Source organism: Virgibacillus indicus, assembly GCF_002266285.1.
In the GTDB taxonomy this organism is placed as follows: Bacteria; Bacillota; Bacilli; order Bacillales; family Amphibacillaceae; genus Virgibacillus_K; species Virgibacillus_K indicus.
The window spans coordinates 1-94,208 of sequence record NZ_NPMS01000011.1; the positions used below are offsets into that span (position 1 = coordinate 1).

Here is a 94,208-nt window from a genome sequence, read left to right on the forward strand (position 1 = left end):
AAAAATGAAAAATATTTTAAAAGAAGTTAAAAAACACAAATAGTACTCACTTTTGAGCACTAAAAAAGTCACAGAAATGCTTGGTATTAAAGCATTTCTGTGACTTTCACTGTCAAAGATGAGATTATATTATAAATGGCTTGATTCAATAATTAAACCTTAAATCAATAAGTAGCACTAGTAGAATTTTTCTCAAGATTAGCGCTAGGGAGATAATTTTATTATTGGATAGATTTGAGGATTGAAGTGGTGGTCGGGTTGGGTTCTATGCGGCAGGCTGCTACTGATTTTTAGGCAATTCGGCTATGTTACGGGAGTTACTGTTTTCTGGCTGGCAGGGCTCAGAGAAGCACTCTATGTGACCGGGAAGCTAGCGCTTTCTGGATGTGCTGACCGGAAGCTACTGCTTTCTGGCTGGTCAGGCCCAGAGAAGCACTCTATACGTCCGATGGCTACTGCTCTATGCGACCACGGGCTACCGCTTTCTGGCTGTGTGGGCTCAGAGAAGCGCTCTATGTGACCTAAGACACCCACTTTCTGGATGTGCAGGCACAGAGAAGCACTCTATGTAACCGTGAGCTACCACTTTTTGGATGTGCGGGCACAAATAAGCGTTCTCACATACTTTTCGCACTCAGAAAATCCTTCCAAACCAAAAGCTCCCCAACTATGTGAGGAGCTTCTTGTTATCAAGTAAAATATGGATTTCCTTTCATTCCCACCCACAAATCAGATTGTTCCAATTGATATGCAAGCTGCAGCAATTTGTTTTCTTTTCCTTTTGAAGCCATAACCTGTACTCCCAGTGGCATCCCTTCATCCGACAAGTGAACCGGAACTGACATGGCCGGCTGACCTGTTAAATTGGCAAGCTGCGTATAAGGGGTATACGTTAAACTTGGTAAAAACATATCGTAAATTATAGCTTGCTGATCTTTCTTATCTGCCATTAAAATTTGTTCACGAAGCTGTTCCTGCTGAGCCTCAGAATGGGTCAGCTCACCAACTTTTGGTGCGGTATACGCAGTGGCTGGTGTAATATAAAAATCATAGGATTGATGCAGTTCTTCCATTTGAGCAGCAGCTGTGTCCCAGGAAGCCAGGCTCTCTGAAAACTCTGCCGCGGATACGGATTTACCAGCAACATTTAAGAGCCATGTTTCAATCTCCACATCCTCTGCCGTTATTCCCCTTCCGAGACCCGCTTCCAGCTGGCGCACAACTGTGGCAATTTCCCCACTGTTCATCAAAAAGTAATTTTTCATTAATTGGATACCATCTACGTTATTATCTTTTTCCTCGACATGATGGCCCTGCTGCTCCAGCCATTTCACAGTACGTTCCACTGCCTTTTTGGCGTCCCTTGAAATTGGTGTGCCAACAGGTGAGTCGATTTTATAAGCAATCTTTAATGGTCTGTCAAACCCATGCTCCATTTCCGCTTTATAGCTTCCCGGAAATAACGGAGTCTGGAATGCGGCTTCAGGCTGTACAACCTGCAGCAGATCAAGCATTGCCGCACTATCCCGAACACTTCGACTAACTACAAAATCAATCGATGCACCTTGCCATTGGCGACCTGCTCCCGGTCCCACTGGTGTACGGCCACGTGTTGGCTTTAGACCAAATAGACCGGAAAAAGATGCTGGGATACGAATCGATCCACCACCATCACTTGCACCTGCTAACGGAACAACTCCTGAGGCAATTGCCGCTGCTGAACCTCCACTTGAGCCACCTGGTGAATAATCCGGATTCCATGGATTTCTTGTTTGACCATAAACTTCAGGCTCGGTAATATTTTTCAAACCAAATTCAGGAGAGTTCGTATGTCCGATAAATAAAAATCCTGCTTCACGCAGTTTTCCAACAAGATGGGAATCATGGTCTGCAATGGAAGCCTTTAGCAGTTTGGATCCAGAAGTCAATGGCTCCCCTTTCAAGCTTTGTGAAATATTTTTTAATAAAGTAGGAACTCCTGCGAATGGAGGGTTCTCTATACTTACATGATTCGCTTCAGCCAAGGCCTTTTCTTTTCTGTCATGTATAACTGCATTTAGTTTTGGATTAACTTTTTCTAATTGCTGAAAACTTAACTCAAGCAGCTCACTTGGTTTTACCTCTTTGCTTTGAATTAATTCTGCCAAATCTGTTGCATCCAGTGATAAATATGTTTGAAGATCCATCTCTGCACCCCTATTCTTTTTTACTTTAAGTGTATCATGCACGATGGATTAGTCTCAAATTTCCTATTCTGCAGGGCTATCACCCTGATTTTTCTTCCAGGGGGGATCGGCATATTTATGCAGCTTCTGATTAATTTTATAAATGGCATATGGTATTAAAAAAGCCAATACAGTACAAAAAAGAATCAATTTTTCCGGTAATCTTCCTATTAAATTTTCCCACATAAAAACGATCACTCACTTCCCTGATCTTTGACGCGATCACTGGCTCCTGTTGTTCGAATAATGGAGTCAGCAGTTACATTGATCGTACTTTTCGCAAAAATGTTATCACCCTGGTCCCAGTTGTCCTTTACTTCATTCCAGGTTTCATAATGTTTTTGCTTCAAAATATCACTAAACCCAAAAAAGTCCAACTGCAGTTCCTCTTGACCTTTTTTAATTACATTGTTTGCCAGCAGTTCGATTTTTTCATTTACTTTCTGCTCGATTTCCCTAAGAAAATCCTTTTCCAGAAGGCTTCTCTCACCATACATCTCACCTATATTTCCTTCTGTATCAATGGTTATATCTATTTTTATATTATCCTGATCTTTTGTATCTATTTTTATTGTGTTTTTTGTTTTTTTAAGCTCGTAAATCATTAATTTATTATTAATTTCAAATTTAATAAACCCACCTTCCGTACTATTTGTAATTAGATTCAATCCTACTGATTCATCATCATTGATATTCCCAACAAGCCTGTTGCTTTTTCCCCGAAAAACACCCGCCCCTTTGAATTTTATTCTGTTATCTAATGAATAAACTCTTGGAATGACATAATTACTTTCCTCCAGTAAGTATTCATGCATGTCCCCCATTCTGACGGGTTCAAGTAACCCGCCAGCTTTAACCGTGTTATCCATGACATCATTCATATACATGATAGGAAGTTGTTCGGCTTCGGGTTCCACCTTCATTACTTTTTGAGCATTCTGTTCTGAAATTACTATTTTGATTTCCCTGCGCATTTCCTGATCACGAATAAATAAATCAATTATGCTTCCAAATAAATCTGGCTGGCGTGCTACCTCTTCAGAAATGATTATAACCTTTAAATGCTCAAAGTAAGGCGCACGACTCACAGTGGTTGACATTTCCCGGATAATCCCAAATAAACTTTCACCACTGCCCGAAATATTGCTGAATGCTTTTTGTTCACCGCCTCCTCCCCCGGGCATGCCTATTCCTGCTGGTACGACGAATTGATTGGTCAGTGTTAGGGTAGGACTGTCTTTTCCTTGCTCATCCTCAGCCAGGTCAATAGCGGCACCAATCACAAAACCTCGTTCTTCTATATCATTTTCATCCCAGCACCCTGAAAGCATAATAATCATGCAGCATAAAAGGATTAGAAGTCGATTATTCATCTCGCTTTACTCCCCTCATTTTAGCTAAAACAATTAAAAGAACAATGACAAATATAGTATAGAAAAACATAGAGTGGCTCATCATCGAGCCAAATGAATCTACGTCCACTTTATCTTGAGGAAACATACTGACGGCATATACGACTGGAGACAAAATTAAAAGTATCTTGAGCTTTTTTAACCTTTCAAAAATGGAGTTAATAGCAAGAACTGCTACATCTAAAGCCATTGATGCCGTATTAAAAATAGCCATAATCCAAATGACAAAAAATACGGATTCGAATCGCTCAAAAAAACCACCCGGAATATCGACCACTTTTGCCAATTCTACGGTTGGATAAAGCAAATTTGCTGTTACTTCCCGGCCAAACACCCCGATACACAGGATATACAGCATTATATATAATCCAACTGGTATACACATGCCAAGTGCAGCCATTTTCGGTGCCTTCTTTGGTTGATCTACCAATGCGATGTAGAACCATAAAATACTAAAACCGAGGTATGAAGTGATACCTGTATTAAGCCCCTTTAAATAATCGGTAAAGCCAGTTCTAAATACTGGCAATAAATTCCCCAGATCAGACCAGCCCAAATTAAATATAAAAACAGAAAACGCAATAAAGAGAATAATCGGGAAAAACATCATATTCAACCGAAACAAGCCTGCTCTTGACCCTGAAACAGCATAAACAACGACAAGCAGAAAAGTGAGTGCGATGACTTCGAGTGGTGTACGATCAAATATGTATTGTTTGGAGATAGCTGCAATTTGTCGTACTTGAAATGCAGTTATCAATAAGAAAAGAACTGCGAATACAAAAGTCAAAACAATTGCCACAGGCTTAGTTGCAATGCTGGATGCATAGGTAAGGAATGTTTGATTAGCAAAACCCGATGCAAATTTAGCTACCATCCAAGTCATAAGAACTGCAATAAAACCACCGGCCAATAAAGGAATCCATCCATCGGCAGCCATTACAGCTGAAGCCAGATCTTTAGGCAAAGTAAGAATTCCTACACCAATAACCATCGATGGTATTGCAATCAGGATCTCCTTCTCACTAATTTTTTCATCAGCATATTTAAAACTTTTCACTGCCTTTAGTCTCCTTTATTTACTGACTTTTCATCATGTGTTTGCATATAAGTTGGACGTCTCTTTATCGCAGTAACCGGCGCTCGTAAAACAAGATCATTCCAGTCCCCTAAGAAGTTTGGTGCAAAAGGAGTAGTGTAAGGCACACCAAAACTTTTCAAATTTACTAGGTGGATATTGAGCATAATATAACAGAGAATTATCCCATAAAGTCCGAATATAGCAGCGGCAACCATCAAGCCGAATAAAAGGATCCTAAAGGCAATTGCTACACTATAGGATGGCAGTGAAAATGATGCAATTGCATTAAGCGCAATAACAATTACCATAGCGGGACTAACTAATCCAGCTGATACTGCTGCCTCCCCGATAACCAGCCCTCCAACAATACCTATTGTTTGCCCTATTGGTGTTGGTAATCTTGTTCCGGCTTCACGTAACAGCTCCATCGTTATAGCCATTAGCATCGCTTCAACGAACGCTGGAAATGGAACACCCTCTCTTGTTGCAGCAATGGAGAATGCCAAATCGGATGGAATCATTCCCTGGTGAAAAGAAACCAATGCAATATATAATGCAGGCAGAAATACCGCAATAAACGCAGCAAGATACCGTAAAGCCCGCAGTAGAGTTCCAATCGTCCAACGCTCATAGTAATCTTCAGGAGATTGCAAAGTATTCCCTAAGGTTGCCGGTGCAATTAATACAAATGGCGTACCATCCAATAGAATTGCAACTTTTCCTTCCAAAATGGCTGCGGCTACTTTATCTGGTCTTTCAGTATTTAATATTTGCGGAAATGGAGATAAAAAGCTGTCTTCAATCCATTCTTCGATATAGCCTGATTCTGGAGCATCATCCATATCAATTGTTTCCAATCGCCGATTAACTTCCTTCACAATATCTGGATTTATAATTCCATCCATATAAGATACAACAAGGCTCTTTTTGGAGCGCCTTCCTACCTGATATGTCTTAAAGCGCAAATTAGGATCTCTTATATAGCGGCGGATCAGAACTATGTTTGTTCGTAAATTCTCAACAAACCCTTCTCTTGATCCCCGAATAACTGTTTCTGTAATCGGTTCTTCAATCGAACGGGTTTCCCCCCCTTGTGTATCCATTATGATTACGTTATCGATGCCATTTATATAGAAAATTGTACTGCCACCGAGAATAGCATTTGAAATATCGTCTAATGTAGTCCCTTTTTTAATACTGGTCACTGACAGTATTTCCTGGTAAATTTCCTCAAACAGCTTCGATTCTGCTTCAGGCAACGGCTTTCTACCTGTAATTAGCTGCACACTTTTCATGATATTGTTATGTACTAAATCACTATCTACCATGCCATCAATATACGCAACTCCACACTTATGTTTGGAATCATGAATGGTAAATTTACGGATAACCAGATCATTTGGTTCATCCAGCATTTTTTTTAGATTACCCATGTTCTTATCCAGGTTTTTAAATATCTTGATAGAAAAGTTTTCTTCATTGTTATTGGTTTCTTTCTTTTTATTCCTTCTAAACAATGAACGTCTCACTTTATACCCCCTCTATCCCACGATTGTCGCTCTCCTTTTCTTTCCCATTTCCATGCTTTTTTATACAAAATCCAGCAACTCCTTATTCAAAAATAGATTGTATGAAAATATGATTTCCAGGAAAACTAAAAAAACTGAACTTAATGGGAGGAAAAGAATAAATGGAAAAAAAGGTAGGTCTAACTTCCTCAGAAATAGCACAAATCTGGGGATCCTATATGAACGCCAGTCTTACATCTACAGTCCTTTCCTATTTTCTGGAAAAAGTAGAGGATGAGGATATTCATTCCGTATTAAAGCAGGCTTATACATTATCACAATCAGCTTTGGAAAAACTGAGCCATCTATTTAAACAGGAAAATAAGCCAATTCCGATTGGTTTTACAAATGAAGATGTGAACCTTAATGCTCCCCGCTTGTATACGGATAATTACTTTTTACAATATACTTACCAAATGGGGATGCTTGGAATGGCTTCGTGTTCACTTGCTATAAGCATGTCAACGCGGGAAGATATATATCAATTTTTCTCAGAGAGCCTGCGAAAGTTTAATGAACTTCATGAAAAGGCAATGGCTGTTTCAAAATCAAAAGGGGTTTATAATAGTCCACCCAGCATCCCTACACCGGATGAAGTAGACTTCGTAAAAAAGCAAAGCTTCCTGACCGGATGGTTCGGGGAACGCAGACCGTTAACAACATTGGAAATCGCCAACCTTTATGGAAATTTACAACACAATAGTTTGGGGGTTGCTACATTGACAGGCTTTAGTCAGGTAGCAAAGTCAAAAGAAGTGACAGAATATATTAGCAGAGGAATCCAGATCGCAAAAAAACATGTAAACATATTCAGCTCAATTTTAAATGAAGAAAATGTCCCTGCACCAATGGGTTCAGACTCCATGGTAACGGACTCTAATGATATTGCACCTTTTTCCGACAAATTAATGATGTATCATGTAACGGAAATGATTACCCTGGGGATTGGATTCTATGGCCTAAGTATATCCACTAATATCCGAAGGGATCTAATCGCAAATTATACACGGCTCACAGGAGAAATCGCATTATACTCCGAGGATGGTGCCAACATCATGATAGACAATGAATGGTTAGAGGAACCACCACGAATGGTCGACCGGGATGAATTAGCAAAAACGGATAAAAGAAAGGAATAAAAACATATGGAAAATCATGATCATATTGAACTTACATCAGCAGAAATTTCCACCCTTTGGACATCCTATCAAAGCGATACCATGGCTATATGTGGATTAAAGTATTTTTTAGGCAATGTTGATGATGATCAAATCCGTGCCCTTCTTGAAGATACATTAACATTAATGGAGCAGCATGTTGAAGATTTAACAGCGTTCTTTAACAAGGAGAATTACCCAGTTCCCCAAGGATTTACCAAGCAGGATGTCAATTTAAGTGCACCACGGCTATTCTCGGATAAGCTTTACCTTGAGTATATTTTGAATATGACTAATATAACTCTCATAGCATATTCAGCTGCTCTTATAGCTGCTGCAAGGAAGGATGTAATTGACTATTACTCTGAAAATATACAAGCAGTAAGAAAACTCCATATACAAGCAAAGGAATTGGCAAAAGAAAAAGGGGTTTATTTACGAGCACCACAAATCCCGAAGCCAAAACAGATAGATTTTGTAAAGAAACAGAGCTTTCTGGCAGGATGGTTTGCTGATCGAAGACCATTACTTGGTGTTGAAATCGCCAATCTGGTGTTTCATACAAAGCGGAATGCGATTGGGCAGGCAATAATTACTGGATTCAGTCAGGTGGCAAAGACAAAAGAAGTGAGACGCTATTTTGAACGAGGCAGAAATATATCCGGAAAACACTTAGAAATATTCGAGTCTATTTTAAGTGAGGAAAATTTAGCTGATGGTGCTCAATTACTGACATCAGAGGTAACCGATTCTACTGTTGCACCTTTTTCAGATAAATTAATGATGGAATTGGTATCTGTTTTGATAGCATCCGGCATTGGTCAATATGGGGTTTCGATGGCAGCAAGTCCAAGACGGGATCTAGGCACCCACTATGCACGCTTAACATCAGAGATAGCCGCCTACGCTGAAGATGGGGCAAATATTGTAATTGAGAATGGCTGGATGGAGCAACCGCCAATGGCAGCTGACCGAAAAGAATTAGCAAATAGGTAATCGGATGGAGACAAAAATAAATAAAAAAAGCAAAAAATTAGAAGCTCTGCTATGGAGTATTGCCCTGCCTGGATTTGGACAATTACTGAATCATAAATATGTCAAAGGCCTGCTATTAGTAGGTTTGGAAATCTTTGTTAATGTTATGGGAAATTTTAATACTATTATCGTTTTAAGTTTTAATTTTAAGATTGAGGAAGCAATCGCACAAACAAATTATTTATGGCTAATGTTCTATCCATGTTTATATTTTTTTGCAATTTGGGATGCCTATAAGGATGCCGGCGGGGGTGAAAAGCCTTTTGCCTATTTGCCACTTGTTTTTTCAGCCTATTTTGTAACAGTAGGCTTAATTTTTTCTCCAGGGTTTACAATATTCGGGAGTCTAATCGGCCCAATGTGGCTGCCAATACTGTTTTTGCCAATTGGTTTAAGTGTCGGTGCACTTATAAGATGGATCTTGTTAAAAATTTATAATAGAGAACAATTATCCTGAGATGCCTTCAAGATCTGAAAACGAGTCTTGGAGGCTTTCTGTACCCGGAGGGATTTTACCGGATGAACGTACAAGTCTGATGATAAAGGAGTGTACTTTGTCGATGGAAAGATTGAAGACTTGAAGTGATTATCAGACAAGCATAGCTAATTACATTTTTCATCAAAAACTTTTAAAATACCCTACCAAAAACTGTTTAGAATTAGACAATAGAACCTCTCTCCAAACCTGCTGGGTAAATCTTCAAGCCCACACCAGATGAAGTTAATTGTATTTTCGCTCTCCTGCCTCTCCACCATCCTTTTCAAATAAGCATTATTTACTATTTCCCATGAATATAATACAGCCCGGCCTCATAGGATATACGAGCGATTCCTATTATCAGATGCAGTCAAACTATATTTATGAATGGAGTGTGCGAATGCCTCAGGATCCCGTATTAGATGTCAATCAGTTAAAAACCTACTTTTATTTGGATGATAAAAGAATAGCAAAGGCAGTTGATAATATTTCATTTACTATTTATCCGGGTGAGACCATTGCCCTTGTAGGAGAATCAGGGAGCGGCAAAAGCATAACAGCACTTTCTGTGATGCAGCTTATCGATAAGCCCGGGCGTATTGAGAATGGAACTATTTTCATGGATGGGGAAGAACTGGTCAATCTGACCCCAAAACAGATGACAAAAATACGCGGAAATGAAATTGCCATGATATTTCAGGAGCCGATGACCGCTCTAAACCCTGTTTATACGATTGGAAACCAGATTACTGAAATCCTCAAAAAACATAAAAAGGCAAACAAAACCGAAGCACGTGAAAAAGCTATTAATCTATTAAACATAGTAGGAATCCCGCGGGCTGAAGATATTATGAAGGAATATCCTCATCAGCTGTCAGGGGGAATGAGACAGCGTGTCATGATCGCAATGGCTATTGCTTGTGATCCCAAACTGCTTATTGCTGATGAACCTACGACTGCCTTGGATGTAACAATTCAAGCCCAGATTCTTGACCTAATGGCTGAAATGAAGGAAGAATTTCAAATGGCCCTGCTTCTGATCACACATGATGTTGGTGTTGTATCGGAATATGCAGACCGGGTGCTGGTTATGTATGGAGGCCAGATTGTTGAGGAAACAGCAACAAAAGAACTGCTGAATAATACTAAGCATCCTTATACTATGGGGCTGCTTGAAAGCATTCCTAATATCGACGAAGAGGTGGACCGGCTCGGAACCATTAAGGGGACCGTCCCACCAGCATATGATTTTCCACAAGGATGCCGCTTCTCGACCCGCTGTCCATATGTGATGGAAAAATGTCTGCAAATAAATCCGGAGCTGGAAGAGGTATCCCCTAATCACTTTGTCCGCTGCCATCTCTATGAAAAGGAGGATGCTTCCAAATGACTCCAACCAGCAATCAAAATGATTCACTTGTCTCTGTAAAAAATCTCAAAAAATATTTTCCAATAAAAGGTGGGGTTTTAAAACGAACAGTTGGTCACCTAAAGGCGGTCGATGATGTAACTTTTCACATTCAAAAAGGGGAAACACTTGGCATTGTCGGTGAATCAGGATCCGGAAAATCAACCCTAGGCCGGGTTATTCTCCGTTTATTAGATCCCACGGAAGGCAGCGTCCATTTTGACGGAGAGGATATATCACATTTGAAAAGCAGACAGTTCCGGCCATTTCGGAGTAATATGCAAATTGTTTTTCAGGATCCGTTCGCCTCATTGAATTCGAAAATGAGTGTTGCTGAACTTATCGAGGAACCGCTGCTCGTACAAACAAACCTTTCCAAATCAGAAAGAAGAGAAAAGGCAATAGAAATTATTGAAAAAGTAGGATTGCGAAAAGAAGACCTCCTGAAATATCCACATGAGTTTTCCGGTGGCCAAAGACAGCGGATAGGCATTGCAAGAGCACTGGTTAACCATCCAAAATTCCTGATCTGTGATGAACCTGTATCTGCACTGGATGTTTCCATTCAAGCGCAGGTACTGAATCTGATGAAAGATCTGCAGGACGATCTGGGGCTGACATATTTATTTATTGCACATGACTTGAGTGTCGTTAAACATATCAGTGACCGTGTAGCTGTTATGTATCTAGGCAGAATCGTAGAAATAGCAGATAAAAAATCATTATATAATAATCCGCTGCATCCCTACACTCAAGCCTTGCTCACTTCTATACCAGTCATAAATACAAAACAAAACAGTTCAGCAAAAACGGAAAAAGTAAAGCTGACTGGAGACCTTCCCAGCCCTGCCAATCCTCCTTCAGGGTGCACATTCCGCACAAGATGTCCACTTGCACATGATCGCTGTGCTGTGGAACGTCCAGAGATGACAGAGATAGAAGATGGCCATTTTGCTGCATGTCATTTGTATACTACTAAAGACAAATGAATCATCCATTCGGCATAATTCACGTTGATGAGGAATATACACTAATAGATTCTTAGGAGGTGATGAATTAATTTTTTTGCAATAAACTCTCATTACTATTTATAAGGGGGAAATAGTTTGTTTAAACAGTATAAGCATGGTATTGCATTTCTTGTTCTATTGTTTCTGCTCAGTATCGTGATGGTTGCTTGCAGCAGTGATTCAGGAGATTCCGACGCAGAGGCTGAAGAGCCGGAAAAAACAGAGGAACCGGCTGAAGAGGAAGGAACAGATGATGAACCAGCAGAGGAAGAAGAGCCTGCGGATGATAGTCCGCAAATGGGTGGAACGCTTACCGGGGCAATGGACACTGCTCCTGCAGGAGTGTTTAATCCAATCTTTTACGAGGAAGCCTATGAGGATAATATATTGTCCTTTACACATGAAAGCCTCCTGAGCCAGAATGAAAACCTTGAATTTGAAGCAAATTTGGCAAAGGACTGGACGATCAATGATGATAATACCGAAATCACGTTAACCCTGGAGGAAGGCGTAACCTGGCATGACGGGGAACCTTTCACAGCTGAAGACGTTGTTTATACGTATAAGGCGATGGCAAGCCCCGGATATGTAGAAGCTGGCGGGGTTCGTACAGAATATGTTGTCCGGCTGGTCGGTTATGAAGAGTTTAACAGTGGGGAAACAGAAGAATTTGCAGGTGTTATTGCTGAAGATGATTTTACTGTCACCTTTAAATTCACGGAGCCAAACGTTACGATTTTAAAAGATATTGCCTTCCCGATTATACCAGAGCATATATTTGGTGATGTTCCGATAGCAGAAATTCCATCACATCCAGCAACTCTTAATGCCGGGGAAGTTATCGGTACAGGACCATTCCAATTTACGGAAATGCTGGAACGAGAGCAATATGTTCTTTCCAAAAATGCAGATTACTGGAAAGGTGAGCCATATCTGGATCAAGTCATCTGGCGTATTGTAGATCAGTCTGTCATGCTTGGCCTCTTGGAAAATGGCGAAATCGACTTTATCGCCGATCCGAATGGTGTTCCAGCTGCTGACTTTGAAACAGTGGCCGGTCTTGATCATATTGAGATTATCGAACAGACCGACTTTGGCTATCAGCTGATGGGCTTTAAAACGAATCACCGTACAGATGCTGATGTCGAAAGCGGAACGATTAACTCGGATAACTGGATACCAAATGAAGACATGAGTGAACAGCTTGTCCGCCAGGCATTTGCATATGCAATTGACCGTCAGGCGATTGTAGATAATCTTTTATACGGACACGGCTCTGTAATCAATGCACCAATTGCCCAACAGTTCTGGGCATATGATGAGAGCGCAGTAACTGCATATGAATACGATCCTGAAAAAGCAAAAGAATTGCTTGACGAAGCAGGTTATGTCGATGCGAATGATGATGGTTTAAGGGAAACCCCTGATGGTGAGGAATGGGTTGTTAATATTAACTATCCTACAGGTAACCAGCTGCGGGAAGCATCTGCACCAATCCTTGCACAATTCATTGAAGAAGTTGGAGTTCAGGTTGACTTGAGACAGCCAAAAGAAATGACGGCGTATGTGGAAGACTTGACGAATGATAACACTGATTGGGATATTTATCTGATTGGCTGGAGCCTGGGAAGCGGAGACCCAGATCCATCCGGATTATGGAAGTCGGATGCAGCTTATAACTTTGGTCGCTGGAACAATCCGGAATCAGATCAGTTAATGCTCGAAGCTATGCAGGCACCAGAGGCATTTGAACAGGATTATCGTGCGGAAAAATACAGTGAATGGCAGGCTGTTTTCTCAGAAGACTTACCGGCCCTGCTGCTTTATGCGCAAAACAAAATATACGGATTCAATGAACGGCTTAACGGTGTTGCACCAATGCCATATGGATTTATAAATGATCCTCATTTATGGTGGGTGTCTGAATAACTGATAGAAGGAGCGTGCGTTTCTGGCGCATGCTCTTTTTTGAAAAGAGGAATGACAAGCTAGGGGCCGTTTGGGCGTAGAGCGGCGTTCTATGTGACCGTTTGCTCTCGGGTTTTGGCCGTTCGGGCTCATAGAGACGTTCTATATGACTGTTTGCTATGGATTTCAGGACGATTGGGCACTGAGCGGTGTTCTATGTGACCTTCTGCTCTGGGATTCTGGACGCTCGGGCTCATAGAGACGTTCTATATGACTGTTTGCTATGGATTTCAGGACGATTGGACACTGAGCGGCGTTCTATGTGACCGTTTGCTCTGGATTTCAGGAAGCTCGGGCACAGAGAGACGTTCTATGTGATCGTTCACCATAGATTTCAGGCGATTCAGGTGTAGATAACAAACACTCCATCAACTATCATCAAGGGGGGAGAAAATGTACAAATATATCATTCGGCGTATTCTTATTTTCATTCCGATGCTTTTCGCTTTGACGATAATTGTATTTGGACTTGCCCAGTTAGCTCCTGGAGATGCTTTGACAGGTCAGTCATTGGCAGATCCGAATGTTGATCCGGAAGTGTACGAACAGCAGCGGGAAGCATTGGGATTAAATGACCCCATACCTGTTCAGTACGGACGCTGGATCAGCTCTGTTGCCCAGGGGGATTTTGGGAATTCCCTTGTGTTTAATGGCCGCTCCGTTTCTGAGTTAATCGAAGCACGTTTTGCAAACACGCTTTATTTAGGATTATTTTCATTATGTATCACAATTATCGTGGCCATTCCAATTGGCATTTACTCAGCCAGAAAACCCTACTCCTTATTGGACTATGGTGCAACCGGATTTGGTTTCTTTGGTCTGGCGATACCAAACTTCTTTTTCGGACTCATCGCTATTTATGTCCTATCCATTAAGCTGGGCTGGTTCCCGGCACAAGGAACGCTGTCTGCCCCTGGCGTCACAGGATTCGAAGCATTTATGGACCGGATACACCACATGGTTTTGCCCGGAATAACACTTGGACTGGCAGGGACAGCAACTTACATGCGCTATATGCGGTCAGAGGTGCTGGATGTGCTGGGAAGTGATTATATTCGTACAGCAAAAGCTAAAGGCATGTCAGATCGTAATGTCCTCTACAAACACACTCTTCGCAATGCACTTATCCCTATCATCACATTAATGGGATTCGAAATTGGTGTATTGTTAAGCGGTGCAGTTATCACTGAGCAAGTATTTCAGTATCCGGGACTTGGCACATTGTTTTTAAGTTCTGTTACCAACCGTGATTATCCTGTAGTTATGGCAATCGCTATGATTCTTGGGATACTCATTCTGGTTGGAAACCTGCTGGCCGATATTTTTTACAGTATTATCGATCCAAGAATCCGATACGATTGAGGTGAAACCCGATGCAGACAAATCCACAGGCAGCATTTTCTGAAGATCCGGAAAAAAACTCGCTTGATAAAGCAAAAAAAGGTGAAAGTCCGTTTCAATTGGCATTACGCCGCTTTGTGAAAAATAAAATGGCTTTAATCAGTGTATTTGTATTGCTCGCAATTATCATTCTATGTGTCCTTGCACCGGTATTTACCGATATCGATCCGGAGAAAACAAATCTGCTGCTAATTGAAAAAAGCCCGAGTGAAGAACATATTTTAGGTACAAACGGAATGGGTCAGGATAACTTCTCCAGATTATTGTATGGCGGCCGAATATCACTGATTGTTGGCTTTAGCGCTATGTTCTTTACACTGGTTATTGGAGTCTTATTAGGGTCGGCCGCCGGATATTACGGAGGAAAAATTGACGGTCTTATTATGCGGGCAACCGACATTATGCTCATGCTGCCATTTCTCGTGCTTGTCCTTACAATTATGGCTATTATCGATAAAGTTACCATAGGGCTTTTTGTTACCATTATTGCATTAACATCATGGCCAAACCTGACCCGTATTATCAGGGGAACGTATTTATCATTACGGGAGCAGGAATTCGTTCTTGGTGCACGCGCAATAGGAGCAAGTGATTTCCGCATTATATTTAAACACTTTATTCCAAATGCCATCGGCCCAATTATTGTAAATGCAACCCTAATGATGGCATCCTATATTATCATTGAATCGGGCTTAAGCTTTATTGGCTTTGGCATTCCGCAGCCAACCCCAACATGGGGGAATATGATTTCCGAAGCTCAAAATATACGAATATTGCGCAACCACCCGGAAGCATGGATTCCACCAGGGCTTGGCATTCTGATAACTGTTCTTGCCATTAACTTTATTGGTGATGGATTAAGGGATGCATTTGATCCGAAGAGTAAACGACGATGAGAATAAAATAATACAGCCTCACAAATAAACATACTTTGAGAGGCTGCTTATTTATTTTTCATTAATTCTATTTGGCACAAGTACAAAAGATTCCTCTTCAGGCTCTACATAAAAACTTAGTCTGGTATCTTCTTTTATTTTTAACAGTTTTCTAATTTCAGAGGGAATTGTAATTGACCCTTTCGCAGAAATATACCGTTGATTTTCTGTATTTGCATTTCCCGCATGACGTATCCATATTGCTTTATTATACATACGTACCTCTACTAACTCTCCGGTGTAAAACCCCAGCTGCATACGCCATTTCTTAGGGAGATTGATAAGCCCCTGCCTTCCCAGTGTTTTACTGTTTTGCAAGCAATACATCAGACTCACCTCACAGTATTTATATACCTTCTTTATAAAACAGCAAAACAAGAGATAGTCCAAACACTTTTTTATTGACTTATCTAAATAATTTAATTATTATGAATATAGATTACTGAATAGCTCAGACACCGATCTTTTAATAAATTGAAAGGTGGTTACGTGATGGTAAGTAATTCATTCTACACTCAGGAGAATCTTGGACCCTATGAGCTTTATAATCTGGGAGATTTTGAATTGGAAGATGGTGGAAAAATACCTGATTGCAAGTTGGCTTTTAACACATTTGGAGAGTTGAACGAAGCAAAGGATAATGCCATTGTCATTCCAACATGGTTTTCCGGGACCAGTAAAGACTACGAAGCTTACATTGGGGAAGATCGAGCATTAAACCCGAATAAGTATTTCATCGTTGTTATTAATCAAATCGGAAATGGACTCTCGAGTTCACCACATAACAGCCCAGACCCAATTGCAATGGGCGATTTTCCTAATGTAAGAATCGGGGATGATGTCCGTGCACAGCATAAACTCATCACTGAAAATTATGGAATTACGGAAATAGCACTTGTTGTGGGAGGCTCTATGGGGGCACAGCAGACCTATGAATGGGCAGTAAGATATCCGGACATGGTTAAACGTGCTGCGCCAATTGCTGGAACTGCCAAAAATACACAACATGACTTCCTATTTACAAAAACTTTAATGGAAGCCATTACCTCAGATCCTGGCTGGAGACAAGGAAATTATAAATCTAATACAGAGGTCGCAGATGGTCTAAAAAGACATGCAGATATATGGGCAGTAATGGGATTAAGCACTGAATTTTATAAGCAGGAGAAGTGGACACTATTTGGAGTTGAATCCCTGGATGAATTTATCTTTGGATTTCTTCAACCATTATTCCAAATGCTGGACCCTAATTCTTTACTCACAATGGCCTGGAAATGGCAACGGGGAGATGTCAGCAGGATAACAAATGGAAATCTGGAAGAAGCACTAGGGAGAGTCAAAGCAAAAGTGTTCGTCATGCCAATTGACGAAGATATGTTTTTCCCTCCTAGAGACTGTGAAGCAGAACAAAAATTGATCTCTGGCAGTGAACTAAGGGTAATTAATAGTATTGCCGGTCATTTTGGTTTATTTGGCGGGGAAGGCGCTTATTACCATAATCAGATTGATAAACATCTAAATGAATTACTGGCCATTCCGGTTCCTGCTAAAGTAGTGGAATAAGTATGATATACAAGTCAGTCCGAACTGGACTGGCTTTTTGTTTTTGGCCATTTTACATATGGATATTCATTTACTTCTAACGAAAATTAATATAATAGTAAAGTCTTTGTCGGCAGTCGAGGCAGCGGATCTAAGAAAATCTATTTATTTTGAAAAGTATGTTTAAAATTCGCAAAATAAGGAATATAAATAAGTGGGATTTATAAAGGAGGGGGAAAATGGAAGAGGTACTGGGGCAGGCACTGGAAGTAATAAAAAATGAAGTCGCTGTACATAACGGAAAAGAAGATAACTTGAACCATATTGATAGAAATAAGCAAATAGAATCTGAAACGCTGCAATTGATCAAGGGAGTAAAAGACTCCTTTTCACCTGTGGAACTTGGGAAATTTGTAAAAGAGTTATTAGCAGAGGCAGAAAAGATAAAGACAATCGAAACTTTTAAATTGGAAGATATTCCTTCTGGTACATGCTATAGTAGTTAACATAACTATTTTCATACGAGGGAATGATTTCCGTGGACAGTACAATACAAACTGATTTCAATAATCTTGAATCTCAAGTCAAGAACGTTCAATACGAAGCTTTCCAAAGAATCCTTGCTGCAACAGAAGAAGAGGTTGACTGGGCTTATGAAGTTTGGGATACGCTTGTTGCGGGATTAACTGATTCAAATAATCATACAAGATCCCGCTATGCCCAGTTTCTGGCAGGACTTGCCAAAAGTGATCCGGAAAAACGGATACTGACAGATTTCCCTGCACTCTGGGAGGTGACGAAAGATGAAAAGTTTGTCACAGCAAGACACAGTCTGCAGGCAATATGGAGAGTAGGGTTAGCTGGCCATGAACAAAAACAGCTGGTTATCAATCATCTTGTGAATCGTTTTGAAACATGTATGAATGAAAAAAATTACACGCTTATTCGATTTGATATTATTCAGGGCATGCGGAATTTATATGACGAAATACATGATGAGAAAATAAAAGTGAAAGCATTGGAATTAATTGAAAAAGAGAAAGATCCGAAGTATCAGAAGAAATATGCAAAGGTTTGGAAAAATGTTTGAGTGAAGAGTATGTGCAGAATAAAGACATCCAATTTGAAAAGAATTGCTCAAATTGGATGTTTCCTATCAAGTTTTATTTTTTCCCTAACCCACTGATTGTTCCTTTCATAGACATCGAAGCATCCATAAAACAAAACAACTGCAGAATCAGCATTTGCAGTAAGAGCAGGCAAGGCATTTTCAAAATCATTCACAGCTTCCTGCTTCCCTATTGTTAATTCTTTAACTTCAATTTCCCCGTCCAGAACATAAAGAAAAGGTTTTAACCCTTCAAACTCAGGTATCTCCAGCACATCCCTTGCTTTAGGATGTACATCCAAAATATATACATTCTGCCTGACATATAAAGGAGCATCGCTTTCTTCTGGGCCCACCATTAAGTACCAATCTCTATTATCTATTGGCTTATCATGAAATTGAATATCCGGCTCGAGATCGGGGTCTGACGAAAATCTGAAGCATCTCTTCTTCATCTCTTTTAATTTTTTCCTAAGGACCGAGAAGTTTAAGGCTATGAAGCATTGAGTAGCCGGGATTGCAAGTGTTGTGATAACTTCTGTGTTGCCATCTAAGCTTAGTCTTTTTTTATTTTCAATTAACACTTCACTGTTGCTTTTAAATCAATTTATATATTTTCCATAGTCAGGGATAGCAATGCTTTCAAATTCATAAGCGAGTTTTTGCAGGTTTTCCGATAATTCTTCTCCTTCCATCGGTAACCCATGTCCTGTAACTGCTACAGATGGTTGCAATGCTTCTAATTTTTTCACAGAATCCCAGGCAGCTTGCCAGTCATTAGTTAAATATCTTGGCGGGCCATTTATTTCCTTTTCTTGTGTAAATACTTTATAAAGGGAGTCTTGCTTTACTGTAACGAACGCATCACCTGCTATTAAAGCTCGATCCTCGTCCCTAAAAAAAGATACGTGACCAGGTGCATGTCCAGGAGTATGAATCCAACGAAATCCAGGCATATGAGGAACACTGCCGTAAGAAGGAAGAGCTTGTATATGGTCTCCTAAATTAATTGGCTCATTTGGAAACATCGGGGACATTTTTGCAACCATACCACCTTCTACCGTTGCATCAGGTTCTGGATAGCTTTTTTGTCCAGTTAAAAAGGGGATTTCCAACGAATGTGCATAGACGGGAACTTTCCAATGTTCCACTAATTCTATAACCGCCCCAACATGATCGAAATGTCCATGAGTTAAAATAATTGCTTTCGGTTGGCTATTCGTTCCAAAGCGTTTTTCTGTTACCTCAATAATTTTATTTGCGGAATCAGGCATACCAGCATCCACTAACACAAATTCATCAGAATTGGGATCACCAAGCAGACAAATATTAACAATCTGAATCGTGTGCTGGTATAAATCAGGCAATACTTCCATTCCAACTCCAGTTCCGATTGAAGTGGCTGGAATAAATTTATAATCACTACCATAGTTCATATCTTTTTCCATTGATTAAAACCTTCTCTCTTCATAAATTCTATTTTTTAGTTTCCCTTGTTATTAAAAGAATAAAGCATGAAAAAACTGGCAAGGGTAATTATAGCCAGTTTGGAAAAGTGGAGATGATATTAACCTTTCTAATCATTTCTTCTTAAAGTATAACCCCCTTATAATTCTTTCTTTTCTCATGAAGCTGGATAAAATATCAGTTACAGCATAAGTCTATTTTGGATGATGAATTGTATCAGGTTCTACTCCAAAAACGCATCTCTGCAATGGCAGTTACAAATTCCTCTCCGAAGTTTGGATTATTTGCGGCAAAAACGACACCTGCAAAATTATTTTTACCTGATGACTGAATAAAAGGCTGTCCTGTGGAGGCAACACCAATCGGTTTATAGTGTGTATACGCATTTTGTACGAAATTCGTCACGTCCTGATTGAATCTTGCCTGATTCCTGGAACTTCCACCGACAACATAGAGTGAGTCAACCAAATAAGGACTGGAGGTCATAAAGGTTTGATCAACTTTTAACTTTGTGCCATCGGAACCTGTGACCGTACCGAGCTTATCACTTATAATGGTGATAAAAACCCCACACTGCTGCAGATAGTTAAGTACATTCGTTACCGCGTTACCATTAAAGTCATTGCCAATCAGTACGCCTACTTTTTGAGTATAGGCATATTTCGGTGTGCTGGCCTGGCTGAGAGAAGGGTAACTTGTTGAAACAGGAACATTGGATCCGCTTGGACGATCGACTCCAATATTATCCGCAATGATGTTAGCCATTTCCTTATCTACATTGACCAGCAAATTGACGTTTTGCTGACGGACAGATTCGCTTTCTACTTTTCCGAGCTGATAGCTGAATCCTTCGATTGTATGCTGCTTCTCGATGGGGGTCAAGCTATTCCAGAATATCCTCGGCTGACTAAAGTAATCTTTGAATGAATCACTTCGAGCTCTAATTTTATATCCTTCTACTTTCGCAGGATAACTCTCATAGCCGCCTTCTTCCGGGGGCACCGTGTATGGCGTGTTATTCGCTAGTGAATTTTTATGATAGTTAACCTGATCAACATCGATTCGCTGTCTCATAACACCTCGTCGCTGATTATTATGAAACGGGCAGAGTGGGCGATTAATTGGCAATTCAACATAATTGGCGCTGCCAAGCCGGTGCTGCTGTGTATCTCTATACGCCATTAACCTTCCCTGTAAAACGGGATCATTGGAAAAATCGATTCCCGGAACAACATTTGCAGGATTAAATGCGACTTGTTCAGACTCCGTAAAATAATTATCAATATTTCTATTTAATGTCATCTTACCGATAAGCTGAACAGGGACGAGCTCTTCTGGCCAGAACTTTGCAGGATCAAGTACATCGAAGTCGTATTTAAATTCATCCTCCATTGATATCAGCTGAACGCCTAATTCATATTCAGGATAAGCACCTTGGTCAATCGCCTCCCTGAGATCCTTTCTATGAAAGTCAGGGTCAAGGCCGCCAATTTTCAGTGCCTCATCCTGAAGCAGGGAATGGACACCAAGGACAGGCTTCCAAACATATCTCACAAACGTTGCTACATCGTTCTCGTTAACAAATAGGTACGTATTGATTGACCATGATTCCATCATTCTATAGCTTCTTAAAATGCCCCGATCGGACATGATCCATTCCACCATATGAAGTGCTTCATGGTTATTAGCTACATAATCCCAAAAAAGGTCGTGGGCACCGCTTGCTGTTGGTATATCATTATCCTGCTTCGATTGGTACGCGTGCATCGCATCTGGAAACTTCATCGCGTCCTGATTGATTAATACAGGCATGGCAATCGTTGTCAGATCGACATTTCCTTCTTCTGTATACAACTTAACACCCTGACAACGTAAATCCCTTGCTGTATCATAGGATCCTTTAGCCCCCTGTACAGTAGAAAATCGGATAGTTAATGGCGTCTTTTTTCCCGCTTCCTGCAAAAATCCCGCTTTGGTCACATGTTTCATGGACTGGTAACATTCAAATTCTCCATGGCACTGTAACCTCTTGCATGAACTACTCTTTCCGGTATCTCTTCATGGTTAAAATGCGACATTTTTTCAAAGAACTCATAGTCCTGACGTAAGGAAGGACCGCGAACGCCAGCTTTTAACTGGTCCTGATCTTGAGATCTTTTTTTCCCCTCTTGATTTGTCATTGGCTTTCCGATATTACTTATGCGGTACTGATCCAGCTGTTCCTGTTTAGCATTCTGGCCCATATGCCGGTCATTACCTGAAGATGACTTATTATCCATGTAATCACCTACCCTATTTATAAATGATTTTTAGTTCCATTTATATACCTATGCAGCTCTTCTAAACCTAGAACAGGTTTAACTAACTTTAGCACATTTGATTTACCGGTTCATATAGTATTAATACCCATAAAAGGAGGTGAATCAGATGGATAATGATGCCTTTATAAAGAAAGGTTTACATTTATAAAGATTACCGATCTATGAGTCGGACATCTCATATATTCAAAATATACTCTGCATGATGAAGCAGACTGAAGCCTCTCTTCATGCATTTCCATATTTAAACATGGAAGTATCTGTAACAGTTGTTGATAAGGGGTTAATGCGATGACTGATTTATCCTTTTTGACAGTCACGGAACTAGCTCCATTAATCAAATCACGGCAACTATCACCCATAGAATTGACAAAACATATGTTAAGCCGCATTGATAAATTTGATCCACTTCTCCATACGTATATTACTCCACTTCACGAATTAGCCCTTAAACAAGCTGGAGAATCAGAAAATGAAATCATGCGTGGTGAATACAAAGGCCCCCTCCACGGAATCCCAATTCTTTTAAGGATTCCTTTCTATAACAAAAATTGTTGAGTTGAAAGAATTCTTTTCGCTCTTCAACAGCAGTTTATAATAGTACAATCGAATACGTCTTTCGCAATATTTAAATCTTTAACTTCTTGACTCTTGGCTTAAAGCTCAATATATTATAATACTTTATCCTTTAGTTTTGCTTCTTAAATATTATTCTTTTACTTCAATCGACTCCCCTAGCCAATAGTGATTGGGACAAACACATACTGTTTGTCCCTTTTTAATTACTCGTAGAAGCATCGGAAGGGTTGCAACATTTGGGTCCCCCGCAGTAATAAAGAGTTAACAAGGTGAGACTATTAAAACCTGTTTCAAATTGCCGTTAAAGATAATTGTTACCATATAAGAAATCATTTTTATTATTAATCTATCAGGCCTTTAATCGATAGGTTAAATTGTGCTCTTGAAGTGTTTTGTCTTTCCCGAACAAGAAATGCTTCTCCATATCAGGAGAGTATTTTGAATTAACAGTTTCAATGTCTACAGCTTCTGCCACTGCACGCAGCATTGCTGGTGAGGCACCGCAGCACAGTCCAATATAATTAATGCCAATATCTTTTGCCTCCTTTGCCCATGCTGCTAACTCGTAACGGTTATGGTAAAGTGGATCTAAGGCAGTCGGAAAGGTTGTTTCTGTAGGTAAGTGACAGCTGCATCCTCCATCAGGTAAGTTAAAGAATGTTGGGTTTTCTTCTGTTGTACGATATGGGATAGGTAATCCAGCCACATATCCGTCTACATTGTTTCGTATGTCAGCAAGATATGGCTGCATTGTTTCTGGGCCACGGAAACAATTCATTCCAACCACCAATGCACCTTGTTCAGAAAGTATTTTACAAGATTCTTCTACGGTGTAACCATCTCTTAAAATATTCTCGCCCATTAATCCAAATGTAATGACTGCTGGTAAACCCTGTTTGGTAATTTCCTCCAATGCGATTAACGCCTCTTCATGGTAATAAAATGTTTCTCCATTTATGAAGTCCACTCCTTCTTCCTTACACCATTTCACCATTTCTGCAAATATACTTCTAACCTTAGTCTTTGATTCAGGAACATCTGGATTGAAGATATTGGTATTCGATATATTTCCAGCTACCAAAGCTTCTTCTTTTGGATGCTCTCTTGCAACCTCTTTTGCTAATCGAATAGCATTTCTGTTTAAAGGCTCTAATAAATCTTCTTTACCAATAATCCGCATTTTTTCCCTGTGAGCATTGTAGGTAAATGCTAATACAACATCTGAACCGGCATTCATGTAATCCCTGTATGCCTGTTTTAGTGCTTCAGGATTATCTAGTGCCACTTCGGGAACAAAGGAACCTGCCTGCAAATATCCCCTTCGTTCTAATTCAAATAAATAACCTTCCCCTACAATTACAGTACCTTCTTTCAAACGTTCTTCTAAACTGCGCTTCATCATTTTTCCTCCCTCGTAATTTACTTGCTGCGTACTGCTTATGCCCAAAATAAAAAGCCCCTCCTTAAAATAAGAAGAGACTTTGGCTATTTGCTACATACTCTTCTTATCTTCAAGCTTTACGCTTCTGGAATTAGCACAGTATTTCTAAAAAAATCTGTTGCTGAGGTTTCACAGGGCCAGTCCCTCTACCTCTCTTGATAAGAATATTAAGTATTCAATTTTCTATTAATAAATACAATACGCTTAACTTTTTAAAAAGTCAAGATATTTTAATTGATCTTTTTACACCTTTGAAAGAATATAAAGCGAAACTTCAATTAGTGTGGTCTTACTGCCAGTTAACGGGGGATAAAGAAATAACCTCTAAAAGATAACTGTTATTCCATGAGGTTATTTTTATCCAGATTTATTCACCATAATGTGGCCCAATATCTTTTTCATCCCACAATTCAAGAAGCTGTGAAACTGTTACCATCTGATATCCCTGCTTCTCAAGTGCGGTTAAAACTTGCCGCAATACATCAGCGGTGGAAGGATGGATATCATGCAGTAACACGATGGATCCCGGCGAAACATTCAACATTACTTCTTCCTTTACTGCTGCTGCATTACGACTTTTCCAGTCAAGTGAATCAACGGACCACATGATAATTGGTGTTCCTGAATGGTTTGCAGCCTGTTCGGCATTTTCGTTGGACGCACCATAAGGAGGGCGTAATAATGTTGGAGTCCTGCCAGTAGCTTTTTCAATTATACTGCTGGATTCCTGTATCTCTTCTTTGATTTTGTTAATCCCTAAAGCGGTAAGATCCTGGTGGTTCATCGTATGATTCCCAATTTCATGTCCCGCCTCCCCAACCCTATTCGCAATGGATGGATAATATTCTACCTGACTGCCAAGCATGAAAAATGTAGCTTTGGCATCATACCTTCTCAGTGTTTCCAGAATTCGCGGTGTCACCTTCGGATGTGGTCCATCATCGAAGGTCAACGCGATATATTTCCCATCCGGATCAAGCTTTTCCGGGCCCTTTGAATGCTGTTCTTCTTCCTTGATCTTTTCTTCTTCTGGAACTTTTACATCTATTTTTTTTGCAAATTTTTCATCCAGGTACGGTTTGATTTTCTTTATTGGAATTTCCACTTTTATTGCACCCGCTGCACCTGCTGCAATTTCATATTCATCAAAATAAAATGTCACGTTCTTACTGTTGATTGACCACTTCAATTCTTCCGGGTTATCTAAAGCTTTTTTGACCATATCATCAAAAATATAGCTGCTGATTTTCTGATTGCTGTGTAATTCCTTTATAATAAGCTGTTGGATGTCCTTGACCGACTCCTCATTCAGCTGAAACACGTCCTCAAGCTTTAGTAGTTTGTTCTGGTTCAAATCAATGACGAAGGACTTCATTTTTGTTATTCCGTTGGCCCCGCCGTTTATTTGATAGGCTTGAAGCTCCAGTGTATAAATTTTATCAGCTATTTTCTTCGTTTCTGCCTGTATGTTTAAGTGCGCGCGGAAATCATTCTTTTCAAGCATTTCTTTCGATTTATTTAAACCTGATGTGAATTCTCTCTTCTGTTTGTTAATCCATTTATCAATTGGTTTATTAATCTGTTTAATTCCTGAATACGGCTGACTGACTGATAATGTATAGAGGTCCGTTTCTTTCGTTTCTGTTTTGATATTCAAGCCTGGATAAACACTGGAATCTACTACTTTCACTTTCGGTTCATCTGATTCAGGTGATTCTTCCAAAACCTTAGCAACCACTTTATTTACTCCAAAAATAATTCCGACAAGCAGCAAAACAATTGCAATCCAACCGGGTAATTTTATGCGCCTCATGATAGCTCATTTCCTTTTAATTAGTAGTTTAATAGAATACTATTTTACCATAAAATCAGAGCGTTAACCCATAAAGAACACATTATTTCAAAAGGATGATACCCATTAGCTATAGCTAAACAGGCATCGCTTTATTTATTATTTTTACAATTCAGGTCTTGACTTTCAGTGAAAGTAACCATTGACTGATCGTGGAAGTCACAGGAGCCCTGCTGGAATTGCATGGACGATATTAGTCGCAATGATGACCTCATAGAAAGCCGGTCTAGCAGCCCAAGATCCTGCAGTGGACAAAGAAAACAGAAAATTTATTTCCCTCTAAAGTCGATTCATACTTCTATAGATCCATCCGCTTCCAATAACCTCGCTCGAAAACTTCAATTAATGTTTCTAGTAAATCATGAAAAGCATGAGGGTTAGCATTGCGCATCATTTCTCCATTCGTAATCATTACGATTTTAAAATTTTAATAAATAGACTATCCTAGTTAAGTTTATTTTCCCTTCTGTTAGCTTTCTATAATAAGCACCACTAAAATGCAGAGTTTTTCTGTAGTAATCGAAAGTCAATTTAATCGTTTGACTGGCCGGTACAGTCCTCAATAATATTTCTGTAGCATTCGTGCCAGATTACGCTGAAAGTTTCAATCTATAGAAATTATTTTTCACTAATCCATTGCCTTATCCAGCACGTCCAAATTATAATTCATAAGTGAAATATAATCCTCGTTGTTGTTAGTATCTTTTTCGGTTAAGACAGATAAGTTATGGATTGTTAAAGCTTCAGCATAAATTTGCTCTTGGATGATTTCCGATACTCGGCTCGAACTATTTTGTTCAAAGAGGATGTAATCCAGCTCATATTGTTTTGCCTGATCAATGACGTTAGTTAACTCTTTCTGTGATGGTTCACTGCTTGGTGACAGGCCGCTAATTGGAAGTTGTTCGATTCCATATCGTTCTTCCCAATATCCAAATGCTGCATGAGCTACAAGAATGTGTTTATTTTTTTTGTCCTCCAATGTTCTTATAAACGTTTCATCCAACTTAGTCAATTCAGCCTTTAATTCATTGAAATTTTTATCATAGGCAGCTTCTTCTTCTGGATTCAATTCAATAAGTTCTTCTTTAATAATTTCTGCAATCTCAATCATTCGTAATGGATCTAACCAGATATGAGGATCGTGGTCACCATGTACATGATGTGAATGATCTTTATGCTGATGTGAATCGTCCTTTTTGTTATCATGACCAGCTTTCCCATGATGATGTCCTTCACCGTTATGGTTATGCTTTACATCTTTGTTTTCGTGCGTCTCTTCTCCATCCTCTTGTGTATGTTTAACTTCAGCTTCATGAAAAAGTTCATCCTGTCTCCCAATTTCAATTAATTTTACCTCTTGATTTTTTAGAGCATCAGCAGCACTCTCAGCGAACCCTTCCATTCCAGCACCTAAATAAATGAATGCATCACTTTTTGCAATTTCAGCCATCTCTTTGGAGGTTGGTTCATATGTATGTGCATCTGCTCCAGGTGGATATACTGTCTCAACCGAAATTTTTTCTCCACCTATTTCTTCGACAATGAACTGGAATGGATAAAGTGTTGTAGACACTTTTAAATTTTGCTGATTTGACCCTTTCATTTCTTTGAAAGCCTCTTCATTCAAAGCACATCCCAACATAACAAATCCAAGTAAAAATAAGACACTTAAAACTTTACATACTTTCATGTTTCTTCCCCTCTTTTTTTGTGAACAATCAATACTATAACGTAATCATTACGATTTGTAAATAGTAATGATTACGATTTAATGGTTTTAACTTTTAATTGATAATAATTGTTCGGTAGTTTTTAAATAAATCATAGAGAGAATTAACCGAAAGCAGTGATGATGATTTTACGAGAAACTTCATTCCGTAATCATGTCTTAACCAATTAGTCCCCTTGGTACTCCAATTTGTTTTCATCTGCCCTCCCATTTCAGTATATGAATTTATTATTTAATGAATCCACTTTATAAAAAGCCTTTGCATTTTCAGAATGAATCTGCATAAAAATCATTCTATTATATTATTTTTTATGTTATTCTATTAAATATAATTGTAAACCATTATTTTTATAGGTTTACAATTAAGAAGCAATTAGATTCAGTTCTAAAACAAAAGGAGGAAACCACAATATCAAAAACAAAAGGATCCGCATTAAGCATTACAACTGCGAGTGTTTTTGTGGCACTAACCGCAATTGGTGCAAATATCACATCCATTGCACCATTTATGGTCATTGGCGGGGTTCCAATTACATTGCAAACATTTTTTGCTGTATTAGCTGGACTGGTACTTGGCAGCTGGCTCGGTGCGTATTCAATGTTCGTTTATATGCTGCTGGGGTTAGTTGGCGTGCCAATATTCGCACAATTCAAGGGCGGTGCAGCGATATTCTTATCACCAACCTTTGGATTTATTCTGTCCTTTATATTAGTTGCCTATATTTCCGGGAAACTGATTGAAACAAAACGAAGCCCGCCAATGTACATAACTGCTGCACTGACTGGTATGGCTATTAATTATGCATTTGGAACCAACTGGATGTACACTGCATACATGTTTTGGTTCGATGCACCCGAAGGATTCACGTATAAATTAGTATGGGCATGGATGATGGTGCCGCTGCCGAAAGATATTATTCTTTCCATTGGAGCGGGAATGTTTGCATACCGGCTCCAAAAATCCGGCATTGGTGTACATCGCACCCAAAAAGAAAATCGAGCTGCGTAAGTTTTAGAGGGGAGAGGCATAATGGATTACAGTAAACTAGCAACAGAGGTTTTAAATGGTTATGAACTGACGGATGAAGAGGCATTAAGCATATTGGAATCACCAGATGAGGATCTTTTGCAACTTCTGAACGGTGCATATCAGATTCGGCGATATTACTATGGCAACAAAGTAAAATTAAACATGATCATCAATACAAAATCAGGCAACTGCTCGGAAAACTGCGGTTACTGTGCACAGTCACGGGATTCCACAGCACCGATTGAAAAATATCGGATGCTGGATAAAAATTCAATTGTGCTTGGTGCTGAAAAGGCACAGCAGATGCGTTCCGGTACATATTGTATTGTGGCAAGCGGCAGAGGCCCGACAAATCGCGAGCTGGATCATGTGACAGATGCGGTGAAGGAAATTAAATCAAAATATGACTTGAAAATCTGTGCATGTCTTGGTATTCTGAAACCCGGGCAGGCAAAGCGGCTGAAGGAGGCAGGTGTGAGCCGCTATAATCACAATATTAACACCTCCGAAAATCATCATGATGCTATTACAACAAGCCACACTTATCAAGACCGCGTGCAAACAGTAAATGATGCTAAACAAGCAGGTATGTCACCATGCTCCGGTGTCATTGTCGGCATGAAGGAGTCAAAACAAGATGTTGTACAGATGGCAAAAGCATTAAAAGAATTGGATGCGGACTCCATACCGGTAAACTTCCTGCATGCAATTGACGGGACATTGCTTGAAGGAACGGATGAGCTGAACCCGGTTTATTGCCTGAAAGTGCTTGCTATGTTCCGTTACGTCAATCCGACAAAAGAAATTCGGATCTCTGGCGGTCGCGAAGTCAACCTGAAGAGTCTGCAGCCGCTAGGGCTATATCCAGCAAACTCGATCTTCATCGGAGATTATCTTACAACACTAGGGCAGGAAGATACAAAAGACCACCAAATGCTGCGTGATCTCGGTTTTGAACCCGATGTAGTATATGATGAAGCAAACTCTACATGTTAGAGAGCATTTTTTCGAATTAATATTTTTGCTTTAACATAATGTAAAATTTCAATCAGTGTGGGTTTTCTTTCATTCTTCACTGAGTGTTAGTCTCAAAATAGATAACCCCATAAAGGGGACCTTAAACAAACAGAATTGTACATTTACGGGGAGTTTGATCCGCCACCTAAATTTCTTTGTCTTCGCGAACATTTGAGGTAGGATCTTACTCCCTTCATTTTTCCTTATGGGAAATATCTCCTTCAATTATTATTTTCCTTTTCCCTTTCTCCACTTTTACAATGGTAAGACTTGTCCCTTCAATAATTGGAGGCTCCCAAATATCACCGACTGATTTATTTTTACAGATCATTTGCAGCACTTTGATTACCACACCATGGGTGATTATCAGAACATTGCCCGCCTGATATGTTTCTTCCAGATTTCCAAGAAACTCTTCCAGTCTTGTCTTTACGTCTGAAAAATTTTCCCCGCCCATTTTATCCTGTTTATACAAATCTGGATGATGGAAATAGCAATCATATCGATATGGGTCCGCAGCCTTGATTTCTTCATGAGTCATTCCTTGCCAGTTTCCCAGATTAATTTCCTTAAAGCGCCCATCGGTTTTTAAAGCTAGAGGACGTTTGCCGATCAGCAATTTCGCTGTATGAACTGCTCTTGGGCTTGGACTGGAAATCACCGATTCGAATCTGGTATTTGCCATTATTTCAGCAAGTAATAATGTATGATTAACGCCATTCTTTGTTAACCTGGAATCCAGATGTCCCTGTAATCTTTTTTCTGTATTCCATTCTGTCTCACCATGTCTTACAAAGTACAGTTTCAATAAGTTGCCCCTCCATAATTTTTCTGAAATGTTTCCCGGCAATGTTCATCATGCTTTCTTCCAATCGGGGCGGATACACAGTTATAAAAGAAGTCGATGGTCCCCCCGATTTCAGGAAATCAATCTCGGACGAAGGTATTATTTTATCCTTGTCCAAATCAGGAAACATCCGCCCCAATTCATGTAGAACACCCTTCGAGCCGACTGGCCATACAAGCGAATCCTTAAACTCAGAAATCTCCTTAAACAGAGATAAAGAAGCAATCGCCTCCGATTCATGCACCACCTCATCACCGACTAAAGGCAATCCAATCAAGGCAATATTCCGATTTCCTGCAGATTCTTCATTAAACATTCTTTTTTTGCCAAGCACCGTTATTCCTATCACCGATTGTAATAAGGAAAAGTTGCTTTCTGTACTCCCAGTAATCGGTACACCTTCCAACCCAAGTTCAGAAAGACCTTTTTGAACCCCTGCAGTCAGCTTTTCCCAAGCATCTTCTCCGCAAAAATTTTGAATTACCACGGAAATAGGTGCTGCTTTTGATGCAATAAGCTCCATTACCGCTGCTCTGAACGAAAAATAGCTAACCGTTTCATATGGAACTTTCACACTATCTTGTTCCTTCATTCCGATGGAGCCGCTGTTGTCACTCGTTATCACCAGCTGCTCTTCTTTGCTGAAACTAATGCTAATCGAGTCTCTCATCCGTGCATTTCACCTTTAAAATAATAACCCTGAAAAGCCGATAAACGCGGAATGGCTACATAGGCAATAATTGTATTTAACAGAGAACCAAGGAATAACGAAGGCAGGAGCGCAATATAAAATGCAATGTCGAATAAGAAAATAAATGGTATTGGAGCGATAAATGCATTACCCAGCAGGAATAAAATACACGCCAAATGCTTCTTGCCTTTTCGATAAAGCACGGCAAATAACGAAACCAGCAAAGCCATTTCTAATGCAATTATAATGTGAAGGGCTCCTAACGGCATTCCCCCAATTAATGCTGAAAGCAAATGGCCTAAAGCGCCGACCATAGCTCCTGCTCCTGCGCCAAAGAAGGCCGCTGCCAATAGTGCAGGGAAAACATCCAATGCCACACTGCCAATAATCGCTGGTATTTTAATAGACGCACCTATGACAGATAACGCAATAAATAAGGTTAGTAAACTCATTTTCCTAACATTCATTTTTATGTTTCCTTTCAAATAGATTTGCAAAAAGTGCAATGAAAACGATACATCGAGTATTCAGTTCATTCTATTTTGCACATACAGCTTGTTTTTGAAATTATCCCTTTACCGTTTGATTGAGGCCATACCAGACCACATCAACCCGTTCACATTTTATGGCAATGTCCTGATAGAACCACCCGATTAAATCACGCCAATTCCGATCCGCTTTATCAATCGGTACAATCCCTTTAGTAATATCTGTTCCGATGATAATAAGCTTTCTGTCTGGACTCACATTTTCCCATTTATACCAGCCGGCTATTACGTCTTTCAAATACTTCCGGCCTTCATCCATTGTCATTTCAGCAAGCAGTTCTTTCACCCATACTTCTATCCCTTCTAAAATGAACGTCGAATTCCATGGAGATTCCAAATTCATGATTAGCGGATCTTTATTGTAGGCAGAAAACCATTCGCCTTCCGGATAATTTTCTTTCACCCATTTTCGTTTGCCATTGAAGGCACCGCCTGTAACGAAATGCAATGTTCTTCCCTCCTTAATTGGTTAGTATGAAAAATCAATTCATAGCCCGTTGCCTCTGGAATGCTCCACTCCCAGAATTCCTTATTGTCTGGAGAAAATTTACTTAATAAGTACCGGATAACACCACCATGTGTCACTACAAAAGGTTTTCTCGCTCCCTTTTGAAGTATGATTTCAGCTAATATATTCCATCCCCGCTCCACCCTTTTGGTGAACTGTTCAAAAGACTCTCCTTCAGGTGGGGTGTAGGAATACATGTTATCGATCCATTGCTGATATTCTTCAACGTCTCTTAATTCCTTATAACTTTTCCCTTGGAACATTCCGAAATTCATTTCCCTGAATTCAGAAAGAACCATTGGCTTTTCTTTAGAAAACAGAAGGCCTATTGTATAGAGACAGCGCTGTAAATCACTGGAGACTAGCAAATCGTAACCGCATCCGCTAAATTTATATGAGGTTAATGTCTTAATCGCTTCCTTACTCAAGGGAGAATCATTCCATCCCAGATAAGACTTCCTTTTATTTTCCTCTGTCAGCCCATGGCGAAATAATGTAATAGCCACAACGTCATCCATAATATATTTTCCGTCCCTTCTACAGAAGCTCCCAGAACATCCCCAGTTATTCCACCAAAACTGGTCACGGATATTTTTCGGATAAATAAGTAACATCCTATTGCAATCAATGTTAGAACAAGACTTGGCAAAATAAACTGATTGTCTATAAATAGGATGCAAACATACAAAGCTGCCAAATAAAAGGGATAAACTTTCAAAGTACTGGAATTCCCTGCTTTTTGAAAGAAAGATGCCAGTCCATCCTTTTTTGCAGCGGGAATGGTTAATAGCATGGTTCCCATCACACTTTTACTTAAAAAAGGGATTAGTCCAATAAGTAAGAGAGTGAGACTATTGCCGAAGCTGGTAATTTCATAGATAAACAGGAATCTCGAACTTAATAGAATAATAACCGCCATAACACCAAAAGCTCCAGTTCTGGGGTCTTGCATGATCTCCAGTCTTTTTTCTCTGTCCTGATAAGAAAAATAGGCATCACTTGCGTCCATCCAGCCATCTAAGTGGATGCCGCCTGTCAGTAAAATTGTAAAAAGCCAGACCGCAAAAGCAACTGCTAACAAGGATAAAGATGTCCACTCTGTCAGTACATATAATAACAGGCTAAATAAAATACCTTGAAACAAGCCCAGCAAAGGGAACGTTTTGATGCTTTTTTCGATATGCGTCTTATCCATTGGCAGGTTCATTTTAATTGGAAATGCCGTTAAGAATTGCAAACTGATCAAAAAACTTTTTATCATCTTCATTATTCTCTCTTCCACCCATAAGTAATAGCTTTTATCTTTTCCCAGTTGAGGTAATCTTTCATCGTTAATGCAAGTCTGTCAAAACGTTCTTCTTTTAATTTTTCTGTTGATATTTCTTCCTTTGCGGGCAGCCCTTTGGATGAACGGATAGCATTTAACCATGTATTTCACCATTCATCATGATGAAAAAGATGATGCACATAGGTACCAATTATTTTTCCATTATGGCCGTAGTAGCCTTCGCTTCTGCCACTGTCCAGTTCAAGGAAAGAGCCAGCTTCTTCCAAAACCTCTGTTTTTCCGGAATGAATTTCAAACCCTTCTATTGGCTTTCTTCTTTTTAATTTTGTATGGGAGTGGTACTTACCCTTTACACGAGTGGTATTTTTCTCCAGGTTTAAAAATGTGCGGGCTGAAATTAAATTCATCCCTTTTGATTGTTCCGCCTGGATCCCCTTTTCTGCGTCTGTTTGGGTTTGATCAATGATTTCTGTTCCCAATATTTGAAACCCACTGCTAATCCCCACAATATAACCGCCTGTTTTTACAAAGTTGATAATCTCTTGTTCCAGTTTCTTTTCTCTTATTGCATTCATTTCACAGAGCGTGTTTTGTGTGTCTGGAATAATTACTGCATCAGGATTCCCAAACTCACTGGAATCTTTTACAAATCGGATTGACACATCTTCTTCATAAGCAAATGGCTCGATATCACTGTAATTTAATAGATAAGACACATCAATCACTGCAATGTCAATTGCCCCGCTTCGTTTTCCATAATGGTTCTTGATTGATAAGGAATCCTCTCCATCGATTCCGTGATTATCAATATAAGGAAGTACACCGAAAACAGGGATGCCTGTTTTTTCTTCCAACCATTTCACACCATCCTGAAATAAAGCTACATCTCCCCTGAATTTATTTATAATTAAACCTTGTACCCTTTTTCGTTCTTTGGAAGAGAGCAATTCCAAAGTGCCAACAATATTTGCAAAAACACCGCCCCGTTCAATATCTGCAACTAAAATAACTGGAACATCAGCTAATTCTGCTACTTTCATATTGACAAGCTCACGATCATTCAGATTAATTTCTGCCGGGCTGCCGGCTCCTTCAATAATAACCAAGTCATATTCTTTATCTAAATAAGCCAGGGAAGACTGAATAGCTTCCAGGCCCTTTTCATAATACGTTTCTCGATAATCCCGTCCAGATAACATTTTTACACTTTTCCCAAATAAAACGACTTCTGATTGCAAATCTGAGCGGGGCTTAAGCAGGATTGGATTCATCCAGACCGAAGCTTCTATCATAGCTGCTTCCGCCTGGATCCCTTGAGCCCTGCCAATTTCCTTCCCATCCACCGTTACATACGAATTATTTGACATATTTTGTGACTTAAATGGGGTGACTTTCATTTCCTCTAATGCAAACATTCGGCATAAGGCAGTTGTTATAAGGCTTTTCCCTGCATCAGATGATGTTCCCTGGATCATAATTCCTCTCATTATTTAGCTCCCTTCATCAGCAAAGGTATAGCCGCTTCAACCAAATAGGCATTTTCTGCAGTGCTGACAATTTGCTGGTGCAGCTTTCCCATCAGCTGACAGTATGTAAATAAAAGTTCAGTTTCTTCATGAAGAGGATCGAAAAAAACTTCATTACTGACAAGGATCAAATGATGACAGTTTTTTTCGATTGCTTTTATGCCATTCCAGATACGATTAAACACTTCATCTTTCTTAGAGTAAGTATCACTCCATCCTGTATCCTGTGAAAAAAGTTCATTGGATAGCAAGGTTGTTAAACAGTCTAATAAAATGACATCATTTTTCTTAAAATAAAAAGCCAAAGATTCTATATTGACTGGCTGCTCCCAGGTATTCCACAAATACCCGCTTTCGTTTCGGTCTTTTTGATGGTTCCTGATTCTCTCTTCCATCTCTTCATCAGCAGATTTGCTCGTTGCTATATAATGAAGACCCCCATCTATTTCCAGCGCTTTTTTTACTGCTGTTTTTTCAGCAAAGCTGCTTTTCCCGCTACGTACCCCACCAGTAATAAATGTTATGGAAGCTGTCTCCATTCTTCAAATACCTCCATCAGATAATTGTTTTCTTCCGTGCTTTTAATTGCAAATCGAAGCCATTTCCCTTCCAGGCCCGGGAAATTAAACGTATGTCTGGGAACAATTCCTCTTCTTAATAAGAAAGTAAATAGTGGCATTTGCTCTTTTTCAAGTGGATCCCGCAATAAATAAAAATTAACCTGTGACGGTGAAAACTCAAATCCTTCTGCAAGGAAGAATGAAAATAATTTTTCACGTTCTGACCGTATGTAATTAACTATGTTTTGAACAAAATAAGTATCTTGCAGGAATAGCTCCCCTGCTGACATAGCCAATGCATTAACACTCCAGTGCGGCTGATAGCCGGATAGCTTATCAATTACACGAGGGTTTGCAAGTATATATCCAAGACGCAACCCGGGAATAGCGAACATCTTTGTCATGGAGCGGATAATAACTAGATTGGAATACTCCTTTATCAATGGAGAGATTGGTGTATAATCTTCCAAAAAGTCATAGAAAGCTTCATCTAGTATCAATAAGGTATCTGTTTTTTTACATTCCTCCAGGAGTTTTACTATAGTTTCATTTGAATAACCAATACCAGTTGGATTATTGGGTGTGCATAAAAAAACTGCATCTATAGCGCTTAGTTTAGAAGTTATCTCCTCAACATTCAGCTCCCAGGCCGGTTCATCCAGCTGATGGTAAAATATCTGGCAATCATTTGCACTGCATGCCGATTCATATTCCGAGAATGCTGGCTCAATAAGTAACACATTCCCTCCGGCAAGTATTCTCCCCAATAACGCAATCAGCTCGGCTCCGCCGTTTCCAAGCAGAATTGATTCCGGATCCACAGCTGTTTTATTGCTGATCAGCTTTTTCAATACCTGTGTATGAGGATCGGGATAATCATTTATTTTTTGGTAGAAGTCCAGCCATTTTTCCTTCAAAATCTGAGGTGACCCCAAGGGATTGATGTTGGCACTAAAATCGATCCATTTTTCCGGTTTGGGAATTCCCGTTTCCTTATATATATATTGTGGATTAGAACCATGTTTTGGCCAGTTCAAATAATAGCCCTCCCATCGCTATAAATAGTAAAAACAATATTGTTGTACGGGTTAAAATACGATTTGTTTTTATAATATGCGCTTCTTCTAATCGCACAATTGGTTCGCCCATTTTTGCTCTATTGGAAATAACTCCTTTATAATAATTCACTCCACCAAGCTGGACCCCTAAAAGTGATGCTATTGCTGCTTCCAGCCAGCCGCTGTTTGGACTTGGGTGTCTCTTTGCATCACGGAATAAAATTCTTAAAGCCTCCCACCTCGTTAAGCAAGCGGGTTTATTTCCCAGCAAAATGATATAGGAAGTCAAACGGCTTGGAATCCAATTGACTACATCATCCAACCTTGCAGAGGCCCAGCCGAAGTCCTGATATTTTTCATTTTTATAGCCAACCATCGAATCACATGTATTGATTGCCCGATAGACAATAGCGAACGGAGCACCGCCAATTATTCCCCAAAATAAAGGAGCAGTGACTCCATCACTTATATTTTCGGCAACCGTTTCTACCGTCCCTCTTACAACTTCCTCTTCATTAAGATTTTCTGTATCTCTGCCGACGATATAGGAGAGTTTACGTCTTGCTTCAGCCATATTCCCACTTTTAAGAGGGACATAGACCTCAAGAGCTGCCTGTTTTAACCCTTTTTGAGCAATCGTTGTTGAAATGATGATAGCTTCTGCCGCGATTCCTATCCCCGGATGGATCAGGTAGCACATCCAAACAAGAAAGATAGATGCGAGAAAGGCCGCAGTGCTGATAAGAAGGACCATTAATAATCCTTTGCTTTTACGTGATTTCCCCTGATTCAGCAGCTTTTCCAAAACGGAAATACCACTGCCAATCCATTTAACAGGATGTGGCCATTTCGGTGGATCACCGATTATAAAGTCAGTGAGGACAGCGAAAAAAATCGCTAGTAAATGATATTCCATTATTCCCGGTCCCCTTATTTTGGCTGTTTTTGCTATGCATTGACCTTTTTAACTATTTTTCATCCTTAACTCGCGCGACAGCTAGGTGGAGTCGCGCGATTCTGGAGTGAAGTGAAGTCGCGCGAGTTTAAGTGATTGTTGCACGACTAGAAGGCTCTATCGCGCGACTTTCAACTTTGTCGCGCGCCCCCAGGCTATTGGCCTGCAGAACATGGACTTTCAAAGCAGTTTTACGTCGCAGTATATATATTTTGCCTCAAAAATAGCCTTCTTTTTACTGAACTACAATTCAATCCCCTTAACAGCATTTACACCTTCGTCATAATAATGCTTCTCCACATCAACAACAGATACAAGATCGGCTGCATCCCTGATTTCCTGTTTGGCATCCCTTCCAGTTATCACAAGGTGAACGTGTTTTGGTTTATTTTTGATCAGGTCTATTACTTCATTTAACGGCAAAGCATCGTCGATCGGAAAACTGTCAATTGCCAGCGCATTATTCAATTCATCCAAAATCACTAAATCATATTCTCCACTCATGACAGCTTCTTTGGCAATTGGCCAGGCTTTTTTTAAAGCTTCCCGGTGTTCCTCAGGGGTTTTTAGCCATGTAAAGCCAATCCCAAGCTGGACCATTTCAATACCAAGTTTTTCAAGTGAGTATTTTTCTCCGTAAGTGCGTCTTGGTGATTTAATAAACTGCAGCATTTTCACATTAAAGTCTCTGCCTGCTGCACGCACTGCCAACCCTACTGCTGCCGTCGTTTTTCCTTTGCCATCACCTGTGTATACCAATGTTAAGCCATCTCTTTTGTTTTTCCCCATAAAGTCATCTGCCTCCTGTAAAGTATATTTTTAAACGGTTTTACCTGACTTCTTATTATTTCTATTTCTCAATTATTAATGGGCAAGACACAATATATCCTTGCCATTTCTATAAATCATGCCTGCTCCCAATCGAATTCTTCATCCAGCAGTGGATCCCTATCCTCGAAAAACGGCGGATAAATATCAGGGTGAAGAATACTGGCTATCTTATTTAAACCGAGCAGCAATTTAGGTGAAGGTCTGCAAAATAATGGTTCATCCAAAATATATAATTGATCGTTTTTAATAGCTTCCATTTGCGCTATCTGAGGGCGCTTGAGGATAACTTTTGGATTAACCTTTTCCTTTTGCACACCAACCCACACCGCGCACATAACATCAGGATTTCTTTTACTGACATCCTCCGAATCTGTTTGAACACTTGCTTCAGGCTTATCCTGAAATATGTTCTTTCCCCCTGCAAGCTCACTGATTTCTGTTAACCAATTACTGGCTCCAGGTGTGAAAACAGGTTTTGGCCACCATTCCCAATAAAGCTTTTTTAGATTTTCTGCTTGTTTGGACAAATTACGATAGTATTCAATGATTGAATTATATTTCATGTATAGCTGCTTTGCTTTTTGCTCCCTATTCGCTGCCATTCCAACAAATAATAAGCTTTCCCCAACCTCGGATAAGGTCTTTGGATTAGGAACAATCGTATAAGGTATGTTTCTCTTCTCCAGCTTTTCAATATTTCGTTCCATTCCAGGAACAGAAAGAGAAGCAAACACAAGGTCCGGCTTTAATTTTTCAACCTTATCCATGTCTATATCCAGATCACTGCCAAGCCTCGGCAATGTTTTAATACTCTCAGGCCAATCGGAATAGTTATCTACACCAACGATCGAATCAGTTAAACCCAAATAAGCTAATAATTCTGTATTGCTTGGACAAATCGATATTATTCTCATAGAATTCCGCCTCCCTTAAACAGTTAAAATCCTTTTCATGACAGCATCAGCCTGGCGTGATTGTAAATTACTTTTTTTGCAAACTTGCTTCCAGGCATTTTTCAATCCAATTATCAACAATTGATGGACAGGAGGCAAAATGCAATTGTGTAAAACCCGCAACTAAATTGCTGATTAGAAAGCCTTCCTTCTTCTTCCCCCTCATTCCTTCCGTCTCGAATGCATATGGAATAGCTTCATCATCTGAATGAAAGGTGGAGTAATGATATTCATGCCCTTTTGCAATGTGATTCCCTAGTAAAAAATTGTCATTTTGCCCACTGACCTCTCGATAACCTAATGCAGCCAAGTTGGGGTGCATTTGTATTTTACCTGGAATGACACCTGCCATCTCATGCTTCGTTTTTTCCGTAGTTTCCATGGATTCTGTTAAATACATGAATCCCCCGCATTCCGCTAATGTTGGTAATCCGCTTTCAATTGAAGCTTTCAATGATTGTTTTGTTTTACTGTTGGCTGCAAGTTTATCAGCAAACTCTTCCGGAAAACCTCCACCAAGATAAAGACCATCAACAGCCTCTGGCAAAACGTCATTCGCTAACGGGGAGAAATAAACTATTTCCGCTCCATTCGCTTCCAGAATTTCTAAATTCTCGGGATAATAGAAGTTAAATGCTGCATCTTTGGCTACTGCAATCCTGAGAGAAGTTTCCTTCTTTTTATCAAATAGTGAAGGTCCTTTATTTTCTAAAAAGGTATCAGTAATAGATAACTCAAGAATCTGATCGATATTTATCGTATCAAGAACCAAATCTCCTAATTTATCAAAAAACGGATCAAGATCTCCTCTTTCAATAGAAGAAATGAGTCCCAGATTCCTCTCGGGGATTTCAATGTCAATCTCTCGTTTTAAATAACCAAGTACAGGAATCGCACATTCTTGTTCAATTGCTGTTTTCACTAAATGAAAATGCCCTTCGCTTCCCACATTATTTGCGATCACACCTGCAATATTCGGACCCTTATCAAATAATTGAAAACCCTTTACAATTGCTGCAGCACTCCGGGCCATGGCTGAGCAATCAACAACAAGCAGCACAGGACTTTTTGTTAATACACTGATTTCTGCAGTAGACCCCGTATTTGTTTCCGGGCTTTTCCCATCAAAAAAACCCATAACTCCTTCAATAATCGAAATCTCAGCGTCCATCTTTCCATGTGTAAAAACATCTAACAATCTATTTTCTGTCAGCATCCAGCTATCCAGATTACGAGATGCCCGGCCAGTTACAGCTGTGTGATAGGATGGATCAATATAATCCGGCCCGCATTTAAAACCTTGAACTGTTAGCCCCCGTTTTTTTAATGCGGACATGATTCCAATTGTTAACGTTGTCTTCCCAACACCGCTGCCAGTTCCTGCTATGACCAATCGTCTGTCCAAAAAGAAGACCTCCTTCATTTTAGAATTTCACTTACTGACGGATCCGCTTCAAATATTTATTTACCGCCTTTTTAGTCGAACGATATACTAATTGACCAATCCCTTTCCCAACAGCAGTTCCTGACCCTGCATATGGAGTCTGTTCTCCCTGTTGTGTGAGGCCAATTACTAAAGCATCTGTAGAAGTACCTGTTGCAATCGTATCCGATTCACGGTCTTTAATCTGAAGGTCATGAAGTGCCTTCGTTTTTGCTTCCGTTGCTGTTATGCAGGCATTCACAAGTGCACCATCCGTAAAATGGGCATCGATAAACACCATTGTATTGATTGTTCCGATTTGAGTGCCGGCACTTATAGTATATTCATTTGAGACATCGATCGCGTTCCCTACCCCGGCTGTAACGATGACCAACATAGGAATGCCGTTTATATCCTTCGTTTCCATCACCATATCCTCCAGGTTAACCGCAGTCATCATTGCAACCGTCGCTTCATGAGGGATATGATAGTTGTTAAGCCTTTCTCTCAAATCACTTTTCGGGTCAGCGCAATTATAGTGTTTATCCACATGAAAATTACAAAAATGCTTTAACCAATGGATTCCTTCTCCTATTACCCCGTTTGATATCGTTCGTAATGGATGTTCAAATTGCATATGGATATAGGTGCTGTTTTTTTCGATTTGATAAGAATTATAAAAATCAAAAAAGTCCCTTTCCGCATGCTCTGGTGTCATTAATATCTGTGGTTTTGGCACAGTTGGGTGTGACCCGGTTTTCACATCTACTTCATACACCTGTTTTAACTGAGCTTCTTTTCGCAATGTATCGGCATTGCCAACGTCTATTAATCTGCCATTTTGCAGTAGGCCTATTCGATCTGCATATAGTGCAGCAACATTTAAATCATGAAGGATAGCTAAAACCGTCAATCCCGTTTCCTGCTGCTGTTTCTTAATTAAATCGAGTATTTGAAATGTATGCTTAATATCCAGATGATTTGTTGGTTCATCTAAGAGCAGAATCTCGGGTTCCTGTGCCAAGGCTTTTGCCAATAATACCCGCTGCTTCTCTCCACCGCTGATCATACTGAATGGAGTATGACGAAACTGGATAATTTTCGTTTTCTCCATCACATCTTCTATGACTTTCCGGTCTTCTTTTGACAATTGCTTCAATATTCCTTTTTGATGCGGATAACGCCCAAGACGAATAATTTCTTCAACTGTATAATCAAATGAAACGAGGACTTCCTGGGTCAGGACAGATATCTTTTTCGCTTTCTCCAGCTTGGAATAAACCGGGATTTCTCTTCCTGATAAAAGAACGCTTCCACTTTGTATTGGCAGCTGGCCAGTTATTAATTTAAATAATGTTGTTTTACCACTTCCATTTGGTCCAAGTAACGCGAAGAATTCGGCATTTTCGATGGCTAAATCAATCCCCTGAATTATGGGGCTGCTGCTATATCCGCCAAATACATTTTCTATTTTCAACATCACTTAACCCCTCCCAGCAATTCTTTCCCTGACTAGTAATGCAGCAAAAACCGGTGCGCCAATAAGGCCAGTTATCACACCTATCGGGAGTTCACTTGGTGCGATAATAGTTCGTGAAATAAGATCTGCTATAATCAGAAATGCTCCACCAACAAGCATCGATAAAGGGAGAACATGCCTGTGGTCAGGTCCAGTAACGATTCGAACAAGATGCGGGATTACCAATCCAACAAATCCAATGGCTCCGGAAACCGCTACAGCAGCGCCGGATAATAAGGAAGCACCAACTAATATGAATATTTTTCCTCTTTTTACATTTACTCCAATATGATCTGCTGCTTCTTCACCTAATGCCAGCGCATTCAATTCACGGTAATGAATGAGAAGAATAAAAGCTCCCGCTATCATAAAAGGAAAAATGAGCTGAACATGGCTCCATCCTCTCATTGCTACACTTCCATATAACCAGTAAATAATTTGTGTCATGGAATCCTGATCACCTAACGAAATAATCAGTGATGTAAGAGCCCCAATAAAAGAGCTGATAATGATGCCTGCTAAGATAATCGTTTCAATGGCCAGACCTCTATTGGTCAGCCGCACGACACCAAAGACCACTAATAATGTAATCATTCCACCTATGATAGCAGTGACAGGAAGCGTAAATCCTCCTAATCCCGGAATCGTTAGATGAAAAAAAATAACGACTACCGCTCCTAAAGATGCTCCAGATGAAACCCCAATCGTATATGGCTCTGCTAAAGGGTTCCGCAAGATCCCCTGAAAGGCAGCACCAGCTAATGCCAAAGATGCTCCTACACAAAGTGCAAGTAAAACCCTGGGAAGACGGATATCCCATATAATCAATTCTTCATTTTTTGGAACAGCATCTAACCATCCCATTCCAAAAGCATTTTCAGATACAATATGTAAAATGGTTGAAACCGGAATGGTCACACTGCTTTCCAATAAACCCAAGAGGGCTGCACCTAGTACAAACCCTCCAGCTAAAATATATAACCAAACAATTTTATTCACTAAATACTTCTGGATAAATGAGCTCGGCAAGTGTTTCAACCCCTTCAATTAAACGAGGCCCTGGTCTGGTAACCGTATCATTGTCTACATCAAATACTTGCTCGTTTTTAACAGCAGGAACTTCTGCCCAGCCATCACGTGTGAGAACTTCGTTTTCCGGTTCATCAATATAATAGCCATAGGTTGTAATAATAAGATCGGGATTTAAAGTAACAATTTCCTCTTCTGTAAATTTCACCCATCCGTCTCTATCTTCTGCGGCATTAACAGCATTGATGGACTCCAGCATTTCATGCATAAATGTATTTTTTCCGGTTGTAAATATGTCTGGAGCTGGTGAAACCTCAACCCAAACCTTTTTTTTATCTGTAATAGCTTCTGCTTTTTCTTTAATCTTCTTGTGACGCTGCTTCATATCTGAAATAATTTCTGCTGCTTCGGCCTTTCTTCCAGTGGCTTCGGCAATCATTTCCATGTCGCCATATGCATCATCAAAAGATGAAGCACCCCCAATAACAACAACCTTCATGCCTGATTCTTCATATTGCTCTAATATTTCTGCATGGTTATTATAATGATAGTCAGTTACAAAGATCATGTCTGGCAGAAGTGTTAGAATAAGTTCTACATTCATATCTTGTGCACCAACTTTTTGGATTTTTTGAGTTTCCTCTGGATAATTATCATAGTCTGATACCCCAATGATTTTATCCCCTAATCCAAATGCAAATAAAATTTCGGTTGTACTTGGCTGAATGGAAACAATCGTCTCAGGTTCCTTATCAACCGTCACCTCTCGATTAGCACCGTCAGTAATGGTTACAGGAAATAGTTCGCCATTCTTCTCTTCTTTTCCATCCTGGTTATTTTCTGATTGTTCTTCCTCTGATACATCTGGCTGGCCCTCTTCTATTTGTTTCTCGCTATTAGAACCACACCCCGCTAGCATTGCCATTGTTAACATTAAAACGATACTGAAAAGAGTCCATTTTTTAAGGACAAAGCTATTCATTTCTTTCCCTCCTACTATTTTTTGCAATAAAAAATGCCCTTCTCAAGGAAAGGCATAAGTGTAAAAGGTACATATCTATCATACATGCAGAAAATGAAACACTATGTATTACTACACTCTACAGCATTATGATGTACTTTAAACAATCCTTTCCTCGAGGAAGTTCAAAAACCAAAATAGGCAGGTCTCCTGACTTACGATTAAACCGATTGGTTAACCTTCCCATGCGGCTGCACAGTGGACAATTCTAACCTTTCTAATCGCTTACAGTGGCGGGACCGTGTTGGATTCGCACCAACTTCCCTCTTCGTCTTAAATAATTTTAACTAAACAATTTAAGAAACCTATTTTTTGAATATCTATTAAGTTTTTACTACTAAATTAATAATAGCATATTTCATTTCCTTGTACAGGAGAAATATAACCTTTTAAAAAGATGTCACAATACAAGCTGTCCTTTTCCTTATTTTATTTTCACAGGCAAGAAAAAACTGTAATAATTATTATGAATACTAAAAATTAAGCTTATACCCTTAAAACAGGAAAACACCCCATATGGGGCATTCCAAATGATATTTGCTACTAAGCTGGCCAAAATAAAGTGTTCTGTTCAATCAAACAGATAATCTTAGATCAGTTGTTCTTTCAGTTATACAAAGCTCTTTTTATTTGGTATACAGATAATATTTGTATGAAATTTCCCTTAATTACCGTGTTTGTTTTTAGTCAATTTTCGATTCATTTTTTATTTATAAGATCTATTTTTTTGCTTTACATTAAAATTATTCGTGTTACGATGGTATAGAAAATTGCATATCCATAATTACTGGGGGAGCTATTTTTAAGTGGCTGAGAGGAACTATTTTGTTCTGACCCTTTGCACTCGATCTGGATAATACCAGCGTGGGGAAGTGTGGTCAAAAGTATACCTTTGTAAGCTGTGTTTCAAATACAACAGACTGCATTTCCTCTTCGGAAATGCATTTTTTTATGACTAATTATTATTTCGACAATCCGCCGCGAGTCCGTCTTTGTCGAAGAAGGAGGGATTTTTATGTCAGTTGCATCTTGTTCAAGTAATGACTGTCTCCATTTCAGCAAACTGTTTAACACTTAAAGAAAATAATTCAACTGATTAACTGACTTGAGCTATAAGATTATTCATAAAAGAACTAATAACATGATTGGTGGGGAGTTATTTGAAAGAGATATGGACTTACTTAGATACAGGGTTTCATGATGCTGCTATAAATATGGCATTGGATGAATCTTTGCTGAATTGGCATAGTGAAGGAAGGATTCCGCCCACACTGAGAATGTACGGGTGGTCTAAACCTAGTCTTTCGATTGGTCGTTTCCAGTCCATAAAACCGATAGATTTTGCAGCACTAGAACACCATAAATGTCAATTTGTCCGGAGGCTAACAGGTGGAAGTGCTGTGCTTCATGATAATGAACTGACTTACAGTATTACAGTTTCTGAGAATCATCCCAATATTCCAGGCTCCATCAAGGAAGCTTATTATCACTTATCCAAAGGACTTTTGGAAGGGTATGCAAACCTGGGTATCTATGCTGAACATACTTCGACAAAAGGCAAACTGGATAAAGGCTCTGCAGCTGTCTGTTTCGAAAAGACAGCCTTCTATGAATTAGTCGTAGATGGAAAAAAGATTTCGGGAAATGCCCAAACAAGAAAAGATGGTGTTCTGCTTCAGCATGGATCAATACCAATAACCATCGATGAGAAGATGCTTTTTGATTTATTTCTATTTCCATCAGAAGAAGCCAGGAAAAGAAAGCGATTGGAGTTTTTCAAAAAAGCGTCGGCCATCCAGCGGCTGACAGATAAACAACATACTTTTGATGAGATCAAGACAGCTTTCCTTGATGGATTCGCTATTGGATTAAATATATCGCTGAAGCCAATGACATTATCCCAAAATCAATGGAGAGAAGTCCATGAATTAGCAAGTAAGAAATATGCTTCATCATCTATTGCAGAGGGAGTTGAAATGAGATGACAAAACAGCAGGAATACATACGAAAACCAGACTGGCTAAAAATAAAAATTAACACTAACAAAACCTATACAGGTTTAAAAAAGCTCATGCGCAACAAGAAACTCAATACAGTCTGTGAGGAAGCAAGATGCCCAAACATCCATGAATGCTGGAGTGAAAGGAAGACTGCTACATTTATGATTTTAGGTGATACATGCACCCGCGGATGCCGTTTTTGCGCAGTAAAAACCGGGCTTCCAAATGAATTGGACTGGGGAGAACCACAAAGAGTGGCAGAATCCGTAACGATTATGGGCCTAAAACATGTTGTAATCACAGCGGTTGCCCGGGATGATTTAGAGGATGGCGGTGCTGCGGTTTTTGCTGAAACTGTAAGGACGATTCGCCGTGAAAACCCTGGCTGTACCATTGAGATACTCCCGTCGGATATGAAAGGTGATTATAAAAGTCTGCACACATTAATGGACAGCAGCCCTGATATATTCAACCATAACATCGAAACGGTAAGACGATTGACAAAACGGGTACGTGCACGGGCAATGTATGACAGATCACTTCAGCTACTACAACGTGTCAAAGAAATTGCGCCACTTACTCCAACAAAATCAAGCATCATGGTTGGGCTCGGCGAAACGAAGGATGAAATCATTCAGGCGATGGATGATTTGTTAGCTCATGATGTGGATATTATGACAATTGGGCAATATTTACAGCCAACTAAAAAGCATCTTTTCGTTGAACGCTATTACCATCCAGATGAGTTTGTGGAATTAAAGGAAATCGCTTTGGCAAAAGGATTTCGCCATTGTGAATCCGGTCCCCTTGTCCGTTCGTCATATCATGCCGATGAACAGGTCAGCCAGGCTTCCGTACAACGAAGGATCAAGTATATGAAAGGCTTTGAAAAACAGGAAAATCAAGAGATAGATTTCAAGTTTTAATGACATAAAGTGAATCCTGTATTAGTAGGGTTGGGCTAACGAGATAAAGAATACGATGACAGCAATAAATTTGACTTGCAGTAAAACATGAGCCACTTCTGTCATACTTTTACCAGTGATTGCTGCAATAATTACCACTGTTGACCCCTCTGCTAAAAAGGGATCAGGAATCTCGAACTTAAAAATAAGAAAAACCGGGCAAACCCCGCCCGGTCCTTTTCCTAGTTAGAGAATATCTGATAATTTATATTCCTGGCCATGTACTCCTTTGTAATGCTCCGGATACATGTCGCCTCCACATTGTTCACAACAAAACTGTGGTGGTACGGATGAATCCCCACCGTCCATCCAATCAAATTCCCTAACAACATCATAAGGTATTTTTTCTTCCTCATGACACGTTAAACAATGATAGTTGATGTCTGTTTTCTTTGAACGTAGATGGTCGGTTCCTTTTTTCTTTTTCTTCTTCCCTTTTTTGCGGTTCTTTGGCAGTTGTGAGATAACCAATCACCCTTTCTAAGTAGTTTCTCGCTTCCTTAGTTAATGCTACTTTGATTACTAATTGTCCGTCCTCAAGACAGACTTCTCCCTGATATATGTAATAATTGTCACAATGCGGGCAAATAAGAGGGTCTTTTTGTCCACCAGCGATGACACGCTCTCTCCATGTTTGACGGCGCAATGTTCTCCACACTTTTATAATCCAGCGTCGCTTTCCTTCTTGCCACTTGCTTAATAGTTTCTTACTTAGACGTTTACTTCTTCTAGAATACATACCATAATGACGAATTGTTTTAAACTGGTCATCTGGTATATGACGAATCAATCGGCTTATAAACTCCTCTACTGTCACAGTTTCACGCTTTTCTTCCCCATCTGTTTTGTCGATGTATTTAAAAGTCACCTGTTGCCCATCATATGCCTCAATCCGATTGATTCCAATCGCTGGTCGACGAATATAACGGCCAATATAGCGTAATTGTTCCTGTATTTTCCCTCTCTGTTTTGGCGCATACACATAGAAGCCTTCCCCATTTTCGGTAAAAGCCTTTTGTAATCGTGGCTGCACACGCTTCTTTTCCTGTTTGGTTAAATTTCTACGGATTAATTTTAATACTATCGTTTGCCATTGCTTTCGAAGCATTTTGAAAGGAATATAATCATAGTCCTTCCATTTTCCCTTTCTCGTTATTCCACCCATGGTTACCAACATATGAACATGTGGATTAAAATTCACCCTGGAGCCAAACGTATGTAATCCAGAAATAATCCCAGGTGTCACCTTTGCCTTCTTTTGGAAAAAACCTGTGATTAATTTAGCTGCCTCGTCCATAAGTGGCTTTAAAAGGTGTCGATGTAATAGAAAGATTTTACGTAACCCTTCATCTATCGTAAAAATCATATGTCGATGATTTACTTGAAGCACATCCTCCGTTAGAAGACGGCTCCATTCTTCACTTTCTCCAATTGAACAAGTCGTACAAAAGCGTCCCTTACATCGATATGCGACTTTATGAACATCATTACAACCTTCGCAAACATAGAGTTTAAATCCATTTTTCATATCTCCACAGTCACGAAATTTTTCTACCTCCTTGGTGACAATCGAGCGGATCTTTTCCCCATGTTTCTTCTTAAATGTTTCCCAATGATTATGTTTATCAAAAAAGATACGCTTAAGAATATTTTTCTCCATACATAAAAACTACCACAGTTTTCGGTACTGTGGTAGAGCCAAATTTTATACTTTCTTTACTTTTTATCAAATGTCTTTTTCCTATTCTTATTTAGTGTGATCTGGATTAAAATCCTACAGAGATTTAAAGACAAATATGGTGTGTTTCAAGAATAAAGCTAAATAAAACCTAAGTTATTTCCCAAGATACCCTTGGGTTTTATTTAGCTATGTTTTTCTAAAATTAGTTAGTCATACCTTAAAATAATCAGCTGCTAATTACATGCTTATGAATAAAGTGAATAAAGGGTCAGTCCCCTGCTACGTTAAAGTGATAGAGAAGTAAGGGACTGACCCCATAGCCCTCTCAGGTGCTGATGGCACAAGGTTAAAAGTTAATCAAATCTTTATGACCTCTAGTCCTTACTTGGTTGACTCGCTTTATGTTGTCGGCGGAAGTTCTAAGAATCAGGCAAAATTTAATCAGGAAGTAACCAATTACGTACAAAATGCATATACACACTATAAACCAATTGGTGTTGCCTCCACAGGACAGTCTTTTATTCAGGTATCAGATACAAATAATTTAGCAGGTGTCGTTTTTGCCGCAAACAATTCTGACTTTGGAAAAGATTTTGTTGAAGCAATTGCACAGCAGCGTTTTTGGAATAGAACATAGCAATAAACCACACCATGTAATAGCCCAAAAAGCTCGCAGAAAGATGGTAGAAGCATTTCATAAAGCCTTTAATCATGCTCAGTCCTACGATACACATCACAACCCCAGCGTTCGCTTAGAATTGGATTGACCAAAATGAATATAATTTATTTGTCAGAAACTTTATGAATAAGTAAAAGCAGACCGTTAAAAGTCTGCTTTTACTTATTTGATGTTCTAATAACCACCACCAAAACCACCGCCGTATCCACCAGTAAAGCCTGATGCACCAACGATGATTAAAAGAATGAACAACACAACGATTAAAGCAAATCCAGCTCCATAACTATTTCCACCTGCACTCATTTCAGCACCTCCTTTTTTAGAGAGTGCTCTATTATACGCCGAAACAAATAGAAGTTGTGACATCAATTTGCTAAAAAAACCACTTTTAACGGGCTATTTTAAATATGGGTTGACCTTATTAATAAGATCTTGAAGTTCTTTTGATTGATTATAATACATTTGTTTAGCAGCCTGATCATCTGTTTGAATTGCGAAACTTTCCAAATCTGCTTGCATTTTTCTTAGCTGAGCTGCAAGAAGTGGCCTTTGTTTGATTTGTGGACTTTTATCCTTTTCATTATACAGATCAACATAAACATTCCCCTTTGAATCAATCTGTGCTAGAAAGACATCCTTTACTCCCTTTGCTCCCTGTTTCATAACTTCACCAAGAAGCCATTCCTTCGTATATCCAAGATAGTCTAAACGCTTGGTTAATATTTGCCCATCAATAATAATTAATGATGGTGTATGCTCCGATTCCACAGGCAAGCCTATATCCTTTGGTGTTAACGGGTTAAATTCCGTCTTTTTCATCACGCTTATTTTACCGCTGGTCTCCAGGACTGCCAACTCTACATCGGCTAATTTAAAGGCATTTTTATTTCTTAATCCCATCATTAAATCATCAAATGTCAACTTGGTTTTAAATAAATTATTTTCTAAAACATGTCCATCTCTTATCAGAATAATTGGATCTCCTTCAACAATTTTTCTAAACTTTGTTGACTTCATCGCCCCAAATGCAATAACAAGAGTCAAAATAGTAAAAAGAAGCAATCCGATTACTGAATCAATTATTTGTATTCCCCTGTCAACAGCCAAATATGCTGCCATATTGCCAATTGTAATACCTGTTATATAATCAAAAAATGTCAGTTGGGCAATTTGTTTTTTTCCAAGTATTCTTGCCAGTAATAAAAGGATGAAAAAGGCAAACACCGTTCGAATAATTACCACTATGTACTCTGGCATGCTTATCCTCCATATTGATTGATTCATATCTTTTCTTATTATGGTTAAATTAAGGAAAAAGATTCCCTTCTGGAGGCAAAAATGAAATTTACAAAGCTGGGTCTGCTATGCATCTGTTTAATGCTTTTAATTAGCTGTTCAAATGAAACGATTCAAAATAAACATATTTCCCAGAAAGCAGAAGCTATAAAAACATTGATAACACAGTCACAATGGGATAAAGCTGTAATTCAGGGAAGACAATTTGAGCAAGTTTATGCGGATAACAAATGGAAATATCAATTACTTGGTGATATAACTGAGTATGATCGTCTGGATCAGCATATTCGAAAATTAAATGTAGCTTTAGAAGAAAAGGATAAAGAAGAAGCTAAACTTAACCTTACAATGATCGAACATTATATTGAATCACTGTACTTTAAATAACATACACCCTAAGACTGAAGCAGAATATAAACAGGCTAATTTTGCCAACTTGCAATACTAAAGTTTTTGGAGTGTTTTTAATTACCCTCCATTCCGGGTATAAATGAATATCAGTCTCTACTTTTTATTCGACAAGTTCTCAGTGAATTAAATGTATAACTAAATGAAAATCGGGAGAATTTAAAGGTTGGAAGGATGGCTATTACATGGATTTTATAAGGAGGATTACAATGGGAATTTTAAATGGAAATCCCAAAGACGAACCAATGCACTATGGAGAAGTTTATGGAACCTGGGCTGCTTTGACCGTAGCTAAAGCATCAGTTGCAGGTAACCAGGCTCTTTTAAACCATACAGGTGACGAAAACCTGCAGAAATTACTTGAAGAAGCTATTCAAGCTGCGCAACAGGAAGCTAGTCAGCTTGAAACCCTATTAAAAGATAATGGAGTTGGTCTCCCGCCGACACCCTCGGAACGTCCAAAAGCATCCTTAGAAGACATTCCGCCGGGAGCACAATTCATGGACCCGGAAATAGCAGCTGCTTTATCCAAAGAAATTGCTGGGGGATTAGTTGCATGCAGTACGATGATTGGTCAATCAATCAGAGAAGACATCGCAATGATGTTTGGCCAATTTCATACTCAAAAAGCAGCTTTGGGAGCAAAAGTTCTTAAACTGAATAAAGAAAAGGGATGGTTAGTCCCTCCCCCACTGCACCAGCATAATGCTGAAGATAATTAAATAGTAATACTGATTATATAAAAATATAGTGTTTGGGATTCCCAAACACTATATTTTTAATATTATTCATTCAACTCTTTTTTATAGCTTTCATTATTATCAATCTTCCACATCTTCCCTGGCCAAAAAGCAAAGCGTCCGAGAACAGTCGTAATGGCAGGAACAAGCAATGGTCTGACGATAAATGTGTCAAGCATAATTCCTATTGCTGTGATTGTACCGAAATGGACAAGCACCTGCAAAGGTAGTACAGCCAGGACCGAAAACGTACCAGCTAAAATAAGCCCTGCTGAACTAATAACACTGCCAGTTTCCCCTACACTCTCGGAGATTGCTTGCTTGAGCGGCATTTCTTTACGTTTACGCCATATACTTGAAACAAGAAATATATTATAATCTTCTCCTAAAGCAACTAAAAAGACAAACGCGTAAAGCGGTATTAATCCTTGAATTTCTGCTACGTCAAAGAAATGATGCAAGACAATCCAGCCTAGACCCAGAGCAGATAAATACGATAATAAAACGGTTGCCAGTAAATAAACCATCGCAACAATTGATTGCAAATAAACGATGAGTAAAATCCCAATAATTACAAGAAGGACAGGTATAATCAGCGCCTGATCACGGCTTGTAATTTCTTCTGTGTCATACAGCGTGGCTGTTTCACCGCCAATCCATACGGAACTTTCTGCATTTGAGACTCCAGCGTCGTTTAATGCATCAATTGCTATAGACTGAATTTCGGGAATACTTTCCACCGCTTCAGAAGAATAAGGATTAATCGAAAGAGTTACTTCCCATTCTCTTAAATCTCCATTTTCAGATCCTTCATTCGGATCAGCTACTTCTTCTACAAATGGTTGCTTCCCCAACTCATCTTCCAGCGAAACATCCTCGTCGTTTGTATTTGCAATAATAGTAACAGGGGCAATTTCACCTGGTGGATAATGGTCAGCAATTAATGTAAAACCTTCGCGTGATGGCATATCTTTCGAAAAGGAATCTAATAAACCATACGTAAATTGCATTTTTGGTACAAAAGCTGCTAAACCACCAAGAACAATCGTACAAGCGATGATAATCATCCAAGGTTTTTCCGTGACAACTGCTCCGATTCTTTTGCCAATGCGATGACTTTGTTTTGGACGACGCATTTTTTTATCTTTTTTCTTCTCTATTTCCTGAATCATTTCTTCAGGACGAGGTATAAACGGGATAAAAGCAATACGTCCAAGCAGGGCTAAAATCGCAGGAAGCAGTGTTAAAGCAGCTATCCCCATAATGAAAATCGATAAACTAAACGGTATGGCAAAACGTTCATAAGAAGCATAATAAGCCAGCCCAAGCGAAAGTAGCCCTAAGACAGTTGTCATGGAACTCATCATGATAGCTCCGCCTGTACCGCTAATCGCATGTTTTAATGCTGCGTATTTATTCTCTTCATGCCTGAGTTCATCCCGGTAACGTGAAATTAAAAATAAACAATAATCCGTGCCAGCTCCAAACAGGAGAACTGTCATAATGGATATCGCCTGTGCGTCAACGACAATCCATCCTTTATCTGCGAGAAAGCCAAGTAAAGGACTGATAAGACTGTATGCGATTCCAACAGCGATAAGCGGGACAATCGCCAAAATGGGGGAACGATACAGTAAGATAAGTAAAATAAACACAAGCAGGACCGTCGCAATTAACAATGTAATATCAGCATTGCTGAATAACGAAACGGCATCCGTTTGAATTCCCACCGGTCCAGAAAAACGCACGTGTAAACCAGCATCGTCTAAATTTTTTTTCAATACTTCTTTACCAAATTGGTCCGTTATTTTAATTTGCAGCTGATCCAGTACAGCTTGCAATTCATTTGTTGATGCATCCTCATCAAAAAAGACTGGTGTTATCAGCGCAGCACCATCTTCTGATGCACCGCCTGCTAAAGCTTCAACAGGAGCATCTTGAAATGGCGGAATAAAGGTTTGTTCATCCACCGGTGCATCTTCAAGATCTTTGTAAAGACCTTGAATCATCTCATAATCTGAGTATTCCAGCCCTTCGTCCCGGTGCCAGACTAAAAGTAATGGAATACCGGTATCATCTGAAAACTCTTGATTGGAGATCTTATTTGCTTCCACAGACATCGCATCTTCAGGCAATAATTGATTATCCGACGTTTCCTGATCATTAACTTGTGGCCAAATAAACGAAAAAATTCCAATCAATAAAATCCAAATAAATATAGTTAACCAGCGGGTTTTTGTATTAGCAATAATACCACCCCACTTTTTCCATAGCTCTTTCATAACCTCATCCTCTCTTACTTTAAACTTTTTATTGGCGTTCTTTAAAAATTGTGAGTGTTATAATTATATATACTGGAAGGTTAATTAATCAAGTATTATCTAAATTATGATATACTATTTTCAATATAGGATTTTGGAGTGAGCATTATGCAGCGTACACAGCGACCTTTAGGAAGACCACGTAAGGTGCATGAAGGAAAACCTACTAAAGATACAATATTAAATCTGGCAACTGGCATGTTTTTAGAAAAAGGATATCCATCAGTTTCCATGGACGATGTTGCCCAAAAGTGTAATGTTACAAAAGCAACGGTTTATTATTATTATAAAACTAAGGCAGAGCTTTTTACTGACGCAATGGTGCAATTAATGGTTCGAATCAAGCAACAAATTGCAGATATCCTCTCAACAAACAAACCGCTTAAAACACAGCTATTTGAGCTTGCCAAATCCTATTTGCAAGCTACAGTGGATATTAATATCAATTCATTTATGAAAGAAGCGAAAACCTCCCTTTCTAATGAACAACTGCAATTAATGGAGGAAGCTGAAGACAAAATGTATGAGGTATTGGAACATGCATTAAGAAGAGCTATGATTAAAGAAGAAATCCCTCAAAGCAACCCCCGTCTAGCTGCACTAATGTTTATAGCCGTGCTGACGGTCGGAAATAATATGGATTTCACTTATAAAGAAGAAACATTCTCATCTTTGGATGACCTGGTAGCTCAAATTGTAAATTTATACTGGAGTGGATTAGACAATAACAGTTAGTCAAATCCGCTATATATATATGTTAGACAAGCGGCCCCCGTCTTGAATTAGACGGGGGTTTAATATTTAAAAAGGGATTTTATTAGCAGCCATTTTTTAGAATTAACAGCATAACTCAAGTGTATTCATTTCGTGAACTTCTCCAGCTAGATCACAGATTTTTGATGGAGTATCACTTATCTTGAATACACCTCTTCATCTCGCAATGTAATTCTCTGCGGAATTACTGTGCCAACTGAAGGGTAATTAACGAAGACAAGGTCTGTTTTGTTCTTTTTGACAAATCAGGAACTTTTGCCTGAAGCGCCAACCTCTTCGTTTCCGAAAAGGATTTAAGGATCCCTCGGATAAAATACCGTGCTCCAATGTTATAGGAAGCCGATAGATCCGCATGATAGATTTTGCCTGTCTTAAACACGGCAAGGTCTTTTTTGTTGTTTCGTTTTACCTTCCCAGAACCATCAAAAGCCAATGCACTGGTATTGCGTGCATTGATCCTGGAAATACGCATTCCTGCATAATGCGCCATCTCTTCTACTTTATTTTGAACTCCTTTCTTTCTCCAATAGCGGAGTTTGAAACGCAATTTCTTCGCTCCCCAATGGTTTTTGGGAATTTTCATTTTATCCAGGAATTCGAAAACAATGACATCACAATTGTGCTCTTTTGCAAAATTCACGATTTCATGTGCTGTATTGTTTACAATATGTGTTTGAAGCCCGTTGATTCTTCTCCAGAAATTAGGTGCTTTTATCTGTCCGGAAACGGCTTGTACTTTGCGCAGTTTGTTCGTCATCGTATACAATTGGTCTTTTTCTTTGGATTGATTGATAAACTTCCGATCCAAGACAGTTCCATTTGCATCAATAATCGAACAAACCGCAGAATTGGTAATTCCCTGATCCACCGCGCAAATTATTTGATCTTTGATTTCCGTTTTGGAAAGCTCTACTGTGGATTCATAGCTAATATGTAAAAAGTACTTCTTTCCAACCTTAACAAGCTTGGGGTTGCATTCTTTCCAACTCCAAACATCCCGTTTGTATAAGTCTTGTTCTTTGAAATGGATATCGATCCATATCCAATCATTCCGGTGAAAAATTTTGATTTGTGTAGAGGTGTCATCAGCCCTTTTGCACATATTCTCTTTGTAAAACACGGGAAATTCTTTGTGCTCCAGCTGCAGCTTTGGTGGATTATTCTTGAATTTCTTGCCTTCCAAAAACGCAATTTCTTTTTCTATTTCCCAGTTTTTATAATTGGAACGAAAGCTTTTTACTTTTCCAAACGCAGCGGATATGGTGCTTCTTCTGAGATAGGAAGGATACTTAAAAAATTGAGAATTGAATTCTTTATATTTCGGAAGAGGATTCGATTTGGTTATATGTATTAATTTTTCTACGGCCGACACCATCGATTGAGTAGAATAATCATCCAAGTTTTTGAATTCCTGTTCGATTACTTCCATGATAAATGACAGCACTTGGTTATAGATAACTAAAGTATCGTCGAAAATTCGTGAATGATTTCTGATTTTGTGCCTGAGAGTTTTTACGACATCCATCATCAAATCCTCCTTCTTAACTGTCTACCATCATTATACCAAACGTAGGTTCTAAAATACGAATATTAAGGTTTTTGTTTTTTAGAAAACTTGGCTTATCGCCAAGCTTTAATGGCGAAAGCCTTAGTTGCACTTATACTGATTTCCTTAAAAAGTTATGCTTTCCTATCAGTGTAAAAAAGTTAAAAAGCGCCTAACCCCCACTAAATCAAAGATTTCGAAGGGGAATGCGGCGCTTATATTATTGTTCAATTAAGTTAATACTACAATCAAAGGAGTGGATAATATTGCTAAAGCTGCAAACAGATATAGAAGGAAAACAAGTATATTTTGGTGACGTAGAAAAATTATTTAAGTCTAATGGGTTTACCTTTTGCAGTAATTTTGAATATCACAAAGGGAAATTTGATATGGTACTGTGCCGTGAGGGTGGAGAAACGATTTACATAAGAATCCCATTTGATGTTTTAGAAGGTGAATTGGATCGCCCCAATGCATTTATTCAATTTGGACAGCCATATGTCATCAAACACGTTGTAAATACAGGACTGGATTGGGATGAAAATTCTTTATTGACGACAACAGGGTTTAATCAGTTTCAGAAGCCAGTTGATAAAGATGGCAGGATATTGGATAAAAGCAGGTGGGAGGATGCTGGCGAGCAGCAGGTCCATCGTGTCGTTAGTGTGATGAAAGACTTGAAAATCTCCTGACAATGTTTATATGAATTAAGTTGTGGGACCATTTTTAGAGAATCAATAGGAAAAAATCGACCTTTCTTCACCAGTTGGGTCGATTTTTTTATACCCTCCGTTAATGCATAAGCTGGTTTAATTGATCAATATGAGCTTTATCTTCATCCAAATTATTCGATAATCCAGAACATGAATTAACTCTGAGAGGTCTTTAATAAGAATAATGATATATATTCGGAGAAATCAGAGGCTCTATGGGGAGTTGAATAAGCCGAGCATTCAAGCTCGGCTTACCATCACAATTTTAATAATTTTGGTTCCATTCCTGTTTTATTCATCAAGCTTATTTGAATTGGTTTAATTTCCAATACAATATAATTAGGATCATTTGGTCCGTCAAACCAATTCTCCATATATGAATTCCACAATTCCTTTTTCAGTTCCGGTTTTTCAGTAATCTGGACTTTTCCTTCATACTCTACATACTCATCACCGAATCCTTCTCCTTCATATCCTAAAAGAATATGTGTGTAAGGATTTTCTTCAATCTCTTCCGCTTTGTGAGTATCCTTGCTTGTTGCTGTATAAAGCTCTAAATTATGATGGGAAAAAGTCATGTACCTTGAGTGTGGTCTATTTTGTTTAACAGTCGCCATCGTTCCGACAGAACTATTATCTAAAATATTTTCAATAGTTGCTTTTACCTCTGGTTGACTCATAAATATGCACTCCTTTATCAATGGTATTTACATTATTCCTTTGTTGGGAAAAATTAAACGAAAACCTTGCTGTTGATTTTCCCTTACATAACTTACCATGCCAAAAAGTAAATCTTGCGGGTAAGGTGAGTAAAAGCTAAGAAAAAGTAATTTTCCAATTTGTAAAATGTTTTATGTAGTAAACAAACAGAAATTGTTTTGAAAGGCGTAGGTACCCTTGATAAGGAGGTTAAATGATGCGATTATGGCATGAAGACTTACTTGGAAAATTACCGAGGCAGCAGTTATTAGGTCAGCATCGGGAATGCTGTGCTTTACGAGGAAATGGATGGGGGAAAAAGCACGCAACAGTTAATTATGTATTTGATTATTCTCCATATAAACTTTATTTGTATCATATGAAGGTTATAAATGAAATGAGACGAAGAGAATACCGAAATGATGAATTGTGGGAGGATCCTTATTATCGAGGGAAAGCTTGCACGGTTCATACGGATGAAAGTTTAAATCAAACGGATGAAGATACGGGGTATCCAGAACACGATGAAGATTATCTGCAGGAATGTAAGGATAATCTCCAGCAAAAAGGTATCAATCTCTAGCAGTTGTTTAAGTATATTACAATGACATTACAAAGCAAGATTAAATATTTTATCTTTTCCGAATTTTTGATATAATCAAGATATACTCACGCCCATAGGAGGTGACTTAATGAATTCAGTCATCCTGTACAAAAAAATGTGTCATGACTTCCAGAACAAGCTTAATAGAGAGCTTACTGACAAAGAGCATGATTTCGTAAAATGGATTGTGAATCAGAAGTTTGAAAAAGAAGACAGCCAGAGAAATAAGTCACTCCTTTCTTAGCACAACATCCAATATGATAGTCTTATTAAAAGTTTAATGGGTGCCCCTTGGTTAAGTACACTTTATCCATTTTAACCCAAGGTCCGTTTACCGTTTAATATAAATAATCTATCATAATTGCTAAGGACAAAAGCAAGTATGATATAGCCCATACAATAACCTGCCGCTAAATGACAGGCTTTTTTTTAAATACATCATATTATCAGGTGGCCAAAGCCTCAAACTCATAACCTAGTGAATCTCTCCAACTAAATCAGAGATTTTGATGGAGCATCACTTATCCTGAATACACCTCTACATCTCGCAATGTAATCCTCTGCGGAATTACTGTGCCAAATGAAGGGTAATTAACGAAGACAAGGTCTGTTTTGTTCTTTTTGACAAATCAGGAACTTTTGCCTGAAGCGCCAACCTCGTCGTTTCCGAAAAGGATTTAAGGATGCCTCGAATAAAATACCGAGCCCCAATGTTGTAAGTGGCCGACAAATCTGCATGATAAACTTTACCTGTTGTAAAAGTGGCAAGATCCCTTTTGTAGTTACGTTTTACCTTTCCAGAACCATCAAAAGCCAATGCACTGGTATTGCGTGCATTGATTCTGGAAATACGCATGCCTGCATAATGCGCCATCTCTTCTACCTTGTTTTGAATTCCTTTCTTTCGCCAATAGCGGAGTTTGAAGCGCAATTTCTTCGCTCCCCAATGGTTTTTGGGCATTTTCATTTTATCCAGGAATTCAAAAACAATGACATCACAGTTATACTTCTTCGCAAACTTCATAATTTCATGTGCAGTATTGTTCACGATATACGTTTGAAGTCCGTTAATTCTTCTCCAGAAATTAGGGGCTTGTATCTGTCCAGAAATCGTTTGAGCTTTGCGCAGTTTATTCGTCATCGTATACAATTGGTCTTTTTCTTTGGATTGATTGATAAACTTCCGATCCAAGACAGTTCCAGTTGCATCAATAATTGAACAAACTGCAGAGTTGGTAATTCCCTGATCCACCGCACAAATGATTTGATCTTTGATTTCTGTTTTGGAAAGTTCTACGTTTGATTCATAGCTGATATGTAAAAAGTACTTCTTCCCAACCTTCACAAGCTTGGGATTACACTCTTTCCAACCCCAGACATCGCGTTTGTATAAATCTTGTTCTTTGAATTTAATATCTATCCAAATCCAATCATTCTGGTGAAATATTTTTATTTGTGCCGAAGTGTCGTCAGCTCTTTTGAACATATTCTCTTTGTAAAAGACGGGAAATTCTTTGTGTTCCAGCTGCAGCTTTGGTGGATTCTTCTTGAATTTCTTGCCTTCCAAAAGCGCAATTTCCTTTTCTTTTTCCCAGTTTTTATAATTGGAACGAAAGCTTTTTACTTTTCCAAACGCAGCGGATATGGTGCTTCTTCTGAGGTAGGAAGGATATTTAAAAAACTTAGTATTGAATCCTTTATATTTCGGAAGAGGATTCGATTTGGTTATGTGTATTAATTTTTCTACAGCGGACACCATGGAGTGGGTGGAATAATCATCAAGACGCTCGAATTCCTGATCGATTACTTCCATGATAAATGCCAGCGCTTGGTTGTAGATAACTAGGGTATCGTCGAAGATTCGTGAATGATTACTGATCTTGTGCCTTAGCGTTTTTACGACATCCATACTCCAATCCTCCTTCTTCCTAACTGTGTACTATCATCATACCAAACATGGGTTCCTAAATGCGAATATTAAGATTTTTATTTTTAAGAATAAAAAAGCGCCTAATCCCCACTAAATCCAAAGATTTTGAAGGGGAATGCGGAGCTAATTTTATTGTTCAATAGATCCTCAATTGCCTCTTCACCAAATTCATAGCATTTGCTCTCATCACAGATATAGCCGTCCTTATCAATAGGTTTTTGGAATTCCAATTGAAATGTAACATTAAATCGCTCCTGAAGCCTATTTCCTATAGCATTAACAACATACAGTCCCATTACTGAGAAAAAGGATGCAGCCATTGCAGCAGACTGTAAAGCAATGGGATTGTAATAATACAAAGCAGGGTCGTAACAAGCACTCCAAATGATGCAAAGGAAGCATCTCCGCCAAACTTTTGCGCATAGACAGAGGTGGTGGAAGCACTTGGCATGGCAGATGTCAACACTGCAATAATGATTAATGGATATGGCACATGAAGAAAGAGAAAAATAAATAAAAATACTGGGAGGATAACTAACTTGCAGCCAGCTGCGATCCAAATATAGAGATTTTTACTGTATTGCCGGAAGTCATGCCATTTAATTTCCGCCAGCAAACTTCCTATCAATATCATCGATAATGGAATGGTCATTTCTCCAATACTTTTAAACGTATCTGAAATTGGACTAGGCCATTTATATGGAAGAAACAGCATAACCAATCCAGTCAGGGTTGAGAGAATTCCAGGGTTGAGAAACAAGCCTTTCCAGTTTACGCTTTGTTCATTCTTGGTAAAAATATAGATCCCGTATGTCCAAATTAAAATAAGGTAACAGATATTAAAAAGGGTTAGGTAAATAATCCCTTGTTCCGCCATTAGTATATAAGCGATTGCAAATCCAATAAAACCCTGATTGCCAAATATAATCAAGCTTTCATAGACACTTTTTTGCTTTAAGGGAAGTGCAGCTCTTCTTCTAAGCCATGCAGCGACAAAAACAGATATACTCAGTATGAAGATGGACATGGTGACCAGCCAAACGAAATCTGTAAAAATATCAATTGAAAAAGTTGTATCCAGTGAGTATAAAATTAATGCCGGCAAGGTGATGTATAACATCAGCTGTGTGATAACTTGGTTGGCTTGCGAATTAAGTATTCTCATTCTACGGCTCACAAAGCCAATCAAGGCCATGATATAGAGGGGAATCATTGCTAGTAAAAATGCACTTGTGGAAAGCAACAGCCTTCTCTCCTTTCTCTCATGCTTTAACGTATGAATCCAGAGGAGAGAAGGTACTGTATTTGTGAATTTAAGTAAAATAATCAATTTTAGCATCAGGAAAAAAGTGTTTTACATAGCCACCTATCGTATCTTTGATTGCTTCCTGCTGTTCATTCTGGTATACATATTTATAAATCCCATACCGTCCCCATTTCGTTTTCCGTTTGGACTCATCCAATTCCAGCTTCGTCATCGGATAATTTTCCTGAATCACCCGTTTAGCAGGCTTCGTAAAGCGGTGCTGTATCATTTCGAATGTCAAGTCTTTCCTCGCAAATGCCGGAAGAGACGCCTCAAGCTTTTCGAACATCTCCAGATACCCTTCTTCCCAACCGTCATGAAGATAAATTGGAGCAACAATAAATCCCAATGGATATCCGGCCTCAGCCACTTTGGCCGCTGCCTCTATTCGTTCATGCAATCTGGATGTTCCCGGTTCAAAGTATTTAATGATGTAATCGTCATTTATACTAAAACGAAAACGTGTTTTACCATGATGTTCTGCATCCAGCAAATGGTCGACATGGGCAAATTTCGTCACGAATCGCAGTTTGCCGTGTTTAGACTTACCAAAAAATTCAATTGCCTGCTTTAAATGATGTGTTAAATGATCTACACCAACAATATCAGATGTGCAGGATGCTTCAAACCTGGTACGTTCTGGCGCCCGCTCATCCATATAGTCTTGCGCAGCTTCAAAAATTTCATCGATATTTACATAAGTCCGTATATAAGGTTTACTGCCCATAGTGGTTTGCAAATAGCAGTAGTGACAATGCCCCATGCAGCCAGTAGCAAGCGGAATGGCGTACTCTGCGGAAGGCTTAGACGTATCGAATTTCAATGTTTTGCGCACGCCAACAACCAGTGTAGACTTGGCAATGCGATATTTCTGGAAATGATTTTCTCCCGGCAGATTGCGAATTTGATTATGGGAAGTTGTCTTGTGTATTTCTATTCCCATGTCCTCAAACTTTGAAATAAGCCTCTTTCCATTGGGATATTCCAATGCCCGCGGTTCTACATAAACCAATTGAGGTACAAATGGTTTAACCATGGTATTCACCGTTTTCAACGCTGCCAAAGGCTTCCTGATAAGCTGCTTCAGCTTCATCTTCTGTTGGAAAAATGGCAAATTCATCCGTTAGAGGGTAGTAATTGTCATGTAAAAAGAGAGCTAATTTATTGGGGTTTTCCGGATGGTGCACAATCGCTGCCTGCTGAACCTGTGCAACACCTTGTGCATGCGGATTGCGAATGATAATATAAGCGATTTCTCCAGGCCTATAGTTTTGTTCCATATCCATTATTTCACCTAATTTCTTCAAATTTTACATCTCTATTGTTCCGCGGATAAAGTAAATTATGTTCGACTTCTGGTATTAATAATCTGAAATAGTAAAGAATAAAATTGACTCCTAACAAGAAAGTATTCCATACAAGGAATTGGAGGTGGAAGTTTATGGAGACATTAAAAAGAGTTTCACTGGCTCTTGTCATCATTGGTGCCATTAACTGGGGTCTCATTGGATTGTTCCAATTTGATTTGGTTGCCTCATTATTTGGAGGCCAAGAAGCTGGATTATCAAGAGTGGTATATACGCTTGTCGGCTTGAGTGGCCTAATCTGTTTAGGGATGTTATTTGCACCAATGGAAAATGAAAATCGAGGCAATTCCATGAGTCCTGGAAGTGTAAATTACGGTACGGAATTTGGAGATGAAACAGTTATTTCCAACGAAAACAAAGATAAACGGGAATAGTATATCTTTAAAATTATTGCTCAAAGTTCTCTAATTCGGCAATAACCATAAGGTTTGTTAATATTTATTGAAAAAACAAGAAGCCTGGAGACCACAGCGCTTCTTGTTTTCTTTCTGATTACTTAAATTGCTGCTCACTTTTCTTTTGTTTAACTGCTTCTTGCAATGGATCCCCTGCCAAGGCTTGTTCCGCATCATCTAAAGCACTTTGCAGAGCCTGATCGTTTTTCGCTGTCATTGATTGCAAGTTTTGGTTTTCACCATTTTTATATGCACTCATTCCAATACCTCCATTTAATTTAGATTAATTATGCCGGAACCCGACATCGCTTATTATTCTTTCCCTCACTTCCAAAATAAAATACCCGCTTCATGTTCTGCAAGGATAATTCGTTTAAAGGATTGTTGAATAAAATTCTAAAAAGAAATCAATGATGGCTGTGGTATATATAATTAAAATGACTGCATAATAAAACGTGTAGCGTTAACGTTACAGCTTTCAAAACTACGAATTAATGCTTTACACCTTGGAGGGATAATCATGTCTGTATTGAACAACTTTGATGGCTGGAAAAGCTTTCTTGGCAATCGTCTTCAAAGTGCAGAACAAAATGGAATGGACGATGGAGCAATAAATAGCATTGCCACTGAAGTAGGAAGTTATTTGGCAGCCAATGTTGAACCAAAGAATGATGAGCAAAGACTGTTGGCCGAGCTTTGGAATGCAGCAGATCAAAACCAGAAACAGGCATTAGCAGGTACTATGGTAAATCTGGTCAAAAGCTCAAAAACCAAATAAGTAAAGAAGGAATGTTGTTTAACAGCAACATTCCTTCTTACTTGTTGTAATTGTTAGTCGGTATAATAAAGCCTTCAATAACTCTGAATGTAGAGATTTTTACTAATGAATAACAAAACAGCTGTCATCAAATTATTAGAAAAACAGGGGATAAAATAAATTCGTTATGGTATGGGCAGAGATCAAATTACAATCAACGCTGCTGTATAGCAATTTCATGAAAGTACATACTAAATAAGAAAAACTGTCTTGCTGCAGGTGATATTGTGAAGATTGTGCTGATTGTCGGAAGTATCGTAATTCCTTTAATAATGTTCTATTCTCAGAAATATTGGGTACGACTAAGGCTTATTTATAATTTAATTGCAATTATAGCCGTACTCATATTTGGAAATATTGCTTCGCTGTCGATATATAAAATAATTATAGATAAGACAGTTTTCATGACTGCCATCCATGCGATATTTTTAAATCCTTTTTTCTTAATTGCAGGATCTTACATAGGAGTCTACTTACTTTACAGACTTCTGCTGTTAAGTATAGAGGAACAACAAGAGAAACCAAGTGAAATGAAGTGACAATAGAAAAAAGGGTGCGGACCAATGGATACTTTCTTTTCTTATTGCTTGGGTTTGGGTTATTTTGAAATCTTATACATTGTTATCCCTTCGGTTTTCAAAGATATTTTTGTCCAACATCTCAGTTTTTGTTGGATTCGTATACAATAAAGTTGTGTGGATATTGGAAATGACCAGCCTGATTTGCAACCTCATGGATGCTCATTCCTTTATTGATCGCATTAGAACAAAAGAAATGTCGTAATACATGCGGGGTGATGTTCTTTCCAATTTGTTTGGAGTATCTCTGAAATGCGGTGTTAACTACTGTCCGGTCCAACCGACGTTTTCTGTTACTTGGAAACAAGTAATCTGCATCAATATCTTTGTTATTTCGTTCTTTGAACCAGGATTGAAGAGCAATCTTTACTTTCTCACTCATATAAACAATTCTACTTTTATCGCCTTTTCCATCTCTCACCGTAATTTCACGGGTAATTAAATCCACATCATCTGTATGTAAACTCAATGCCTCAGATAACCGAAGTCCAGCATATGCAAAAATAGTTGATAAAGCATAATAGCGAATATTACTATCATCCAAAATTACTTGACGGAACTTTTCTACATCATCATATTCCAAAGTAGCTAAAGAAACGTATTGCTGCTGTACTTTTTCGAAATCTTTTTTACCAATTACCATTTCTGGCTGTACCGCTAATTCCTCTATTAAAAATTCATTGAATTATATCAGGCCACTCAGTTTTGTGTTTATCGTTCTTGGATGCAATTTCTTTACAGTTTTCAAGAAAGTTATATATTCGCGAACGTTTTCATGGTTAAGTTTTTTAAAGGAAACGTCTTTCAATTCATCAAACCATTTTAAATATCCTCTGACTGACTGCGTATATCCCTTTATGGAATTTTCCTTCAGATTTTTTCCTGCAAATAATTAATAAACAATTCAATCATTTTACTCACCCTCATAAATTATGTTGGATTATATACTGATTAGTTTATTAAAGCAATATAAAAACACAACATAAATGCTATTATGTTGTGTTTTTGGCAAAGAAATCACTTATGATAGGGTTCCCCTTAACAGTTGTACTGACAATTTTAATATATTTGGTGCCTGCCCCCTAGTGCCCTGAGGTCTAATCGACATCATCTTTAGTACTAATCCCTTTCACCTGCATCTTCTACGGGTATATAATTATATATTTCGCCAGATTTTGTAAGTTTGGTAAGTTTATCTAACCAATGATAATAGACCATGGCATCATCGAGTTGTTGATAATGCAACTTTGCTCTCTCTCGCAATGTTTCATCTATTTCACTATTTTCAATTACCTCATGGAGTTGTTCTTGAGCCTTCTTAATACTAACCACAAACATACTCACTTCACGTTCCCATTTCATTCCAAAAAATTGAGAGAAATAATTGAAGAAATTTTTTTCAGCCATGAATGAATCTTTTCTTGAACCTTTCTTCCATACCTTTTGAACAATATTGATTTCTTGAAGCTTTCTAACAGATGTACTCATGCTTGGTTTACTCATACTGAGTGCATCTTTCATTTCATCCAGGGTAATAGGCTTATGTTTAAAATACATGGTTGCGTACAGACGTCCTACTGAAGGGGTAACACCATAAAGATCCATCGTTTCTGAAATCGTATTAACCATCATATTTTCAGCTTGGTCGATTTTTTCTTTGGCTTTTTCATTAGCAAAATTATTCCGATTTCCTTCCATTGTGGCACCTCTTTTTTGTGGAAAATAAAGCATATTTGCTGTTAAATTAATTTATAATAAATTAAATGTTTCTTTTATTTTATAATGAATAATACTTCGATGCAACTTAAATTCTGAAATTGCTTAGCTGCTTAGAAAACTTGGCTTATCACCATGCCTTTAATGGCGAAAACCTTAGTTACACTTATGCAGGGTAAGAAAGTTTAGACATTCCTATCTGCCAAAAAAAGTTACATTTCTCACGGAAAGAGACGATTCTCTTATCGAGTATCGTCTCTTTCTCTTACATTTACTTCATCCATTTTTCAATTACATCCTGATTTTCTTCCACCCATTTTTGTGCGCCTTTAATAGGATTGTCTACATCTTCTTTGATATTAAGCATTAATTCACCAAGTTGCTTGTCGCTTAATTTAAAGTTCTTCAACCACTTACTAACTTTTTCATGGTCTGTGTCAAATCCTTCACGGGTTGCCATATAGATTTTTTCTACTTCACCAAAGGTTTTTTTCGGATCTTCCAAAAACTTTAAGTCCACTTCAGAAAACACATAATGTGGTTTCCATAGCGGTGCAACGATAGGTTCTTCTTTTTCAACCGCATCCTTAATCGATGTAATCATAGCTGCCGTACTGCTCGCTACCAATTCATATTCAAGGCCGTATTCCTCGTTTACTTCTTGCGTTACCAGCATTGTTCCTGCCCCAGACTCAAAACCTATTATTTCTCCATTGAATTTTTCTTTGTTTTCATGTAAATCTTTAATACTGTTTACATCTTCCATATACGTTGGAACGGCCAAACCAACTTTCCCATGTTCATACCACGGATCTTCAAAAAAATTAGTTTCGTCTTTATACTGTTCATAGTAACTCTTATCTTGCACAGGCAACCAAATTTCCGGTGCCACATCTAAATCTCCTGAAGCTAAAGCAGCCATCTGAGGACCCATTTCAAGAAGTTTTAACTCCACGTCATAACCTTCATCTTCCAGAATAGCCTTCCACAAATTTGTAACTGCAACATTTTCAGGCCAATTAATCTGTCCAATCGTGATTGTCTCTTTGCTTTCATTCGATTCAGCATTTGTACTACCCGAATCGTCACTTTCACTAGTTGAACCGCAAGCTGCTAGTCCAAAAAGTATAATAGTAAATAAAATTAATTGACTCATTCTACGAAAACTCATTGATTGTCAAACACCTTTCCGATTTGTATTTCGGCAAATATCTATTAATAAACACGCACTTTCGCCAAGAGTGCTAATCGAAACTTTGAATTAGCAATTCGCCCCCTCTTATTAAATAAAATAAATACGTTTAATATTTTCTAAACGTTTTTCACTCTATGTAATAGGTTAACGAAAGATTCTGTTTTGTCAAATCCAAATATTATTTAATCTTGTCTCATTGTTGTCTTACCGGAGATAGAAAAATTTTGTGTTTTTTGCAACGTTTGACAAGTAAATAAAAATACTGTTAGGATAACGTTATTAATATTATTTAATTTTTATTTAACAAATTTAACAGAAAAAGCAGTAAAGGAGTGGTGATTTGAGCTTACAAAGAATGTATATAAATGGTGAGTGGGTTAATGCCAAATCCGGAGAAACACGAGATATTATTAACCCTTATAATCAAGAAGTCATTGCAACTTCTTCGGAAGGAAATGAAGAAGATGCACGAGCAGCCATTCAAGCAGCAAGGGTGGCATTTGATGAAGGGAGCTGGAGCACATTACCTGCCAGTGAACGTGGTGAGTTCATTTACAAAATAGGTACGTTGATCCGTCGAGACTTGCAGAAGCTGGCTGAGTTGGAAACATTGGATACAGGTAAAACAGTCGAAGAAAGCCGTGCGGATATGGCCGACATCGCTAACGTTTTCTTTTACTTCGGTGGTTTAGCGGACAAAAATGGGGGTGAAGTCATTGCATCACCGATACCAAACAGTGAAAGTAAGGTTGTTCGCGAGCCCGTTGGTGTCTGTGGTCAAATCACACCATGGAACTATCCATTATTACAAGCCGCATGGAAGATAGCACCGGCTTTGGCAACAGGTAACACCATTGTTATGAAACCGAGTGAGATCACACCATTAACAACCGTTAAAGTCTTTGAACTAATCGAAGAGGTTGGCATACCAAAGGGTGTGGCCAACTTAGTACTTGGTTCCGGTGCATCTGTTGGTGCGGAACTATCTGTTAATGAGGACGTTGATTTAATTTCATTCACCGGTGGCATTGAAACCGGAAAAACAATCATGCAAGCTGCCAGTCATAATGTGAAAAAAATCGCACTTGAGCTCGGCGGAAAAAATCCGAATATCGTTTTTTCCGATGCTGACTTTGAAACAGCGGTTGATCAGGCGTTAAATGCTGTATTTTTCCATGCAGGCCAAGTTTGCTCTGCGGGATCCAGGCTTTTAATTGAAGAAAGCATCCATGATGAATTTGTGGAAGCACTCATTGAACGAACGAAACAAATCAAATTAGGCAATGGTTTTGATGAAAACACACAAAGTGGGCCAATGATTTCGGCAGAACACCGTGCGAAGGTTGAAAACTATGTGGAAGTAGGAAAAAAAGAAGGAGCCAAACTAGCTGTTGGCGGAAAGCGTCCTGATGATCCTGAATTGCAAAACGGCTTTTTCTATTTACCTACCATATTTACAAACTGTACAAACGATATGCGCATCATCCAGGAAGAGGTATTCGGCCCAGTACTGACAGTAGAGACTTTCAAGACCAAAGAGGAAGCTGTCAAATTAGCGAACGATACGATTTATGGTTTGGCTGGAGCCGTCTGGACGCAGGATTTGAATAAGGGAGAATTTGTCGCGGCACGCTTGCGAATGGGTACCGTCTGGATCAATGATTTCCACCCTTATTTTGCACAGGCACCTTGGGGCGGTTATAAGCAATCAGGCATTGGCCGTGAACTTGGTTCGGAAGGTATGGAGGAATATACCGAAGTGAAGCATATTTATCGTAACAAACAACCTAAACCTGTTAATTGGTTTAACTAATTTTGATGTAAATCTATATTTTATAATGTTTGTTCAAACAGGACGATAAAAAGGACTGAGAAATTCGAGGCAGCAAAGCTTTGAGTACCGGAACGTTGCTTTTAATACGTGAGGAACGGAAAAGCAGGCTAACAAAGATATTCGATGTGTTATTTTTACCGGACTTTTTGAACATCCTCTTGTAATCAATAGCTCTAAGCCTTCTTTCATAGAAAGGTTTGGAGCTATATTGAGTTTTGTACCAACATTTACCTTGTATTTGTTCCAAAAACTAGAAATCCACCTCATGATTTACAAGTTTAAAAAGTAATGTTATATTTATATTGTTTCATACGTTAAAAATATATTTAACAAATTAAATATATTTAATACAGTTAAAGAAGATGAAATAGTTTGCCAGATTGCTGGATTCATTATTTGATGAATGGATTTCAACTTCCTTTGTATACTGTATTCCATTTAACAATCTTTAAGGAGGTATTTCAGATGAATCAAACATACGATTATGTAATTGTAGGCGGAGGTAGTGCAGGTTCTGTACTTAGCAACCGTCTAAGTGTAGATGAGAATAGCAGTGTTCTTGTTCTGGAAGCGGGGCGCAATGATTACTTTTGGGATTTATTTATTCAAATGCCGGCAGCTTTGATGTTCCCATCAGGCAATCGCTTCTATGACTGGATCTACTCCACGGATCCTGAGCCTTATATGGATGGACGTCGTGTCGCGCATGCTCGAGGGAAAGTGCTTGGAGGATCAAGTTCCATAAATGGCATGATATACCAACGCGGCAACCCGATGGACTATGATCGGTGGGGATCTGAAGAGGGCATGGAAAATTGGGACTATGCCCATTGTCTTCCATACTTTAAACGATTAGAAAATACATTTGGCGCGGATTCAACTGACGAGTACCGCGGTCACCATGGTCCAGTTAAATTAAAGCGCGGACCTGCAACGAATCCTTTATTTCAGGCCTTTTTCGACGCGGGTGTTGAGGCTGGTTACGCAAGAACACCCGATGTAAACGGCTTTCGTCAAGAAGGCTTTGGCCCATTTGACAGTCAAGTGCACAACGGCAGACGGGTTTCTGCTTCACGAGCATATTTACGTCCTGCAATGAAACGCAAAAACCTTACAGTAGAAACGCGTGCTTTTGTTACCAGTATCAATTTTGATGGCACCAAGGCACAAGGTGTAACATATCAAAGGAATGGAAAAAACTATCATGTTAACGCGGGTGAAGTGATTCTTTCCGGTGGTGCATTCAACACGCCGCAGTTATTACAATTGTCCGGTGTAGGCGACACTGATCATTTACGCTCCCTTGGCATTGAACCGGTTCTTGACTTGCCAGGGGTAGGTGAAAACCTGGAGGATCATCTCGAAGTATATATACAGCACGCATGTCCACAGCCAGTTTCCATGCAACCAAGCTTAAATAAAGCTAAAATGCCATGGATCGGCTTGCAATGGTTACTTGGACGTACTGGACCGGCAGCATCGAACCATTTTGAAGGTGGTGGATTCGTCCGTTCGAATGAAGAAGTTGAATATCCAAATCTAATGTTCCATTTCCTACCACTAGCGGTTCGATATGATGGGCAAAAAGCGGATACTAAGCATGGATTTCAGGTACACGTCGGACCGATGTATTCTAACTCCAGAGGAAGCCTGAAAATACGTTCACGTAACCCTTTCGAGCATCCAAGTATCATATGTAACTATTTATCTACCGAAGAGGATCGACGTGAGTGGATTGAAGCTATACGCGTTGCACGGGAAATTCTTTCTCAGCCAGCGTTAGCACCTTACAGTACGGGTGAGATTTCACCTGGTCCTTCTGTTCAAACAGAGGAGGAAATTTTGGAGTGGGTAAAGAAGGACGCGGAGACGGCACTTCATCCATCTTGCACGGCAAAAATGGGGCCTGCTTCCGACCCAATGGCAGTAGTAGACCCAGAAACTATGAAAGTTCATGGCCTGGACAATGTACGGGTAGTTGATGCATCTGTTATGCCGCGCACAACAAATGGAAATATCCATGCACCGGTGTTGATGCTGGCGGAAAAAGCAGCCGATATTATCCGTGGACAAAGACCACTAAAACCCGAGTATAAAGATTATTACCGTCATGGCGTTCACCCAGCAGACGCAGGCACAGTTAAGAATTAAGATTTTGTTGGGTTTATGAAAACTAGAAGGAGATCGTTCTAATCACATGAACGGTCTCCTTTATTTTAAGATTAGTGGAATATGCAATAAGAAACAAGTTAATAAAAGACAATCCAAGGCAAGATGCGGTTATACCTAAAAAGCAATAACGGTGGAAGATTTGGAAAAAAACACTATTGAGGAGTCATATTTTGAAAAAATTGAGTTATTTACATTTTTAGATGCCATATCAAAGATAGGGCTAGAACTAGATATGGAAAGATTTTATACAATAGCTTTTTCTGGCATGCGACCAGGAGAATTAACTGCATTAAAAAAGACGGATCTAGACTTTGAAAATAATACCATAAGAATAAGTAAGACACTATATAATGAAACAAATAATATGAAAGCTTACAAATTAGATACAACGAAAACCAATAAAGCAAGAACAATTGATCTGGATGATAAAATAATGTCCATGCTTAAAAAGTTGGTTCAAAGAAATGATGAGCATAAAATGAAGTATCGAACTATACTTGAGGATTTTCATGATGCTGACTTTTTATACCAGCGTCCGAATGGTTATCCTTTCTAAAAATTTAGCGAACAGGATGAAAAGAATCATGAACTACATTAAAATCGATAAGAAGCCTCACACCACATTCTTTTAGACATACCCACATATCTATGATGACAGAAGCCGGCATAGATTTACCTACTATTATGAAAAGAGTTGGTCATGAAGATCCTGATACAACCTTAAAAGTTTATACACATGTTACAGAAAAAATGAAGATTAAGTCATTCGACAATCTCACTTCAATGAATAAAGAAATGATGCAAAAATTATCTTTTTAAAAATAAATGTTACCTTTTCATCAAAAAACGAGGCCTGCCCTTAGGCAAACCCCGTAATATCAATGGTAGTTAATTGGGCTTACATCATGCCGCCCATTCCACCCATTCCGCCCATATCAGGCATTCCGCCGCCACCAGCGCCGCCTTCTTCTGGGATGTCAGCTACTACTGCTTCAGTAGTTAGGAACATAGCTGCTACAGATGCTGCGTTTTGCAATGCTGAACGAGTAACTTTTGTTGGGTCAACGATTCCAGCTTCAACCATGTTTACCCATTCACCAGTTGCTGCATTATAGCCAATACCAACTTTTTCACCTTTTAGACGTTCAACGATGATTGAACCTTCCAAGCCGGCATTTTGAGCGATTTGGCGAATTGGCTCTTCCAATGCGCGAAGAACGATTTTAGCACCAGTTGCTTCGTCACCTGAAAGGTTAAGCTCGGTAACTTTACTTAATACGTTAATTAGTGCAGTACCGCCACCTGCAACGATTCCTTCTTCTACTGCTGCACGTGTAGAGTTAAGCGCATCTTCAATACGAAGCTTGCGTTCTTTCAATTCCGTTTCTGTAGCTGCACCAACTTTGATTACTGCTACACCGCCAGCTAATTTAGCCAGGCGCTCTTGTAATTTTTCTTTATCAAATTCAGAAGTAGTTTCTTCAGCTTGTGCACGGATTTGAGCAACACGTGAAGAAATTGCTTCAGGGTTACCTGAACCTTCTACAACCGTAGTGTTTTCTTTTGTAACGACAACTTTGGAAGCACGTCCAAGCTGCTCAATAGTAGCACTCTTCAGATCAAGTCCAAGATCTTCAGTAATTACTTCACCGCCAGTTAAGATAGCGATATCTTCAAGCATTGCTTTACGGCGATCACCAAATCCTGGAGCTTTAACAGCTACAGCATTGAAAGTACCGCGAAGTTTGTTAACAACTAATGTTGCAAGTGCTTCGCCTTCAACATCCTCAGCAATTAAAAGTAATGGTTTGCCTTGCTGTACAACCTGCTCAAGTACTGGTAATACTTCCTGGATGTTGCCGATTTTCTTGTCAGTAATTAAAATATATGGATCTTCGAGTACTGCTTCCATTTTATCCTGGTCTGTAACCATGTATGGAGAAGCATATCCACGGTCAAATTGCATTCCTTCAACAACTTCAAGCTCTGTGTTGAAGCCTTTTGATTCTTCAATTGTAATTACGCCATCATTGCCAACGCGTTCCATTGCTTCAGAGATCAGGCTTCCAACTTCATCATCACCAGATGAAACAGATGCTACCTGTGCAATAGATTCTTTGCTTTCAATTGATTCAGAGATAACTTTTAATTCACCAACAGCTGCTTCCACTGCTTTTTCAATTCCGCGGCGCACGCCAACAGGGTTAGCACCGGAAGTAACGTTTTTCAAGCCTTCTGTAATCATTGACTGTGCAAGCACTGTTGCAGTTGTTGTACCGTCACCAGCTACATCATTTGTTTTTGATGCAACTTCTGATACAAGCTGTGCACCCATGTTTTCAAATTCATCTTCCAGTTCAATTTCTTTCGCAATGGTAACACCATCATTTGTGATTAATGGAGAACCGAATTTTTTGCCCAAAACAACGTTGCGTCCTTTTGGTCCCAGTGTTACTTTTACAGCATCTGCTAATGTATCAACACCACGCAGCATGGAGCGGCGTGCGTCTTCACTAAATTTAATTTCTTTAGCCATAATTTAAAATCCTCCTTAAAATAAGTTACTGAAATATTGATCTATGAATTAGCCAATGACAGCTAAAATATCATTTTCACGAAGAATTAAGTATTCTGTGCCTTCGTATTTCACTTCAGTACCAGCAAATTTCGAGAAAATAATGCGGTCGCCTTCAGCAACCTCAAGCGCTATTTTTTCACCGTTTTCAACTTTTCCTGAACCAACAGCAACTACTTTTCCTTCCTGTGGTTTTTCTTTTGCAGAGTCTGGAAGTACGATACCGCTTGCAGTTTTTTCTTCTTGTTCAACAAGCTCAATAACAACACGATCTCCTAGTGGTTTAATCATGTAGAAAGCCTCCTTAATTCTATTATCTTTTTTTGATTATTAGCACTCTAACCTGTCGAGTGCTAATCCCAATTATTATGATAAATAATTCATCAAAAAAAAGCAAGCATTGTATTCTATATTTTTATTTTTTTATCAGCTTTTCTTTGAAGGACAAACTATTATAACCAGAGGCTGAATTATGATAAAATAGTTACTATGTCTAAATAAATTCTACTAGAAAATAGATGTTTAACATAAGATATATTGAAATATACATCGCCTGAAGGAGTCGTTATATTTTGACAAAGCGTTATTGGTGGGTAATTATAGCCTACATTATTATGCAGTTTTCGGGGATCCTCTTTGCACCTGTTTTAGCGGCAGTTTTTTCAATCTCTATCAATGAAGCTGCAACCTACTGGACAATCATCAGCTTTATATTGGGACTTATTGCCGTTCTTATTTTAATGAAGCCGGACATGCAAAGGCCGATGCACCGGGATGCATCTTCAATTGGCGGAATCGTGCTATGGTCCGTACTCGGATTGTTTATGGCATATTTTTCTCAAGGAATCGCGGCAATGATTGAAATTGAGCTGCTGGGAATAGATCCGGGGTCGGAAAATACGCAGCTGATCATGGATATCACAAGAGCCACTCCGTTATTTATGATTATCCCAATGTTCATCGCACCAATTCTGGAAGAGATTATCTTTAGAAAAATAATATTTGGCAGCTTGTATAAAAAAATGAATTTCTTTTTTGCGGCTTTATTGTCTTCTTTCATTTTCGGAATTATTCATGGTGAACCGTTGCACATACTAATCTATGCTTCGATGGGATTTGTTTTCGCATTTCTATATGTGAAAACAAAACGGATCATTGTACCAATCATTGTCCATATGGCCTTAAATTCACTTGTGGTCCTTGTTCAATATAATTTGTCACCGGAGGATCTAGAGCGAATGATGAAGCAATTAGAGGAAATGCAGATGATATTAATTGGAGGATAATTTATGAGAACGTCGCCACTTACGATGGCCATAGTTTATTTTGTAATGGGAATATTTTTTGTCTATATCGCGGTATTAAGTGCTGATGATACAATCTGGAATCTGACGACCATTGTAATCGCATTATTTGCAACACTTGATTTCGGTGTCAGCATCCGGCTGTTTTCCATCCACTTTCGATTGAAAAAAAATAAGAAGAAGTAGCCTGTCAACAAACAGTGGCCGCTTCCCATCTCAGAATACTAATTTATATTATTAAAGCACGAGTAAAAATGTAAAACAAAACGCACCGCGCCTTGCGGTGTATTTTGTTACCCGAAAATAAAAAAGAGGAACAAATAACTAGCACTGTTATAAAAGCAGCACGTAAAACTTTTACGAAATTACAATTGGTTAACTACCCTGCCCCACATTAGAATTTAAGCTACTACTTCCACTTCTCTACTTAGTCGCTAGTTGTTTCATCTACTATAACAATAAGTAACAACTTATTTTGAATTTAAATATATTGATTAGTAGCCTAACGAATTTGGATATTTACGGAATCCAATCATGAAAAGAGGAATTACATTGTTTGTTTATACGGTTAATCCCGGAGATTCTTTGTATACCATTGGTCAAAAATATGATATTCCAATGGAAACAATTCGACTTGTTAACGGCTTAGCTGAAACGAATATTGTTCCTGGTCAAGCATTACTGATTAATACTGACATATACACTGTTCAGCCAGGGGACAGTTATTATACGATTGCACAAAAGGCTTACGTTTCTTTAGACATGTTAATCGCGGCAAATCCCCAAATAAATCCAAACTTTTTACTGCCCGGAATGAAAATCTCCCTTCCTGAACTGCCAGATTACACCGCTTCTGCATTAAACTATTTCTATGTAACCGGAACAAAAAGTGATCAGCTCTTAATTAACGATTTTGCTTTTTATACCACTTATTATCCATTTTTTGAATATCACTTTAATCCGGATGGTTCCCTTAGTTCATTAAACGATTTAACAGCTGTAGAATCAGCATGGAACAGTAATACAGCTCCATTAGCTACGATTACAAATTTGACCGCCTACGGTTTCAGTGCTGAATTAACAAGCCAAACGCTAAATAACTCCTCAACAAGACAAAATCTTATTGATAATATTTTCACCCTTGTGTCTCAAAAAGGATATGCTGGTGTAAATATCGACTTTGAAGGAATGTTGGCAGAAGATCGTGATATCTTTTCTACTTTTTTAAGTGAATTAGGAGACCGGCTTCACGCTGCAGGATTATTACTGACAATAGCAGTTCCACCAAAAACAGGTGAAAACATCCTTTGGTATATAGGTTATGACTATGGAGCTATTGGATCTGTAGTGGATTTTATGTTTATTATGGCCTATGATTGGCACCATATGGCGAGTGAACCTGGTCCAGTAGCACCAATTAGTGCAGTGAGAAATACACTCAAGTTTGCATTGAAAAAAATGGATAGCAGTAAGGTAATCCTTGGTATCCCATTATACGGCTACAACTGGACACTGCCATATAATCCAGATGTTTCAGCAACTGCAATCTCCAATCAAGACGCAATTGATCTTGCAATGAAATACAATGCACCAATCAATTACTCGGAAGAAGATGAGACTCCTAATTTTTACTATGTCGATGAAGCTGGTCGAAATCATGTTGTCTGGTTTGAAGATAGCCGAAGTATTGCTGCAAAGATGCAGCTGGTACGTGAATATCAACTTCAAGGAATAGGAGCCTGGCAGATTGGTCTTGGCTTCACTCAGGGACCATGGCTTTTAACTAAGTTTTTTAAAATCAGAAAGGTAACCTAAAACACATCTGCAGCAAGCCTCCTTCGCTTTGGAAGGAACATTATATCCTATCCATCCGGGCGGGGTAATTTGATTTTATTTTTTTAAAAACAGTAAGATGAGATTAACTGACTTCAAGAGTGATATACTTCTTCTTAATATAAAAATGCTCCTATATTATATATTCACATAGGAGCATTTTTAATTAATTACATATATTTAGTTAATCATCTTTTGAGCTTCGTGCAGATAAAATGTTCGAACAGATCGAGGCAGAAAGCTGCGAATCTCCTCCTCGTTATAGCCTACTTGCAAGCGTTTTTCATCAACCATGATAGGTCTTTTTAATATGCCTGGGTTTTTTTGGATAAAAAGATACAATTCTTTTAAAGGTAATTGATCGATATCAACATTCACTTTTTGAAATACTTTTGAACGCTTTGATATAATCTCTTCCGTTCCATCTTCTGTTAAGCGCAATATTTCTTTTATTTCTCCTATTGATAATGGCTCAGAAAATATATTTCGTTCAATAAACGGAATTTCATTATCTTGAAACCATTGTTTGGCCTTTCTGCATGATGTACAGCTAGGTGTTACATAAAGCGTTACCACAAAATCACCTCTAATACTTAAAAACTAGATAATTTACCATTGTTCTAATATGATGAATACCGGTTATTCTCCATCCATACTATTTAGGTCTCTCTAAGGAGAATACATCCCCGATTCCAGCATAATTTGAACCTGCCAACCGGCTCATTGCACCAAGTTTCTCATGATTTATTCTGCCATCTTCATAGATAGCTTCATCAATGTGAAATTTGACTATCTCTCCAATTAAAAGGTCGGTGCCAACTGAATTTTTTTTACCCAATTGGACGGAATGCTTTAATGTGCATTCTAATCGAACCTTGGATTCTTTAATACCAGGAACAGATATTTTTTCACTCTCTGCCAGCGTTAAGCCGGCTAGTTCAATTTCACTTTCATCCGGCCTTAGTGATGCGGCTGTGATGTTGATCTTTTCTACGTTCTCTTCATCAACGATGTGGACAACGAATTCTTTCTTATCCATAATATTTCGCGCCGTATCCTTTTGAATTCCATTTTTCCGTTGAGTAGAAATGGAAATCATTGGTGGGTTGGATGAAACAACATTGAAATAGCTAAATGGCGCTCCATTAATTGTTCCATCCTCGAAAGCACTTGTTACAAATGCTATCGGCCTTGGTACAATACTGCCGATAAGCAGTTTATAATTTTCACGTTCCGTATTTTCGTTTGGGTTAAAGGAAAGCAATAAAAGTCCTCCTTATTTATCCAGATTTCTTATTTCAATTGGCGTCAAAGATCTGGTCAGTTGTTCGCGGTATTGTTCATACTGGCTAGGCAGCTTTAAGCCTTGCCCCATTGTTTCATAATATTCATCATGTGCGAATCCTGGTGGATCTGTTGCAATTTCAAAGAGTATTTCACCATGTTCTCTGAAATAGATCGCATTAAAATAATTCCTGTCCTGAACTGGCGTTACGCCATAGCCTTGATCACTAACCGTTTTTTGCCACTCTAATTGATCTTCGTCATCTTTTGCACGCCATGCAATATGATGAACAGTTCCAACCCCCATCTGACCTCTCCCGGTTGGAGTTCGTTTCAGGTCAATTACATTCCCGATATCACCATAGGATTTGAAACGGATCAAATCATCTTCTTCACCGACTTTTTCCAGACCCATCACTTCTTGAAGCGTTCCTCCGGTTTTCTCTGGATTCGTAGATAATAAAATTGCCCCGCCGAAGCCTTTAATGGCTACTTCAGGTGTTACATCGCCTTGGGTCCAACTATTCAATTCTCCTTCTTCCCGTTCCACAAGCTCTAGCTGCAAGCCGTGAACATCAGCGAATTCCAAATATGTTTCTCCAAATCGCTCCGTTTTTTGAAATTCAATATTAAATTTTGCTAATCTGTTTTCCCAGAATGTCATGGAACCAGCTGGAATTACATAGGTGGTAACCCCTACTTGGCCACCACCAATTTTCCCTTGATACGCGTTAGCCCATGGGAAGAAAGTAATAATTGTACCCGGCTTTCCTCCATCATTGCCAAAGTAAAGATGATACGTGCCAGGATCATCAAAATTAATCGTTTTTTTAACGAGTCTTAATCCTAAAACCCCTGCATAAAAATCTGCGTTTTCCTGTGGATGTCCTACAATTGCTGTGATATGGTGAATTCCTTCTGTTCTTTTCATTTATAATTTCTCCTTTTTATTAATACTTTTTTTTACCTTTGGTTTTATAAAAATATTTTTAATTAATTTATTATGAATTAATTTATATTTAATTAAATATATTATCGCATTGTATTTCTATCTTGTCAATAATTTATTTTTAATTAAGAATATCCATCAACATTTTATTTACAGAACTTTCAAAAACTAAAAAAGATGAGGCTGTCCCAAAATATTTTCAATTTTAAAAGCCTCCTAACATGTAATTATTAAAGACTTTCCCAAAATTAAAGAGCCAATCGGCAACCGATTGACTCTTTATATATTTGGAATATATTTATTGATTACCTTTTTTAACCCATTCCGCAACTGTAATTGTACGCTTAGTTTGATGTATTACAGCATCTTTAACATCCTCAATCATGTTACCATCTTGTCCGACTGTTACACTTGTTCCATATGGGTTTCCGCCTGCACCAAATAATACCGGATCCGTATAACCAGGAGCAGCAATGATAGCTCCCCAGTGCATCATAGAAGTGTAAAGAGATAATATCGTTGCTTCTTGACCACCATGTGGATTTTGTGCTGATGTCATCGCACTTACAACTTTATTTACAGTCTTGCCACTTGCCCAAAGCCCGCCTTGAATGTCTAGGAACTGTTTCATTTGAGATGCCATAACACCAAATCGTGTTGGAACACTGAAGATAATAGCGTCTGCCCATTCAAGGTCATCTGATGTTGCTACTGGAACGTCTTTAGTTGCTTCGACAGTTGCTTTCCATGCTTCATTTCCTTCGATAACAGATTCAGGAGCTAATTCTTGTACTTTTAATACTTTCACTTCAGCACCTGCTTCTTTCGCACCTTCTTCAGCCCATTTTGCTAATTGAAAATTTGTTCCGCCCATACTGTAAAATACCACTGCTATTTTAACGTTTGACATATTTTCCCATCTCCTTTAATTTACCAAATAACTTGTTTAGAATTCCCATAAACTGCACTTTTTTTAGCAGAGAAAATCGGACACCTTTTGGTAGTTTGCTTCAATTACATTTTCTGTTTACATGAAATTATGTTATCCAACCAAACGATAAAGTATTCAAATATCTTCATTGACTAATCCTTGTAAATAGCTTTTTGATTTAATATTTTTCCATTATCTCTACTCTTCAATAGGGGAGAGTTTTGCTTCAATTTCCGCTCGACGTTCCTCCAAAAATGGTGGTAAATCAAGTTTTTCTCCTAAATGTTCCTCTTCCCCATCAATTGTAAATCCTGGACCATCTGTTGCAATTTCAAAAAGAATCCCGTTTGATTCACGGAAATACAAACTCTTAAAGTAGAAACGATCGACAATCCCTGAGGAATGGAAGCCTCTTTGTTTCACTTGTTCTTCCCAAAACTCGAGCTCAGCTTCATTTTTCACACGAATCGCTAAATGATGAATACTGCCACGACCTGGTTTTTCAGAAGGACCGTCCAAATATTTCACGACGATTTCTCCAAAAACCTCTCCTTTGATAGACTGAAAAATTGCTTCTTTATCATTTCGGCTGACCTCTGTATAACCAAACATATCTGTAAGTGTGCTCGCAATTTTATCAAGTCTGCGCACCGTTATTTCCACAGAACCCATTCCCTGAATCTGATGCCCGGCCGGAACCTCAGATTTTTCCCATGTTTTCCAGTGTTTTACTTTTTCTCCGTTTGAAACAAGGAGCACCAAACGAAGACCTTCGGGATCCTCAAATTTCAAGGCAGGACGATTGGCATAAGTTGTAATCTCATCATGATCCACTCCATACTCCTCAAATCGTTCTTTCCAATATTGCAGACTGTCCTCTGAGGGAACGAGTAATCCAATTCTAGTAATTGCATTTGTGCCACGATAGGTGTTTCCTGCTCGGGGAATTTCAAAAAATGATAATTCAGTACCTGGGCTTCCTGTTTTATCACCGTAAAATAAGTGATACATCGACGGATCATCTTGGTTCACCGTCATTTTCACACGACGTAAACCAAGCACTTGTTTGTAAAAGTGATTATTTTTACTCGCGTTTTTTGTAATCATTGAAATGTGATGATGTCCATTAATTTTATACATAGATTATTCCTCCATTTTAACTTTACTAGTCAAGTGATAATTAAAAAAATAGCATTTAGCACAAATAATAGGGTTCTTAATTTTTCAATTCATTTTCGGTATATTTTTGTAGCTTTGTCATGAGTTTGTATAATGATTTTTGCTCATCCTCTGTTAAGCACTCATTGAGAATAGACGTTTGAAAGGTAAGCTGGTGTTCAAAAACTTCATGCATTTTTTCTTCCCCTTTTGAAGTAAGGGTAATCCATTTAGTTTTCCAATCCTGCTTGCGCTGTATATACTCCTCTTGCTCAAGTCGAGTGAGCATACGTGAAATCCCGCCTTCTGACACGGTTACTTTAGTAGCCAGCTGACTTTGCATTAGAGGCTGATAAGTAGAAACTTGATTTAATACATCAAACTGGGCAGCTGTGATACCAAACTGTCTTAAGAATTCATTCGATAATAAATTACTTTGATGTGTAAAACGAGCAATACTCAACCAGATTAGTGAACCAAGTGTACTTTTTCTCAATGTGACTCACTTCCTTTCATTACTATCACTTTACCACTCAATTGATTAAAACACAAGAAAAGTATATTTAATTAAAGATATTTTTTGTATCTCAGTATCGTTAATTTTAGTGCATTTATTAACAATCCATTAATATTTCTGTATCAAACAACTACAAAAAACCCAACTTTTCTTCTTTTATGAAGGAAGTTGGGTTGTGAAGTTAGGTGTGCAAAATAGCACTTATAATAGACGCTAAGCACTTAGGTGGGCTCTACATCCTTTAGCTCCCGCTTATTTACCTGGTGATTAGTAGCTTACTTATCAGCGGCAATCGATCCGTTATCAGCGCTATTGCTGCTTTTTTCAGCGGGTATCAATAATTTATCAGCGAACCCATTGTACTGCGGTTTTATGATCAACATTATTTCGGAAAAACTTTTCCTGAATTAATTAGTTAACACCTTTTAAATTCTCCAGCCATCCTTCTTTATCTTCAATAGTCTGCTCCATTGTTGTATATCGTACAACGTAGAGGTCGTTGTCTTTTACAAATACACGTGCAACCTCTTCCTGGTCCAGTTGTGCCTCATCCTCTGTTACGGCAAATTCGTAAATGCCTTCCTGTTCGGATTCCTCTATTCGGTTAAAGTCAAGGTTCCCTGTAATGATTTGGCTCAAATTTGCTTCCATTGTATCGATGAAGTTTGTTATGCCAACTGTCTCATTGCCATTTTCATAGTAATGGAGGGTTAATAATTCGGAATAATTTTCAAAGTTTTCTCCTGCCACCAGGAATTCTGCTATCGCTTCACCCTCGGCTTCCTGATAGTTTCCCAACACCCATTTGTCGCCATCAAACGGCATTTCGAGCTCCAGTAAAAGTTCAGCATACTGCCCTTCCATTACTGCTTCACCTTCTGCGGCACCAGCTTCGATCTCTTCACCATTTTCATCAAGGGCAATGGTTTCTAAAACCTCTGTATCATAAATTTTCCAAATGCCATCCTCTGGTTTTAATACATGAACACCTTTTACCTGATTGTTCTGATACTCAGGGCCATCTACTTTCATAGATACTTGTGTATAGGCAACCCTTGCTTCTTCCTCTGATTTTTCTTCTACCGCTAAATCTGATAATTGCATATCAAGCGTATAATTTGCTAGTATATTGAGGTTTTCCTCCGTTCCTTCATAAGCAGGTGATTCACTATGTATGGTCTCCATATGTGCATCAGTGTCCTGATCTACTATTGTTTGAATATTTGTTTCCAGTAAACTGAATAACTCCTCGTCCTCAGGGATAGCACTTTCCTCTTCCTCTGCGGCATCTTCCTCTTCATTTGCTGTATCATCTGTTTCTTCCGTTGCTTCTGCATCATTTTCCGCTTCACTGCTGGTATCATCCGAGCAGGCTGCAGCAAAAAGAGTCAGCAGCAGTAAAATAATAAGTGCATAAAATTTCTTTGACATGAATTTCTCCTCCTGTTTGTAAAAAATTTCATATTTATGGAAAATAAAAACAATATAGCTATCATAACGTACCGCCATGCGCAAAGACAGATGCCATCCTGCCCAAATAACGAAACAATATATGGTTCTTACTATCCATAATTACATTTCCAAAACTATATACCCATAATTGCTGAAAATCATGTCTGCCAAAGCTTAAAGATCAAAGGCGGAAGCGCCCGTTTAGCGACGTACGAACTGGACTGAGCCGCAGGAGATAAAGGAAACACGACGAACGTAGGGAGTCGATGTTGACTTATCGTACGGAGGTGAGGGAAGTTCGCTAGTCGCTGGGCGCTGGAGCCGGACGTGGCCGATTCGGTTGTTTATTTATCCACAGGTCAAATTTTTATAATTTCATATGTAATAAAAATAAGCCTATTGAACTAGTTTGTTCGACAGGCTTTCATAAAATATTTTAATCTTCTTTTGTTAATGGATAGTGTTTAAGAAAATAAACCAGTGCCTGAAGCTCTACAGCCAGGTCAATATGATGTACACGAATATGACCAGGTACTGTTATCCTTGCTGGGGTAAAGTTTAGAATCCCTGTTATTCCCTGGTCTACCAGACGGTTTGTAATCCCATCTGCTTCACTGGCTGGTATCGTTAAAATAGCTACTTTGACTCCTGTCATTTTCTCTTCCATGTCATTAATATGGTAAACTGGAACCTCGCCTATTTTAGTACCTACTTTTTCTTCGTCTGCATCAAATGCCATCTTAATTTGTATGTTATTGTTTTTCAAAAAATTATAGTGCAAAAATGCAGTCCCGAGATTCCCAACTCCGATTAGTGCAACATCTGTCAGTTCATCCTGATCCAGTGTTTTCCTGAAAAAACCTAGTAAATATTCAACATTATAACCGTATCCCTTTTTGCCCAATGCACCAAAATAGGAAAAATCTCTGCGAATCGTTGCTGAATCCACCTTCACTGCTTCACTTAGCTCCTTGGAAGATACTCGCTTTTTGCCCTGGTGGTTCAAATTATTTAAAAACCGATAATATAATGGTAAACGTTTGGCAGTTGCCTGTGGTATTTTACTCATTGTTATTCCTCTTTTCACTTCGATAATAATCTCCGGATTTTCCACCTTTTTTCTCTATCAGAAAGGTTTGGCCGATGACCATTCCTTTATCAATCGCTTTGCACATATCATATATCGTAAGAGCAGTCGCTGAAGCAGCTGTCAAAGCTTCCATCTCTACACCGGTGCTGCCCTTTGTTTTTACAAATGCATCTATTTGCAGTTCGTATGTATTGTTTTCGATATTCCATTCAAACGAAATATCAATTCCTTTTAATTGCAGTGGATGACACATTGGTATCCAGTCAGACGTTTTTTTTGCGGCCATAACTCCAGCCACCTGTGCAACAGCAAGCACATCGCCTTTTTCAATTTCATTTCCGGTAATTTTATGATAAATTTCTTCTGTAACTATAACACTGGATCTGGCAAGTGCTGACCGCTCTGTCTCTTTTTTTTCACTGATATCAACCATTTTCGCCCTGCCCTGTTCATTAAAATGTGTGAAATTTGACATACGCTCATCTCCAACATAGTATAAGTTCTCCTTTATTTTAACAGATATCTGGAAATAAGTCGTGAGCAATTTCACAATATTATTGCTTGCAGAATTAACTATGCGCTACACTAGAGGAGATGAGGTGAACTTTAATGATACTTATGCAATTAAACGGACTTTCTAAATCCTTTGGGGCGGAAGAAATTTTATCCAATATTAAACTTGAAATAAAAGATAATGACCGGATAGCTATTGTGGGAAGAAATGGCGCCGGTAAATCGACACTATTAAAAATTATGGCAGATGAACTTACTTACGACGGAGGGGAACTGTTTAAACCAAAAGACCTTACCATAGGCTATCTGTCACAGCATATGTCACTGGAATCTGGAAAGACAATATGGGACGAGATGCTTGAGGTCTTCGAGCATCTAATCGTTAAAGAACAGGAGCTGCGCAGCCTGGAGCAAAAAATGGCAAATGCAGCTGACCTATCAGGTGAGCATTATGAAAAACTTCTGCGCGATTACGATCAATTACAGCAGGCTTTTCAAAGGGACGGCGGATATACGTATGAATCCGATATAAAAGCTGTATTGACCGGATTGAATTTTCAGGACTATAGCTATGAAACTCCAATAATTGAATTAAGCGGCGGGCAGAAAACAAGACTTGCACTGGGGAAATTATTACTTGCCAAGCCGGCATTGCTGATACTTGATGAGCCGACGAACCACCTGGATATCGATACGCTTTCCTGGCTGGAAAATTATCTAACCAGCTACCCCGGTGCAGTCGTAATTGTCTCACATGATCGATACTTTCTGGATAAAACGGTATCCATTGTTTATGAGATATCCCGCCATAAAACAAAGAAATATCACGGTACCTACAGTAAATTCCTTGACCAGAAAGCACTCGATTATGAACAGGAATTAAAAGAATTTGAGAAACAGCAAACAGAGATTAAAAAAATGGAAGACTTTATCCAGCGGAATATCGTTCGGGCATCCACCACGAAGCGTGCACAAAGCAGACGGAAACAGCTGGCGAAAATGGACCGCCTTGATAAACCATTGGGTGACGAATCATCCGCATCTTTTTCTTTCCAGATAAACAGACGGAGCGGCAATGATGTATTAAAATTGGATAGTCTAAGCTTTAGCTATGAGGATGAGACCGAGAATCTATTTTCGAATGTCAGATTGCATGTTAACCGTGGTGAACGCATTGCATTGGTCGGACCGAATGGTGTTGGAAAAACAACCTTATTAAAATTGATTCTGGGAGGCATAAAGCCTGCTTCAGGAACAATTCAGCATGGTACGAATGTACAAATTGGCTATTATGATCAGGAACAGGCAAATTTAAGCTCATCAAAAACCGTTTTGCTGGAGCTATGGGATGAATATCCATCCATCAATGAAAAAGACATCCGTACCGTGTTAGGCAACTTTTTGTTTTCCGGTGATGACGTACTGAAGCAGGTCCACTCCCTGAGTGGTGGTGAAAAAGCTCGCCTTGCATTAGCCAAATTAATGATGCAAAAGGCAAATCTGCTTATACTCGATGAACCGACAAACCATTTGGATATTGACAGCAAGGAGGTTCTGGAGGCAGCCTTAATTGATTTTCCGGGAACCATTATTTTTGTCTCCCATGATCGCTACTTTATCAACAAAATAACCGATCAGGTAGCTGAAATACAGCGTGATGGGTTGACGGTCTATTTGGGTGATTATGATTATTATCAGGAAAAGAAAGAAGAAGAAGCAGAACTGGAAAGGCTGCAGCAGTCTGAGGAAGTTATACAAAATAATGACCAGCGAAAACGGAACTTTAAAGAAGAAAAACAGCTGCAAAGTGAAAAGAGGAGAAAACAGCGTCTAATTACTGAATTGGAAGAGAAAATAGACATGCTGGAGCTTGAGTTAGCAGCACTTGAAGAGAAAATGACTGAGCCAGAAGTTTATCAGGACCATGAGAAAGCCCTTGAATTAACCAAGCAATCTGCTGACCTGAAACAGGAACTTGAACAGCTTATGGAAGAATGGACAGCATTGCAGGAAGATGAGAAGTAAGTGGCAGCTTGGATGAGACTAACTAGTCGTTTTTTCCAGAAATGTCTTATAGCATGATTCTACGCGACGTTTCTCCAGTCAAGTGGCGAAAAAATTCCAATAAAATAATTACATAATTATAAAAAAGCAGAGGCAAATTCTATACTGAATTGCTCTGCTTTTTTTATTGCTATTCTGCTTACGATCAGCAGTTTTCCTTTATTGATTACAGCTCAAAAGAGAACTCATAAGGATGTGAGATACGATAATTTCCCTATTTAAATAAATAATCACTTTGAATAGAATGCTCCACCGCAACTCTATACACAATCCCCAAACCAATCATTGTGGATAAAATAGAACTCCCGCCATAACTTATCAACAGCAGAGGAATACCCGTTACTGGCATAATCCCAAGTGTCATTCCAATATTTTGAAATGCATGGACCAATATTAAACTTAAAAAACCAAAGCATACATACGCTCCAAATGGTGAATGTTTATGAATATTCAATCCGATGGTTACAAGCTTATACAATAAAAGAAAATACAGGAATATTACAAGAGCACTTCCGATAAACCCAAAGCTTTCCCCAATAACAGAGAAAATAAAATCTGTTTGTGCTTCTGGAAAGGATACCTGCAGTGCATCCATTCCTTTGCCAAAGAGCTGACCAGATCCCAAGGCCATATATGCTTGATCAAAATGCCACGAGGCATCATTAGATGGCTGGGAAGGCTCAAACCATGTCATAATCCGGTCAACCTGATATGCCTGTTTTCCAAGCAGCTCTTTAGCCAAATCCGTAAATTTCACAACAAATCCTAAAGCTGCAGCTCCAATTGCTGAAATCAATAATATCAGACCTGAAATGATTTTCCAGCTGATACCGGACAAAATAATTAACATACCAGCTATAAATAAATATACCATGGAGGTACCAAAATCAGGCTGCTGTAAAATCAAAAATACTGGTACAGCTGTAATAAGCAAGATTTTGAATAAAAGCAAAGAGTCTGTTTTCAAAGAGCTTACAGCATGCTTTGTCTTATGTCTGCTTATCGTTGCAGCCAGGAAAAGAATAGTAGTTATTTTTGTAAATTCTGCCGGCTGCAGTGACAGCCCTGGAAACTGAAACCAGCTTTTTGCTCCATTAACCCGATCTGCAATAGACTCCGGTGCGACAAGCAAAGCTATTAATACAAGAACTCCAATACCGTAAATAAGTGCACTTGCTTTATATAATTGCTCCAAATCAAGGAACTGTATTGCTGCTACAATACAGACACCCACAGCAAACCAGATAATCTGTTTAAAAACAAAGTTATTTCCGTCGTACTGCTCCAGCTGCTGTGCATTATAAACCGAGAGCAAGCTAACACATACAAATAAGATAAATAAAAAAATTAAATCACTCTGTACATAATAGGATTGCTTTTTAGACATGTAATTCACCAAATTTCTTTCTTAATTAAACGTTTGTTAATATCTCGGGCTGTTCAGTTTATCCACAGGAGAATGCACGAATAAATGCTTTCATTACTAGTTGTCAACAAAGTTATGCACATTATCCACAATCAATAAGTAATTTATCCACGAGTTTAATCCACATATCAAGAGTTGCTATCCGGGATCTTTTGCAAGTTGTTCACAGCTATGTGCATAACCTGTGTATTATTTTAGAACCAAAGAAGCATTTGCGTTTAGGTCCAGTCCCGAACGTTTTCCTTGTTCATAGGAAATTGCGCCCGCCGCAGCGATCATTGCTGCATTATCTGTACAAAGCTTTAATGGCGGAATAACCAATGGAATTTCTAGGGTCTTAAACTGGGTTTCCAGTTCTGCTCTTAAGGCTTTATTGGCTGCTACTCCACCAGCCACAATTACCTGTTTCACATTAAATTCCTTTGCTGCACGAACAGTTTTCTTCGTTAATACGTCAATCACACTAGCCTGAAAGCTAGCGGCAATATCTTCATCCTTCAATTGTTCCCCACGCTGTTTTGCGTTGTGGATCTTGTTGATAACTGCTGATTTTAATCCACTAAAGCTGAAATCATAGCTATCATCTTCCAGCCAAGCGCGCGGGAAATCTATCGTTTCTTCTCCCATAGCTGCTAAACGGTCAATTTGCGGGCCACCGGGATACGGCAGCTTCAGCATTCTTGCAACCTTGTCATAGGCTTCTCCAGCCGCATCATCACGAGTTTCTCCGATTACCTCATAATTCCCATGCTCTTTCATTAAAACAAGCTCTGTATGCCCGCCTGAGACAATTAGAGCCAGCATTGGAAACTGGAATTCAGAGACAAGTCTGTTTGCATAAATATGACCGGCAATATGATGTACTCCTATTAACGGTTTTTGTTTTGCAAAAGCCAGTGCCTTCGCAGAATTAACGCCAACAAGCAATGCACCAACTAGTCCGGGTCCTTCAGTTACTGCAACTGCATCGATATCATCCCAGTCCAGCTTTGACTTGCTAATAGCTTCTTCAAGAACTATTGTCATCTGTTCCACATGATGTCTCGAAGCTATTTCAGGTACAACTCCACCAAAACGTTTATGGCTTTCAATTTGTGATGCAACCACATTGGAAATAATCTCTCTGCCATTTTTGACGATTGCCACAGCAGTTTCGTCACAGCTTGTTTCAATACCAAGTATATTTATATCATTTTTCATTTTAAATTCACCCACATCACTAAAGCATCCTCTTGGTCATCTGTATAATAATTCTTGCGGATTCCACCAGGAACAAGACCAAATTTCCGATATAGCCCTTGTGCCACAATATTTGATTTTCTCACTTCCAGGGACAAGCGGGCAACTCCCATAAGCATTGCCTGCTTTAGTGTATAGCCAAATAGCTTTTCCCCTAACTTATATCCCCTGTATTCCGGGAGTATTGCAATATTTGTAATTTGTGCTTCATCTATTATAATCCATGCACCAATATAACCGATAATTTTTTTATCAACTTCGATAACAAAGTAGTGTGCATGATCATTATCGGTAATTTCCTGATAAAAAATATCGATTGTCCACGGCTTGGAAAACGATGCTTTTTCCACTTCCATTACTGCATCCACATCAGCCAGTTCCATTTTCCTTAAAATCGCTTCAGCCATTTTGCTTCTTTTCCTTTTGTGCTTTGATCCAGTTGGCCTCTGCTTCAGCCAGCCGTAAATAATTAGGTGTTAACGTATGTGTGTCATCTGCTTCATGATTCATGCCTGCTAAGGCAAGATGAGAAGGGTTTGCCAGCTGATAAGGCCCTTCAGGAATAATAGCCAGCTCTCCCAAATACTGTTTAATCATTTCCTTATAAATAGTGATATCCGGACTTAAGAATAGCACTTTTTTCTTTGCATCAATAAGTTCTTTTAGAAGATCTTCCATCAACAGATTTCTTTCTTCATAGACTGTTCTTGGCTCTTCATTTTCCCATTGATAGACACCTGAGAATACAAGGCCTCTTCGTGCATCGAAAAAAGAACAGACATGACCATTAAATAATCGCCCCTGATACGCCAGAGTTTCCAGGCTTGATACACCAACAACCGGAATTTCCAGCGCCCATGCCATCGTTTTGGCAGTGGATAATCCAATTCTGACCCCTGTATAGGAACCGGGGCCTTTTGCTACTGCAATTTTATCCAATTGATCTGGCGTCATCGAAACCTCTTCCATTAAATGATTAATTGCAGGCATCAGTCGAACAGAGTGATTTTTCGCCAGGTTTGTTATAACTTCACCAAGGATCTGTCCATCTTTTAAAATCGCTACACCCAACACCTGATTTGATGTGTCAATCGCAAGTATATTCATTAAATGTTACTCCTAACTCATTAATTCATTTATAACCAATTCAAAATGTGCACCATTGGGTATGAATTCTATTTCCCGCTTATGCTCATCAATATAATTAATTTTAATCGTTAATCGTTCTTCAGGCAAAAACTCTTCAATAAAATGTGCCCATTCCACAACACAAATACCGTCCCCTTTAAAATATTCCTCAAAGCCGATATCCTCATCTGAATGCTCAAGCCGGTAAACATCCATATGGTACAGTGGCAGTTCACCTTCGTATTCCTTTATGATCGTGAAAGTTGGGCTTGTTACATTGCGCTTAACACCCAGGCCATTTGCAATTCCTTTTGTAAAGGTGGTTTTGCCTGCGCCTAGGTCACCTTCCAATGTTACCACATCACCAGGTTTAAGCAGTACAGCTAATTTCTGGGCAAATTTCAATGTTTCCAGTTCTGTATGTGTTTCTATTTTATAAGCACTCATTACTTCACCTACTTCAAGTGGTTGTATCCTTTTTTCTCCAGTTTTTGCTTTTTATTATTTTTTTCCTGAAATATCGTTCCGGAGTATTTATTAATTGTAACATAACCAATTTCCGTTACTTTTGTATTTGCTAGTTCAGCAGCTAATTTAAGTTGTTCCCAATACCTTTTCGATATTGTCCCCATAAGTTCAAAATCTTCTCCGCCATAATATTTCCATTTATTCTGCAAATCTGATGGAAATTGATGATAGGAAGGGGAAACAGGAATTTTTTCATCATATAATGTTATATTCACGTTTGAAGCAGCGGCTATTTCAGCTGCCTCACTTGCTATTCCATCACTTATATCATTTAATGCCACTCGAGGTAATTTAACAAGGGCCTTTGCAAACTTTACTCTTGGTGTCGGCATCTGATGTCTGTTGATAAAATATTCTTCTTCCAAATAATCACCAGGATTCGTTAATATATGAAGACCAGCCTGCGAATCACCTAATGTTCCAGTAACAAAAACAACGTCACCTTCTCGAGCAGCATTTCGATAACGGGTTTTTTCCTTTTCTGCCAGGCCTATAACTGTAATTGAAATTGTAAGTGCTTCCCCACTTACAGTATCCCCGCCAATTAGATCCATTTTATATTTTCCAGCCAAATCCTTCATACCTGAGAATATTTGTGTGATTTCATCGATGCTCCAGGACTTAGGAATAACAATAGAAACAAGATAATAGGCCGGTGCTGCTCCCATTGCAGCAAGATCACTGAGATTAGCCGCCAGAGCCCTGTACCCTATTTGGAAAGCATTCATTGTTTCTTTAGTAAAATGAACATCTTCCACAAATATATCTGCAGCTGTTACGATATCCCGAGAGGTTTCACGTAAAACAGCAGCATCATCTCCAATACCCTTAATTAATCCAGATTGATGGTAGAAATTCTGTTTAATGGAATCTATAAAAGAAAACTCATCCATATCTTCATCACCATTTTCTATGTTCTAACTACACTTATGATAGCAAAAAGAAACAAAAAAGGAAAAAGTTAATCAAGATTAGGTATTTGCGTTCTTCTTGGTTGATGGGCGATGTATTGCCTGATGAACAGATATTCTCGTTCTCGGACGGCTATCTTGTTAGTTGTACGACCAAAACCCAACTTTCAGAACTCAGACAGTAATTCTATATTATAAACCAATTAAAAAACACACGATTCCTATATTGGAACCCTGTGTAATAAGTTTTATTTATTTTAAAAGTGGCGGTCCGGACGGGACTCGAACCCGCGACCTCCTGCGTGACAGGCAGGCATTCTAACCAACTGAACTACCGGACCAATATATATTCTGGGATTTGATTACTACTTTTGTTCAATTAACAAGAAATTAACTTGAAGTAGTTAATTGAAGTAAATTGGTTGCGGGGGCAGGATTTGAACCTGCGACCTTTGGGTTATGAGCCCAACGAGCTACCAGACTGCTCCACCCCGCGATATGAGATATAATATGTTATGTTGTTCCATGCTTCTCAAATTGATAAGACCAACTGCTCGTCGTGTTGCAAAATGATTATTCCATGGAATTACACTCCTCGCAAGCCTGCACATAGTAGCATATTCATGATGCCAGCGGCTTGCTCCACCCCGCGATATGAAATAAAATATCACTTATAAAAAATAGTGTGAATGCCTGGCGGCGTCCTACTCTTGCAGGGGCAAAGCCCCAACTACCATCGGCGCTGGAGAGCTTAACTTCTGTGTTCGGGATGGGAACAGGTGTGACCTCTCCGCTGTTACTGCCAGACATTCCTTAAAATTAAGGACAAAATATATTATATGCATTTCACTTGAAAAATGCAAGGGTTTTTTAGTTTTATACCCTAAAAACTAAATAAGAGTAGTATCAACGATCATCGAATAAGAAGTTAGTTAAGTCCTCGATCGATTAGTATCCGTCAGCTTCACGTGTCACCACGCTTCTACCTCGGACCTATCAACCTCATCGTCTCTGAGGGATCTTACTCACTCGAAGTGATGGGAAGTCTC

94 protein-coding genes, 2 tRNA genes, 2 rRNA genes, 1 pseudogene and 3 riboswitches are annotated in these 94,208 nt (G+C 38.8%); of the genes and pseudogenes, 34 read left to right on the top strand and 65 right to left on the bottom strand.

Annotated elements, in window-relative coordinates:
• Window positions 1-689: 689 nt before the first annotated feature.
• The 4 genes from CIL03_RS17035 to CIL03_RS17050 form a co-directional block, all read right to left on the bottom strand.
• Window positions 690-2,186, bottom strand: coding sequence for an amidase (locus CIL03_RS17035; protein WP_094887089.1), 1,497 nt, complete (start codon window positions 2,184-2,186; stop codon window positions 690-692).
• A gap of 233 nt (window positions 2,187-2,419) precedes the next feature.
• On the bottom strand, window positions 2,420-3,598 hold the full coding sequence (locus tag CIL03_RS17040; protein WP_094887090.1) for a Ger(x)C family spore germination protein: 1,179 nt from the start codon (window positions 3,596-3,598) through the stop codon (window positions 2,420-2,422).
• A complete protein-coding gene (locus tag CIL03_RS17045) occupies window positions 3,591-4,697 on the bottom strand; it encodes a GerAB/ArcD/ProY family transporter (RefSeq protein WP_094887091.1) in 1,107 nt (368 codons plus the stop codon). Before CIL03_RS17045 ends, CIL03_RS17040 begins: the two co-directional genes overlap by 8 nt.
• 5 nt (window positions 4,698-4,702) lie before the next feature.
• Entirely contained in the window at window positions 4,703-6,247 is a 1,545-nt protein-coding gene (locus CIL03_RS17050; RefSeq protein ID WP_094887092.1) for a spore germination protein, read from the bottom strand.
• A gap of 161 nt (window positions 6,248-6,408) precedes the next feature.
• Here CIL03_RS17050 and CIL03_RS17055 point away from each other — a divergent pair, with 161 nt between their 5' ends.
• The 8 genes from CIL03_RS17055 to opp4C all read left to right on the top strand — a co-directional run bounded on the left by CIL03_RS17055 (window position 6,409) and on the right by opp4C (window position 15,639).
• Entirely contained in the window at window positions 6,409-7,425 is a 1,017-nt protein-coding gene (locus CIL03_RS17055) for a DUF3231 family protein (RefSeq protein WP_094887093.1), read from the top strand.
• Window positions 7,426-7,431: 6 nt separating this feature from the next.
• Complete coding sequence (locus CIL03_RS17060) at window positions 7,432-8,439, top strand: DUF3231 family protein (protein WP_094887094.1); 1,008 nt, start codon at window positions 7,432-7,434, stop codon at window positions 8,437-8,439.
• Window positions 8,440-8,443: 4 nt separating this feature from the next.
• Window positions 8,444-8,935 carry a hypothetical protein gene (locus CIL03_RS17065; protein ID WP_094887095.1) on the top strand — a complete coding sequence of 164 codons (492 nt, stop codon included), beginning with the start codon at window positions 8,444-8,446 and terminating at the stop codon, window positions 8,933-8,935.
• Window positions 8,936-9,356: 421 nt separating this feature from the next.
• Window positions 9,357-10,346: an ABC transporter ATP-binding protein gene (locus tag CIL03_RS17070; protein ID WP_094887096.1), complete on the top strand. Its 990-nt coding sequence runs from the start codon at window positions 9,357-9,359 to the stop codon at window positions 10,344-10,346.
• Window positions 10,343-11,353 (top strand): ABC transporter ATP-binding protein, encoded by a 1,011-nt coding sequence (locus tag CIL03_RS17075; protein WP_094887097.1) that lies wholly within the window; start codon window positions 10,343-10,345, stop codon window positions 11,351-11,353. Before CIL03_RS17070 ends, CIL03_RS17075 begins: the two co-directional genes overlap by 4 nt.
• A 117-nt stretch (window positions 11,354-11,470) precedes the next feature.
• Window positions 11,471-13,303 carry a peptide-binding protein gene (locus CIL03_RS17080; protein WP_338061898.1) on the top strand — a complete coding sequence of 611 codons (1,833 nt, stop codon included), beginning with the start codon at window positions 11,471-11,473 and terminating at the stop codon, window positions 13,301-13,303.
• 432 nt (window positions 13,304-13,735) lie between these two features.
• Window positions 13,736-14,704, top strand: a complete 969-nt coding sequence (locus CIL03_RS17085; RefSeq protein ID WP_094887098.1) for an ABC transporter permease — start codon at window positions 13,736-13,738, stop codon at window positions 14,702-14,704.
• 11 nt (window positions 14,705-14,715) lie between these two features.
• Window positions 14,716-15,639 (top strand): oligopeptide ABC transporter permease, encoded by a 924-nt coding sequence (opp4C, locus tag CIL03_RS17090; RefSeq protein ID WP_094887099.1) that lies wholly within the window; start codon window positions 14,716-14,718, stop codon window positions 15,637-15,639.
• Between the two features lie 51 nt (window positions 15,640-15,690).
• Here opp4C and CIL03_RS17095 read toward each other — a convergent pair whose 3' ends face one another.
• Window positions 15,691-16,005, bottom strand: coding sequence for an AbrB/MazE/SpoVT family DNA-binding domain-containing protein (locus tag CIL03_RS17095; RefSeq protein WP_094887100.1), 315 nt, complete (start codon window positions 16,003-16,005; stop codon window positions 15,691-15,693).
• 165 nt (window positions 16,006-16,170) lie between these two features.
• Here CIL03_RS17095 and CIL03_RS17100 point away from each other — a divergent pair, with 165 nt between their 5' ends.
• From CIL03_RS17100 to CIL03_RS17110, 3 genes are all read left to right on the top strand, one after another.
• Window positions 16,171-17,241, top strand: coding sequence for an alpha/beta fold hydrolase (locus CIL03_RS17100; protein ID WP_094887101.1), 1,071 nt, complete (start codon window positions 16,171-16,173; stop codon window positions 17,239-17,241).
• A gap of 218 nt (window positions 17,242-17,459) precedes the next feature.
• Complete coding sequence (locus CIL03_RS17105; protein ID WP_094887102.1) at window positions 17,460-17,726, top strand: hypothetical protein; 267 nt, start codon at window positions 17,460-17,462, stop codon at window positions 17,724-17,726.
• 32 nt (window positions 17,727-17,758) lie between these two features.
• Complete coding sequence (locus tag CIL03_RS17110) at window positions 17,759-18,310, top strand: hypothetical protein (protein ID WP_094887103.1); 552 nt, start codon at window positions 17,759-17,761, stop codon at window positions 18,308-18,310.
• Between the two features lie 47 nt (window positions 18,311-18,357).
• Here CIL03_RS17110 and CIL03_RS19700 read toward each other — a convergent pair whose 3' ends face one another.
• The 4 genes and pseudogenes from CIL03_RS19700 to CIL03_RS20415 all read right to left on the bottom strand — a co-directional run.
• Window positions 18,358-18,912 carry a pirin family protein gene (locus CIL03_RS19700; RefSeq protein ID WP_133087841.1) on the bottom strand — a complete coding sequence of 185 codons (555 nt, stop codon included), beginning with the start codon at window positions 18,910-18,912 and terminating at the stop codon, window positions 18,358-18,360.
• Between the two features lie 18 nt (window positions 18,913-18,930).
• Complete coding sequence (locus tag CIL03_RS17120) at window positions 18,931-19,776, bottom strand: MBL fold metallo-hydrolase (RefSeq protein WP_094887105.1); 846 nt, start codon at window positions 19,774-19,776, stop codon at window positions 18,931-18,933.
• 235 nt (window positions 19,777-20,011) lie between these two features.
• Window positions 20,012-20,869, bottom strand: a complete 858-nt coding sequence (locus CIL03_RS20410) for a catalase-related domain-containing protein (protein ID WP_420855428.1) — start codon at window positions 20,867-20,869, stop codon at window positions 20,012-20,014.
• 6 nt (window positions 20,870-20,875) lie between these two features.
• Window positions 20,876-22,074: pseudogene (locus CIL03_RS20415) on the bottom strand (catalase); the annotation flags it as partial.
• Window positions 22,075-22,404: 330 nt separating this feature from the next.
• On the opposite strand from CIL03_RS20415, the gene CIL03_RS17130 reads away from it, so the two are divergent.
• Entirely contained in the window at window positions 22,405-22,671 is a 267-nt protein-coding gene (locus CIL03_RS17130; RefSeq protein ID WP_094887106.1) for an amidase family protein, read from the top strand.
• A 370-nt stretch (window positions 22,672-23,041) separates the two neighbouring features.
• Here the strand turns inward: CIL03_RS17130 and CIL03_RS17135 are convergent, their stop codons facing one another.
• The 4 genes from CIL03_RS17135 to CIL03_RS19930 form a co-directional block, all read right to left on the bottom strand.
• On the bottom strand, window positions 23,042-24,091 hold the full coding sequence (locus CIL03_RS17135) for a homocysteine S-methyltransferase family protein (RefSeq protein ID WP_206207717.1): 1,050 nt from the start codon (window positions 24,089-24,091) through the stop codon (window positions 23,042-23,044).
• A gap of 103 nt (window positions 24,092-24,194) precedes the next feature.
• Window positions 24,195-24,298, bottom strand: a riboswitch (SAM riboswitch).
• Window positions 24,299-24,500: 202 nt separating this feature from the next.
• Window positions 24,501-25,946 (bottom strand): polysaccharide deacetylase family protein, encoded by a 1,446-nt coding sequence (locus CIL03_RS17140; protein WP_094887107.1) that lies wholly within the window; start codon window positions 25,944-25,946, stop codon window positions 24,501-24,503.
• A 667-nt stretch (window positions 25,947-26,613) separates the two neighbouring features.
• Window positions 26,614-27,678 (bottom strand): metal ABC transporter solute-binding protein, Zn/Mn family, encoded by a 1,065-nt coding sequence (locus CIL03_RS17145; protein WP_094887108.1) that lies wholly within the window; start codon window positions 27,676-27,678, stop codon window positions 26,614-26,616.
• A 94-nt stretch (window positions 27,679-27,772) separates the two neighbouring features.
• A complete protein-coding gene (locus CIL03_RS19930; RefSeq protein WP_165767995.1) occupies window positions 27,773-27,916 on the bottom strand; it encodes a hypothetical protein in 144 nt (47 codons plus the stop codon).
• A 261-nt stretch (window positions 27,917-28,177) separates the two neighbouring features.
• On the opposite strand from CIL03_RS19930, the gene CIL03_RS17150 reads away from it, so the two are divergent.
• Together CIL03_RS17150 and bioB are read left to right on the top strand one after the other, a co-directional pair.
• Window positions 28,178-28,726 (top strand): biotin transporter BioY, encoded by a 549-nt coding sequence (locus CIL03_RS17150; RefSeq protein ID WP_240508131.1) that lies wholly within the window; start codon window positions 28,178-28,180, stop codon window positions 28,724-28,726.
• 21 nt (window positions 28,727-28,747) lie between these two features.
• Window positions 28,748-29,743 carry a biotin synthase BioB gene (gene bioB / locus CIL03_RS17155; protein ID WP_094887109.1) on the top strand — a complete coding sequence of 332 codons (996 nt, stop codon included), beginning with the start codon at window positions 28,748-28,750 and terminating at the stop codon, window positions 29,741-29,743.
• Between the two features lie 214 nt (window positions 29,744-29,957).
• On the opposite strand, the gene CIL03_RS17160 is transcribed toward bioB, so the two are convergent.
• The 16 genes from CIL03_RS17160 to CIL03_RS17235 form a co-directional block, all read right to left on the bottom strand.
• Window positions 29,958-30,572 (bottom strand): histidine phosphatase family protein, encoded by a 615-nt coding sequence (locus tag CIL03_RS17160; protein WP_240508132.1) that lies wholly within the window; start codon window positions 30,570-30,572, stop codon window positions 29,958-29,960.
• Window positions 30,544-31,281, bottom strand: coding sequence for a hypothetical protein (locus CIL03_RS17165; RefSeq protein ID WP_094887110.1), 738 nt, complete (start codon window positions 31,279-31,281; stop codon window positions 30,544-30,546). Before CIL03_RS17165 ends, CIL03_RS17160 begins: the two co-directional genes overlap by 29 nt.
• Window positions 31,278-31,769, bottom strand: a complete 492-nt coding sequence (locus tag CIL03_RS17170) for an ECF transporter S component (protein WP_094887111.1) — start codon at window positions 31,767-31,769, stop codon at window positions 31,278-31,280. The genes CIL03_RS17165 and CIL03_RS17170 overlap by 4 nt, the downstream gene beginning before the upstream one ends.
• 100 nt (window positions 31,770-31,869) lie before the next feature.
• Window positions 31,870-32,298 carry a bifunctional adenosylcobinamide kinase/adenosylcobinamide-phosphate guanylyltransferase gene (locus tag CIL03_RS17175; protein WP_094887112.1) on the bottom strand — a complete coding sequence of 143 codons (429 nt, stop codon included), beginning with the start codon at window positions 32,296-32,298 and terminating at the stop codon, window positions 31,870-31,872.
• A complete protein-coding gene (locus tag CIL03_RS17180; RefSeq protein ID WP_094887113.1) occupies window positions 32,250-32,876 on the bottom strand; it encodes a histidine phosphatase family protein in 627 nt (208 codons plus the stop codon). The genes CIL03_RS17175 and CIL03_RS17180 overlap by 49 nt, the downstream gene beginning before the upstream one ends.
• Complete coding sequence (cobS, locus tag CIL03_RS17185; RefSeq protein ID WP_206207718.1) at window positions 32,834-33,625, bottom strand: adenosylcobinamide-GDP ribazoletransferase; 792 nt, start codon at window positions 33,623-33,625, stop codon at window positions 32,834-32,836. The genes CIL03_RS17180 and cobS overlap by 43 nt, the downstream gene beginning before the upstream one ends.
• Window positions 33,626-33,792: 167 nt before the next feature.
• A complete protein-coding gene (locus tag CIL03_RS17190; RefSeq protein ID WP_338061899.1) occupies window positions 33,793-35,133 on the bottom strand; it encodes a cobyric acid synthase in 1,341 nt (446 codons plus the stop codon).
• The gene (locus CIL03_RS17195) at window positions 35,133-35,711 is read right to left on the bottom strand and encodes a bifunctional adenosylcobinamide kinase/adenosylcobinamide-phosphate guanylyltransferase (RefSeq protein WP_094887114.1); all 579 of its coding nucleotides are present in this window, start codon (window positions 35,709-35,711) and stop codon (window positions 35,133-35,135) included. The genes CIL03_RS17190 and CIL03_RS17195 overlap by 1 nt, the downstream gene beginning before the upstream one ends.
• Window positions 35,693-36,769 (bottom strand): threonine-phosphate decarboxylase CobD, encoded by a 1,077-nt coding sequence (cobD, locus tag CIL03_RS17200; RefSeq protein WP_094887115.1) that lies wholly within the window; start codon window positions 36,767-36,769, stop codon window positions 35,693-35,695. Before cobD ends, CIL03_RS17195 begins: the two co-directional genes overlap by 19 nt.
• The gene (cbiB, locus tag CIL03_RS17205) at window positions 36,744-37,709 is read right to left on the bottom strand and encodes an adenosylcobinamide-phosphate synthase CbiB (protein WP_094887116.1); all 966 of its coding nucleotides are present in this window, start codon (window positions 37,707-37,709) and stop codon (window positions 36,744-36,746) included. Before cbiB ends, cobD begins: the two co-directional genes overlap by 26 nt.
• Window positions 37,710-37,988: 279 nt before the next feature.
• The gene (locus CIL03_RS17210) at window positions 37,989-38,534 is read right to left on the bottom strand and encodes a cob(I)yrinic acid a,c-diamide adenosyltransferase (protein WP_094887117.1); all 546 of its coding nucleotides are present in this window, start codon (window positions 38,532-38,534) and stop codon (window positions 37,989-37,991) included.
• Window positions 38,535-38,650: 116 nt separating this feature from the next.
• Complete coding sequence (locus CIL03_RS17215) at window positions 38,651-39,490, bottom strand: cobalamin-binding protein (RefSeq protein WP_094887118.1); 840 nt, start codon at window positions 39,488-39,490, stop codon at window positions 38,651-38,653.
• 67 nt (window positions 39,491-39,557) lie between these two features.
• Window positions 39,558-40,934 (bottom strand): cobyrinic acid a,c-diamide synthase CobB, encoded by a 1,377-nt coding sequence (locus CIL03_RS17220; protein WP_240508133.1) that lies wholly within the window; start codon window positions 40,932-40,934, stop codon window positions 39,558-39,560.
• Window positions 40,935-40,965: 31 nt separating this feature from the next.
• On the bottom strand, window positions 40,966-42,432 hold the full coding sequence (locus CIL03_RS17225; protein WP_094887120.1) for an adenosylcobinamide amidohydrolase: 1,467 nt from the start codon (window positions 42,430-42,432) through the stop codon (window positions 40,966-40,968).
• A 3-nt stretch (window positions 42,433-42,435) separates the two neighbouring features.
• Window positions 42,436-43,500, bottom strand: coding sequence for a FecCD family ABC transporter permease (locus tag CIL03_RS17230; RefSeq protein ID WP_094887121.1), 1,065 nt, complete (start codon window positions 43,498-43,500; stop codon window positions 42,436-42,438).
• Window positions 43,463-44,482: an ABC transporter substrate-binding protein gene (locus CIL03_RS17235; RefSeq protein ID WP_094887122.1), complete on the bottom strand. Its 1,020-nt coding sequence runs from the start codon at window positions 44,480-44,482 to the stop codon at window positions 43,463-43,465. The genes CIL03_RS17230 and CIL03_RS17235 overlap by 38 nt, the downstream gene beginning before the upstream one ends.
• 162 nt (window positions 44,483-44,644) lie before the next feature.
• Window positions 44,645-44,845: riboswitch (cobalamin riboswitch) on the bottom strand.
• Window positions 44,846-45,300: 455 nt separating this feature from the next.
• A riboswitch (TPP riboswitch) is annotated at window positions 45,301-45,409 on the top strand.
• A gap of 272 nt (window positions 45,410-45,681) precedes the next feature.
• Between CIL03_RS17235 and CIL03_RS17240 the strand changes: the two genes are divergently transcribed.
• Both CIL03_RS17240 and lipA read left to right on the top strand, forming a co-directional pair.
• Window positions 45,682-46,506 (top strand): lipoate--protein ligase family protein, encoded by an 825-nt coding sequence (locus CIL03_RS17240; RefSeq protein WP_276282966.1) that lies wholly within the window; start codon window positions 45,682-45,684, stop codon window positions 46,504-46,506.
• Window positions 46,503-47,447: a lipoyl synthase gene (lipA, locus tag CIL03_RS17245; protein WP_094887123.1), complete on the top strand. Its 945-nt coding sequence runs from the start codon at window positions 46,503-46,505 to the stop codon at window positions 47,445-47,447. Before CIL03_RS17240 ends, lipA begins: the two co-directional genes overlap by 4 nt.
• Window positions 47,448-47,838: 391 nt before the next feature.
• On the opposite strand, the gene CIL03_RS17250 is transcribed toward lipA, so the two are convergent.
• Window positions 47,839-49,146, bottom strand: a complete 1,308-nt coding sequence (locus tag CIL03_RS17250; RefSeq protein WP_094887124.1) for an IS91 family transposase — start codon at window positions 49,144-49,146, stop codon at window positions 47,839-47,841.
• A gap of 388 nt (window positions 49,147-49,534) precedes the next feature.
• Here CIL03_RS17250 and CIL03_RS17260 point away from each other — a divergent pair, with 388 nt between their 5' ends.
• Window positions 49,535-49,804, top strand: coding sequence for a type 1 glutamine amidotransferase family protein (locus CIL03_RS17260; protein ID WP_165767996.1), 270 nt, complete (start codon window positions 49,535-49,537; stop codon window positions 49,802-49,804).
• 216 nt (window positions 49,805-50,020) lie between these two features.
• On the opposite strand, the gene CIL03_RS17265 is transcribed toward CIL03_RS17260, so the two are convergent.
• Together CIL03_RS17265 and CIL03_RS17270 are read right to left on the bottom strand one after the other, a co-directional pair.
• Complete coding sequence (locus tag CIL03_RS17265; protein ID WP_094887125.1) at window positions 50,021-50,149, bottom strand: YjcZ family sporulation protein; 129 nt, start codon at window positions 50,147-50,149, stop codon at window positions 50,021-50,023.
• Between the two features lie 93 nt (window positions 50,150-50,242).
• The gene (locus tag CIL03_RS17270) at window positions 50,243-51,103 is read right to left on the bottom strand and encodes a DUF421 domain-containing protein (protein WP_094887126.1); all 861 of its coding nucleotides are present in this window, start codon (window positions 51,101-51,103) and stop codon (window positions 50,243-50,245) included.
• An 81-nt stretch (window positions 51,104-51,184) separates the two neighbouring features.
• Between CIL03_RS17270 and CIL03_RS17275 the strand changes: the two genes are divergently transcribed.
• Window positions 51,185-51,529: a DUF4363 family protein gene (locus CIL03_RS17275; protein ID WP_094887127.1), complete on the top strand. Its 345-nt coding sequence runs from the start codon at window positions 51,185-51,187 to the stop codon at window positions 51,527-51,529.
• A 230-nt stretch (window positions 51,530-51,759) separates the two neighbouring features.
• Complete coding sequence (locus CIL03_RS17280) at window positions 51,760-52,272, top strand: DUF3231 family protein (protein WP_094887128.1); 513 nt, start codon at window positions 51,760-51,762, stop codon at window positions 52,270-52,272.
• A gap of 62 nt (window positions 52,273-52,334) precedes the next feature.
• Here the strand turns inward: CIL03_RS17280 and CIL03_RS17285 are convergent, their stop codons facing one another.
• Window positions 52,335-54,572 (bottom strand): MMPL family transporter, encoded by a 2,238-nt coding sequence (locus CIL03_RS17285; RefSeq protein WP_094887129.1) that lies wholly within the window; start codon window positions 54,570-54,572, stop codon window positions 52,335-52,337.
• Between the two features lie 147 nt (window positions 54,573-54,719).
• Here CIL03_RS17285 and CIL03_RS17290 point away from each other — a divergent pair, with 147 nt between their 5' ends.
• Window positions 54,720-55,346, top strand: a complete 627-nt coding sequence (locus CIL03_RS17290; protein WP_094887130.1) for a TetR/AcrR family transcriptional regulator — start codon at window positions 54,720-54,722, stop codon at window positions 55,344-55,346.
• Window positions 55,347-55,569: 223 nt separating this feature from the next.
• On the opposite strand, the gene CIL03_RS17295 is transcribed toward CIL03_RS17290, so the two are convergent.
• Window positions 55,570-56,910, bottom strand: coding sequence for an IS200/IS605 family element transposase accessory protein TnpB (locus CIL03_RS17295; RefSeq protein ID WP_094887131.1), 1,341 nt, complete (start codon window positions 56,908-56,910; stop codon window positions 55,570-55,572).
• A gap of 287 nt (window positions 56,911-57,197) precedes the next feature.
• Here CIL03_RS17295 and CIL03_RS17300 point away from each other — a divergent pair, with 287 nt between their 5' ends.
• Window positions 57,198-57,623, top strand: coding sequence for a YugN family protein (locus tag CIL03_RS17300; RefSeq protein WP_094887132.1), 426 nt, complete (start codon window positions 57,198-57,200; stop codon window positions 57,621-57,623).
• A 278-nt stretch (window positions 57,624-57,901) separates the two neighbouring features.
• On the opposite strand, the gene CIL03_RS17305 is transcribed toward CIL03_RS17300, so the two are convergent.
• Window positions 57,902-58,324: a pyridoxamine 5'-phosphate oxidase family protein gene (locus CIL03_RS17305; RefSeq protein ID WP_094887133.1), complete on the bottom strand. Its 423-nt coding sequence runs from the start codon at window positions 58,322-58,324 to the stop codon at window positions 57,902-57,904.
• 236 nt (window positions 58,325-58,560) lie between these two features.
• Between CIL03_RS17305 and CIL03_RS17310 the strand changes: the two genes are divergently transcribed.
• Window positions 58,561-58,926 carry a TIGR02328 family protein gene (locus CIL03_RS17310; protein WP_094887134.1) on the top strand — a complete coding sequence of 122 codons (366 nt, stop codon included), beginning with the start codon at window positions 58,561-58,563 and terminating at the stop codon, window positions 58,924-58,926.
• Between the two features lie 109 nt (window positions 58,927-59,035).
• Entirely contained in the window at window positions 59,036-59,191 is a 156-nt protein-coding gene (locus CIL03_RS19935) for a hypothetical protein (protein WP_165767997.1), read from the top strand.
• A 324-nt stretch (window positions 59,192-59,515) separates the two neighbouring features.
• Here CIL03_RS19935 and CIL03_RS17315 read toward each other — a convergent pair whose 3' ends face one another.
• The 4 genes from CIL03_RS17315 to CIL03_RS17335 all read right to left on the bottom strand — a co-directional run bounded on the left by CIL03_RS17315 (window position 59,516) and on the right by CIL03_RS17335 (window position 63,463).
• Window positions 59,516-60,856, bottom strand: a complete 1,341-nt coding sequence (locus CIL03_RS17315) for an IS200/IS605 family element transposase accessory protein TnpB (RefSeq protein ID WP_094887135.1) — start codon at window positions 60,854-60,856, stop codon at window positions 59,516-59,518.
• A 316-nt stretch (window positions 60,857-61,172) separates the two neighbouring features.
• Window positions 61,173-62,120, bottom strand: coding sequence for an AEC family transporter (locus tag CIL03_RS17325; protein WP_240508134.1), 948 nt, complete (start codon window positions 62,118-62,120; stop codon window positions 61,173-61,175).
• A gap of 70 nt (window positions 62,121-62,190) precedes the next feature.
• The gene (gene splB / locus CIL03_RS17330) at window positions 62,191-63,219 is read right to left on the bottom strand and encodes a spore photoproduct lyase (RefSeq protein WP_094887138.1); all 1,029 of its coding nucleotides are present in this window, start codon (window positions 63,217-63,219) and stop codon (window positions 62,191-62,193) included.
• On the bottom strand, window positions 63,212-63,463 hold the full coding sequence (locus CIL03_RS17335; RefSeq protein ID WP_094887173.1) for a transcriptional regulator SplA domain-containing protein: 252 nt from the start codon (window positions 63,461-63,463) through the stop codon (window positions 63,212-63,214). Before CIL03_RS17335 ends, splB begins: the two co-directional genes overlap by 8 nt.
• A 161-nt stretch (window positions 63,464-63,624) precedes the next feature.
• On the opposite strand from CIL03_RS17335, the gene CIL03_RS17340 reads away from it, so the two are divergent.
• Entirely contained in the window at window positions 63,625-63,924 is a 300-nt protein-coding gene (locus tag CIL03_RS17340) for a DUF378 domain-containing protein (protein ID WP_094887139.1), read from the top strand.
• Between the two features lie 118 nt (window positions 63,925-64,042).
• Here the strand turns inward: CIL03_RS17340 and sspJ are convergent, their stop codons facing one another.
• A complete protein-coding gene (gene sspJ, locus CIL03_RS17345) occupies window positions 64,043-64,204 on the bottom strand; it encodes a small acid-soluble spore protein SspJ (RefSeq protein WP_094887140.1) in 162 nt (53 codons plus the stop codon).
• A 261-nt stretch (window positions 64,205-64,465) separates the two neighbouring features.
• Between sspJ and CIL03_RS17350 the strand changes: the two genes are divergently transcribed.
• Window positions 64,466-64,723 (top strand): DUF3243 domain-containing protein, encoded by a 258-nt coding sequence (locus tag CIL03_RS17350; protein WP_094887141.1) that lies wholly within the window; start codon window positions 64,466-64,468, stop codon window positions 64,721-64,723.
• A gap of 266 nt (window positions 64,724-64,989) precedes the next feature.
• Window positions 64,990-65,301: a transposase gene (locus CIL03_RS17355; protein ID WP_094887142.1), complete on the top strand. Its 312-nt coding sequence runs from the start codon at window positions 64,990-64,992 to the stop codon at window positions 65,299-65,301.
• Between the two features lie 121 nt (window positions 65,302-65,422).
• Here CIL03_RS17355 and CIL03_RS20200 read toward each other — a convergent pair whose 3' ends face one another.
• The 4 genes from CIL03_RS20200 to CIL03_RS17370 form a co-directional block, all read right to left on the bottom strand.
• The gene (locus CIL03_RS20200) at window positions 65,423-65,983 is read right to left on the bottom strand and encodes a tyrosine-type recombinase/integrase (RefSeq protein ID WP_240508135.1); all 561 of its coding nucleotides are present in this window, start codon (window positions 65,981-65,983) and stop codon (window positions 65,423-65,425) included.
• A gap of 42 nt (window positions 65,984-66,025) precedes the next feature.
• Window positions 66,026-66,214: a phage integrase N-terminal SAM-like domain-containing protein gene (locus tag CIL03_RS20205; RefSeq protein WP_338061900.1), complete on the bottom strand. Its 189-nt coding sequence runs from the start codon at window positions 66,212-66,214 to the stop codon at window positions 66,026-66,028.
• A 245-nt stretch (window positions 66,215-66,459) separates the two neighbouring features.
• Window positions 66,460-67,038 (bottom strand): choline uptake/conversion transcriptional regulator CudC, encoded by a 579-nt coding sequence (gene cudC, locus CIL03_RS17365; RefSeq protein WP_094887143.1) that lies wholly within the window; start codon window positions 67,036-67,038, stop codon window positions 66,460-66,462.
• Window positions 67,039-67,327: 289 nt separating this feature from the next.
• Entirely contained in the window at window positions 67,328-68,212 is an 885-nt protein-coding gene (locus CIL03_RS17370; RefSeq protein WP_240508137.1) for a glycine betaine ABC transporter substrate-binding protein, read from the bottom strand.
• A 394-nt stretch (window positions 68,213-68,606) separates the two neighbouring features.
• On the opposite strand from CIL03_RS17370, the gene betB reads away from it, so the two are divergent.
• The 4 genes from betB (at window position 68,607) to CIL03_RS20420 (ending at window position 73,076) form a co-directional block, all read left to right on the top strand.
• Complete coding sequence (gene betB, locus CIL03_RS17375) at window positions 68,607-70,064, top strand: betaine-aldehyde dehydrogenase (RefSeq protein WP_094887174.1); 1,458 nt, start codon at window positions 68,607-68,609, stop codon at window positions 70,062-70,064.
• A gap of 486 nt (window positions 70,065-70,550) precedes the next feature.
• The gene (gene betA / locus CIL03_RS17380) at window positions 70,551-72,236 is read left to right on the top strand and encodes a choline dehydrogenase (RefSeq protein ID WP_094887145.1); all 1,686 of its coding nucleotides are present in this window, start codon (window positions 70,551-70,553) and stop codon (window positions 72,234-72,236) included.
• A gap of 160 nt (window positions 72,237-72,396) precedes the next feature.
• Window positions 72,397-72,813 carry a tyrosine-type recombinase/integrase gene (locus CIL03_RS20300; protein ID WP_094887146.1) on the top strand — a complete coding sequence of 139 codons (417 nt, stop codon included), beginning with the start codon at window positions 72,397-72,399 and terminating at the stop codon, window positions 72,811-72,813.
• Between the two features lie 47 nt (window positions 72,814-72,860).
• The gene (locus tag CIL03_RS20420; RefSeq protein WP_420855429.1) at window positions 72,861-73,076 is read left to right on the top strand and encodes a tyrosine-type recombinase/integrase; all 216 of its coding nucleotides are present in this window, start codon (window positions 72,861-72,863) and stop codon (window positions 73,074-73,076) included.
• Between the two features lie 79 nt (window positions 73,077-73,155).
• Here the strand turns inward: CIL03_RS20420 and groL are convergent, their stop codons facing one another.
• Together groL and groES are read right to left on the bottom strand one after the other, a co-directional pair.
• Entirely contained in the window at window positions 73,156-74,793 is a 1,638-nt protein-coding gene (groL, locus tag CIL03_RS17395) for a chaperonin GroEL (RefSeq protein WP_094887148.1), read from the bottom strand.
• Between the two features lie 48 nt (window positions 74,794-74,841).
• Entirely contained in the window at window positions 74,842-75,123 is a 282-nt protein-coding gene (gene groES, locus CIL03_RS17400) for a co-chaperone GroES (RefSeq protein ID WP_094887149.1), read from the bottom strand.
• A gap of 281 nt (window positions 75,124-75,404) precedes the next feature.
• Between groES and CIL03_RS17405 the strand changes: the two genes are divergently transcribed.
• From CIL03_RS17405 to CIL03_RS17415, 3 genes are all read left to right on the top strand, one after another.
• Window positions 75,405-76,118 carry a CPBP family intramembrane glutamic endopeptidase gene (locus tag CIL03_RS17405; RefSeq protein WP_094887150.1) on the top strand — a complete coding sequence of 238 codons (714 nt, stop codon included), beginning with the start codon at window positions 75,405-75,407 and terminating at the stop codon, window positions 76,116-76,118.
• A gap of 3 nt (window positions 76,119-76,121) precedes the next feature.
• A complete protein-coding gene (locus CIL03_RS17410; RefSeq protein WP_094887151.1) occupies window positions 76,122-76,322 on the top strand; it encodes a YdiK family protein in 201 nt (66 codons plus the stop codon).
• Between the two features lie 366 nt (window positions 76,323-76,688).
• On the top strand, window positions 76,689-77,951 hold the full coding sequence (locus CIL03_RS17415; RefSeq protein ID WP_094887152.1) for a glycosyl hydrolase family 18 protein: 1,263 nt from the start codon (window positions 76,689-76,691) through the stop codon (window positions 77,949-77,951).
• 198 nt (window positions 77,952-78,149) lie between these two features.
• Here the strand turns inward: CIL03_RS17415 and spxA are convergent, their stop codons facing one another.
• The 9 genes from spxA to moaC form a co-directional block, all read right to left on the bottom strand.
• Window positions 78,150-78,545 carry a transcriptional regulator SpxA gene (gene spxA, locus CIL03_RS17420; protein ID WP_094887153.1) on the bottom strand — a complete coding sequence of 132 codons (396 nt, stop codon included), beginning with the start codon at window positions 78,543-78,545 and terminating at the stop codon, window positions 78,150-78,152.
• A 79-nt stretch (window positions 78,546-78,624) separates the two neighbouring features.
• Window positions 78,625-79,233 (bottom strand): flavin reductase family protein, encoded by a 609-nt coding sequence (locus tag CIL03_RS17425; RefSeq protein WP_094887154.1) that lies wholly within the window; start codon window positions 79,231-79,233, stop codon window positions 78,625-78,627.
• Between the two features lie 12 nt (window positions 79,234-79,245).
• The gene (locus CIL03_RS17430; RefSeq protein WP_094887155.1) at window positions 79,246-80,184 is read right to left on the bottom strand and encodes a ring-cleaving dioxygenase; all 939 of its coding nucleotides are present in this window, start codon (window positions 80,182-80,184) and stop codon (window positions 79,246-79,248) included.
• A 316-nt stretch (window positions 80,185-80,500) separates the two neighbouring features.
• On the bottom strand, window positions 80,501-81,112 hold the full coding sequence (gene wrbA, locus CIL03_RS17435) for an NAD(P)H:quinone oxidoreductase (RefSeq protein ID WP_094887156.1): 612 nt from the start codon (window positions 81,110-81,112) through the stop codon (window positions 80,501-80,503).
• A 219-nt stretch (window positions 81,113-81,331) separates the two neighbouring features.
• The gene (locus CIL03_RS17440) at window positions 81,332-82,273 is read right to left on the bottom strand and encodes a ring-cleaving dioxygenase (protein WP_094887157.1); all 942 of its coding nucleotides are present in this window, start codon (window positions 82,271-82,273) and stop codon (window positions 81,332-81,334) included.
• 76 nt (window positions 82,274-82,349) lie between these two features.
• On the bottom strand, window positions 82,350-82,787 hold the full coding sequence (locus tag CIL03_RS17445) for a MarR family winged helix-turn-helix transcriptional regulator (RefSeq protein WP_094887158.1): 438 nt from the start codon (window positions 82,785-82,787) through the stop codon (window positions 82,350-82,352).
• 432 nt (window positions 82,788-83,219) lie between these two features.
• Entirely contained in the window at window positions 83,220-84,239 is a 1,020-nt protein-coding gene (locus CIL03_RS17450) for a hypothetical protein (protein ID WP_094887159.1), read from the bottom strand.
• Between the two features lie 457 nt (window positions 84,240-84,696).
• Window positions 84,697-85,335, bottom strand: a complete 639-nt coding sequence (locus tag CIL03_RS17455; RefSeq protein ID WP_094887175.1) for a redox-sensing transcriptional repressor Rex — start codon at window positions 85,333-85,335, stop codon at window positions 84,697-84,699.
• Window positions 85,322-85,825, bottom strand: a complete 504-nt coding sequence (gene moaC / locus CIL03_RS17460; protein ID WP_094887160.1) for a cyclic pyranopterin monophosphate synthase MoaC — start codon at window positions 85,823-85,825, stop codon at window positions 85,322-85,324. Before moaC ends, CIL03_RS17455 begins: the two co-directional genes overlap by 14 nt.
• A gap of 134 nt (window positions 85,826-85,959) precedes the next feature.
• Here moaC and CIL03_RS17465 point away from each other — a divergent pair, with 134 nt between their 5' ends.
• Window positions 85,960-87,888, top strand: coding sequence for an ABC-F family ATP-binding cassette domain-containing protein (locus CIL03_RS17465; RefSeq protein WP_094887161.1), 1,929 nt, complete (start codon window positions 85,960-85,962; stop codon window positions 87,886-87,888).
• A gap of 253 nt (window positions 87,889-88,141) precedes the next feature.
• On the opposite strand, the gene CIL03_RS17470 is transcribed toward CIL03_RS17465, so the two are convergent.
• The 10 genes from CIL03_RS17470 to CIL03_RS17515 form a co-directional block, all read right to left on the bottom strand.
• On the bottom strand, window positions 88,142-89,314 hold the full coding sequence (locus CIL03_RS17470) for an FtsW/RodA/SpoVE family cell cycle protein (protein ID WP_094887162.1): 1,173 nt from the start codon (window positions 89,312-89,314) through the stop codon (window positions 88,142-88,144).
• A 228-nt stretch (window positions 89,315-89,542) separates the two neighbouring features.
• Window positions 89,543-90,553, bottom strand: coding sequence for a tRNA (adenosine(37)-N6)-threonylcarbamoyltransferase complex transferase subunit TsaD (gene tsaD, locus CIL03_RS17475; protein WP_094887176.1), 1,011 nt, complete (start codon window positions 90,551-90,553; stop codon window positions 89,543-89,545).
• Complete coding sequence (gene rimI, locus CIL03_RS17480) at window positions 90,550-90,999, bottom strand: ribosomal protein S18-alanine N-acetyltransferase (RefSeq protein WP_094887163.1); 450 nt, start codon at window positions 90,997-90,999, stop codon at window positions 90,550-90,552. The genes tsaD and rimI overlap by 4 nt, the downstream gene beginning before the upstream one ends.
• A complete protein-coding gene (tsaB, locus tag CIL03_RS17485; protein WP_094887164.1) occupies window positions 90,992-91,699 on the bottom strand; it encodes a tRNA (adenosine(37)-N6)-threonylcarbamoyltransferase complex dimerization subunit type 1 TsaB in 708 nt (235 codons plus the stop codon). The genes rimI and tsaB overlap by 8 nt, the downstream gene beginning before the upstream one ends.
• Before the next feature lie 12 nt (window positions 91,700-91,711).
• Entirely contained in the window at window positions 91,712-92,167 is a 456-nt protein-coding gene (gene tsaE, locus CIL03_RS17490; RefSeq protein ID WP_094887165.1) for a tRNA (adenosine(37)-N6)-threonylcarbamoyltransferase complex ATPase subunit type 1 TsaE, read from the bottom strand.
• An 8-nt stretch (window positions 92,168-92,175) separates the two neighbouring features.
• A complete protein-coding gene (gene thiL / locus CIL03_RS17495) occupies window positions 92,176-93,141 on the bottom strand; it encodes a thiamine-phosphate kinase (protein WP_094887166.1) in 966 nt (321 codons plus the stop codon).
• Between the two features lie 282 nt (window positions 93,142-93,423).
• A tRNA-Asp gene (locus CIL03_RS17500) sits at window positions 93,424-93,500 on the bottom strand.
• A gap of 78 nt (window positions 93,501-93,578) precedes the next feature.
• Window positions 93,579-93,655 (bottom strand) — tRNA-Met (locus tag CIL03_RS17505).
• A 195-nt stretch (window positions 93,656-93,850) separates the two neighbouring features.
• Window positions 93,851-93,966 (bottom strand): 5S ribosomal RNA (gene rrf / locus CIL03_RS17510).
• A 121-nt stretch (window positions 93,967-94,087) separates the two neighbouring features.
• Window positions 94,088-94,208, bottom strand: a 23S ribosomal RNA gene (locus tag CIL03_RS17515); the annotation flags it as partial.

Bases quoted from the DNA above. Each gene is read 5' to 3' on its own strand.
- CIL03_RS17165 (WP_094887110.1), bottom strand. From the start codon at position 31,281: ATGAGAGACTCGATTAGCATTAGTTTCAGCAAAGAAGAGCAGCTGGTG.
- CIL03_RS17285 (WP_094887129.1), bottom strand. From the start codon at position 54,572: ATGAAAGAGCTATGGAAAAAGTGGGGTGGTATTATTGCTAATACAAAA.
- CIL03_RS17315 (WP_094887135.1), bottom strand. From the start codon at position 60,856: ATGGATGTCGTAAAAACGCTAAGGCACAAGATCAGTAATCATTCACGA.
- CIL03_RS17450 (WP_094887159.1), bottom strand. From the start codon at position 84,239: ATGTCAAAGAAATTTTATGCACTTATTATTTTACTGCTGCTGACTCTT.
- CIL03_RS17430 (WP_094887155.1), bottom strand. From the start codon at position 80,184: ATGAAAAGAACAGAAGGAATTCACCATATCACAGCAATTGTAGGACAT.
- CIL03_RS17095 (WP_094887100.1), bottom strand. From the start codon at position 16,005: ATGTATTGCTTGCAAAACAGTAAAACACTGGGAAGGCAGGGGCTTATC.
- CIL03_RS17340 (WP_094887139.1), top strand. From the start codon at position 63,625: ATGGAGACATTAAAAAGAGTTTCACTGGCTCTTGTCATCATTGGTGCC.
- tsaB (WP_094887164.1), bottom strand. From the start codon at position 91,699: ATGAATATACTTGCGATTGACACATCAAATCAGGTGTTGGGTGTAGCG.
- tsaD (WP_094887176.1), bottom strand. From the start codon at position 90,553: ATGAAAAATGATATAAATATACTTGGTATTGAAACAAGCTGTGACGAA.
- CIL03_RS17130 (WP_094887106.1), top strand. From the start codon at position 22,405: ATGACTGATTTATCCTTTTTGACAGTCACGGAACTAGCTCCATTAATC.
- CIL03_RS17225 (WP_094887120.1), bottom strand. From the start codon at position 42,432: ATGTTGAAAATAGAAAATGTATTTGGCGGATATAGCAGCAGCCCCATA.
- CIL03_RS17250 (WP_094887124.1), bottom strand. From the start codon at position 49,146: ATGGAGAAAAATATTCTTAAGCGTATCTTTTTTGATAAACATAATCAT.
- CIL03_RS17210 (WP_094887117.1), bottom strand. From the start codon at position 38,534: ATGGGGAAAAACAAAAGAGATGGCTTAACATTGGTATACACAGGTGAT.
- CIL03_RS17190 (WP_338061899.1), bottom strand. From the start codon at position 35,133: ATGAGAGGAATTATGATCCAGGGAACATCATCTGATGCAGGGAAAAGC.
- CIL03_RS17270 (WP_094887126.1), bottom strand. From the start codon at position 51,103: ATGCCAGAGTACATAGTGGTAATTATTCGAACGGTGTTTGCCTTTTTC.
- CIL03_RS17265 (WP_094887125.1), bottom strand. From the start codon at position 50,149: ATGAGTGCAGGTGGAAATAGTTATGGAGCTGGATTTGCTTTAATCGTT.
- splB (WP_094887138.1), bottom strand. From the start codon at position 63,219: ATGGTTAAACCATTTGTACCTCAATTGGTTTATGTAGAACCGCGGGCA.
- thiL (WP_094887166.1), bottom strand. From the start codon at position 93,141: ATGGATGAGTTTTCTTTTATAGATTCCATTAAACAGAATTTCTACCAT.
- CIL03_RS17410 (WP_094887151.1), top strand. From the start codon at position 76,122: ATGAGAACGTCGCCACTTACGATGGCCATAGTTTATTTTGTAATGGGA.
- CIL03_RS17350 (WP_094887141.1), top strand. From the start codon at position 64,466: ATGTCTGTATTGAACAACTTTGATGGCTGGAAAAGCTTTCTTGGCAAT.
- CIL03_RS19935 (WP_165767997.1), top strand. From the start codon at position 59,036: ATGAATTCAGTCATCCTGTACAAAAAAATGTGTCATGACTTCCAGAAC.
- CIL03_RS17235 (WP_094887122.1), bottom strand. From the start codon at position 44,482: ATGAATAGCTTTGTCCTTAAAAAATGGACTCTTTTCAGTATCGTTTTA.
- CIL03_RS20410 (WP_420855428.1), bottom strand. From the start codon at position 20,869: ATGAGACAGCGAATCGATGTTGATCAGGTTAACTATCATAAAAATTCA.
- CIL03_RS17295 (WP_094887131.1), bottom strand. From the start codon at position 56,910: ATGGATGTCGTAAAAACTCTCAGGCACAAAATCAGAAATCATTCACGA.
- CIL03_RS17215 (WP_094887118.1), bottom strand. From the start codon at position 39,490: ATGAGAATAATATCGATTTGTCCAAGCAATACAGAATTATTAGCTTAT.
- CIL03_RS17145 (WP_094887108.1), bottom strand. From the start codon at position 27,678: ATGAAAGTATGTAAAGTTTTAAGTGTCTTATTTTTACTTGGATTTGTT.
- CIL03_RS17180 (WP_094887113.1), bottom strand. From the start codon at position 32,876: ATGGATGACGTTGTGGCTATTACATTATTTCGCCATGGGCTGACAGAG.
- CIL03_RS17280 (WP_094887128.1), top strand. From the start codon at position 51,760: ATGGGAATTTTAAATGGAAATCCCAAAGACGAACCAATGCACTATGGA.
- CIL03_RS17310 (WP_094887134.1), top strand. From the start codon at position 58,561: ATGCGATTATGGCATGAAGACTTACTTGGAAAATTACCGAGGCAGCAG.
- CIL03_RS17305 (WP_094887133.1), bottom strand. From the start codon at position 58,324: ATGAGTCAACCAGAGGTAAAAGCAACTATTGAAAATATTTTAGATAAT.
- CIL03_RS17260 (WP_165767996.1), top strand. From the start codon at position 49,535: ATGACCTCTAGTCCTTACTTGGTTGACTCGCTTTATGTTGTCGGCGGA.
- CIL03_RS17335 (WP_094887173.1), bottom strand. From the start codon at position 63,463: ATGGAACAAAACTATAGGCCTGGAGAAATCGCTTATATTATCATTCGC.
- CIL03_RS20200 (WP_240508135.1), bottom strand. From the start codon at position 65,983: ATGGTAATTGGTAAAAAAGATTTCGAAAAAGTACAGCAGCAATACGTT.
- CIL03_RS17085 (WP_094887098.1), top strand. From the start codon at position 13,736: ATGTACAAATATATCATTCGGCGTATTCTTATTTTCATTCCGATGCTT.
- groL (WP_094887148.1), bottom strand. From the start codon at position 74,793: ATGGCTAAAGAAATTAAATTTAGTGAAGACGCACGCCGCTCCATGCTG.
- wrbA (WP_094887156.1), bottom strand. From the start codon at position 81,112: ATGTCAAACGTTAAAATAGCAGTGGTATTTTACAGTATGGGCGGAACA.
- tsaE (WP_094887165.1), bottom strand. From the start codon at position 92,167: ATGAGTGCTTATAAAATAGAAACACATACAGAACTGGAAACATTGAAA.
- CIL03_RS17135 (WP_206207717.1), bottom strand. From the start codon at position 24,091: ATGAAGCGCAGTTTAGAAGAACGTTTGAAAGAAGGTACTGTAATTGTA.
- CIL03_RS17195 (WP_094887114.1), bottom strand. From the start codon at position 35,711: ATGGAGACAGCTTCCATAACATTTATTACTGGTGGGGTACGTAGCGGG.
- CIL03_RS17170 (WP_094887111.1), bottom strand. From the start codon at position 31,769: ATGAATGTTAGGAAAATGAGTTTACTAACCTTATTTATTGCGTTATCT.
- CIL03_RS17120 (WP_094887105.1), bottom strand. From the start codon at position 19,776: ATGGAAAAAGATATGAACTATGGTAGTGATTATAAATTTATTCCAGCC.
- moaC (WP_094887160.1), bottom strand. From the start codon at position 85,825: ATGTCAAATTTCACACATTTTAATGAACAGGGCAGGGCGAAAATGGTT.
- opp4C (WP_094887099.1), top strand. From the start codon at position 14,716: ATGCAGACAAATCCACAGGCAGCATTTTCTGAAGATCCGGAAAAAAAC.
- CIL03_RS17075 (WP_094887097.1), top strand. From the start codon at position 10,343: ATGACTCCAACCAGCAATCAAAATGATTCACTTGTCTCTGTAAAAAAT.
- sspJ (WP_094887140.1), bottom strand. From the start codon at position 64,204: ATGAGTGCATATAAAAATGGTGAAAACCAAAACTTGCAATCAATGACA.
- lipA (WP_094887123.1), top strand. From the start codon at position 46,503: ATGACAAAACAGCAGGAATACATACGAAAACCAGACTGGCTAAAAATA.
- CIL03_RS17105 (WP_094887102.1), top strand. From the start codon at position 17,460: ATGGAAGAGGTACTGGGGCAGGCACTGGAAGTAATAAAAAATGAAGTC.
- CIL03_RS17370 (WP_240508137.1), bottom strand. From the start codon at position 68,212: ATGAGTCAATTAATTTTATTTACTATTATACTTTTTGGACTAGCAGCT.
- CIL03_RS17055 (WP_094887093.1), top strand. From the start codon at position 6,409: ATGGAAAAAAAGGTAGGTCTAACTTCCTCAGAAATAGCACAAATCTGG.
- CIL03_RS17275 (WP_094887127.1), top strand. From the start codon at position 51,185: ATGAAATTTACAAAGCTGGGTCTGCTATGCATCTGTTTAATGCTTTTA.
- CIL03_RS17440 (WP_094887157.1), bottom strand. From the start codon at position 82,273: ATGTATAAAATTAATGGACATCATCACATTTCAATGATTACAAAAAAC.
- CIL03_RS17100 (WP_094887101.1), top strand. From the start codon at position 16,171: ATGGTAAGTAATTCATTCTACACTCAGGAGAATCTTGGACCCTATGAG.
- CIL03_RS17470 (WP_094887162.1), bottom strand. From the start codon at position 89,314: ATGTCTAAAAAGCAATCCTATTATGTACAGAGTGATTTAATTTTTTTA.
- rimI (WP_094887163.1), bottom strand. From the start codon at position 90,999: ATGGCTGAAGCGATTTTAAGGAAAATGGAACTGGCTGATGTGGATGCA.
- bioB (WP_094887109.1), top strand. From the start codon at position 28,748: ATGGATTACAGTAAACTAGCAACAGAGGTTTTAAATGGTTATGAACTG.
- CIL03_RS17140 (WP_094887107.1), bottom strand. From the start codon at position 25,946: ATGAGGCGCATAAAATTACCCGGTTGGATTGCAATTGTTTTGCTGCTT.
- CIL03_RS17040 (WP_094887090.1), bottom strand. From the start codon at position 3,598: ATGAATAATCGACTTCTAATCCTTTTATGCTGCATGATTATTATGCTT.
- betB (WP_094887174.1), top strand. From the start codon at position 68,607: ATGTATATAAATGGTGAGTGGGTTAATGCCAAATCCGGAGAAACACGA.
- CIL03_RS17290 (WP_094887130.1), top strand. From the start codon at position 54,720: ATGCAGCGTACACAGCGACCTTTAGGAAGACCACGTAAGGTGCATGAA.
- cudC (WP_094887143.1), bottom strand. From the start codon at position 67,038: ATGGAAGGAAATCGGAATAATTTTGCTAATGAAAAAGCCAAAGAAAAA.
- CIL03_RS17465 (WP_094887161.1), top strand. From the start codon at position 85,960: ATGATACTTATGCAATTAAACGGACTTTCTAAATCCTTTGGGGCGGAA.
- betA (WP_094887145.1), top strand. From the start codon at position 70,551: ATGAATCAAACATACGATTATGTAATTGTAGGCGGAGGTAGTGCAGGT.
- CIL03_RS19930 (WP_165767995.1), bottom strand. From the start codon at position 27,916: ATGAAAACAAATTGGAGTACCAAGGGGACTAATTGGTTAAGACATGAT.
- CIL03_RS17035 (WP_094887089.1), bottom strand. From the start codon at position 2,186: ATGGATCTTCAAACATATTTATCACTGGATGCAACAGATTTGGCAGAA.
- CIL03_RS17060 (WP_094887094.1), top strand. From the start codon at position 7,432: ATGGAAAATCATGATCATATTGAACTTACATCAGCAGAAATTTCCACC.
- CIL03_RS17065 (WP_094887095.1), top strand. From the start codon at position 8,444: ATGGAGACAAAAATAAATAAAAAAAGCAAAAAATTAGAAGCTCTGCTA.
- groES (WP_094887149.1), bottom strand. From the start codon at position 75,123: ATGATTAAACCACTAGGAGATCGTGTTGTTATTGAGCTTGTTGAACAA.
- CIL03_RS17070 (WP_094887096.1), top strand. From the start codon at position 9,357: ATGCCTCAGGATCCCGTATTAGATGTCAATCAGTTAAAAACCTACTTT.
- cobS (WP_206207718.1), bottom strand. From the start codon at position 33,625: ATGAAGATGATAAAAAGTTTTTTGATCAGTTTGCAATTCTTAACGGCA.